At 40.4% G+C, this 115,343-nt stretch carries 117 protein-coding genes, 7 pseudogenes and 3 riboswitches (1 of these 127 running past the window's edge); of the genes and pseudogenes, 33 read left to right on the forward strand and 91 right to left on the reverse strand.

Annotated features, from left to right (window positions below):
• Window positions 1–96: 96 nt before the first annotated feature.
• The 6 genes from V6B33_RS14395 (at window position 97) to V6B33_RS14420 (ending at window position 2,471) form a co-directional block, all read left to right on the forward strand.
• Window positions 97–696 carry a peroxiredoxin family protein gene (locus V6B33_RS14395; RefSeq protein WP_334218455.1) on the forward strand — a complete coding sequence of 200 codons (600 nt, stop codon included), beginning with the start codon at window positions 97–99 and terminating at the stop codon, window positions 694–696.
• 96 nt (window positions 697–792) lie between these two features.
• The gene (locus tag V6B33_RS14400; RefSeq protein ID WP_172248696.1) at window positions 793–939 is read left to right on the forward strand and encodes an FbpB family small basic protein; all 147 of its coding nucleotides are present in this window, start codon (window positions 793–795) and stop codon (window positions 937–939) included.
• A gap of 109 nt (window positions 940–1,048) precedes the next feature.
• Window positions 1,049–1,192 (forward strand): acid-soluble spore protein N, encoded by a 144-nt coding sequence (locus V6B33_RS14405; protein WP_172248695.1) that lies wholly within the window; start codon window positions 1,049–1,051, stop codon window positions 1,190–1,192.
• Between the two features lie 82 nt (window positions 1,193–1,274).
• Window positions 1,275–1,508 (forward strand): small acid-soluble spore protein Tlp, encoded by a 234-nt coding sequence (gene tlp, locus V6B33_RS14410; protein ID WP_334218456.1) that lies wholly within the window; start codon window positions 1,275–1,277, stop codon window positions 1,506–1,508.
• 167 nt (window positions 1,509–1,675) lie between these two features.
• The gene (locus tag V6B33_RS14415) at window positions 1,676–2,116 is read left to right on the forward strand and encodes an acyl-CoA thioesterase (RefSeq protein ID WP_334218457.1); all 441 of its coding nucleotides are present in this window, start codon (window positions 1,676–1,678) and stop codon (window positions 2,114–2,116) included.
• Window positions 2,117–2,165: 49 nt separating this feature from the next.
• Complete coding sequence (locus V6B33_RS14420) at window positions 2,166–2,471, forward strand: hypothetical protein (RefSeq protein WP_334218458.1); 306 nt, start codon at window positions 2,166–2,168, stop codon at window positions 2,469–2,471.
• 45 nt (window positions 2,472–2,516) lie between these two features.
• Here V6B33_RS14420 and V6B33_RS14425 read toward each other — a convergent pair whose 3' ends face one another.
• Window positions 2,517–2,807, reverse strand: coding sequence for a HesB/YadR/YfhF family protein (locus tag V6B33_RS14425; protein WP_334218459.1), 291 nt, complete (start codon window positions 2,805–2,807; stop codon window positions 2,517–2,519).
• Between the two features lie 124 nt (window positions 2,808–2,931).
• On the opposite strand from V6B33_RS14425, the gene V6B33_RS14430 reads away from it, so the two are divergent.
• Window positions 2,932–3,192 carry a hypothetical protein gene (locus V6B33_RS14430; protein ID WP_334218460.1) on the forward strand — a complete coding sequence of 87 codons (261 nt, stop codon included), beginning with the start codon at window positions 2,932–2,934 and terminating at the stop codon, window positions 3,190–3,192.
• Between the two features lie 56 nt (window positions 3,193–3,248).
• Here the strand turns inward: V6B33_RS14430 and V6B33_RS14435 are convergent, their stop codons facing one another.
• The gene (locus V6B33_RS14435; protein WP_334218461.1) at window positions 3,249–4,406 is read right to left on the reverse strand and encodes a CapA family protein; all 1,158 of its coding nucleotides are present in this window, start codon (window positions 4,404–4,406) and stop codon (window positions 3,249–3,251) included.
• A gap of 191 nt (window positions 4,407–4,597) precedes the next feature.
• Window positions 4,598–5,185, reverse strand: a complete 588-nt coding sequence (plsY, locus tag V6B33_RS14440) for a glycerol-3-phosphate 1-O-acyltransferase PlsY (RefSeq protein ID WP_334218462.1) — start codon at window positions 5,183–5,185, stop codon at window positions 4,598–4,600.
• 201 nt (window positions 5,186–5,386) lie between these two features.
• On the opposite strand from plsY, the gene V6B33_RS14445 reads away from it, so the two are divergent.
• The 10 genes from V6B33_RS14445 (at window position 5,387) to V6B33_RS14490 (ending at window position 17,759) form a co-directional block, all read left to right on the forward strand.
• Window positions 5,387–6,679 (forward strand): purine/pyrimidine permease, encoded by a 1,293-nt coding sequence (locus tag V6B33_RS14445; protein WP_334218463.1) that lies wholly within the window; start codon window positions 5,387–5,389, stop codon window positions 6,677–6,679.
• Between the two features lie 138 nt (window positions 6,680–6,817).
• Window positions 6,818–7,795, forward strand: coding sequence for an ABC transporter ATP-binding protein (locus tag V6B33_RS14450; protein WP_334218464.1), 978 nt, complete (start codon window positions 6,818–6,820; stop codon window positions 7,793–7,795).
• Window positions 7,792–8,451 carry an ABC transporter permease gene (locus V6B33_RS14455; protein ID WP_334218465.1) on the forward strand — a complete coding sequence of 220 codons (660 nt, stop codon included), beginning with the start codon at window positions 7,792–7,794 and terminating at the stop codon, window positions 8,449–8,451. The genes V6B33_RS14450 and V6B33_RS14455 overlap by 4 nt, the downstream gene beginning before the upstream one ends.
• A gap of 21 nt (window positions 8,452–8,472) precedes the next feature.
• Window positions 8,473–9,372: an ABC transporter substrate-binding protein gene (locus V6B33_RS14460; RefSeq protein WP_334218466.1), complete on the forward strand. Its 900-nt coding sequence runs from the start codon at window positions 8,473–8,475 to the stop codon at window positions 9,370–9,372.
• A gap of 147 nt (window positions 9,373–9,519) precedes the next feature.
• Window positions 9,520–9,933: a CoA-binding protein gene (locus V6B33_RS14465; protein ID WP_334218641.1), complete on the forward strand. Its 414-nt coding sequence runs from the start codon at window positions 9,520–9,522 to the stop codon at window positions 9,931–9,933.
• Window positions 9,934–10,225: 292 nt separating this feature from the next.
• Window positions 10,226–12,196, forward strand: coding sequence for a DNA topoisomerase IV subunit B (parE, locus tag V6B33_RS14470; protein ID WP_334218467.1), 1,971 nt, complete (start codon window positions 10,226–10,228; stop codon window positions 12,194–12,196).
• Window positions 12,197–12,199: 3 nt separating this feature from the next.
• Window positions 12,200–14,632 (forward strand): DNA topoisomerase IV subunit A, encoded by a 2,433-nt coding sequence (parC, locus tag V6B33_RS14475; RefSeq protein ID WP_334218468.1) that lies wholly within the window; start codon window positions 12,200–12,202, stop codon window positions 14,630–14,632.
• Between the two features lie 305 nt (window positions 14,633–14,937).
• On the forward strand, window positions 14,938–16,365 hold the full coding sequence (locus V6B33_RS14480) for an alanine/glycine:cation symporter family protein (RefSeq protein ID WP_334218469.1): 1,428 nt from the start codon (window positions 14,938–14,940) through the stop codon (window positions 16,363–16,365).
• Between the two features lie 98 nt (window positions 16,366–16,463).
• The gene (locus tag V6B33_RS14485; RefSeq protein WP_334218470.1) at window positions 16,464–17,252 is read left to right on the forward strand and encodes a hypothetical protein; all 789 of its coding nucleotides are present in this window, start codon (window positions 16,464–16,466) and stop codon (window positions 17,250–17,252) included.
• Between the two features lie 48 nt (window positions 17,253–17,300).
• On the forward strand, window positions 17,301–17,759 hold the full coding sequence (locus tag V6B33_RS14490) for a staygreen family protein (RefSeq protein ID WP_334218471.1): 459 nt from the start codon (window positions 17,301–17,303) through the stop codon (window positions 17,757–17,759).
• A gap of 480 nt (window positions 17,760–18,239) precedes the next feature.
• Here the strand turns inward: V6B33_RS14490 and V6B33_RS22065 are convergent, their stop codons facing one another.
• Genes V6B33_RS22065 through V6B33_RS14500 form a run of 3 tightly spaced genes read right to left on the reverse strand, consistent with a single transcriptional unit; the run spans window position 18,240 to window position 19,021 of the window.
• On the reverse strand, window positions 18,240–18,500 hold the full coding sequence (locus tag V6B33_RS22065; RefSeq protein ID WP_442915537.1) for a transposase: 261 nt from the start codon (window positions 18,498–18,500) through the stop codon (window positions 18,240–18,242).
• A 14-nt stretch (window positions 18,501–18,514) separates the two neighbouring features.
• Complete coding sequence (locus V6B33_RS14495) at window positions 18,515–18,862, reverse strand: hypothetical protein (RefSeq protein WP_334218472.1); 348 nt, start codon at window positions 18,860–18,862, stop codon at window positions 18,515–18,517.
• A gap of 21 nt (window positions 18,863–18,883) precedes the next feature.
• Window positions 18,884–19,021, reverse strand: a complete 138-nt coding sequence (locus tag V6B33_RS14500; protein ID WP_334218473.1) for a hypothetical protein — start codon at window positions 19,019–19,021, stop codon at window positions 18,884–18,886.
• 307 nt (window positions 19,022–19,328) lie between these two features.
• Here V6B33_RS14500 and V6B33_RS14505 point away from each other — a divergent pair, with 307 nt between their 5' ends.
• On the forward strand, window positions 19,329–19,676 hold the full coding sequence (locus V6B33_RS14505) for a hypothetical protein (protein WP_334218474.1): 348 nt from the start codon (window positions 19,329–19,331) through the stop codon (window positions 19,674–19,676).
• A 134-nt stretch (window positions 19,677–19,810) separates the two neighbouring features.
• Window positions 19,811–19,952: pseudogene (locus V6B33_RS14510) on the forward strand (IS5/IS1182 family transposase); the annotation flags it as partial.
• On the opposite strand, the pseudogene V6B33_RS14515 reads toward V6B33_RS14510, so the two are convergent.
• From V6B33_RS14515 to V6B33_RS14525, 3 genes and pseudogenes are all read right to left on the reverse strand, one after another.
• Window positions 19,923–20,183, reverse strand: a pseudogene (locus V6B33_RS14515) (flavin reductase family protein); the annotation flags it as partial. The pseudogenes V6B33_RS14510 and V6B33_RS14515 sit on opposite strands and share 30 nt — an antisense overlap.
• 68 nt (window positions 20,184–20,251) lie before the next feature.
• A pseudogene (locus tag V6B33_RS14520) lies at window positions 20,252–20,864 on the reverse strand (ring-cleaving dioxygenase); the annotation flags it as partial.
• Between the two features lie 793 nt (window positions 20,865–21,657).
• Window positions 21,658–22,578 carry a ketopantoate reductase family protein gene (locus V6B33_RS14525; RefSeq protein ID WP_334218475.1) on the reverse strand — a complete coding sequence of 307 codons (921 nt, stop codon included), beginning with the start codon at window positions 22,576–22,578 and terminating at the stop codon, window positions 21,658–21,660.
• A gap of 337 nt (window positions 22,579–22,915) precedes the next feature.
• On the opposite strand from V6B33_RS14525, the gene V6B33_RS14530 reads away from it, so the two are divergent.
• The gene (locus tag V6B33_RS14530; protein WP_334218476.1) at window positions 22,916–23,149 is read left to right on the forward strand and encodes a TetR/AcrR family transcriptional regulator; all 234 of its coding nucleotides are present in this window, start codon (window positions 22,916–22,918) and stop codon (window positions 23,147–23,149) included.
• A 973-nt stretch (window positions 23,150–24,122) separates the two neighbouring features.
• Here the strand turns inward: V6B33_RS14530 and msrA (V6B33_RS14535) are convergent.
• From msrA (V6B33_RS14535) to V6B33_RS14550, 4 genes are all read right to left on the reverse strand, one after another.
• Window positions 24,123–25,082, reverse strand: coding sequence for a peptide-methionine (S)-S-oxide reductase MsrA (msrA, locus tag V6B33_RS14535; protein WP_334218477.1), 960 nt, complete (start codon window positions 25,080–25,082; stop codon window positions 24,123–24,125).
• Window positions 25,083–25,151: 69 nt separating this feature from the next.
• On the reverse strand, window positions 25,152–25,298 hold the full coding sequence (locus V6B33_RS14540) for a hypothetical protein (RefSeq protein WP_334218478.1): 147 nt from the start codon (window positions 25,296–25,298) through the stop codon (window positions 25,152–25,154).
• 326 nt (window positions 25,299–25,624) lie between these two features.
• Complete coding sequence (locus tag V6B33_RS14545) at window positions 25,625–26,065, reverse strand: OsmC family protein (RefSeq protein ID WP_334218479.1); 441 nt, start codon at window positions 26,063–26,065, stop codon at window positions 25,625–25,627.
• A 630-nt stretch (window positions 26,066–26,695) separates the two neighbouring features.
• The gene (locus V6B33_RS14550) at window positions 26,696–27,166 is read right to left on the reverse strand and encodes a hypothetical protein (protein WP_442915538.1); all 471 of its coding nucleotides are present in this window, start codon (window positions 27,164–27,166) and stop codon (window positions 26,696–26,698) included.
• Between the two features lie 414 nt (window positions 27,167–27,580).
• Here V6B33_RS14550 and V6B33_RS14555 point away from each other — a divergent pair, with 414 nt between their 5' ends.
• Window positions 27,581–28,207, forward strand: a complete 627-nt coding sequence (locus V6B33_RS14555) for a TetR/AcrR family transcriptional regulator (RefSeq protein WP_334218481.1) — start codon at window positions 27,581–27,583, stop codon at window positions 28,205–28,207.
• A 617-nt stretch (window positions 28,208–28,824) separates the two neighbouring features.
• Here V6B33_RS14555 and V6B33_RS14560 read toward each other — a convergent pair.
• Together V6B33_RS14560 and V6B33_RS14565 are read right to left on the reverse strand one after the other, a co-directional pair.
• Window positions 28,825–29,619, reverse strand: a complete 795-nt coding sequence (locus V6B33_RS14560; protein WP_334218482.1) for a cyclase family protein — start codon at window positions 29,617–29,619, stop codon at window positions 28,825–28,827.
• Window positions 29,620–29,822: 203 nt separating this feature from the next.
• Window positions 29,823–30,725 (reverse strand): NAD-dependent epimerase/dehydratase family protein, encoded by a 903-nt coding sequence (locus tag V6B33_RS14565; protein WP_334218483.1) that lies wholly within the window; start codon window positions 30,723–30,725, stop codon window positions 29,823–29,825.
• A 786-nt stretch (window positions 30,726–31,511) separates the two neighbouring features.
• On the opposite strand from V6B33_RS14565, the pseudogene V6B33_RS14570 reads away from it, so the two are divergent.
• Window positions 31,512–31,631: pseudogene (locus V6B33_RS14570) on the forward strand (TetR/AcrR family transcriptional regulator); the annotation flags it as partial.
• A 346-nt stretch (window positions 31,632–31,977) separates the two neighbouring features.
• Here V6B33_RS14570 and V6B33_RS14575 read toward each other — a convergent pair.
• Together V6B33_RS14575 and V6B33_RS14580 are read right to left on the reverse strand one after the other, a co-directional pair.
• Window positions 31,978–32,082 (reverse strand): annotated as a pseudogene (locus V6B33_RS14575) (nitroreductase family protein); the annotation flags it as partial.
• Between the two features lie 200 nt (window positions 32,083–32,282).
• Complete coding sequence (locus V6B33_RS14580) at window positions 32,283–32,726, reverse strand: carboxymuconolactone decarboxylase family protein (RefSeq protein WP_334218484.1); 444 nt, start codon at window positions 32,724–32,726, stop codon at window positions 32,283–32,285.
• Between the two features lie 509 nt (window positions 32,727–33,235).
• On the opposite strand from V6B33_RS14580, the gene pdxR reads away from it, so the two are divergent.
• The gene (gene pdxR / locus V6B33_RS14585) at window positions 33,236–34,684 is read left to right on the forward strand and encodes a MocR-like pyridoxine biosynthesis transcription factor PdxR (protein WP_334218485.1); all 1,449 of its coding nucleotides are present in this window, start codon (window positions 33,236–33,238) and stop codon (window positions 34,682–34,684) included.
• Window positions 34,685–34,776: 92 nt separating this feature from the next.
• Window positions 34,777–35,388 (forward strand): thioredoxin family protein, encoded by a 612-nt coding sequence (locus V6B33_RS14590; protein WP_334218486.1) that lies wholly within the window; start codon window positions 34,777–34,779, stop codon window positions 35,386–35,388.
• Window positions 35,389–35,578: 190 nt separating this feature from the next.
• On the opposite strand, the gene V6B33_RS14595 is transcribed toward V6B33_RS14590, so the two are convergent.
• The 8 genes from V6B33_RS14595 to trxB all read right to left on the reverse strand — a co-directional run bounded on the left by V6B33_RS14595 (window position 35,579) and on the right by trxB (window position 40,377).
• On the reverse strand, window positions 35,579–36,262 hold the full coding sequence (locus tag V6B33_RS14595; RefSeq protein ID WP_334218487.1) for a Crp/Fnr family transcriptional regulator: 684 nt from the start codon (window positions 36,260–36,262) through the stop codon (window positions 35,579–35,581).
• 2 nt (window positions 36,263–36,264) lie between these two features.
• Window positions 36,265–36,504 carry a hypothetical protein gene (locus tag V6B33_RS14600; RefSeq protein WP_334218488.1) on the reverse strand — a complete coding sequence of 80 codons (240 nt, stop codon included), beginning with the start codon at window positions 36,502–36,504 and terminating at the stop codon, window positions 36,265–36,267.
• A gap of 124 nt (window positions 36,505–36,628) precedes the next feature.
• Window positions 36,629–37,084: a peptide-methionine (S)-S-oxide reductase gene (locus V6B33_RS14605; protein ID WP_334218489.1), complete on the reverse strand. Its 456-nt coding sequence runs from the start codon at window positions 37,082–37,084 to the stop codon at window positions 36,629–36,631.
• 66 nt (window positions 37,085–37,150) lie between these two features.
• Window positions 37,151–37,468: an iron-sulfur cluster biosynthesis family protein gene (locus V6B33_RS14610; RefSeq protein ID WP_334218490.1), complete on the reverse strand. Its 318-nt coding sequence runs from the start codon at window positions 37,466–37,468 to the stop codon at window positions 37,151–37,153.
• A 170-nt stretch (window positions 37,469–37,638) separates the two neighbouring features.
• Window positions 37,639–38,121 carry a YkgB family protein gene (locus tag V6B33_RS14615; RefSeq protein ID WP_334218491.1) on the reverse strand — a complete coding sequence of 161 codons (483 nt, stop codon included), beginning with the start codon at window positions 38,119–38,121 and terminating at the stop codon, window positions 37,639–37,641.
• A 211-nt stretch (window positions 38,122–38,332) separates the two neighbouring features.
• A complete protein-coding gene (locus V6B33_RS22070) occupies window positions 38,333–38,452 on the reverse strand; it encodes a hypothetical protein (RefSeq protein WP_442915539.1) in 120 nt (39 codons plus the stop codon).
• Between the two features lie 151 nt (window positions 38,453–38,603).
• Window positions 38,604–38,918 (reverse strand): thioredoxin, encoded by a 315-nt coding sequence (gene trxA / locus V6B33_RS14620; protein WP_334218492.1) that lies wholly within the window; start codon window positions 38,916–38,918, stop codon window positions 38,604–38,606.
• 505 nt (window positions 38,919–39,423) lie between these two features.
• The gene (gene trxB, locus V6B33_RS14625) at window positions 39,424–40,377 is read right to left on the reverse strand and encodes a thioredoxin-disulfide reductase (RefSeq protein ID WP_334218493.1); all 954 of its coding nucleotides are present in this window, start codon (window positions 40,375–40,377) and stop codon (window positions 39,424–39,426) included.
• A 388-nt stretch (window positions 40,378–40,765) separates the two neighbouring features.
• On the opposite strand from trxB, the gene V6B33_RS14630 reads away from it, so the two are divergent.
• Window positions 40,766–41,107 carry a thioredoxin family protein gene (locus V6B33_RS14630; RefSeq protein ID WP_334218494.1) on the forward strand — a complete coding sequence of 114 codons (342 nt, stop codon included), beginning with the start codon at window positions 40,766–40,768 and terminating at the stop codon, window positions 41,105–41,107.
• 697 nt (window positions 41,108–41,804) lie between these two features.
• On the opposite strand, the gene V6B33_RS14635 is transcribed toward V6B33_RS14630, so the two are convergent.
• The 4 genes from V6B33_RS14635 to V6B33_RS14650 all read right to left on the reverse strand — a co-directional run bounded on the left by V6B33_RS14635 (window position 41,805) and on the right by V6B33_RS14650 (window position 45,419).
• On the reverse strand, window positions 41,805–42,248 hold the full coding sequence (locus V6B33_RS14635) for a carboxymuconolactone decarboxylase family protein (RefSeq protein WP_334218495.1): 444 nt from the start codon (window positions 42,246–42,248) through the stop codon (window positions 41,805–41,807).
• A 126-nt stretch (window positions 42,249–42,374) separates the two neighbouring features.
• Window positions 42,375–43,706, reverse strand: a complete 1,332-nt coding sequence (locus tag V6B33_RS14640) for an MFS transporter (protein ID WP_334218496.1) — start codon at window positions 43,704–43,706, stop codon at window positions 42,375–42,377.
• 160 nt (window positions 43,707–43,866) lie between these two features.
• Complete coding sequence (locus V6B33_RS14645; RefSeq protein ID WP_334218497.1) at window positions 43,867–44,505, reverse strand: FMN-dependent NADH-azoreductase; 639 nt, start codon at window positions 44,503–44,505, stop codon at window positions 43,867–43,869.
• Window positions 44,506–44,753: 248 nt separating this feature from the next.
• Complete coding sequence (locus tag V6B33_RS14650; protein WP_334218498.1) at window positions 44,754–45,419, reverse strand: NAD(P)H-dependent oxidoreductase; 666 nt, start codon at window positions 45,417–45,419, stop codon at window positions 44,754–44,756.
• Window positions 45,420–46,440: 1,021 nt separating this feature from the next.
• Here V6B33_RS14650 and V6B33_RS14655 point away from each other — a divergent pair.
• Window positions 46,441–46,779 (forward strand): MmcQ/YjbR family DNA-binding protein, encoded by a 339-nt coding sequence (locus V6B33_RS14655; protein ID WP_334218499.1) that lies wholly within the window; start codon window positions 46,441–46,443, stop codon window positions 46,777–46,779.
• Window positions 46,780–46,947: 168 nt separating this feature from the next.
• Here V6B33_RS14655 and V6B33_RS14660 read toward each other — a convergent pair whose 3' ends face one another.
• The 4 genes and pseudogenes from V6B33_RS14660 to V6B33_RS14670 all read right to left on the reverse strand — a co-directional run bounded on the left by V6B33_RS14660 (window position 46,948) and on the right by V6B33_RS14670 (window position 49,462).
• The gene (locus V6B33_RS14660; protein ID WP_334218500.1) at window positions 46,948–47,106 is read right to left on the reverse strand and encodes a hypothetical protein; all 159 of its coding nucleotides are present in this window, start codon (window positions 47,104–47,106) and stop codon (window positions 46,948–46,950) included.
• 674 nt (window positions 47,107–47,780) lie between these two features.
• Window positions 47,781–47,904: pseudogene (locus V6B33_RS22075) on the reverse strand (redoxin domain-containing protein); the annotation flags it as partial.
• 51 nt (window positions 47,905–47,955) lie between these two features.
• Window positions 47,956–48,909 carry a peptide-methionine (S)-S-oxide reductase MsrA gene (gene msrA / locus V6B33_RS14665; RefSeq protein ID WP_334218501.1) on the reverse strand — a complete coding sequence of 318 codons (954 nt, stop codon included), beginning with the start codon at window positions 48,907–48,909 and terminating at the stop codon, window positions 47,956–47,958.
• 112 nt (window positions 48,910–49,021) lie between these two features.
• Entirely contained in the window at window positions 49,022–49,462 is a 441-nt protein-coding gene (locus V6B33_RS14670; protein ID WP_334218502.1) for an OsmC family protein, read from the reverse strand.
• A 643-nt stretch (window positions 49,463–50,105) separates the two neighbouring features.
• Between V6B33_RS14670 and V6B33_RS14675 the strand changes: the two genes are divergently transcribed.
• A complete protein-coding gene (locus tag V6B33_RS14675; protein WP_334218503.1) occupies window positions 50,106–50,462 on the forward strand; it encodes a peptide-methionine (S)-S-oxide reductase in 357 nt (118 codons plus the stop codon).
• A 650-nt stretch (window positions 50,463–51,112) separates the two neighbouring features.
• Here V6B33_RS14675 and V6B33_RS14680 read toward each other — a convergent pair.
• The 5 genes from V6B33_RS14680 to V6B33_RS14700 form a co-directional block, all read right to left on the reverse strand.
• The gene (locus V6B33_RS14680; RefSeq protein WP_334218504.1) at window positions 51,113–52,228 is read right to left on the reverse strand and encodes a GerAB/ArcD/ProY family transporter; all 1,116 of its coding nucleotides are present in this window, start codon (window positions 52,226–52,228) and stop codon (window positions 51,113–51,115) included.
• 13 nt (window positions 52,229–52,241) lie between these two features.
• A complete protein-coding gene (locus V6B33_RS14685; RefSeq protein WP_334218505.1) occupies window positions 52,242–53,336 on the reverse strand; it encodes a Ger(x)C family spore germination protein in 1,095 nt (364 codons plus the stop codon).
• Window positions 53,333–54,769 carry a spore germination protein gene (locus V6B33_RS14690; RefSeq protein WP_334218506.1) on the reverse strand — a complete coding sequence of 479 codons (1,437 nt, stop codon included), beginning with the start codon at window positions 54,767–54,769 and terminating at the stop codon, window positions 53,333–53,335. Before V6B33_RS14690 ends, V6B33_RS14685 begins: the two co-directional genes overlap by 4 nt.
• Window positions 54,770–54,799: 30 nt before the next feature.
• Entirely contained in the window at window positions 54,800–55,762 is a 963-nt protein-coding gene (locus tag V6B33_RS14695) for a DUF3231 family protein (RefSeq protein ID WP_334218507.1), read from the reverse strand.
• Window positions 55,763–56,500: 738 nt separating this feature from the next.
• The gene (locus V6B33_RS14700) at window positions 56,501–56,986 is read right to left on the reverse strand and encodes an RrF2 family transcriptional regulator (protein WP_334218508.1); all 486 of its coding nucleotides are present in this window, start codon (window positions 56,984–56,986) and stop codon (window positions 56,501–56,503) included.
• 201 nt (window positions 56,987–57,187) lie between these two features.
• On the opposite strand from V6B33_RS14700, the gene V6B33_RS14705 reads away from it, so the two are divergent.
• Window positions 57,188–57,829, forward strand: coding sequence for an FMN-dependent NADH-azoreductase (locus V6B33_RS14705; RefSeq protein WP_334218509.1), 642 nt, complete (start codon window positions 57,188–57,190; stop codon window positions 57,827–57,829).
• Window positions 57,830–58,795: 966 nt separating this feature from the next.
• On the opposite strand, the gene V6B33_RS14710 is transcribed toward V6B33_RS14705, so the two are convergent.
• The 37 genes from V6B33_RS14710 to V6B33_RS14890 all read right to left on the reverse strand — a co-directional run bounded on the left by V6B33_RS14710 (window position 58,796) and on the right by V6B33_RS14890 (window position 92,370).
• Window positions 58,796–59,551: a PAS domain S-box protein gene (locus V6B33_RS14710; RefSeq protein WP_442915540.1), complete on the reverse strand. Its 756-nt coding sequence runs from the start codon at window positions 59,549–59,551 to the stop codon at window positions 58,796–58,798.
• A 202-nt stretch (window positions 59,552–59,753) separates the two neighbouring features.
• On the reverse strand, window positions 59,754–60,545 hold the full coding sequence (locus V6B33_RS14715; RefSeq protein ID WP_334218511.1) for a serine hydrolase: 792 nt from the start codon (window positions 60,543–60,545) through the stop codon (window positions 59,754–59,756).
• Window positions 60,546–60,553: 8 nt separating this feature from the next.
• Entirely contained in the window at window positions 60,554–61,558 is a 1,005-nt protein-coding gene (locus V6B33_RS14720) for an ABC transporter ATP-binding protein (RefSeq protein ID WP_334218512.1), read from the reverse strand.
• On the reverse strand, window positions 61,555–62,481 hold the full coding sequence (locus V6B33_RS14725) for a C40 family peptidase (protein WP_334218513.1): 927 nt from the start codon (window positions 62,479–62,481) through the stop codon (window positions 61,555–61,557). The genes V6B33_RS14720 and V6B33_RS14725 overlap by 4 nt, the downstream gene beginning before the upstream one ends.
• A 19-nt stretch (window positions 62,482–62,500) precedes the next feature.
• Complete coding sequence (locus V6B33_RS14730) at window positions 62,501–63,583, reverse strand: mandelate racemase/muconate lactonizing enzyme family protein (RefSeq protein ID WP_334218514.1); 1,083 nt, start codon at window positions 63,581–63,583, stop codon at window positions 62,501–62,503.
• Complete coding sequence (locus V6B33_RS14735; protein ID WP_334218515.1) at window positions 63,583–64,521, reverse strand: S66 peptidase family protein; 939 nt, start codon at window positions 64,519–64,521, stop codon at window positions 63,583–63,585. The genes V6B33_RS14730 and V6B33_RS14735 overlap by 1 nt, the downstream gene beginning before the upstream one ends.
• Before the next feature lie 74 nt (window positions 64,522–64,595).
• The gene (locus V6B33_RS14740) at window positions 64,596–66,218 is read right to left on the reverse strand and encodes a peptide ABC transporter substrate-binding protein (protein ID WP_334218516.1); all 1,623 of its coding nucleotides are present in this window, start codon (window positions 66,216–66,218) and stop codon (window positions 64,596–64,598) included.
• Window positions 66,219–66,252: 34 nt separating this feature from the next.
• Window positions 66,253–67,266, reverse strand: coding sequence for an ABC transporter ATP-binding protein (locus tag V6B33_RS14745; RefSeq protein ID WP_334218517.1), 1,014 nt, complete (start codon window positions 67,264–67,266; stop codon window positions 66,253–66,255).
• Between the two features lie 5 nt (window positions 67,267–67,271).
• The gene (locus V6B33_RS14750; RefSeq protein WP_334218518.1) at window positions 67,272–68,225 is read right to left on the reverse strand and encodes an ABC transporter permease; all 954 of its coding nucleotides are present in this window, start codon (window positions 68,223–68,225) and stop codon (window positions 67,272–67,274) included.
• Window positions 68,225–69,157, reverse strand: a complete 933-nt coding sequence (locus tag V6B33_RS14755) for an ABC transporter permease (protein ID WP_334218519.1) — start codon at window positions 69,155–69,157, stop codon at window positions 68,225–68,227. The genes V6B33_RS14750 and V6B33_RS14755 overlap by 1 nt, the downstream gene beginning before the upstream one ends.
• Before the next feature lie 15 nt (window positions 69,158–69,172).
• Window positions 69,173–69,997 carry a M55 family metallopeptidase gene (locus tag V6B33_RS14760; protein ID WP_334218520.1) on the reverse strand — a complete coding sequence of 275 codons (825 nt, stop codon included), beginning with the start codon at window positions 69,995–69,997 and terminating at the stop codon, window positions 69,173–69,175.
• Between the two features lie 365 nt (window positions 69,998–70,362).
• On the reverse strand, window positions 70,363–71,652 hold the full coding sequence (locus V6B33_RS14765; protein ID WP_334218521.1) for a nucleobase:cation symporter-2 family protein: 1,290 nt from the start codon (window positions 71,650–71,652) through the stop codon (window positions 70,363–70,365).
• Entirely contained in the window at window positions 71,649–72,248 is a 600-nt protein-coding gene (locus V6B33_RS14770; RefSeq protein ID WP_334218522.1) for a xanthine phosphoribosyltransferase, read from the reverse strand. The genes V6B33_RS14765 and V6B33_RS14770 overlap by 4 nt, the downstream gene beginning before the upstream one ends.
• Window positions 72,249–72,394: 146 nt before the next feature.
• A riboswitch (purine riboswitch) is annotated at window positions 72,395–72,496 on the reverse strand.
• Window positions 72,497–72,622: 126 nt separating this feature from the next.
• Window positions 72,623–73,174 (reverse strand): precorrin-2 dehydrogenase/sirohydrochlorin ferrochelatase family protein, encoded by a 552-nt coding sequence (locus V6B33_RS14775; protein ID WP_334218523.1) that lies wholly within the window; start codon window positions 73,172–73,174, stop codon window positions 72,623–72,625.
• Window positions 73,155–73,904 (reverse strand): sirohydrochlorin chelatase, encoded by a 750-nt coding sequence (locus V6B33_RS14780; protein WP_334218524.1) that lies wholly within the window; start codon window positions 73,902–73,904, stop codon window positions 73,155–73,157. Before V6B33_RS14780 ends, V6B33_RS14775 begins: the two co-directional genes overlap by 20 nt.
• On the reverse strand, window positions 73,905–74,678 hold the full coding sequence (cobA, locus tag V6B33_RS14785) for a uroporphyrinogen-III C-methyltransferase (protein ID WP_334218525.1): 774 nt from the start codon (window positions 74,676–74,678) through the stop codon (window positions 73,905–73,907).
• Window positions 74,678–74,917 carry a DUF3906 family protein gene (locus V6B33_RS14790; protein WP_334218526.1) on the reverse strand — a complete coding sequence of 80 codons (240 nt, stop codon included), beginning with the start codon at window positions 74,915–74,917 and terminating at the stop codon, window positions 74,678–74,680. Before V6B33_RS14790 ends, cobA begins: the two co-directional genes overlap by 1 nt.
• 13 nt (window positions 74,918–74,930) lie before the next feature.
• Window positions 74,931–76,541: a nitrite/sulfite reductase gene (locus tag V6B33_RS14795; protein ID WP_334218527.1), complete on the reverse strand. Its 1,611-nt coding sequence runs from the start codon at window positions 76,539–76,541 to the stop codon at window positions 74,931–74,933.
• A 12-nt stretch (window positions 76,542–76,553) separates the two neighbouring features.
• Window positions 76,554–77,156 (reverse strand): adenylyl-sulfate kinase, encoded by a 603-nt coding sequence (gene cysC, locus V6B33_RS14800; RefSeq protein ID WP_334218528.1) that lies wholly within the window; start codon window positions 77,154–77,156, stop codon window positions 76,554–76,556.
• Window positions 77,157–77,172: 16 nt separating this feature from the next.
• The gene (sat, locus tag V6B33_RS14805; RefSeq protein WP_334218529.1) at window positions 77,173–78,306 is read right to left on the reverse strand and encodes a sulfate adenylyltransferase; all 1,134 of its coding nucleotides are present in this window, start codon (window positions 78,304–78,306) and stop codon (window positions 77,173–77,175) included.
• Window positions 78,307–78,348: 42 nt separating this feature from the next.
• Window positions 78,349–79,413 (reverse strand): inorganic phosphate transporter, encoded by a 1,065-nt coding sequence (locus tag V6B33_RS14810; protein WP_334218530.1) that lies wholly within the window; start codon window positions 79,411–79,413, stop codon window positions 78,349–78,351.
• A gap of 15 nt (window positions 79,414–79,428) precedes the next feature.
• On the reverse strand, window positions 79,429–80,127 hold the full coding sequence (locus V6B33_RS14815; protein ID WP_334218531.1) for a phosphoadenylyl-sulfate reductase: 699 nt from the start codon (window positions 80,125–80,127) through the stop codon (window positions 79,429–79,431).
• A 108-nt stretch (window positions 80,128–80,235) separates the two neighbouring features.
• A complete protein-coding gene (locus tag V6B33_RS14820) occupies window positions 80,236–80,388 on the reverse strand; it encodes a YezD family protein (RefSeq protein ID WP_334218532.1) in 153 nt (50 codons plus the stop codon).
• A gap of 82 nt (window positions 80,389–80,470) precedes the next feature.
• Window positions 80,471–80,582, reverse strand: a riboswitch (SAM riboswitch).
• A 122-nt stretch (window positions 80,583–80,704) separates the two neighbouring features.
• The gene (locus tag V6B33_RS14825; protein ID WP_334218533.1) at window positions 80,705–82,087 is read right to left on the reverse strand and encodes an L-cystine transporter; all 1,383 of its coding nucleotides are present in this window, start codon (window positions 82,085–82,087) and stop codon (window positions 80,705–80,707) included.
• Window positions 82,088–82,327: 240 nt separating this feature from the next.
• Entirely contained in the window at window positions 82,328–83,347 is a 1,020-nt protein-coding gene (locus V6B33_RS14830; protein ID WP_334218534.1) for a thiazole biosynthesis adenylyltransferase ThiF, read from the reverse strand.
• Window positions 83,344–84,111: a thiazole synthase gene (locus V6B33_RS14835; RefSeq protein ID WP_334218535.1), complete on the reverse strand. Its 768-nt coding sequence runs from the start codon at window positions 84,109–84,111 to the stop codon at window positions 83,344–83,346. Before V6B33_RS14835 ends, V6B33_RS14830 begins: the two co-directional genes overlap by 4 nt.
• A 2-nt stretch (window positions 84,112–84,113) precedes the next feature.
• A complete protein-coding gene (thiS, locus tag V6B33_RS14840) occupies window positions 84,114–84,317 on the reverse strand; it encodes a sulfur carrier protein ThiS (RefSeq protein ID WP_334218536.1) in 204 nt (67 codons plus the stop codon).
• Window positions 84,301–85,419, reverse strand: coding sequence for a glycine oxidase ThiO (thiO, locus tag V6B33_RS14845; protein WP_334218537.1), 1,119 nt, complete (start codon window positions 85,417–85,419; stop codon window positions 84,301–84,303). Before thiO ends, thiS begins: the two co-directional genes overlap by 17 nt.
• A 6-nt stretch (window positions 85,420–85,425) precedes the next feature.
• Window positions 85,426–86,031 (reverse strand): thiamine phosphate synthase, encoded by a 606-nt coding sequence (locus V6B33_RS14850; RefSeq protein WP_334218538.1) that lies wholly within the window; start codon window positions 86,029–86,031, stop codon window positions 85,426–85,428.
• 15 nt (window positions 86,032–86,046) lie between these two features.
• On the reverse strand, window positions 86,047–86,850 hold the full coding sequence (locus V6B33_RS14855) for an energy-coupling factor transporter transmembrane component T family protein (protein WP_442915541.1): 804 nt from the start codon (window positions 86,848–86,850) through the stop codon (window positions 86,047–86,049).
• Window positions 86,847–88,283 carry an ABC transporter ATP-binding protein gene (locus V6B33_RS14860; protein WP_334218539.1) on the reverse strand — a complete coding sequence of 479 codons (1,437 nt, stop codon included), beginning with the start codon at window positions 88,281–88,283 and terminating at the stop codon, window positions 86,847–86,849. The genes V6B33_RS14855 and V6B33_RS14860 overlap by 4 nt, the downstream gene beginning before the upstream one ends.
• A 5-nt stretch (window positions 88,284–88,288) precedes the next feature.
• Window positions 88,289–88,873 (reverse strand): ECF transporter S component, encoded by a 585-nt coding sequence (locus V6B33_RS14865; RefSeq protein WP_334218540.1) that lies wholly within the window; start codon window positions 88,871–88,873, stop codon window positions 88,289–88,291.
• Window positions 88,874–89,578, reverse strand: coding sequence for a thiaminase II (gene tenA / locus V6B33_RS14870; RefSeq protein WP_334218643.1), 705 nt, complete (start codon window positions 89,576–89,578; stop codon window positions 88,874–88,876).
• Window positions 89,579–89,697: 119 nt separating this feature from the next.
• A riboswitch (TPP riboswitch) is annotated at window positions 89,698–89,806 on the reverse strand.
• Window positions 89,807–89,863: 57 nt separating this feature from the next.
• Complete coding sequence (locus V6B33_RS14875) at window positions 89,864–90,463, reverse strand: response regulator transcription factor (RefSeq protein WP_334218541.1); 600 nt, start codon at window positions 90,461–90,463, stop codon at window positions 89,864–89,866.
• On the reverse strand, window positions 90,460–91,596 hold the full coding sequence (locus V6B33_RS14880) for a sensor histidine kinase (RefSeq protein WP_334218644.1): 1,137 nt from the start codon (window positions 91,594–91,596) through the stop codon (window positions 90,460–90,462). The genes V6B33_RS14875 and V6B33_RS14880 overlap by 4 nt, the downstream gene beginning before the upstream one ends.
• 126 nt (window positions 91,597–91,722) lie before the next feature.
• The gene (locus tag V6B33_RS14885) at window positions 91,723–91,920 is read right to left on the reverse strand and encodes a hypothetical protein (protein WP_334218542.1); all 198 of its coding nucleotides are present in this window, start codon (window positions 91,918–91,920) and stop codon (window positions 91,723–91,725) included.
• A 165-nt stretch (window positions 91,921–92,085) separates the two neighbouring features.
• On the reverse strand, window positions 92,086–92,370 hold the full coding sequence (locus V6B33_RS14890) for a DUF6509 family protein (RefSeq protein ID WP_334218543.1): 285 nt from the start codon (window positions 92,368–92,370) through the stop codon (window positions 92,086–92,088).
• Window positions 92,371–92,530: 160 nt separating this feature from the next.
• Between V6B33_RS14890 and V6B33_RS14895 the strand changes: the two genes are divergently transcribed.
• Window positions 92,531–92,839, forward strand: a complete 309-nt coding sequence (locus tag V6B33_RS14895; protein WP_334218544.1) for a hypothetical protein — start codon at window positions 92,531–92,533, stop codon at window positions 92,837–92,839.
• Between the two features lie 452 nt (window positions 92,840–93,291).
• On the opposite strand, the gene V6B33_RS14900 is transcribed toward V6B33_RS14895, so the two are convergent.
• The 6 genes from V6B33_RS14900 to speD form a co-directional block, all read right to left on the reverse strand.
• Window positions 93,292–93,879 (reverse strand): branched-chain amino acid aminotransferase, encoded by a 588-nt coding sequence (locus tag V6B33_RS14900; RefSeq protein WP_334218545.1) that lies wholly within the window; start codon window positions 93,877–93,879, stop codon window positions 93,292–93,294.
• Between the two features lie 10 nt (window positions 93,880–93,889).
• Entirely contained in the window at window positions 93,890–94,654 is a 765-nt protein-coding gene (locus V6B33_RS14905) for an exodeoxyribonuclease III (RefSeq protein WP_334218546.1), read from the reverse strand.
• 180 nt (window positions 94,655–94,834) lie between these two features.
• Window positions 94,835–96,232: a DEAD/DEAH box helicase gene (locus V6B33_RS14910; protein ID WP_334218547.1), complete on the reverse strand. Its 1,398-nt coding sequence runs from the start codon at window positions 96,230–96,232 to the stop codon at window positions 94,835–94,837.
• 192 nt (window positions 96,233–96,424) lie between these two features.
• On the reverse strand, window positions 96,425–97,522 hold the full coding sequence (locus V6B33_RS14915) for a PRK06851 family protein (RefSeq protein ID WP_334218548.1): 1,098 nt from the start codon (window positions 97,520–97,522) through the stop codon (window positions 96,425–96,427).
• A gap of 193 nt (window positions 97,523–97,715) precedes the next feature.
• A complete protein-coding gene (locus V6B33_RS14920; protein ID WP_334218549.1) occupies window positions 97,716–98,516 on the reverse strand; it encodes a TIGR00266 family protein in 801 nt (266 codons plus the stop codon).
• A 126-nt stretch (window positions 98,517–98,642) separates the two neighbouring features.
• The gene (speD, locus tag V6B33_RS14925; protein WP_334218550.1) at window positions 98,643–99,458 is read right to left on the reverse strand and encodes an adenosylmethionine decarboxylase; all 816 of its coding nucleotides are present in this window, start codon (window positions 99,456–99,458) and stop codon (window positions 98,643–98,645) included.
• A gap of 205 nt (window positions 99,459–99,663) precedes the next feature.
• Here speD and V6B33_RS14930 point away from each other — a divergent pair, with 205 nt between their 5' ends.
• Window positions 99,664–100,794 carry a CAP domain-containing protein gene (locus tag V6B33_RS14930; RefSeq protein ID WP_334218551.1) on the forward strand — a complete coding sequence of 377 codons (1,131 nt, stop codon included), beginning with the start codon at window positions 99,664–99,666 and terminating at the stop codon, window positions 100,792–100,794.
• A 73-nt stretch (window positions 100,795–100,867) separates the two neighbouring features.
• Here the strand turns inward: V6B33_RS14930 and V6B33_RS14935 are convergent, their stop codons facing one another.
• The 4 genes from V6B33_RS14935 to V6B33_RS14950 all read right to left on the reverse strand — a co-directional run bounded on the left by V6B33_RS14935 (window position 100,868) and on the right by V6B33_RS14950 (window position 105,759).
• Complete coding sequence (locus V6B33_RS14935) at window positions 100,868–101,584, reverse strand: DsbA family oxidoreductase (protein WP_334218552.1); 717 nt, start codon at window positions 101,582–101,584, stop codon at window positions 100,868–100,870.
• Between the two features lie 76 nt (window positions 101,585–101,660).
• On the reverse strand, window positions 101,661–104,240 hold the full coding sequence (locus tag V6B33_RS14940; RefSeq protein ID WP_334218553.1) for a helicase-related protein: 2,580 nt from the start codon (window positions 104,238–104,240) through the stop codon (window positions 101,661–101,663).
• A gap of 186 nt (window positions 104,241–104,426) precedes the next feature.
• Window positions 104,427–104,882 (reverse strand): CoxG family protein, encoded by a 456-nt coding sequence (locus V6B33_RS14945; RefSeq protein WP_334218554.1) that lies wholly within the window; start codon window positions 104,880–104,882, stop codon window positions 104,427–104,429.
• Between the two features lie 91 nt (window positions 104,883–104,973).
• Window positions 104,974–105,759, reverse strand: a complete 786-nt coding sequence (locus tag V6B33_RS14950; protein ID WP_334218555.1) for an HAD family hydrolase — start codon at window positions 105,757–105,759, stop codon at window positions 104,974–104,976.
• Window positions 105,760–105,920: 161 nt separating this feature from the next.
• Between V6B33_RS14950 and V6B33_RS14955 the strand changes: the two genes are divergently transcribed.
• Both V6B33_RS14955 and V6B33_RS14960 read left to right on the forward strand, forming a co-directional pair.
• Complete coding sequence (locus V6B33_RS14955; protein ID WP_334218556.1) at window positions 105,921–106,217, forward strand: DUF948 domain-containing protein; 297 nt, start codon at window positions 105,921–105,923, stop codon at window positions 106,215–106,217.
• Window positions 106,218–106,411: 194 nt separating this feature from the next.
• Window positions 106,412–107,134: a 3-ketoacyl-ACP reductase gene (locus V6B33_RS14960; RefSeq protein WP_334218645.1), complete on the forward strand. Its 723-nt coding sequence runs from the start codon at window positions 106,412–106,414 to the stop codon at window positions 107,132–107,134.
• A 61-nt stretch (window positions 107,135–107,195) separates the two neighbouring features.
• On the opposite strand, the gene V6B33_RS14965 is transcribed toward V6B33_RS14960, so the two are convergent.
• From V6B33_RS14965 to V6B33_RS14985, 5 genes are all read right to left on the reverse strand, one after another.
• Window positions 107,196–107,960, reverse strand: a complete 765-nt coding sequence (locus tag V6B33_RS14965; protein WP_334218557.1) for an aminoglycoside 6-adenylyltransferase — start codon at window positions 107,958–107,960, stop codon at window positions 107,196–107,198.
• A gap of 248 nt (window positions 107,961–108,208) precedes the next feature.
• Window positions 108,209–110,143, reverse strand: a complete 1,935-nt coding sequence (locus tag V6B33_RS14970; RefSeq protein ID WP_334218558.1) for an endonuclease MutS2 — start codon at window positions 110,141–110,143, stop codon at window positions 108,209–108,211.
• Window positions 110,144–110,577: 434 nt separating this feature from the next.
• Window positions 110,578–111,882 carry a D-serine ammonia-lyase gene (locus tag V6B33_RS14975; RefSeq protein WP_334218559.1) on the reverse strand — a complete coding sequence of 435 codons (1,305 nt, stop codon included), beginning with the start codon at window positions 111,880–111,882 and terminating at the stop codon, window positions 110,578–110,580.
• Between the two features lie 132 nt (window positions 111,883–112,014).
• On the reverse strand, window positions 112,015–112,470 hold the full coding sequence (locus V6B33_RS14980) for a GNAT family N-acetyltransferase (RefSeq protein WP_334218560.1): 456 nt from the start codon (window positions 112,468–112,470) through the stop codon (window positions 112,015–112,017).
• Window positions 112,471–112,618: 148 nt separating this feature from the next.
• A complete protein-coding gene (locus V6B33_RS14985) occupies window positions 112,619–113,239 on the reverse strand; it encodes a flavodoxin family protein (RefSeq protein ID WP_334218561.1) in 621 nt (206 codons plus the stop codon).
• 577 nt (window positions 113,240–113,816) lie between these two features.
• On the opposite strand from V6B33_RS14985, the pseudogene V6B33_RS14990 reads away from it, so the two are divergent.
• A pseudogene (locus V6B33_RS14990) lies at window positions 113,817–114,591 on the forward strand (MBL fold metallo-hydrolase).
• A gap of 80 nt (window positions 114,592–114,671) precedes the next feature.
• On the opposite strand, the gene V6B33_RS14995 reads toward V6B33_RS14990, so the two are convergent.
• Window positions 114,672–115,343, reverse strand: partial view of a Bcr/CflA family efflux MFS transporter gene (locus tag V6B33_RS14995; RefSeq protein WP_334218562.1) — the 3' portion only. 546 nt of this gene lie beyond the right edge of the window; 672 of the gene's 1,218 nt are visible here — the last part of the coding sequence; the start codon falls outside the window, past its right edge; its stop codon occupies window positions 114,672–114,674.

Consider the following 115,343-nt stretch of genomic DNA (forward strand, 5'->3'; position numbering starts at 1 on the left):
ATTTTATCTCGGGGTTTTTTTTATTTGATTGACTAATTTAAGACAAGCTTACATAAGATGTTATAAGCAACTAATCAGAAGGGGAGAGACGGACTTTTGAAATCTTTTTTTGGCGTATTGCTTGTCGGATTGCTGGTATATACATTTTATGTTGAAAATAAGTCCAGTCCTAATGTTTTATCGAGGGAACAATTTGAACAAGCTTCAGTGAATCAGTCTTATGATCAACTGATAGATATTGAAGAAGGGGAAGTCGCAGACAGCACTCAACCTGCTGAACATTTCCCCGGACCGAATGCAGGGAATAAAGCTATTGACTTCAAACTGTCCGATTTGTCAGGAGAAAAAGTGACTTTGTCACAATTTAAAGGAAAAAAAGTAATCATAAACTTCTGGGCTACATGGTGCCCTCCATGTAAAGAAGAAATGCCCATTATGGAGGAATTCTATAAAAAGCATAGCGCGGATGTCGAAATCCTTGCTATCAATATTGATCCACAATACAACGTCAAGGAATATCAGAAATCCATGGGTCTGACTTTTCCCATACTCCTTGATAAAGATGACAAAATTAACAAGGCATACGAAATCCTGACCGTACCGACCACTTACGTCATCAACGAACAAGGAATCATCACTCATAAACAAATCGGAGCCATCACCACTGCAGAAGGCATGGAAGCTTTAATGAAATAAGAGGAACGTACTTCTCTATATGACCTTTGTTTAAACTATCTGAAATTTGGATATACTATTTATACAAATCATTATAGAGAGAGAGGTACCCTTTTTATGCGCAGACCAAGAAAGAAGTCATTCGCTGATCTGGTGAAAGAGAACAAAAAACAGTTACTCCTCGATCAGGATGCAATGAACGCAATTGAAGAAAGAATCGACGCACGATTTGAAATAAAACGTCCCCTGAATAAAGCCGAGTAATCATTTACGAGGCTTTATTTTATTTTGTCCAGTCCAAGGAATACATACCAATTATTACGCCTTAACTTCCTAGCGAAAATGGAAATGATACTAATAAGGAGGGGAAGTAATGAGCAATCCGAAAAGAAACAACAAACATTTTGTTCCGAACCATATAGGAACCCAATCAAGAGAAGCGGGTAATAATAACGGGAAGAAAATGCAGGATACGTCGGGTAAACATGCCCAGGTAATCCAGACTAAGGGCGAATAACATAATACTTTTGATAAAAATTAATCGAGGGACCGACCCGTTTGAAGGTCAGTTCTTAACACATCTTTAGGAGGAATGCAGCATGACATGGAACAGTAAACCAAATCCGGATGATCGCAGTGATAACGTAGAGAAGCTTCAAGGTATGGTACAGCATACGATTGAAAATATGGAGAAAGCAGAAGAATCCATGGCTTTCACTGATAGTGAAGAGCAGTTTCAATCAATAAAAGCAAAAAATGAACGCCGCCGCGAGAGTCTGGATGCATTCCGAAGTGAAATCAAAGATGAAGCTGGTCAAGATAATAATCAATAACCTTTTGACATGCACCTGAAAACACAGTTAAAAGCCGCGAATATGCTGAACATCAAGCATATTCGGGCTTTTTTCTTCCCCCGTTCACCAAGCGTCATTATTCCAATGACGGTAAATACTGTGATACTATTGATTATGTGCATTAATAAAATATAGAGGTGAATTTCGTGCATATATCAGAGAACACAGTACAAGTACGGTACGCAGAGACAGATCAGATGGGGGTCGTTTATCACGCAAACTATCTAGTCTGGATGGAACTCGGCAGAACAAAATTGATTGAAGATCTAGGGTTTAATTATGCTCAAATTGAAAAGGAAGGTATCCTGTCTCCAGTAGTCGACTTAAATATCAGTTATAAAACACCAGTAAGGTACGGTGAAATAGCACTTGTTAAAACATGGGTGGATGATTACGACGGAATCCGGATTACATATGCATATGTAATCTATAATGGAGAAAACCAGTTAGCGATCACTGGACATTCAAAGCACGTCTGCGTAAGAAAAGAGAGTTTCCGTCCCATTTCTATACGCAGAATGTTTCCTGAATGGCATGAGGCATATGAAAAAGCAAAAAAGCAGTTGACTAGACACACCAAGATTTAGTAAAAAAATGGAGAAATGAGTTATACGACGCGGGAGAGAGGAAGAAGTCATGGCATTTGGGATAAATCGAAGGGAATTGAATGATTGGAAAGAGTGTGTGAAAAAAGGAGAAGTCGCCTTTTTGACTCACTATTGGATTGATGAACGGTTTCCCGCTATCCGTACAGTCACTAAAGCAGGGTGCGCTGATATCGAGAAACTTCGTATATGGGGACAAAGATATGGATTGAAGAGAGAGTGGATTCATATGCGTCATGACGGGTTTCCACATTATGATTTGATGGGTGAGACCCAACTGAGAATTCTTAGAGAAGAGGGACTTGAGGAGCATATTAATCGTTTCCTGGAGAAATAAAGATGCTGAAGCCGGGATGGTTCTCAGACCGGCTTCAGCTTTCACTTATTTTTTATATTCGTAAAGTGGTTCTTCTAGTTCTTGATCGTATTCGACATACAAATCGTGACCGTCGAAGTACCACAAATCTCCTTCTTCTACAAAAAATGATCGGTTATCAAATTCAACGATACTACCAGCTTCCATTGGCTCATCCTTGTTTACTCCTAAAGAAAAGCTGTCATGCAGAGGACTGGAACCGCCATATCTCACATAAAAACGAACATGATCTCCTTCCTCTACCAGCATTTCGTTTTTAAACCAATTAAGAGCGTCTTTTGAAATATGTATCTTCACGTTTCAGACTCCTTTCTCCACATTCATTATACCACCCGCTCTGCTTGGACAAACGGGAGACCGTTTTTATATTATATACATAATGAACCGCTGACATCTACTAATTCGCACAGGAGTTGATTGCATGAAAACACAAGCACTCTTATATTACATAGGTGCCTTTATTTTCGGAGGACTTGGAATAATGACATTTCTCCAGCTGGAAAAAACAAACTACAAAGTGGAAGCGGGTACTTTTATCATCGCAGCTTCCCTTGTTTATTACGGGATGGTGACGCTCTACTTTAAGAGCAGTAAAAATACGTTTTTATTAGCCAACTTGATTCTTGCTGTACTTGCCCTTTGTGGAATATTCTTTAATGACGTTTTATTTGGCAGTCATTAAAATAAATCAAATGAAAAGAGCTGATGTTCAATAAAGTGACATCAGCTCTTTACTATCTATTGAGGCAATCCATTCATCATATGTGAAACCATATCATCCTCGGAATAGGTGATCATTCCATTTTTTTGGGCAAAATCGAGAGGGTAGATCCGATAGTTCGTATAATTGACTTGGGCTACAAACGTAGGTTGAAAATCAATTGATGGATAGGAGATGACTGCTCCTGCCGGATTGCGCTTTTTTTCAACTTGGACAGTTGCCATTCCTCCGATATCCTTATAGTCATCTTTTTGACCGGACAGGAAGTTGCCAAGTGAATAAATGACGACAGCTTCGCGTCCATCGCTTGTCTTATATGTCTGAATCGGCTGCAGAACATGAGGATGATGGCCAAAAATAATATCTGCACCGTTTTCAGTAAGTACCTTGGCAAGTCTTTGCTGTTCGTCCGTAGGAAACCGCTGATATTCATTCCCCCAATGAAGGCTCATAACAACAAGGTCGATATCCAGTGTCTTGGCTTTCTTGATTTCTGCAATCATCTTCTTTTCATCCAGGAGATTGACTAAGTAGTCCTTGCCATCCGGAACTGGAATCCCGTTTGTTCCATATGTGTAGGAAAGGAGTGCAAATTTGATTCCATTCACGTTAAATGTGCGGATTTTTTCTTGGTCTTTTTGATTCTTAAATGCACCGACATAAGGCATTGATATCTTCTCATAGTAGTCAATTGCGCTTAATAGGCCTTCTTCACCTTGATCCAGCGAATGATTATTTGCAGTTGTCACTGCATCAACGCCTACTTCCTGCAGGGACTTTACAATTTCTTTTGGACTGTTGAACAGGGGATAGCTCGATAAACCGATTTCACTTCCCCCGGGGGTTGACTCCTGATTGGCAATCAGGAAATCTGGATTTGCAAGCATATCCTCGACTTGAGCAAACATCGGCGAAAAATCATAATTGGAGCCAGCTTGTGCATCTTCATATACTCGATCATGCAAAAGGATATCACCGATGGCTGCAATGGTTGCTGTAGACTTCATCGTCTTACCTTCTGAAGGTATCTCCCTTGTCGAATGAAGAAGTGAAGCATGCTTATCCTGCTGCTGTGACGAATTCCAGTTTTTATATTGTTCCAGCACCAAGTACCCTGATAAGGCAAGTAATGGAATCACAAGAATCAAACTTACTATGTATAACTTTCGTTTCATATTCAAACTCCTTCGTTCTAAATTCACATGTTCGATATTATTTTACAGGAAAAAAGTTGTTAACGGGAGTATAGTTTGAAGAAAAAAATCAATTATACTATTATTGGCGAAATTCCAACGTGTTAAACGAAAAAAGCGAACAATAACGAATCCATCCATTGCCAGGATGACCGTTTAAGTTCGCTTCATTGTTAAAGCCATTTAATTTTAGGTTCTGTCTTGTTTCTAATACGGACAATGTTGGCGCGATGCCGATAGATGACAAAGAAGGCAAGGACGCCGACGACGATAATCAAAGGGATATCACCTGTGAATAAAGTATAAGTAAAAGCAATGAGTGCTGCTATCATGGATGATAGAGATACGTATTTAGAAACATAAAGTCCAAGAAAAAATACTCCCAAAAGAATCAGGAACAATAAAGGGTCGTACCCCAGCAGGACACCTCCGGATGTCGCAACCGCTTTTCCACCCTTGAAGTTTGCGAAAAGAGGATACATATGACCGATTACCGCAAATATACCGGCTACCAGCATGAACATCTTTGGTTCCACATTGAATAGAAGCGGCAATAGTGCCGCAGCCGTACCTTTCAGAATATCCATAATCGTTACAACCAGGCCAGCTTTCACTCCAAGTGTCCTGAAAGTGTTCGTCCCGCCTAGATTTCCGCTACCGTGTTCACGGATATCTTTCCCGTAGAATGTTTTTCCAATCATTAAACCTGACGGAATGGAGCCAAGCAGATAAGCTATAACAAGAATAAGGGCATAAATCATGATCACTGCTCCTTTAGATATGTAGTGGGTTCTTTATTTTAACATGTTTTTATTGAAAACGGGAGAAATTCAGGAAATTTTTAGTACCTGTTCTTAAAACTAGATATTATTTGATATACAGGATGAATTCATCATGTCCTTCACCTTTGTATGGTAAAATAAATTACACTTTACATCCATGGAATTGAAGGTGAACATACTATGCATTTATTTTTGTCGGCACTGCAGTGGGTGGCATTCATGGTCGCAGGTTCGATTGCTGCACCTATTGCAATCGCTGATTTATTTCAATTGACCCCAGCCGAAACCGCAGACTTCATCCAGCGGACCATTTTCGTTTTGGGGGCATCAAGCCTAATTCAGGCACTTATTGGGCACAGGCTGCCAATCAATGAAGGGCCAGCCGGCCTGTGGTGGGGTGTATTTGCCATTTATGCAGGGTTCGCAGGAACTCTTTACAGCAGCCACATAGAAGTATTAACCGTTTTACAAGGCGGAATGATTGTCAGCGGTGTGATATTTTTTATTTTAGCAGCGACGGGTCTGTTAAAGAAACTGACTTCATTATTTACTCCTGCCATTACGTTTATTTACTTGATGCTGCTAATTTTACAGCTAAGCGGTTCCTTTGTTAAAGGGATGTTCGGGATCAACAGTGAACACGGGACTCTTCAGCCCTTCGTTTTGGCAGGGAGTATATTGACCATTCTGGCCGCGCTGTACTTTTCCGGTCATAAAACAAAATGGATTCAACAATATTCCATCATTCTTGCTTTGATTGCAGGTTGGATCATTTTTGTCTTGATGGGTCTCGGAGGACATGTAACAGTATCCAGCTCATGGTTTGCCTTACCTGAAATCCTCGCTTTCGGTGCTCCTTCATTTGATACGGGCGTCGTTATCACTTCCATATTCATTACCTTTTTGTTAACGACCAACATGATCGCTTCAATCAGGGTCACAGAGGAAGTGATGAAGTCACAGGGTCATCCAACATACGAAAGGTATACGAAAAGCGGGTTTGCCTCCGGGATCAACCAGATCCTGGGAGGAATATTTTCTGCCATCGGTCCTGTTCCTATATCAGGTGCTGCCGGGTTTGTGTCGGCTACAAGAATGTACAGCATTCTGCCGTTCATCGCCGGAAGTGTCATCATCATAGTCATCAGCCTGGTTCCTAAAGTGATGAATCTATTTGCCAGCTTACCTGCTCCGGTCGGGTACGCAGTCACGACAGTTATTTTCATAAAGATGGTTGGCCTTGCACTGGGGGAATACCATAAAGAGAAGGATCTGGAACGCACCCACTTCGTCGCAGGCATCTCCTTGATAGTCGGGGTAGGCGCCATGTTCGTACCTCCGGCCGCTTTCAAGGATGTTCCCGTGGTGGTGGCCTCCATACTAAATAACGGGCTGATCCTTGGTACCATCACAGGTATATTGGTAGAGCAGACCATCAGGTCAAAAACGGAAAAATCCATGAAAAGCCGGTAAATTCATTGTTTACCGGCTTTTTTTCGTATAGCATTAGAATGATGGAAGATCTTTCATCACAGACTAACTATATGTTTACCTTTCCTGCAGAGGGGGTATTCTTAGTATGTTTAGATTAGATTTCAGGCAGGTGGTTAAATGATTGAATTCAAGAATGTCAGAAAAGTGTATGAAGGCGGAACAGAAGCGATAAAAGGCATCGACTTGTTGATTCCTGAAGGAAAGCTTGTTGCACTGATCGGACCGAGCGGATGCGGTAAGACGACAACCATGAAAATGATCAACAAACTGATCGGGCTAACGAGCGGCACCATCACGATCAACGGTATCGACATATCGGAAAAAAATGAAGTGGAGTTGAGAAGGAATATCGGTTATGTAATCCAGCGAATCGGACTCCTCCCTCATATGACGATAGAAGAGAATATCAGCCTGATACCGAAGTTAAAAGGCTGGAAAAAGGAAAAATATGAATACAGGGTTGATGAATTGATGAATCTGGTAGGGCTCGAACCAGAGATTTACCGGAAGAAGTATCCTCTCGAACTAAGCGGGGGACAGCAGCAAAGGGTAGGCGTCATACGTGCACTTGCTGCTGAACCGCCAATTATCCTAATGGATGAACCTTTCAGTGCACTTGATCCCATAAGCAGGGAACAGCTGCAGGATGAATTGAAGCATATTCAAAGTTCCATACATAAAACGATCGTATTTGTCACGCATGATATCGACGAAGCATTGAAAATTGCAGATGAAATCGCCGTTATGAAGGATGGAAGAATCGAACAGATTGCCAAACCGGGCGAATTGATTGCTTCTCCTGCAAATGAATTTGTAAGGTCGTTTATCGGGGAGCATCGATTGAATGAAGGTAAAAAAGAGATATTGGTTGCCGATATCATGGATGTCAATCCAATTTCCATGCAAGACGGGGAATCTGAATATGAAACAATCTCCCACGACGCCACTCTTTCAGAAGCTGCCGGTCTCTTCATTTCTAAAGAACCGCAAAAACTCGTTGTCACAAAAGGCGATAAGTATATAGGAAGTCTGTCAAAAAGCGATATCCTTCATGCTGTCGCTTCTGAAAATAGAAGGGAGGCTCCATCACAATGATCCATGCCCTTTCGCTATCATTCATCAATACGATCACAAGCCGTTCGGATGACATCATCACCGGATTGGTTGAGCATCTTTATCTATCTTTTATATCGATCTTTATTGCGATCGTAATTTCATTACCGCTCGGAATCTATATTTCAAGAAAAAAGAATATTGCAGAGTTTTATATCGGTATAACCGCAGTATTCCAAACCATTCCGAGTCTTGCCTTATTCGGATTTCTGATCCCCCTCCTGGGAACCGGGAGCACAACGGCTATTATTGCACTTACCGTATACGCCTTGCTGCCGATTCTCAGGAACACATTTACAGGGATTGCAGGAGTGGATGAAGGCGTCATTGAAGCAGGCAAAGGAATGGGGATGACGGGCTCACAGCTATTGTTCAAGATTGAACTGCCCCTCGCCCTGCCTTTTATCATGGCGGGCATAAGGACGGCGACGGTCTTGACAGTCGGTGTGGCCACACTTGCGACATTTGTCGGAGCAGGAGGACTGGGAGACCTGATTTACCGTGGCCTTTCTACCTGGAACAATTCACTCGTTCTAGCCGGTGCGGTCCCTGCAGCACTTCTTGCATTATTTTTTGATTTTCTGTTAAGGCTTTTAGAAAATGCCACAACACCAAAAGGGTTAAAAGCCCGAAAATAATCTTACCAAAGGAGCATACATATGAAGAAAAAACTCTCGCCCTTCATTATCCTGCTGGCAGTCTCGATCCTCATCTCAGGCTGCGGGAATAGCGGAGGCAAAGACACGATCACTGTATCGGGTAAAATGTGGACTGAACAATTCATCCTTACTCATATCATGGCTGAACTACTGAAGGAAAAGACTGACCTTGATGTAAAGGTGGAAGAAGGTCTGGGGGAAGTCTCGATCCTTACACCTGCACTTGAAAAAGGTGATATTGATGTGTATGTGGAATATACCGGTACCGGGCTTGAAGCTGTCCTGAAAGAACAGGCAGCGGAAGGAGCTTCGGGGGACGAGATACTTGAACAGGTCCGAAAAGGATATGAAAAAAAATTCAATGTGACATGGCTGAAACCACTTGGATTTGAAAATACGTACACTCTTGCTTATACAGAGGATCAGGATTTCGATGCCAAAACGTTCTCTGATTTGGTACCTCTTTCAAAAGATCTCAGCTTCGGAGCACCTCACCAGTTTTACGAACGTGAAGGGGACGGCTACGATGCTTTTGCAGAAGCATACGGATTCAAATTCAAAGATAAGGAGAGCTATGATCCCAATATCATGTATGAAGCGGTGAAAAACGGGGATGTGGATATCATTCCTGCCTTCACCACTGACGGAAGAATTGAACGATATAACTTAAAGTCCACTAAAGATGATAAAGGTTTCTTCCCTCCATACGATGCGGCACCGGTCATACGACAGGAAGTACTGAAAGAACACCCTGAGGTTGAAGAAACACTGAATAAATTAGCAGGTCAGATATCAGAAGAAGAAATGAGTGAATTGAACGCCAAAGTAGATATTGATAAAGAGGAACCAAAAGATGTGGCACGTGAATTTCTCATTTCCAAAGGATTAATCGAAGAATAACTGATGATGAAGTGAATCCTTTCAACCGGGTTCACTTGTCTTACTTCGAATATATCCATATAATTTTGAAAAATAAAGGGAATTATGCTATAAAAATAGAATAGGACTTTAGAACGCAGATATAGATTCCAAAAAGGACGGTGCTTGATCATGATTGAAAATCCATCACGTGAAGAGATGGGACAAATATTGAAAGAATCCAAGAGAATTGCAGTCGTTGGATTGAGTGACAATCCCGAGCGTACATCACATTCTGTTTCAAAAGCGATGCAGGACCAAGGATACGAGATCATACCGGTCAACCCGGCCATCGAATCTGCATTGGGTGTAAAAGCGGTGTCAACATTAGAAGAAATTGAAGGACCGGTCGATATTGTCAATGTCTTCAGGCGTTCTGAATTCCTCCCGGAAATCGCGAAAGAATTTGATAAAATAGATGCTAAAGTTTTCTGGGCTCAGCTTGGAGTCATGAATGAAGAAGCTTTTTCTTTTCTGAAGGAACGTGGGTATACAGTGATTATGGATCGTTGTATTAAGGTTGAACATGCTTTAACCAAATAAATCTCACTGAGGCAAGCGGCATTCACCGCTTGTTTTTTTTCGGATTATTGATTACATCAAGAATGGTGAGAGGTTAAAACAGATGATAAAGCCACTGAAACCGGGCATTTTACAGAAAATAAATTTGCGAAAATGAAATAAAACGCTACAATATAGCATAGTGGTTTACCTTTGAAATGATGAAAAACAGGTAAACGAACAAATGTTCTTGTGTTATAGTAAGTATAGAACATTAAAAAAACCCGTGCAGTAAGTTCAGATACGGGCATAGAAGTTTGAAAGGGGAATGTTCGTGGCCAACCAGACACAGTCCATGGCTTATAATGATGATGCAATTCAGGTTTTAGAGGGCTTGGAAGCCGTTCGAAAGAGACCTGGTATGTATATTGGCTCCACTGACTCCAGAGGGCTGCATCATTTAGTATATGAAATTGTAGATAATGCAGTAGATGAAGCACTAGCAGGTTTCGGTAATGAAATCACGGTCACCATACATAAAGATAACAGTATTTCTGTTCAAGACAGAGGCCGCGGGATGCCTACCGGGATGCACAAAATGGGAAAACCTACGCCCGAGATCATACTGACAGTCCTTCACGCAGGAGGGAAATTCGGTCAGGGAGGGTACAAGACAAGCGGCGGTCTCCACGGAGTCGGGGCTTCCGTTGTCAATGCCCTGTCTGAATGGCTTGTCGTTACGATAGAAAGAGACGGCATCAAATATGAACAGCGCTTCATAAAAGGCGGAAAGCCTGAGACGACACTTGAAAAAATAGGCAAAACCAAAAAATCAGGAACTCTTATACACTTTAAACCAGATCCCGAAATATTCAGTTCCACCACCTATAATTTTGATACGTTATGTGAACGTCTAAGAGAGTCGGCCTTCCTGTTGAAAGGCTTGAAAATCGATATCATCGATCAACGTCACGACCAACAGGAAGTATTCCTTTATGAAAGCGGCATTCAAGCATTTGTAGAGTATTTAAATGAGGAGAAAGACAGCCTCCACAGCGTCGCGTTTTTTGAAGGAATCCACCACAGCATTGAAGTGGAGTTCTCGTTCCAGTTTAATGACGGTTTCTCTGAGAATATCCTTTCGTTCGTCAACAACGTTCGCACGAAAGATGGCGGTACCCACGAAGCAGGGGCTAAAACTGCCATGACAAGGGTCTTCAATGAGTACGCACGTAAAGCAGGCATCCTGAAAGACCGCGACAAGAACCTGGAAGGAACGGATATCCGCGAAGGCCTGGCAGCCATAGTGTCCGTCCGTATTCCGGAAGAGCTGCTGCAATTTGAAGGTCAGACGAAAGGCAAGCTCGGAACAAGTGAAGCCCGTTCTTCAGTGGATTCCGTAGTATCAGAACATCTTCTTTATTTCCTTGAAGAGAACCCTGAAACCAGTTCCCTGCTGATCAAAAAATCAATCAAGGCGGCTCAGGCACGCGAGGCAGCGAGAAAAGCACGGGAAGATGCGCGCAACGGGAAGAAACGTAAACGTTCCGAGACTGTTCTATCAGGGAAGCTGACCCCGGCACAATCAAGAAATCCGCAGCGTAATGAATTATACCTGGTAGAGGGAGACTCTGCAGGAGGTTCTGCCAAGCAGGGACGAGACCGTAAGTTCCAGGCAATCCTTCCGCTTCGGGGGAAAGTCATCAACACTGAAAAGGCGAAACTGCAGGATATCTTCAAAAATGAAGAAATCAATACCATCATCCATGCAATTGGCGGCGGGGTCGGACCTGAATTCAACGTTGAGGATATCAATTACGATAAAATCGTGATCATGACTGATGCCGATACGGATGGGGCACATATACAGGTTCTCCTGCTTACTTTCTTCTATCGTTACATGAAACCGCTCGTGGAAGCTGGAAAAGTGTATATCGCCCTTCCTCCGCTTTATAAAGTGAGTAAAGGCACGGGAAAGAAAGAAAAGATTGAATATGCCTGGACGGATGAAGAACTGCAAGGCGCCATGAAAAAGATCGGCAAAGGCTACATGATCCAACGCTACAAAGGTCTCGGTGAAATGAATGCTGATCAATTGTGGGAAACGACGATGGATCCTGAATCACGGGCCCTCATCAGAGTAAGGATTGATGATGCCGCCCGTGCTGAACGACGAGTCACGACGTTGATGGGCGATAAAGTCGAACCTCGCCGTAAATGGATCGAAAGCAATGTAGCATTTGGTTTGGAAGAAGACGGAAGCATATTAGAGAATGAAAACATTACGGTCGCAGAGGAGGGGTAAAGCATGACAACAGTAGAAAGATATCAAGATTTGCCTCTTGAAGAGGTACTTGGCGACCGATTTGGACGATATAGCAAATACATTATTCAAGAACGTGCGTTACCAGATGCCCGGGACGGACTGAAACCCGTTCAGCGACGGATCCTTTATGCCATGTATGTAGATGGGAACACACAAGAAAAAGGCTTCCGCAAATCAGCAAAGACAGTCGGAAATGTAATCGGTAACTATCACCCCCATGGTGATACCTCCGTTTATGATGCCATGGTGCGAATGAGTCAGACATGGAAAGTACGCAACTATCTTGTTGAAATGCACGGGAATAACGGGAGCATCGATGGCGATCCGCCTGCTGCGATGCGTTATACAGAAGCCAGACTTTCAGCTATTTCAATGGAGTTACTGCGTGATATCGATAAGAATACGGTCGAATTCATCCCTAACTTTGATGATACTTCAAGTGAACCGACCGTCCTCCCTTCCCGGTTCCCTAATTTACTTGTAAATGGTTCGACGGGTATATCAGCAGGATATGCAACCGATATCCCGCCACACCATTTAGGTGAAGTAATCGATGCGGCCATTATGCGCATTGAAAAGCCGCAGTGTTCAGTCGATGATCTTATGACTGTCATGAAAGGACCCGATTTCCCTACCGGGGGAATCATTCAAGGTGTGGAAGGAATCAAAAAAGCGTACGAGACTGGAAAAGGAAAAGTCGTTGTACGCGGAAAAGCTGAAGTAGAGGATATACGAGGAAGCAAACAGCAAATCGTTATCACGGAAATACCTTACGAAGTGAATAAAGCGAACCTTGTAAAGAAGATGGATGAATTCAGATTGGACCGCAAAGTGGAAGGCATCGCCGAAGTCCGGGATGAGACAGACCGCGAAGGACTCCGGATCGTCATAGAATTAAAAAAAGATGCAGATGCCAATGGCGTCCTGAATTATCTTTATAAAAACAGTGATTTACAAATTTCCTATAACTTCAATATGGTGGCAATTCATAAACGCCGCCCTGAACTTATGGGACTAAGACAGTTATTGGACGCATATATCGTACATCAAAAAGAAGTGGTTACAAATCGTACCAAGCACGACCTGAAGAAGGCGAGCGACCGTCAGCATATTGTTGAAGGGTTGATGAAGGCTCTATCTATTCTCGATGAAGTGATCGCCACCATCCGTGCTTCAAAGGATAAGAAGGATGCGAAGAACAACCTAATCGATCAGTACCAATTCACTGAAGCCCAGTCAGAAGCAATCGTAAGTCTCCAGTTATACCGATTGACCAATACTGACATTACTGCTTTAAGAAGTGAAGCCGAAGAGCTTCAGAAATTGATCGCGGAATTAACAGGCATATTAGAAAGCGAAAACAAGTTATTCAGTGTCATCAAAAAAGAATTAAAAGCGATCAAAAAACAGTTTGCAGATGCACGCCGTACACAGATTGAAGAAAAAATTGAAGAAATCAAAATCAATCTTGAAGTATTGATTGCAAGTGAGGACGTTATGGTGTCAGTTACACGTGATGGATACATCAAGCGGACGAGCCTTCGTTCATACTCTGCATCAAATGGTCAGGATCTTGCCATGAAAGAAACGGACAGGCTGCTTGCTCAGTATGAGATGAATACAACTGATGTTCTTCTGGTCTTCACCAACAAAGGGAACTATATCTACTGTCCTGTACATGAATTACCGGATATCCGCTGGAAGGATCTTGGCCAGCATGTAGGGAATATCGTCCCGATCGATCGCGATGAACAGGTATTAAAAGCGATTCCGATCAAGGAATTCAATGAAGGAAAATACCTTCTGTTCGTTACCAGAAACGGCATGACCAAAAAATCTGAACTCTCTCAATATAAAGCGCAGCGATATTCCCGTCCACTTGTCGGAATCAACCTCAAAGGCAATGATTCTTTAGTTGATGTACATCTGACAGATGGAAATCAAGATCTTTTCCTTGCCACGAACTTGAGCTATGGTTTATGGTTTGCTGAAGAAGATGTCAGCATCGTAGGTCCAAGAGCGGCTGGAGTCAAAGGGATTAATCTTAAAGATGAGGACTATGTCGTTTCAGGTAAAGTGGTGAGTGATCCGGCTAAAGAGTATGTATTCCTCGTCACTCACCGCGGAGCAGTGAAAAAGATGAAGCTCTCAGAATTTGAAAAGACTACGCGGGCCAAACGCGGAGTCATCATGCTCAGGGAACTTAAATCCAATCCGCATCGGGTCGTTCGTATCGAAGTGGTCAAGGACACTGATACGATAGAACTGATAACGAATAAAAGAAAGACCGAAAATGTAAAAATTTCGGATTTACGGGCGAATGACCGGTATTCCAATGGTTCATTCGTGATTGATGAAGCTGAAAGCGGCCCGGTTACAGAGACTTGGGTTAAACCAACTGAAAATAACGAGTGATTCGAAAAAACGGCTAAGGAGTCCTTAGCCGTTTTTTTATGGAATAAACCGCTATGACATTGCCATCCCGTAAATAGCTGTAAGTACATTTCAATTTGACTATATTGTATATAAAACGAATTTATATACTGGATTGTTGTACAATCATAATGCATGATTGTACAACATTAAATAATTTTACATCAATATGTAATTTGCAATTGATAGAAAAATGTTTATTTGATAGATTAAAAAAGTGTCATTTGGGGTAAACATACATAGGTTCATACATTTACATTTTATTACATACTGGAGGGCATTCATCTATGGATTTATTTAACACCATTATCGGTACGTTAAATGAGTATATGTGGTCATATATTCTTATTGCAGGTCTCGTTGGGCTTGGACTTTATTTTTCACTTCGCACCAAGTTTGTACAGTTTCGATATATTGCTGAAATGGGACGTTTACTGACAGATAAAACAACGATTTCAGCAGAGGGGAAAAGAGGGATTTCCTCATTCCAGGCATTCACAATCAGTACGGCATCGCGGGTTGGTACAGGAAATCTTGCAGGTGTTGCCACGGCGATTGCCGGTGGAGGACCCGGTGCTGTGTTCTGGATGTGGCTGATTGCTCTCTTAGGAGGGGCGACAAGTTTCATTGAAAGTACTCTCGCTCAAATTTATAAAGTGAAAGATGGAAAAGACGGATTCCGCGGCGGTCCGGCTTATTACATGGAAAAAGGGCTGAACGCCCGCTGGATGGGAATACTTTTTGCTGTTATTATTACTTTTTGTTTTGGATTGGTGTTTAATTCCGTACAATCCAATACGATTTCACTTGCAATGGAAGGTGCTTATTCCTTTGATCGTTTAACTACTGGAATCATTTTAGCGGTATTGACGGCTGTCATCATCTTTGGAGGAATCAAGCGGATCGCCCATGTTACACAGATACTGGTTCCTGTCATGGCGATCCTTTATATCATTCTAGCCTTATACATTCTGATCTCGAATATCACGCTGCTTCCTGATATGTTTGCCCTTATATTTGAGAGCGCATTTGGATTCAGGGAAGTTGTAAGCGGCGGCGTTGGAGCGGCTATCATGATGGGTATCAAACGAGGGCTATTTTCCAATGAAGCAGGTATGGGTAGTGCGCCTAATGCAGCTGCATCTGCAGGTGTCTCGCACCCCGTTAAACAAGGTTTGATCCAGACTCTTGGTGTGTTCACCGATACATTGATCATTTGTACGGCTACTGCATTTATGATCATTCTATCAGACCAATATACTGCGGGAATCGATGGTATTCAACTGACCCAAGCTGCACTAAGCTTCCATGTTGGTCCATGGGCTGACACATTCGTTGCGATTGCAATTTTCTTGTTTGCATTCAGTTCCGTCATTGGTAACTATTATTATGGTGAAACAAACATTGAATTCATCAAGTACAGTCCTGCTGCCCTGTTAATCTACAGACTTGCCGTGATCGGTATGGTCATCTTCGGGGCAGTCGTGAAGCTTGACGTCGTTTGGGGACTCGCCGACTTGTTCATGGGGCTCATGGCCATCATCAACCTTATCGCCATCACATTGCTCACAAGAATTGCCCTTGCTGCGTTAAAAGACTACCGTTCACAGAAGAAACAAGGGAAAGATCCTGTATTCTATTCGAATTCCATTAAAGGATTGAAGGGGATAGAATGCTGGGAAGAGAAACCGGTAACCAAATCAGAGAATCCATAATGACAAAGACCAACTCATATAAATTGAGTTGGTCTTTTTACATAGTTTTTCCTTAATTGGTGATGATAATAGAGAATGATTACCGAGGAGGGGATACTGTGCGTAAAGAGTTATTGTTTGCTTTTGGAGCTTTTTTCATTTTATCTTTACAAACAATCGCTGGAAATTTCTCAGAAGAAAATCATGATGAACAGACTGAGATCAATCAACTGACCGTAAAGTCCTACTCTATAGATGTAACCGGAGATGGGAAAAAAGATAAAATCAATCTGAATGCCATTCCATACTCACCCGATGCATTATTTTTGAAAGAAGTGTGGGCAGAAATCACAACATCCAATGGCAGTGAAATGCGCATCGACTACGAAGGCGGATATGAACCTCAAATAAAATTTGTTGACTTGAACCATGACGGAATAAAGGATTTACTGTTTTCAACTGCAACAGGAGGGAGCGGCGGGTTGTATTACACGGCTTTGCATACACTTTCTGATAATAAATTGCAGGATCTTGGTTTGCCTGAAGGGCTAACAATCCAGGCTCAATTTCAAGACAACTATAAATCCGTTATTACATTCACTGACACCAGTCAATCGTATACGATCGACTTAAGCGACCGTCAGGAAGATTATGAACGGCTCGGCATCTATACTGATGGAAAATTAAATGAACCGATGGAATTGATGGTTCTCCCCACAGCCTTTTACGAACCTGTGAAAATCAAAGGAAAGACAGGGAAAGGGTTAAAGGGCTACCAGCAAATCAGTGGTGCTTATAAAGCTGACAGTATCGGCACAGCAGTGTCTTATTGGTACTATGAAAACAACAAATGGATCTTGATTGAAATAAAATGGCAGGAGGACTCTTTGCAGAAGCACGGAAGATAGGCGATTGACATACACTGCTATAAGCCCAAATTTGAAGGAGGCTTATAAATGAGTGATTTCAATCCTGAAAAGCTAACTGTCACCTATTTGCCGCCGGCTTCAATCTTCAATCCGATTGACAACAGAAAGTACAAGTTAACTCACTCTGATACAACCGGGCAGCTATATTTAAGTATAGGCTCTCAGTACGATGCAGCAAATTTGAACGCGAAAATGAGGGATGAAGTGCTCGGGGAATGGCGGCGTGAACTTGGCCAATACACACTCTTCGGAAAGGTATATGTAAGCGGAGGGGAGTTTGATGAGAAACTATCCCAGATTCGATTCATGATCTTCAAAAAGGAACTTCCGCTTGCATTATATGCTTTCGTAAATGGCGATAAAGGGTTTTATACGTATTATCCTTGGCTTCTTGATGCTCCTGTTTATATCTATTTCGAGTCAATATTCAACGAATTTAATCAGGTTATTTATTTCGGAACCCCTAGGCAATACTTAATGAAATGAAGCATGCATAAAGGGCAGGAGACCCTTTATGCATTTTTTTATCCATAAAATATTCTTTTCTGGAAAAAGTACTCTACAAAAGATAGAGAAGGGACTTATAGGGGAATGAATAGAATGCCAAATCAATACGAAATGTTAGAGTTGAAATGATATTATGTAAACTTAATGCAATAGGACACGATTCATTTGAAGATGGAATCGAATCCCAACAGAATCACACATATTGTTTTTTTTGGGAGAAACATATTTAGATTTAGGTTCATATAAATTCATTCAGCTGGATTTTCAATTAGATACGCTTTAAATGGATCGACTCACTAGATCAAATACGATAATCCAAAAGTGATCCAGACAAATCAAACTTAATATATGCTTGATAAAAACGAATTTTTTATTTTGTCTCAATGTTAATAGTATACTTTTGATATGAGACAGAATAAACTATTTTTATTTAGGTTCCTAGAATATATATTATGTTAACTAAAAATTAAAGGAAACGTCCCCTATGTTACAAATGTCAGGAAGCTTGACGAGTGACATAAAAATAAAGATAAAAAGTCCAGACATTAACTTTTTCTCATATACTTTTGATTTTTTCTCTCGTTGTGGCATAAGAATGTCTAACTCAGTACACAAGCGATAAACCTTCTTCTTTTTAATGATTAATTGGTAGACCTTCTGTAAGGATTTGGTGAGTTTTCGGTAGCCATATACAACTTCTCTACCTTCAATTAATTCCATTAAGTATTCCTTTATTATTTTTTGATCTTTAACTTTTTGCCTTTCTTGGTTCGGGAATATCCTGGGATAGGTCTTCCTCCCGTGCACATTCGCTTTACCGATGGATGAGACAACCTATAGTAATACGTATTTCGCTTTACAGAAGCAATGGCTGGAACACGGGTCGCGGGAAAACCTGCCAGGATCCATTTATGTGAAAATTCTATTCGCTCGGAAAGTCCGGAAACTTTTTTTAGCATTTCACGAAGCATGGTCACTTCAAATTCTTTCTCACCAAGAATCTTCATCGCATGATCGTATTTCTTTTGAATATCGTCTTCCGAAGTGGTTCTAGATAAAGGAGACACACCTTCTCGTTTCATCTGCTCTTCAATCTCATCACGTTATTGCTTTACCCAATTAGCAAGAGTCGATTTATTCACCCCTGTTTTTCGACCGATAAACGCCATGTTTCCAGACTCTAAAGCCATGCGACCGTATTGTTTTTTAACATCTTCCATTGGTCCATTACGTTTACTCATTTGGACTCCTCCTTTGATACATCTATCTTAATATTTTTTGAATAAGGTGTCCAAATGAGTTAAGGGGCTAAATAGAAGCAACTCAAGAGTTCCTTTTTTTGCTCCAATTTCTGCATATTGATCAAACTATCAGGATAATTTACTTTCCCTTGAGCTTAGGCATTATTATTACGCTGAGCGTTAGCATTCCCATTCTCCTGTCTTCCCATGAAATAAAGCATCACTTTCTAAAATGTTTAAATGATCAGTCATAATTTGGCTAAGTTTGATAACAATATTAATGAAACGTAATTAAGGGGGTAGCTTTATGACAGAAAAAACTATTGAACAAATTCAGTCAATTCTAAAGGAATTGAATAACTGGAAGGGCACGAATATTTCCATAAACAAGCAGGAGAAAGATGATATTGATAGGAATACATTATCATTAGAGGACGTTGAAATCGTGCATCAAGTGAGGGATGAAGACGACTACGTTGACCCTTACACAATCCAATTAAAAGGAAAAGGAACCGTCGTTTACCCGAATGGAACACCTCCTCTACCATTAAATAGCTATGAGTTACCAATCAGACAACTTTTATCGTTTGAAGTCTCTCAAGGATTTCTAACAATAAAAACGGACAGAGCCACTTACATTTTAAACAATAAATAGTGAAGTAAGTCAATAAAAGCAACCAGTCAATATAACTAGTTGCTTCAGCTTGTAGACAAAGCCTGAGAATTAGACAAGTCTACAATTTTTTTTGTATATTGGGATGGAATCAATTTTTTAGTGAGGGATATAAAATGTTATCAAAAGACGTTGAGGATGGAAGAAATTAAATTAAAACTTGTTGCATTAGATCAATTGGTTCAAGAGGATCATCTAGTTAGGAAGGTGGAACGAGCAATTGACTTGGATTTTATTTATGACTTGGTCAAAGATAATATTGTTTAGAAATCTGGAGATATCTTTCTGTCTCCCATTCACTCGTTGTATAGATGAAGAGATCATGGGAGACAGAAAAGATACGATATTAAAATAACTAAAAGGTGCACCATTCAAAATGCTGTATTCAGAATTGGTTGTTACAAACGCAATTGGCCAAGGTATAATGCTTCCGATCAAAAATTTGTAATTTTCTCTTTCAGAAAATGAATCAGGATTAATTGAAAGCATAGAGTTATAAGTTTAGTCGAGGTTTCTTACCTTTATCGGATCAAACTGCGTTTAAGCTGCTCTCTGTATTGTTCATAAACTGGAGTTACACCATAACCATTAGACGCAATATACTTTTGCCATTCTAATTGATCATTATCATCATGAGTTCTCCAGGCAATATGGTGAACTCTCCCAACACCCATTTGTCCACTGACTGTAGTAGTTCGCTAAGGTCAATTACATTACAATATCAGCAGATGAGCGGAATCGAACAAGATCTACTTCTTCCCCGATTTTCTCAAGTCCCATATTTTTTATAGTATTTCAGCAATTTTTTCTGGTTGTTTAGATAGTAGTGTTGCCCCACCAAATCCCTTGATTGCAACATGAGGTGTAATTTTTCCAAACTACCATGAATTTACCCTCCCTCCTTCTCTCTAGACAATTTCCAAACGAAGCCCGTATGGATCAACATATTCTAAATAATTCTCTCCAAAGCGCTGCATCTTAGTGTAGGCAACTTTAAATTTATCTAACCTCTTTTCCAAAAATGACTCCTTGCCGTGTCCCTGCCTATGGAAAGAAAGTAATAATAGTTCCTGGCTTTCCATCTCCATCTCCGAAATATAAATGATAGGTACCGATCATCAAAATTTATTATTTTTTTACTAAACGTAATCGTAGAACACCGCATAAAAAACTCAATAATTTTTATTGCCCCTGGGCCGCTTCGTATAACTTCTTCTTACACCTTCAACAAATACTGTTATATAGTTCCCATGCTGCAGATTAAGCTATCGGAACTAATTTACCAATTCATATATATATGTCATTTAACTCTTGTTCCGAAATATGATATCCTGGAAGGAAATTACTTGTTAACCTTCACCAATTCTTCAAAGTCTGTCATTCTACTAACATGCATATTCACAAAGGCAAATTAAACTTATTATTATTTCGTATTTACTTATCTCAAATTCAAAATAATTAAAAAATATTATGTTTTCAACGTGAAAACCAAGTTTTTTTAATTGTTCTATTGTGCCTTCCCTTTCTTGTATATCTAATCCGCCGAATATTTCTTGTATGTAGGATTTATGTTTTCGAAAGATTTCTTTCATACTCTAAATTTTTGTATAGACTGTTCGCCTTTAATGTAGATTAATTCCAAGAAGGCAGGGTTTAATCCTAGACACTTTAGTCTTTATCAACTCGCTTTTTTATTGATTGTAACCTCCTTTATAAGACAATAAAACTTTTAAAGATAAGTTTTCTTCAAATTCCGTTAATTTTTGATTTTTCAAGGTTTGTATTTTTTGGAGTTAAAAATAATTCCCTCGATAATAAGTCATATCCATTTAAGACATCCATCCAATCATAGAGGGTCATTTTCCCTAAAAAGCACCAATCTTACGGTATAAAAATACCCGAATCAAAGACAATTTTAAGGAGTCTTTAATTCGAGTAACAATTCAGTTCTTTAAATATTTATTTATTTTATTAATTGTTTTTTATACACCATTAAATTTAAATAAATGATTTTCAATAATGGCGTATCGATATGATATTTGTTAGCAAGATTTAATAGGTATCCGTGAATGTGTTCTCCTTCTATATCAGCCTCTTTTTCCATATCTCGAAGCATTGAAGACTTCATATTCTCTGAAATTTCTTTTATTTTCATTAATTGGTTTTCCTCAATATTGTCAGGAAGAGGAACTTCATGTTTTTTCACTATGAGTCCAATCTCAATTATGAGTTTTTTGATCATTTCTAAACCGTCTTTATCTTCCCTAATGAACCCAATATTAGAACGAAATAAGGTAGTTATTCCTGAAAAGCATGTTATAAAGAAATATTTAACCCACATATCCCTAATAATTGAATCGCTGGTACGTATCGATGCTTTTGTATTTGAAAATACCTTCCTTATAGATCTAACCCTATCTGTAATTTCTCCTGATAGTTCTCCAAATACTAGGTCATGAGCAGGGCTAGTTTGAATAATTTCATTTTCCCCGTTTTTCGTAGATTCGATAAAGCATAAACCACCCATGACATTATTATTTGGAAAGGCATTTAATAGAATATCGAGGTGGCTAATACCATTCAATAAAGGAATGATAACTGTATTTTCACCCACGAAGCGCTTAATATCTACGACAGCGCTATCAAAGTGATAAGATTTAGTACTAACTAGTATTACATCATAAGCTTCTGGAGGATAACTTGCTGTTATCGTTTTTGGTAATATATTTACATTTCCGTGTACACTTTGTACATTTATTCCACTTTCATTTATTAACAATTGCTTGTTCTTTCTTACCAGAAACGTAACATCCACTCCGCTTTCATATAATCGTGCTCCAAAGTATCCTCCAACTGCTCCGGCCCCAACAACCAATACTTTCATAAGATACACTCCTTAATTTTTCAAATTATTTTTTTTACTGACTTACTAATTTCTCTTTTAAATAATTTAATTTCTTGCTTATAGGCAATGCCCTTATACTTCACTTTCATAGAATTTTCCTCCGGATAATAACCATATCATTTTTATGGAATATTCACTCCAAAAATTCAACGTAACAAAAGTATATAATATATTTTAGAATATTTCAATTTATTTGAATTTGTTTACATGTGACAGTCATACTCTTATTAGTTCAGTGTCTAAAAATTTCTTTTCTTGAATTACAAACTGCATTTTAATAGTACCACTGTCAATAATTTGGAGTTATAATACTGATGTGAAGACTCTGTTTAATAAAACTAACAAACCAAAACTTACAAAAAAAGGGCAAGAAACCCGCTCTCGAATTATTGTAGCTGCCGCAGAATTGATGTATGAAAAGGGGGTAGCCGGAACTACAATTGAAGACGTTCAACATAAAGCAAAAATAAGTTCATCACAGATGTATCATTATTTTAATAAAAAAAGGAATTGGTACTGGCGGTTATTTCATACCAATCTTCAAAAGTAATTGGAAACCATAGTCGGTACCTTAGTGATCTTGACTCATTCGAAGCTCTATATGCTTGGAGGAACTTTATTGTAGATATTCAAATAAAACGAAATTGTGAAGGAGGATGTCCTTTAGGGTCACTTGCGAGTGCGAAGGTAGTATACGAAACGGCTTACGTTATATGCTTAATCGAGGTAATTAAATTCAAATGCCGAGCCCGATAAACTAGCACTTGCACTACTTGCGGCACTTCAAGGTGGCCTTTTGCTGACACAAGTACAGAGAGAACCAAAACCAATTATCAACGCGTTAGATACAATGCTTGAACACATAAATTCATTTTCAAAAAACAGATGAGGACATACGAATCAAATTAACAAGGCTTGGTCACCATTGTACGGAATTCATTCCATTATATTTATACTTTATTAATTCTATTAACCCATAATTGATTTAATTGGATCGAGTGTATTGATAAGGAATCATACACTCCACCGTGTTCTTGAGAATGGTTTATCGGAATGCGTACCGAGTCCTCTTCCTTTTCTTGAGGAGGCGTTGACTATAGCCAAGTTCGAACCAGTTATTTATAAAGTAGCGAAGACTTTCTCACCATTGGATGAAGAGGTGGAACGTTTTCACCGAAAATCAGGCAATTGAAAGTCAATAAACAAAAAATTTTGTTTCTAGAATGTGAAACAATTTAAACAAATCAGTGCAAAAGAAGGACCAACTTCTGAATAAAAAAGTTGGTCCTTCAAATAAGGGAATATTTGCGGTTTAGTACATTTTTATACACCAACCTAGTCCACTATGGTATTTTTGGTCATCTTTAAGATTGGGCTTTTCTCTAATATTTCCACTCCCACACACAATCAAATACAGATAATTTTAATATTTTTGATGGGTAATATTCGTATTTAATGTTTCGATATATAAACCTTCATTGTGTTTCTCTTCCAATTCGAATATCTAAACTCCAATTATCCTTCTAGAATTTTCCAGTGAATAGATGTAAATATTCCCCATATCCCTCTTCCTCCAATTTATCTTTTGGAATAAACTTTAATGCAGCGGAATTTATACAATACCTTAAACCACCATGTTCTTCAGGTCCATCTTCGAAAACGTGTCCTAAATGAGAGTCAGATTTAGTACTTCTAACCTCTGTACGCCTCATGCCGTAAGATGTGTCAGCTTTTTCTTTAATTTCGCTTATCTTAATAGGTTTGGTAAAACTTGGCCAACCACAACCTGAGTCATACTTGTCTAAAGAACTATACAATGGTTCACCAGAAATTATATCTACATAAATCCCTTCATCTTTATGATCCCAGAATTCATTATTAAAAGCGGGCTCTGTGGCATTTTTTTGAGTAACGTTATATTGAAGAGGGGTTAGTTTATTGATCACTTCTCCATTTCCGTCCTTCCAATTTTCTCTAATAAATGAATTTCTGCCAGACCCCTCTTTGTAAAGGTTGTAATGAAAAGGGTTTTTCTTGTGATATTTTTGATGTTTCTCTTCAGCTGGATAAAATATTGTAGCAGGTTTTATTTCAGTAACGATTGGTTTCTTAAATTTATTACTGTTTTCTAATTCCTTTTTGGATATTTCCGCCAGTGCTTTTTGATTTTCAGTGTGATAAAATATGGCTGTTTTATAAGAGTTTCCCCTGTCGTTAAACTGTCCATCCGGATCAGTTGGATCTATTTGTTGCCAATACAATTGCAATAATTTTTGATATGGAAATTTTTCTGGATCGTATGTTATTTGTACTGCCTCATAATGTCCAGTTTGATTTGAACATACCTCCTCATATGTTGGATTTTCTTTATGGCCTCCCGTATATCCCGATAATACATCTATTATGCCAGGTAACTCTTCGAATGGTGAAACCATGCACCAAAAACATCCACCAGCAAATGTAGCCTTTTCAGCATTTATCATTATTAATTCCCCCCTGCTTTTCAATCATTTTAATGAAAATACTTTTGTTTTAAACTAAATTGGAAAGAATTATTGATTGTTTATATTAGACTGTTGAATAGATACATGTTTTGGTGGCTTAGGAAATGATCTTCTCTCTGCATCGCTAGGACCAGTAAGATCATTTCTTTTATCCAAGAATTTTTTTGAATACTCAATAGGGTTTTGATCTTTCATATTTAAACCTCCAATAATTAGAATTCATAATTTCACTCAATAAAATCTTAACGATATATCTTAGCAATAGGTTATTTAATTTTTCACCATTATGTTCGTTTGAAATCTTAGCAAATGGCGGAAAGCAAACAAGAAAATGTTTATTAATTTTCTTAATGATTTTCGATATTGATTATTAACTTTCCCCCTCAATATAATTGTTATTCCATACAGATTTTTTAACTGTTATTGAGTCCACCAAAACCATTGCCTAATAAATTTATCATCTATTATAAAGAGCATAACATGAAAATAAAGAGATAATTTAGATAAAATGGGTTATATTGTTAATTCTTTTTGTTCCAAATAATCTTAATGTTTACCTTTTCTCCGTTTATTATATTTAAGATAGGGCATCTCAAAGCAGTCATTTTTTTAAGTTCTTGAATTCTATCTTCAGATTCATTTGTATCCAATTCTGCATATAAGATTATGTCACGAAAGGTTGGATTTAAAGTAACGTCACCCTTATACCCCTCAGGGTCCAATTGTCCCTCAATATTAATTTCGATACTTTTTAGACTAAAATTTAATTCTTCAGCAATCATATTGGCAATTATCGTTTCACTAGAGGCTAAAGCACCAAGAAAGGCATTAAGCGGATTGGTTCCTTTGTCTTTCCCTTCTAAAGTATTTGTCTCGTCAATACGATATTGGTGATTTTCGGATAGTACTAAAATTGATTTATTTTCTGTTATTGAACTTGACTTGTATGCCACTAATGTCATATGAATTCCTCCGACATCCGATTATTAATTTTGCCTTTATTATTTTATACACATTTATTTACCTCATACACTAACAAAAAATCCTAAAATCAGTTCAGTTCTATTTATTTGTTATTAAGTCTTAAACACTTTTTCACCTGATATAAATTGACATATAATTATCGCGATTACGGGTTTTGGGCAGCTATTAATTAATACTAATATCATGCTTAGTTTCAACTGAAAAATCACGAAGCTATCCAAGTTACAGTCTTTCAGGGGCTTTTGTTTTATCCATATGTTTACGTATTTGCCATGTATGATGCAGTGAAAGAGGCTCAGTGTGATAATCCTCCTTTCTCTTATCTTCCTTTCGTTGTTGGGGCAACATTAGGAATTTTCACTCTCTAAACGTTAACTTTTTTTGGAATATTATTAGGACCAGTATTTTTGGGTATTGTTTTTTGTTTCGGGGGTAATGTTTGGAAATTTATGTAAATATCAATTATCTGCAAGGGGAAATGTGTTGTTTGTACCAACTTTATATAGGATTAGAAATACTATGTTTAGTCTCAACCTCAACCTTCTCATGTTTAAAATTAATTTAACTCAGGTATATTTTCCTGTCAATTTAAAAAAAATTAATTTAATTCAATGGTTCTCTTGTCTTTCAACAGCTGTTTTAATTGCTTTCATTAATAAAAGGCCGATGCAAATTCCTGGTATTACACATAAAATTGGTAGCCAGATTGGACCAAATATAAATCCAAATATCTTGAAAGTTGATGAATATATACACCCCACCGTTACAATGAAAGCACTAAAAACGAATGGTAAATAAGAATATTTACTATTTCCTCCACCAGCATCTTTAAATGCATCCCACATGGCAAAAAAATATAAACAAGGATAAAACATTAACCACAAGTAATCAGTTTGAGAAATGGCTTTTTCGATTTCTCCATGAAAGCTTGAAATGATAACTACATTAAAATTTGCATTTACATTTATAAGGAATTCTAAAAATACAAAAACAATACCTTTTATTAGTTTGCCATTTAAAAATTGACCAAAGCCAGGGAGGGCAATACTCCATAGTAATACTTCTTTTGGGTTAGACACCTTATTCAAGCTCCTATCAAGTTTCGTCTAGGATGATTATGACAATATTGCACTAATCATTATTCATAAAAAACCTATTAGTTTTTTATTGTGATATTTAAATTTAAAATTCCATTAATGTAACTTAGAATGTCCAGCTCCAAGTAAAAAATGTAAGAAAAATACAGTGGATGACTTTTCATTTCTAAATATTAGGCATATGTTTGACCGTACCAATTGTTGCACACTAGATTACAGTTTCTAAGCTAAGTTTAGATAAATATTGGCATGCTTACCAAAAACGTAACATCCACTCCTCTTTCAAATAATCTTGTTCCAAAATTTACTGATTACTTAAATAAAAATTCCATTTCACGAAATACAAATCCATTTATTTAGTACCAATATCAATTGTTTTTACGTTATAATACAGATATGAATAATCCGTTAGATATAACTAAAAAACACAAACTTACAAAAAAGGGGCAAGAAACCCGCTCTCGAATTATTGTAGCGGCCGCAGATTTGATGTATGAACAGGGCGTAGCTAGAACTACAATTGAAGATGTTCAACATAAAGCAAAAATAAGTTCATCACAGATGTATCATTATTTTAAAGAAAAAAAAGAGTTGGTACTGGAGGTTATTTCATATCAAACTTCAAAAGTAATTGGAAACCATAGACGGTACCTTAGTGATCTTGACTCATTCGAAGCCCTATATGCGTGGAGGGATTTTATTGTAGATATTCAAATAAAACGAAATTGCAAAGGAGGATGTCCTTTAGGGTCACTTGCAAGTGAATTAGTTGAAACTAATACAGAAGCACACCAGGAAATTATGTCTAGTTTCTTTGAGTGGGAAGATAGTATAAGAAAAGGTTTACGTTACATGCTTAATCAAGGTGAATTAAATTCAAATGCTGATCCTGATAAACTAGCAATTGCACTACTTGCAGCACTTCAAGGAGGCCTTTTGCTAACTCAAGTGCGTCGAGATCCAAAACCAATTATTATTGCGTTAGATACGATGATTGAACATATAAACTCATTCAAAAAATAATAAAGTATTCGCATCAAGCTTACAAATAATGAAACAGAAGTTGATCAACACAACACCTGTCAAGCTCCATTAACCTCAAATCCTGGGCACATGCCACATGCTTAAATTTCGCAATATCCACCCTATAATCAGGGTGTAAGGAGTAGTTTGAGCAATCTTCTTATATTAGTTATGATTTATTTTAAATCCGCCTGATATATGAGTTTTGTCCTTTCTGCTGCCCAACTTCAGGATTTTCTCATACTATCAGGAGGTTATTTTTTCAAACTCCATTTTCCCGTATTACAGGAATGCTACTCTTTAATTTACCAAAAAATCCACCTAGTTCGGCAACTAATTTATAGTATCCTATCAGATTTTATTATTTCCGCAAGAAGGTGGTTATACAATAATGGGTTTTGATGCCCGTAGTTCGTCAGGTATAGAAATATCACATGATCTTTAATTCGTTTGGCAATAACATAATTTGAATATAGCATGCCTCAAGAATACCTGATAAAAAGAGAAAAAACTTCAACTTACTAATATTAGAAGAAGCAATGGAAAGACTTGAGCAATTACCCTGTCACTAAGTCTAATAAGAAAAGTGAAGTTGGCATAAAACCTAATGAATTATTTTAATCTTCCATTATAGCTACAACCCTAGCCCAACCAGCACTTGCCTTTTCGATGTTAACTGGAAAGGCTGAAACCTTAAACCCGTATGGTTTGGGTAGTTGATCCAAGTTGGTTAGTTTTTCGATCTGCAAATATTCTTTTTCTCGTCCATACAAGTGGGCTTCCCAAAACTGAGTTTCCCCCTCCAATGCTTCTTTTGCTAATATGTTAAAGGGTCTATCTAAGCCCCAAGCATCGATTCCTATCATTTTTACTCCATGATTCACTAACCATTCGGTAGATGATCGAATCAAACCAGGATGTCGGAATTCATAACCTTTATTTTCGAAATATTTCGAAGCATCTGTACGAATCAATACAATATCAAAGGGTTTCAGTTTATAGTCAATTCGGCTAAGTTCAGCTTGTAAATCATCAATCGTAATGGCTTCGCCAGCTTGCTTATGACTCATACTCAGTACAACACCATCTCCATAACACCAAGAAAGTGGTACTTCATCAATCGTTCGTGCTGGTTCTCCACTTTCCATAGTTGATCCATAATGATAAGGTGCATCAATATGCGTTCCACTATGAGTCGAAAGCTTAACATCTTCTACCGCCCACCCCTCTCCTTCTAACCAATACTCCTTCCAGAGCCCTAATAACTTCTTAGTAGTTCTTACCGCTTGTTTGTGAGCGGAGTATTTGATTTTATGAGGGCTTGGTTCGAATTCTGATGTACTATTTTTTAACTTATCACTCAAATCAATCAGGGTCATACTTTTTCCATTTCTCTTTACCGTCTCTCTCATTTTGTCACTCCTTATTTTACTCAGGTAATCATTCCACCATCGACATGAATTGTTTTGGCAGTTATATATCTCGAAGATTCGCTTGACAAGGATTCCCTGCATCACCAACCATTGAACTTATGTTGATGATGATTTGATGTTTCATCAAGGAATCCATAACTGCTCTGGAACAATGACAATACTATGAAATTATGATGATAGTCTTATTGTTTGATCCCCAGCCTTTGGGCACTTTGTTCAACCATCAATGGGATCACCTTTCGAATATCTAAAAATTCGTATCCAAACGACTTTGCTTTTGCATTCGATAGTTTCCAAGTATAAGGAAACATAGCATAAGGCGACAATATTGCATCATCAGGACTGGATTGTCCTACATGAAACTGGGGAGAAACACCTAATAACTTTCCAATTTCACGACTACGCTCCTGGATACTGAGGTATCCGCTGTTTCCAGCATTAATCGGACCTTGATAATCAGACTTCACACCCATCATTCTGAGGAAGTCCGCAATATCCCATGATGTTACATAGGTAATCGGATGTTCTGTCTCAAAAACTCCAATGGATTTCCCATTTGCCACATGTCCAACATAGAAATCAAAGCGGCCTGTAAAATCATCGTTTCCCGATACCACCATCGCTACACGAACAGCTACCACTGGAAATGCAGCATGTTGAAAAAAATAAGCCTCTGCCTGGCGTTTTCCTTCATCATAGGCATAATCGTCAGCATCCAGATTAACTTTGTAGTCTTCCGGGATAAAATCGCTTTCCACTATTTCAGTTTCTTTATGACCGTACACTGCCATACTCGACGTAAAGACATAACGTTTTATACGGTTGCCGAATGTTTCAACAGCGATTTTGGCTTCTCTTGGATTAAAACAAATTTGGTCATAGACCACGTCAAAGTACTGATTTGCAAAGGCTCGCATCATTGAACTCTGATCTGTACGATCAATTTTAATTCTTTTTACCTTTTCCCCAAAATCATCTGAAGTTTGGCCACGAGTAGCAATGGTTACATCATGTCCATCTTCAAGTAATAACTCGACTAAACGGCGACCAAAAAACCTTGTGCCGCCCATAACAAGAATTTCCATAAAAGCCCTTCTTTCATTTTCAAATTTGGATAAAATAAATGTCGCCTCTTTTACGTTTAAATCCTGATCAGACAGAATTGGGAAGTAAAATTATGTTTTTCAACCATTTGATTCATATTATCAAGGTTGTCTGTTGAAACTATATATTTTTTGGAGTGTCAACTCCATTTAAATAAGCCGATCATAACAATATTTTTTGGAGTGTCAACTCCATTTTATTGAAGAAGATAATCCACCTTGGCCAAGTGCATGCGCTCGTCGTATCACAAAGATTCCTCGGCACAAACTCTGCTTCCCTCCTGCTTTTGGGATATCTGTTACCGTCTGTACTCCACGATTTACAATGCAGGCCTATCTACTGAAGAAGGTTATTAAAGTATAGACTATGAAATGACGTTGAACCTGTCTAAAAAGGGATCTCAGTTCCAGTTACAAAAACCAAAAATAAAATAAAAATAAAAAATGACCCAAAAGAATCTTCATTTAACGATCATTTGGGACAGACTCTATATTATAATTGGCTCACACAAATTAAATTAAAAGGAAGCCCATGAGGCGATAATATGATCCCCCGATACGAATTATTCATCTTAAAATCACTTAAAGAATCGATTAATAATTTCTTGTCCATTCCCTTTTTAGAGTATTCAATCCATTTTTTCAATGCCCTTCAATTTGGATTGTAAAACCTATTGTTTGATATACTAATTATATGGAAAAACAAAATGAAGCTAGGAAATCAAAACATGGACTGACGAAAAGGGTGAAGAGACTCGCTCTCGAATCATTTCTGCTGCAGCCAAATTGATGTTTGAGAATGGTGTTTCAGGTACAAGCGTAGGGGATGTGCAAAAAGAGGCTCAAGTCAGCTCGTCCCAGCTATACCATTATTTCAAGGAGAAGCGAGAGCTGGATAAAGCCGTAATTATTTATCAGACTGAGAAAGGGTTTTTCGGGGATTTGAATACAAGAGAGCCCGCTTGGTATGATACGGGGTTTAAACAAAATCAGAAAATAAACCAATTCACCGAACAAACACTCGTAGCAGGCATCGACATTGCGAAGCGAAAACATTATGCATTTTTTGTCGATGATCAAGATTTTAATCAAACTTTTGTAAGTTATCAATCGTTTATTTAATACCAATTAAATATTTTTCTACTTACTTTAACATACCTTTATAAGTTTCATTATGAAAAAACCAGATCGGTTAGGATACTGGTTTAGAATACATTATATACATAACTGTTAATTACTTGTAAAATTTCACACGATCTTCAAGTGGTTGGAATTCTTTTTCACCTGATGTAGCTATTGGATTACCAAATGGCATTTGCGCAATAAGCTTCCAATTAGATTAATTCCATAGTAAAAGCGTCTTTCTTCAAGTGTAGTGTAGAAATCTTTTGTCATAATTTTACTACCTCCTATTTCTAAAATACTTCAAATTAATATAATATATCTCGAAATCAATATAATTTTAAATTAATAAAAAATTGTTGAAAATAATATTATATGTATCCCAAACAAATTCCATAGGAGGATTGCTGAAAGTTATTATTTTTCAATTGCTGTTTGCCCCATTGCAATAGCAATTCTATTCCAAGTGTTAATTTGATTAATTATTAGAACAAGGTCAACATACTGTTTTTCGTCATAGTGGTTACGCACTCGTTGATAAAGATGATCTGGCACACGTTTTGTCGGGATTAACGTTACGTGCTCTGTCAACTCTAAAGCTACTTTTTCTGCTTCTGTGTAGAACTCACACTCTTCCCAAGCACTAATACAATATATTCTTTCTTCTGTTTCACCCATTTTCATGACATCTGTTGTGTGCATATACATACAAAGTGGACAGCCGTTAATTTGAGAAGCACGAAGTCTAATAAGTTCACGAAGTTTACGCTCTATACCTGTAGTTGCCGTATACTTATCCAATTTCCCAATGATGTCAAGCGCGTCTGGTGCTACATTGTAATAATCAATTCTTTGTGTCAATTTTATTTCCTCCTCAAAAAGTTTATTCAATCAATAAATTATTAATTTGAATATTCACTTAAATAATTACCTGAATCCGAAATCCTTATTCACTTTTTGTATTAATTTACTGCATTTGCTCGGAGATTCCAAGCTCTCTAGACAGGAGACACTTTTGGCCAAGTGGATTCGTCAATGTTAAATTCGGAGCTTCTTACTCTTCTTTAAACCAAATTCGATATCTTCCTTATTATGTCCAAAAAGTTGCATTTTTACATCTTCAAGTACTTTTGTGACAAACATTTTCTTCTCCTAAATGAATTAATTGGAATGAAATCTGTGGATAAAAATAATTTTTCCAACAAAAATAAGAATGATGATAATTTAAAAAAATTGATACCTCCCTCTTTTATCGACCAGGCAACATGGTAACAACAAAGTATTCAAAATTCCATACTCTCATGACTCTTTATATAATAGATTAAAGATTAAAAATTGAAATAGTAATTATTATTCAGGAGTGAAAGTAGATGTTTGAAATTTTAATAAAAGATGAACAAAATACACCCATTTATCTTACGCTATATCGGCACATCCGAGACGCCATTCGAAATGGAGATATAACTAATGGTATGCGCCTGCCTTCTATAAGATCATTACAGATGCAACTGAATATCAGTAAAACGCCAATTGAAACAGCGTTTCAAATGTTAATCGCTGAAGGATACGTAATTAGCAAGCCACGATCGGGTTTTTACGCAATAAATCCAAGAGCTGTTTTGCCTACCAAACAATATGAACTCTATGCTGATCAGGAAATTAAAGGCATTAACTGTCCACCTTTTGAATCTAAATCGACAATTGATTTTGATCCTTCTGCTGTTGACCCACATTGTTTTCCTTTTCGAACATGGAATAAGATGTTGAAAGAAGCTCTTGAAAATTTTTCAATGGATATTGGAAAATATGGTGATCTTCAAGGAGAATCTAAACTTCGCGCAGCATTAGCAGATTACATATTTAAAGCGAGAGGTGTGCACTGCACTCCTGAACAAATCATAATAGGCAGTGGAATAGCTGATAGTATCCGAATACTTTGCCATCTGTTTAACGATAATTCACGAATAGCTTTTGAAGAACCAGGATATAACTTGGTACGTCAACAATTTATATTGAATGGTTTTGAAGTATTACCTATCCAAGTAGGGGAAAAAGGGATTTCAGTTAATGATATAGAAGGTAGATCCGCAAAACTTGCTTATATCACTCCTTCACACCAGTTTCCCACAGGAAGTATTATGCCTTTTTCAGAAAGGGAACAATTGTTAAAGTGGGCAATTAATAAAGATGCATTTATTATCGAAGACGATTATGACGGAGAATTCAGGTATATTGGAAAGCCTATCCCTTCTCTACAAAGTATAGATCAATATGACAGAGTGATATATATTGGTACTTTCTCCAAGGTATTTACACCAGCGTTACGAATGAATTACATGGTATTGCCACAAAAGTTATTGAACAAATTGAAGGAAAGTTCTTATCAATTCACATCCGCCCCTTCTCGAATCACCCAATGGGCAATGATTTCTTTTATAGAACAAGGACATTGGTATCGGCATATCCGCAGAGTACGTAAATTATATCGTAAAAAGCATCAAAAATTAATTGAGCTTATTCATGAAAATTTTCAAAACCATGTAAAAATTACTGGTCAAAATGCCGGCCTTCATATACAAATCACGGTTAACGCGAATCAATCCACAGAGACCTTAATAAAATCAGCAGCTGAAGAGGGAATAATGGTTTATGACTTTAAAAACATGTGGATGACCACAAGGACTGATCCTTTCCCAAGATTGTATTTAGGGTTCGCTGGTGTGAGTGAGAAAGACATGGAAAAAGGAATAGAGTTATTAAAGAAGGCTTGGTTACCCTTTCTTCTTAACAGTAACCCTCACGCTAATCTGACTTTTTAAATAGGACTAAACTGACTATTTATTAATGGTCAGTTTAGTTCTATTATTGAAATGATATAAATGATAGTTTTTTTGAAAGGATGAAGATAAAGATGGGCGAAACAATAAATTTAAAACATAAATTTGGGCTTGGAATAACTCCTCAACAGTTTATTGACAGTATGGAAATTCGAGTAATGGAGCAAAGCAAAATCTTAAATACCAAGGACCAATTTTTATACAACTATGAAAATTTTTCATGGGAAAATAAAACGGATAACTGGTTCTTTAATTCTTTTCATAATTCTCAAGATCTTTATTGCTTAATTCTTTGTACCGATTGGTGCCCAGACGTTATATGGAATGTCCCGGTTCTTTTCCGGGTTATGGAACAATGCAACATTCCTACAGAAGTATTATTAATGGAAGAACACCTGGAAACTATGGACGATTTTTTGACTGATGGAGTTCGTAACCAACCGATTGCTGTCATTCTGGATAAAAACGGTAATGTATTGGGGAGGTGGGGAGCTCGTCCTGCCTATATTCAAGCTGTCATGGATCGATTTAAAAGTTCCAATCCTGACAAGGGAGCTCCTGATTACAAAGAAAAAATAGGAAAAGTATATGGAGATATAGGTGAGTTGTATCATTCGACTCACTATCAGAATGTTATACTGCAAGAATTAACTGTACTTTTTTCCTCTATAAAAGACTTGGGATAAAGTTTTACTATTGTTAAGGAAAGAAGTACATGACGTACGCCCTAAGTGTACTAAGTCCCTATCTAAAACAATTTAATAACTTTTTAATGTTTCAAGTCATTACTCAAAATTTATATATCGATAAAAATAAGACGCTGAGGTTAACCCCAGCGTCTTATTTTTATGAACATAATATGAAAGTAGATATCATTTATCCCTCTTCCACCCCATATAGTTCCATAGCCAGAACTGTATTAATTTTTAATGGCTTTCTGGTAATGATTTGTTCCTTTTCTAATTCCCCTAAAAATAAACTAACGGTCTCTCTTGATGACCCGATCATACTTGCGATATCATGCTGGGTGATTTTGACCCCAACTGTTTGCCATTCCCCACTTCTTACACCAAAACGGTTACTCAACTGCATGAACAGTAAAAGAATTCGATATTTGACTTCTTTATAAGCAATACTTTCCGTTATTTGGTACATCTCTTTTAGTTTCGAAGTCAAGATGGTTATAAGCTTTAACGCAATATCAGGATTTTGACGAAGAAACTCTTCAAATCGCTCCTTGGTTAGCGTACAAACAAATGAATCGACCATCGTTTCTGCATAAATATCAGACTCTGTTAAGGAAAAACTAGAGGTTTCTCCAAAGACATTACCTTCACTTAAAAGATCAACCGTGAATTCCTTTCCTGTTGAAGATATCTTATATAAACGTACCTGTCCTTTTTTTAAGAAAAATAACGACCTCATTTGTTGAGTCGGACTTAAGATAATGGTACCTTTTTTAATAGGTACAGTTAGCGTCACTTCGTCTATTTTCTTTAATTCTTCTTCCGGTAGCTCATCTAGTAAATTAATTTGTGAAAGAAGCCTGAGTTTATCCATGTCTACACTCCTTTGTTATACCGTTTCATAATCATTTCATAATCTAGCCACTCATTATTTTCCACTAAAACTGGTAGCCCCTTATCCAATGTTAAGGTTCGGTCTACTTTCATCGTATCAAAAACATTGATTATTTCCACATTTATTTCTAGCTGGGTAAATAGCTTGATGACTTCTTGGCATTTCCAACAGCTTGGTAATATATATAAAACCATTTCCTCCTCACTCTTCCTTTTCATCATTAGTTGTCTTATCCTCTCCTCTATTGTTGCTGCAAACAATTTGTCTATATGGTCAACACGATTTTACACTTTTATTTTAAATGTAAATGTAAGATTGCCTAAACTAAATAAACTATCAAGTGAATTAAATCAAATGTAGATCCTGCCACTTCTCATGGACCGGTTTCCACCTCTGAAGGTAATACTTTTGATGACGAATGTCTGCTTCGTAAAATGAATGTAGGGGCTCTACAGAAGTATAGCTGTTCCCTTGGATATGCTTAATCTCTTCTAGTTTTTGAAGCATTTCACTCATCTGCTCTTCGTTTTCAAACAACAATAAAGATCGATACTTCATGGAACGAGGTGCTCTTGTTGTATTATGCTGCTTAAAAAATTGATTGACGATTTGCCCTAAGCTTAAAAGCTCTGCGTTAAACTGGACTTGTAAAACCTCTGTATAATCCATAGTGTTTTTCGAGGTCGGTTGACCTTCTTTTCCACCTGCGTACCCGATTCTCGTTCTAAGAATCCCTGAATGGTACCCAAAACGCGCCTCATGCCCCCAAAAGCAACCCATTCCAAATGTTACGGTATCCAATCTCATCACCTTAAAAAAATACATATCAGGGGAAACCGAATACAAGATGCCTACTTTATATCATCCTTAATTTTTATATTCTAGCTTCATATACGCGGTATAAATTTGACTGTTGCTTTTTAGAATAAACGTGGATGTATTTGGGTTAAAGTCCACTTTTAGATCTTCATCAAATAAATAGTCTGACTTATGTCCCAGTAGGACTGGTTTAAAGTTGGTGAAAAGGAATCGTTCGTTAATTTCTGAACTCAGTTCCTTCATCCCAACAAACGTTACCCAATCTGCTCCAATGGAGCACCCACCCAGGCTAGGATTTAACTGATACGCCTGTGCGGGCTCCTGACTAAGTCTCTCAATTGCCCTTTCTGTAAATAGAACGTTCATGGTGTTCCCCTCCTTTCTTCCCAATTTAACACAAGCCAAGGTCACAACCTTCCACATAGGATTTAGGATGATCATCTTGTAAATGCTCTATCATTCCTTCTTTTAAACTGTTCTAATTTGCTCCGTCACGTTAATCTGATTCTTCATCCGGATAGCGCCTCTCCCGGGTTTCATGAAATCGTTCCACGGCTAGCCGCCTTCAGTGACTCGCCCAAGGCAAACACAGAAGCGCTCAGCAAGACGAGATCCTTCAACAGAAATTGACCTGGCGCCGAAGAAAGGGCGGGGAAACCGATGCTCGGCTCAAAGACACCTGGCGTGGAGGCCATGAAACTCAGTGTCGTCAGAAATAGAATGCAGGAAAGAAACGCTCCAACAGCTGACAGCTTTGCAGACACAAAGCGGCTGAGAATGAGTAGGCCGACTAATAATTCTAATATACCCAATAGAGAAGAAAACGTACGAATTGAAAAATAGTTGTAAAGCCATCCAAGTACTGGGCTGTTGCTTACAAGAGGGGCAATCCCCTTCGCTTCGTAGGCCGTGAATTTCATCGCACCAATCCAAAAATAAACGATGGCCAGTGCAATAAACAATCCCTTTGTTCCGATGATCTCAATTTTTTGACCGAAAGCTTCAAATAACTTGAACATGAACGTTTCCTCCTTCGCCATTAGTGATAGTAAGTTTGTTATTGACCGAAAGGCTAAAAGAATGTTCCTCCATTTTTCCCTCGGACCCATGCATTTTTATCATATTAATTCACTCCTTTTGATAATTTTTTTAAAATCGGACACTGACTTTTAGGAACTCCAGAACCAGGGCTTTTTTCAACCAAACCTTCTACCAAGAATTTCATTTCGTTTAAATCACGAATCTTTTTTCAATTCCCTCAATATTTCCTGATGCAAATTCGAGCATTTCTTCCGAATGAAATTCTTTATCCCCGTTTGATGCAGCTAGTAGATCTTTAATTTCTTTCAAAGTAAACCCTAGATCCTGAGCTCGTTTAATAAACTAAATGTCTTGAATTATTTTTTGGGGATACATTCTGTATCCAGCATCACTTCCGGGTGGTGTCAGCAACGTTGATACTACCCCGAAACGATGGTTACTTCTCATTGCTTTTTCAGGCTTAGATATGGTTATTTAATGCTTCTTCAAGTTCTTCCTTAGACTTAAAACCAACCAAAGTATCTACAACCTTTCCATCTTTCATGAGTAGTAGAGTCGGAATACTCATGATACCAAATTTGTTAGCTGTTTCTTGATTTTGATCGACATCAATCTTTACAAACTTAACCTGGTTCCCCATGTCTTGATCAAGCTCTTCAAGAACTGGTGCAATCATTTTACAAGGTCCACACCAAGTGGCGAAAAAGTCAGCTAACACTATTCCATTGTTAGTTTCTGTCGTAAATGTTTGATCGGTCACGTTTAATACTGCCATCTCTTATCCATCTCCTTAAAATATGTAATATTCTTTTCCTTTATTTTAACCTTCTAAGAATTCCAATAGCTTTTGTTGGTAAAAAGTTAAAATAACAGGTCCTTTTTCCAATTCCTCTGATAAGGCTATTGTTTTTTCGGGTGCATCCTTTAAAGTGAAATTGGGAGCCTTTGTTCCTATTGCTAGTCCACTCACTTGTTCTTTGTTTGTTAGGTCATTACTGACCTTTCTAAATTATATCTAGTACCTCTTGAGATGCTTGTTGTTTATAATGCTCTACAACAGCCTGTAACTGATCATTTAGTGTAGCTTGTTGTATTCTCCTCCATTTCGTAAAACTTGGTTAATGGTATATTTGTTCTTACACTTATGAGCATAGTCTTTTTTTGTATATAAAAATGTTAGATGGCTAACATTTAGTCATTATATTTAAGAATTATTGGTGGAAATATTTTATTAATATAAAAATAATCTCCTCCCAGGGAAGAGATTCTCGTTTTCTCATTTAGCCTTTAAATTTTCTCAAGAGCTCTTCTACATAATGCTGGGCACTTTGCGCGCCAATGCTGCCATCACCAGTTGCGGTTACAATTTGACGTAATGTTTTTTCACGAACATCCCCTACAGCAAAGATACCTTCCACTTTTGTTTCCATTTGATCATTTGTCTCAATGTAGCCCATTGAATTCGTGATTCCAAGTTTCCTAAATGGTACTGTTAGCGGAACCATTCCTACATAGATAAATACACCATCTATAGTAAACTCTTTTTCAGCGCCATTTTCCGTCGATACAAGCGTCACTGACCCTACTTTTCCATTTTGCTCATTAATGGTTTTAACGGTTGTATTAAACATAACCTCAATTTTTTCATTATCAAACGCACGTTGCTGTAGAATTTTCTGCGCTCTGAATTCATCACGTCGATGAACAATCGTCACCTTATTTGCGAAGCGAGTTAAGTATACACCCTCTTCAACAGCAGAGTCTCCTCCCCCCACTACCACAAGCTCCTTACCTTTAAAAAAGGCTCCATCACAGACTGCACAGTATGATACACCACGTCCAGCTAGCTCTTTTTCACCACGTGCACCCAGCTTTTTATACTCAGCACCGGTTGCAATGATCACGGCGCGAGCTTTATATCTCTTTGAAGTGGTTTTGATCGTTTTATATTCCACACCACCTTCAATGTCTTTAATATCTCCGTATGCATATTCTGCACCAAACTTCTTTGCATGCTCAAACATCATGTTAGAAAGATCAGGACCTAGAATATGATCAAATCCAGGATAGTTTTCAACCTCTTCTGTATTGACCATTTGTCCACCAGGCACTCCTCTTTCAATCATTAAAGTTGAAAGGTTGGCACGAGATGCATAAACCGCAGCTGTCATACCAGCTGGGCCAGCGCCAATAATAATCACATCATAGATTTTTTCATTCGTCATCTTATCCATCTCCTTTTTCATTTGCAACTTTGAAAGTCTAATTTGAATTGTCTTACCTTAGGAAGTATAAACTAATTTGAAACATAAAAATGTTAGATGGCTCACATTAAAGATGGTTTATTTTATAAACAAAAAAAGGTGTTAAAACTATTGCTTGTAAACATATCTAGTTATTTTATAACATCATACAAGTGGGGTGCGAAGGTTGATTTTGTACATATAAATGAAATCATTCTTCAGCAGAAGTCGAGAATGGAAGCTTTCGAAGGGTATTCAGCAATAGAAAGAAATAGGAGAAACTTCCTAATAAAAGAGAATATTTCAATGTGTAAGCCTGATTACAGAATACATAGTGGTTATCTCGTATCATGTTGTTGTATAAGATAACTGAACACATATGGAAAGGAAGATAAATATGGAGAAAAGAATAAAAAATCAACCGGATTTCAACCGAATTATTGACTCAAAGGAACCAGTTGTCATCAAGTTCGACACAAACTGGTGTCCAGATTGCAAACGCATGGGTGCATTTATGGGAGAAGTATTAGAAGAATTCAATTCATTTCCGCTTTATGAAATGGATAGAGATGAATTCCAAGAAATTTCATCCACGTATAAAGTGATGGGAATTCCGAGCCTACTTGTATTTAAAGAAGGCGAGAAAATAGGCCACTTGCATAGTGCAAATGCCAAAACACCTGAAAGTGTAACTGAATTTCTAACAACTTATTTTAAATAAAAGCAAGGGACCGAGCAATGCGCTCGATCCCTTTTCTTAACTTCATGAATCATCATTTTTTTTTTTGAAGTTCCTTATCAACGTTGAATAATTCCGACGATCCTTTTATCAATTGAGGTTAAGGTTCATTTTATTCCGGGGATCTATTCAGCACCGGAAGTCATTCTATGTTAGTGTATCTTACTGGAGAGGCTACAAGGCGTTACCCAATCTTTTCTTTCTCTCAGCGAAAAAGTTGTTCTCTTTGTAACTTTTATTTGAGTTATTCAGAGCCGTTCTCTTCCCATAAAGTTTTTATTCTTACTTTTGAGAACAACGACTCGCACCCTTTGGAAGTTCGTTAGTTCCTAAGATAATGAAACTATTCTCATCATATCTAGTTTCTCAGGTGCGCAACATATCCGTTTGCATACCTTCTATTAAAGAATGGCTTCAGCCTTCGTTCTGCCGAATCCACCTGTACTTCAGCCCCTTGTAACCTGTCAATTATGACCCATGTATGAGTATTGACAGGATGGTTTCGGAAACATGGTTCCGTCATTCCCACCCTCTGATGTAAAGTTATGATCGATAATCCCCTTTATTTCCTGTAGAAAAACACTTTTAACAGAACTTGTCGTTTTGGCCTGATTGCTGAAGATAAAAATAATATTAAGTGTATCCGAAACAAATACTATAAGAGGATAGCTGAGAGTTATTATTTTTCAATTGCTGTTTGCCCCATTGCAATAGCAATTCTATTCCATGTGTTAATTTGATTAATTATTATAACAAGGTCAACATACTGTTTTTCGTCGTAGTGGTTACGCACTCGTTGATAAAGCTGATCTGGCACACGTTTTGTCGGGATTAACGTTACGTGCTCTGTCAACTCTAAAGCTACTTTTTCTGCTTCTGTGTAAAATTCACACTCTTCCCAAGCACTAATACAATATATTCTTTCTTCTGTTTCACCCATTTTCAAGGCATCTGTTGTGTGCATATACATACAAAGTGGACAGCCGTTAATGTGAGAAGCACGAAGTCTAATAAGTTCACGAAGTTTACGGTCTATACCTGTAGTTGCCGTATACTTATCCAATTTCCCAATGATGTTAAGTGCGTCTGGTGCTACATTGTAATAATCAATTCTTTGTGTCAATTTATTTCCTCCTAAAAAAGTTTATTCGCGGTGTGCGTTCCGGGATATGAGACATCCCAATAACTTCGTGGTCTGCTTGCACCAATTTGGGAAGCAGCAATTGGTCGATTAACCCAGTAGAACCTGCTACAAAATTTTCATAAGCACAACTGCCGACTTTGCTTTTCGGGGAACAATCAGCCCTTGAACCATCATCAATATCAGCGTGATAAGAATCAATCCCGATATCGCAAAGTCAAATTTATGTGTAGTATCATTAACCCAACCGACAAAGACCGGTCCGATCGCCCCGATTAAATACCCGACAGATTGTGTCATTGCTGCCCAGGATGCAGCCTCATGGGGATTTGCCGCTTCGTCTATCGGCAGCAATGTCCCTAGAGTAAATAGCATCCCGCAGCCAAACCCGCAAAAAAGAGCTGCCAACCAAGGAAGCGTAGCGAAAGAAATTAATATCAGCCCGATTAGCTGCAGAAATGAAGCTGAAAGAAGCCAGACCAAGCGGGAAGGGAAGCGTTTCAGCAGCATGTGAACCACCAGCCCGCTCGGTATTTGAATCAAAGCAAACATCGTAAGTAGCATTCCCGCGTAAAAGCGTGAGTACCCCGCACTTTCCATTATAGGCGGCAACCATCCCATCAAGGAATAAAAAACCAAAGCCATAAGTCCAAAATGGAAGGTTAACAGCCATGCCTTTTTATTGCCCCACGGCAAAGCCGACGTTTGAGAAGGTTCTGAAGACTCCTCGATTGGAGAATAGACTTGTTGTTTAACTACTGCATACCACACTGGAACAGCCGCGACCGCGACCAGCGCCCAAAAAGCAAGCGCCGTTTGCCATGAGTGTAATTTCATTTGAATAGGAGCGGACAAGCTGGCGCCCAGAGCTGCCCCCAGCGACAAGGCCAAAGAGTATAAAGCGATCATCATTGGAATGTTGCGGAAAAAATGCTTTTTTATAAATCCGGATAATAGAGGCCCCATCACAGCTATGCCAACACCTGTCAAAACTGCGGTAAGAAGCAGCATGGGAGCAGAATGCGAAACCATACGCAAAAGTGTGCCTCCCGTTATCATAACCAGTGAACAGGCAATCCCCCGTTCAAAGCCAATATGTTTGCCGAGTCGAATGGATAGCGGCGAAAGAAAACCCATGCAAAGAACCGGGATAGTGGTTAATAAACTGGCGGCAAATGCATTCATGCCCAGATCCTTTCGAATGATCTCAAGTATGGGCGCGATTGAACTAATCGTAGGTCTAAGATTCAGAGATGCCATAAATAGGGCGGCGATCAAAAGCCAGTCGACCGGCTTCGACGGTATTCCCTGAGGCTGTGAGTTTGCTTCACTATTTCGAACATTCCGTTCACGGGTTTGAATAAACAAGGTTTGAAGGTAGTTCATCGGTTTCATCTTCTTTCTGACAATTTCCATGTTAGCATGTAAAATGGATTCCATTAGATCCACTTTTATTTGAAAATCAGTACAGGACTTATTTGAAATGAAGGAGGCTTGCTTTATGCCCCGATGCACGTTGTCTGCTACAGTTGAATCGAAAACCAAACTAATCTATTCCATACTCGCGAACAGATATTTCAAGGTGTCTCTGCAGCCGGTGTTACCAGATCGCGGCAAGCTTGACGGCCTGTTCCATTGCTGCCCGGACAATCTCCTTCGCGCGCTCCGGTTGAAAATCATGGCCTTCAACGTACAGCGCTTGTATGTCGCGAATCCCGACGATTCCGAGCACCAAGCGCAGATAAGGATGGCTGTGATCCATGGTTGCTGTCGGCCCTGCTGAGTAAATCCCTCCGCTCGACTGGATGTGCAGCGCTTTTTTGTCGCGTAGCAATCCGACCGGCCCACGTTCCGTGTAATGGAACGTCTTGCCGAGGATGACGAAAGCGTCGATGAACGCCTTGAGCCGAGGGGGAATGCCCCAATTCCACATGGGGGAGACGAACACGTATTTATCGGCGTGCATCGCCATTTCGGTAATGTCGTTAAGGGCATTAACTTTCTGCTGTTCCACGGGACTCAGCTCGGAGAAGTCCAGGCGTTCATTTCTCAATTTCTCCCATGCCCGCACGACATCGCCATCGACCGTCTGGAACGCTTCTTGGTAGACATCGAATACCCGTACGACGTCGTCCGGATGAGCTTCCCGATAGGCTTGAAGAAAAGCCCTGCCGACCTTCTGTCCGACCGAATGGTCCGGCGACTTAGGGTTAGCGGTAATATACAATAATTGCGTCATGTTGCTGCCTCCTAGGTTTGTAATTGGATGAGCGGTAAAGGACGAGTGCGTCATCGTAAGCGAGAGTTCCCAGAGCGCGGCATCACGGTTGCAGGTCGAAGCGGGAACTGAGTAACTCGCGATAACGCGGGCCAACCAAGAAGGGCCTCGCGGCTAACGATGATCCACGAGGCCCGTTCACTATTTCTGAGTCCTTACGGACGAACGCGGACATGCTTGCGAACCATACACATGCCGCCATATTATATTTATTTGACCCACTTCACAACATCATCAAACGGAAGGCGTATTCTCGGTCCCGGCTCTTTTTTTCGATAGCCGAAGGCAATCATTAACGAGATGGTAAAGTGACCGTCCTCAAGCAGCCCTTCCTCGTCCAACAGCTGATTCATATTATCAATAGGAAAGCCTTCGATCGGACATGAGTCAATGCCGATTTGAGCCGCAGCCATCATCATGTTTGCAAGCGGTATGTACGTCTGCTTAATAGCCCAATCGGTAAGAAAGCGCTCATGATCCAGGAGCTTGAAATCATGTCTCTGGAACTCTTCAAAGATTTCAAGATGCCTTGTCAGGTGTTCCTTCGGAACGGCTTTGGACTGCTGCTCTTTCTGGTAGGCGGAGTCATATCTCATATCCAGATTGGTCCGGACCAGAATAATGACGAAGTGGCTGGCCTCCGGCAGTTTGCTGGCCGCTCCATACGAAATGTTTTTTATTTTGTTCCGAAGCTGTTCGTTTTGAACAACAACAAATCTCCACGGCTCAGTGCTAAACGAGCTTGGCGAAAGCCGGCCTGTTTCCAAAATAAATTCAAAATCATCATCGGAGATAGTTTTGTTAGGATCGAATTCTTTAGTTGCATGGCGAAAATGATAAGCTTTTAAAATTTCTTCCTTCTTGGTCATTGTCATGTATATTCTCCTTTTTAATTAACATTTAATATAGATAGTTGACACATGTACAACAATCGTCTTCGTCTGCCTCATTAAACCGTTTCAACCACTCGGTCCGCCCGGGGCATTGACCTCTTATACAAGTGATATCTAGTTAAAAGCATCGTTTCATCAGACTTGTTCTACCATAATCGATTATTCTGTTAATAAACGAATGATACAAAAATCGTTACAGCTTTTTTAGCTCTCGCAAAATCCCCTCTGGCTTTGACTTTGCATGAAATTCGGATTGACATAGGAGGAGCGAATAATGGCGCGCTCATCAATCATGAAAGTAGCCGGAACCGGCAAAACCCATTTTGAGGTATTGTTGTACTCCACCTCCAATATCGAATGATAGCTTGATTATAATTCTAAAAAAAACGAAGTTCTGTAATGTAGCTTACAGTTTTCCATTTTATTTTTGAAATTGTGTAAGCCGGCAGAACAATGTAATCTAAATGACCGATGCCGATTTGGTTGGCAAGTTAATCTGCAAACTAAACCGCCAAGTACCATTAAGTTATCAGCAGCCAATTTATTTTGTACTGGATGTGAGGAGAAAATTCGCTCAATTAATAAAATAAGAATACAAATGTAAAAGGAAAATATGGATGAAGATACTCGTTTTAGGAGGAACAGCGTTTTCGGTGGTCGGTTATTCTATTTATTACACGGGGATGGCCACGATGTGACCATTGCAACAAGAGGTCAGAATAAGGGTCGACAGGTGGTGTTCAAGGGAACGCATTCGCAGATCATCCATGCGGAGCAGTCGATCACGCAAAGATACTTGGCATAATGCATCCAATCACTTTGATAAATGGTAATACTCAATCAGATCTGCTGGCAGAATCGTTACTTTTTCACTTAATTAACGGATTCTATTTGAAGATTGCGAACGTTCATTTTATAATATAAAGAAACTGAAGATGCTTCTCGACGACTTAGATAAACTCCGTGGACTATACAATGTCATTTACGAAGGAGATGAACCAATTTGAAAAATAATTTCATCGAATACTGTCTAAACAAAAAAGGATCGATTAAGGATTATCCCTTAGGAACCGATCCACTCGCGATAAAAATTTCAGGCAAAATATTCGCTCTTTTTTATGAGGAAAAAGGGTACTTGGTCCTAAAATGTGACCCGGTGATTGCGGAAAACTTGAGAGAGCAGCATGAGGACGTTCGACCGGGGTATCATATGAACAAACAGCACTGGAATACGATTATTCTCGAGGGTTCTTTGCCAGAGTCGTTTATTTTTGAAATGATTGACCACTCTTACGATTTGGTTGTTAAAAGCTTTCCTAAGAGCATCCGGGAGTCTATTTAGTTTTGTAATTGTTGGAAATCTATATTACAAATCTATTTCTGTTTACTCATTTTTACATGACGCAGGCTGCGCTCCCTACCGCATAGGGCTCGAGTTTCCGGAAATCCGGATGTTGCGAGGTATAGGCCCGCAAATCGTCCAACTTGCGGCCGGGGAGCACATCCGGCATCATTTCGCCACGCAGATTGTGAATGCCTGTGTTATAGGGTGTCCTTTCTTGATAACAAAATCATCGACATTCAGGTCCAGATGACCGCTTACCTTCGTCTCTCCCCCATACTTGTTCGTAAATGCGTTCCTTTTCGGCCGGCAATAAATAAAATTCATGAGTGCTACTTCTCCTTCCAACTAGACATTGTCAAAGACACATTAAGCAATAACCGTTATTACAGTTAATAAATAAATTTCTAATTTTATAGAATATGTTCCAAAACTCGTATCTCTCTAAATACACAAATTTACATTTACTTACATCTATTATGCCGTTTTTGGACTAATCTCGGACTTACCCCGATTTAGAACCGTCAATAAGGTTTTGTATAAAATGTTACACATTTTTGAGAACGTGAGTCACGTTCTCTTTTTGTTGTTGTGGCAGGGTCTACTTAGAGGTCTAAAAAAAAGTAATATTTAAAAAGACGTTGGCAAATCAACGCTCAACGTCTTTAATGTCTATTTAATTTTACATAGTAACAGGGTTTTATCAAACTTTGTTTTAAATTATCAATAATCTAACATTTACTCCACTAAATGAATGTCCTACTAGCCCATCAGGAGGTTTCCCCCTGCTTTCTGAAGTAATGTTCGAAGATTTTCCACATTTTGCAGACTGTGGCGAGTTTGCGAACTTTGAAACTTCATCTCTTATTGGAATCCAATCGTTTAAATCCCTACCATATCCAGATTCAAATACTAAAGTTGGATTTTCGTTGTCTTCGCCAAAATACTCATAATACAGCCCAAATCCACCAATATCTAAGTTTTTGCACCTTCACTCATACTTTATCTGGGGATTGAGAACTTATTGCCAGCAGCTGTTCTCCTTTTTGTTTAATGTGGGGAAGCAGCTCCTGATACGCCTTGAGCTCCAGGTTACAATGGACACCAAGCCCCACTGTAAAAGGTTTATATAACAATGAAAAAGTCCTTGGAGAAGCCTCCAAGAACTCTAAATTTCTATTGGAACAAACCAAGATATTCCCCGTAACCCTCTTCCTGCAGTTTATCTTTTGGAATAAATTTGAGGGCCGCAGAGTTGATACAATATCGAAGCCCACCTTTATCACGTGGACCATCATCAAATACGTGTCCTAAATGAGAATCTGCCGACGTGCTTCTTACTTCTATCCGTCTCATTCCATGGGACGTATCTAGTTTTTCAAGTATCTCTTGATGCTTGATTGGCTTCGTGAAGCTCGGCCACCCACAGCCAGAATCAAATTTATCAAAAGAGCTAAATAATGGTTTGCCAGAGACAATCTCGACATAAATCCCTTCATCTTTATGATCCCAGAATTCATTTTGAAAGGGTGGTTCCGTTCCATTTTCTTGTGTGATACGATACTGAATAGGAGTAAGCTTCTTGATGTTTTTAGCCTGATGCTTTTTCCAGTTTTCCCGAATAAATCCTGCTCGTCCTGATCCTTCCTTATAAAGGTTATAATGAAAGGAATTCTTTTTATAATAGTGCTGATGATATTCTTCTGCCGGATAAAACACAGACGCCTCTTTAATTTCTGTCACGATTGGCTTTGAAAACCTTTTACTTTCATGTAATTTCTGCTTAGATTCTTCGGCAAGTCGCTTTTGTTCCTCTGTATGATAAAAAATGGCCGTTTTGTAGGACTCTCCTCGATCACCAAACTGACCATGAGCATCGGTAGGATCAATTTGCTGCCAGAAAAGCTCTAACAACTTCTCATACGGAAAAACGGTTGGGTCGAACGTAATTTGGACTACCTCATAATGACCCGTTGTGTTAGAGCATACTTCATGATAAGTCGGGGTCTCTTTATGCCCACCTGTATAGCCTGACACAACTTTTATAATACCTGGTAATTCATCAAAGGGTTGAACCATACACCAAAAACATCCACCGGCAAACGTAGCTAATTCATATTGTGTTGACATAAACAGACCTCCAGTATAGTCAATATACTCCTAGTTTAGCTAAACCTTATTTATTCTTCATTTTAAGAAAAAAGCTCTTAGTTCATAAAGGGATCCTTGCCAAACAGTAAGATTATTTTCTTCTCCAAGTAGATTGAATCTTAATAAAGTTTGTATCCTTTAAAATGTTGAATACTGGGCATCTTGAATCTGTTTTTTCTTTAAGTTCTTGAATTCTTTCGTCAGACTCGTCAGTATCAACAAGTGCTTCAATCGTAAGGGTTTGGAAGTATTGCTTTACGGATGCATCTCCCATTAACCCTTTTGGGTCTAAAGTGCCTTTAATTTTGAAGTCGATTCCATTTAAATTAAACTTCATTTCCTTTGCCGCCATGTTGGCAATTGCGTTTTCACAGCCTGCAAGAGAGCCTAGTAATGTATTTAATGGGTTTGTACCCTTATCATTTCCACCTAAGTTTTTTGGCTCGTCTACAAAAAATGTATGCGCTCCTGCCTTCACTTCAGTTGTTACTTTTTGAGATGTAGATTGAATATTAAAATTCAATAATGCCATGATTAGTTCCTCCTCTAAAATGTTTTTTTAACTTCTTACACTTAGGAGTATACTTTTAATCCTCTAAAAAAAATGTTAGGTGCCTTACATTTTTAAGAAATATTAAAATGAAGCAAAGGAAAGTTTAAGTATGTCAATCCTAACTTCGTGTCTCGATTGGAGCCTAATGACATTTAAGTGGTTTAAGAAACCTTTAATGTTATAGCAGCCCTAATAACAGGGCTGCTTTTCATTTTTTCTATTAATCTAACCCACACATATCCTTTGATTGCTCTTTTTGAATTCTCCCTCACTTCTCGGATAACCGACCAAAGGCGATCGTAGGCTGAATCCGGAAACTCTTGCATCAGATGAAGTATCGATCTTTAATGTTGTTTGAAAACGAAGAGCAGAAGTGTGGGATGGTTCAATAACTAGAATAGATTAAGCGAAACAGCTATACCTCTGTAGAGCCCCTACAATCATTTTACGAAGCAGTCCTTCGTCATCAAAAGTATTACCTTCAGCGGTGGAGACCGGTCTATGAGAAGTGGCAGGATTTACATTTGGAAAAGGAGTCAATAGTTGAATCAACCTTAGCTGCTAGGCTAAATGTCTTGCAAAGGTGGTTGAGGTTCACTAGTAGAACTTTGAGGTGATGAAATTGGATTCAGTAACATTTGGAATGGGTTGCTTTTGGGAGCATGAGGCGCGTTTTGGGTACCATTCAGGGATTATTAGAACGAGAGTCGGGTTCGCAGGTGGAAAAGAAGGTCAACCGACATCGAAAAACACGCTGTACTACACGGAGGTTTTACAAGTCCAGTTTAACCCAGAGCTTTTAAGTTTAGAGCAAATCGTCAATCAATTTTTTAAGCAACATAATACAACGGGAGCACCTAGTTCTAAAAATAAAAATCAGGGCAAATCGATTACAAGGTGCCTGATTTATATCTTCCTTAATTTTTATATTTTTGCTTCAAATAGGCCGTATAAATTTGATTGTTGCTTTTTAGAATAAACCCGGATTATTTGGATTATAGTCCACTTTTAGATCTTCATCAAATAAATATCTGACTTTGTTCCAGAAGGACTGGTTTATAGTTGGTTGATAGGAATTTAGGAAAAGTGACCTCCTCCTACTCCGCATTTATTGTGAAATCGACTGAAGGGCATTGTGGTCTACAATATTTAGTAATCTCTAATCGCTTTTGTTTCTCAAGTAATATTTCTAGATAAAGATCCAGCCATAATTATTTAATTTCGTTCAAAAAACTTAGTGTTCAGCGATCACTAAGTTGAACCACTGGGATACTCGATAGAAACCTTAATCCATCACTCTTCTGCGCCTTAATCAAATAAGGAAAAGTCGGAATTTCGATCGAGTAAAAAACTTCGATTTTTTACGTGTAATTACCCTAATGCTATATTATTTTGGTATGCTCCCTGATCTCCTTTAAGAAAATATTGTATTTGCAAACGGTTTGAAAATTGAAATCATTATATTCGCTATGGAATATGGGTATATTTCATGAATCAAAAAAACAATTAATGAAACCAATAAAATTGATACGTTTACCACCAAATATTTTTTTTTGTCCTTCTTTTTTAATGGTCTGATTTCAATAACCGGAATTATGATACAAATGAAAATAAACATTGAATATATAATCACGGTGTAAGCTCCTTACTTTCCTTCCGAATTCGTTTACTTCTAATAAACAAAATTAAACACATTATAAGAGGAATTGCGAATTCATATGAAAACAATGATAATATTGGATATATTCTTCCAACAAAAAATTCCAATTCAGCTGTATTATTAGATGTATAATAAGCAATTACAAAGGTTAATAATGCTACGGAAAATACAATGGGTTCATATTTGTCTAAATTAAGTAATTGTTTTATTGCTAAAATCGTACAAAAATACCAAAAAGCCACTTTTAAAGTTACTCCTGCTACCAAGAAAAACATTATAATTATGTCCAACCTTCTCCAAAGTAAATCCATCTCAATTAACTTTGCTACACTATAAACCGGAAAATCTAAATATTTAGTCTCCAACCCTAGGACCCCAAAAGTAATTATAGTAATGAGTGTAGTAAGTATCCCAACTACAATTAAAGTAATTATAATTGTAGTCTTAATATTTTTTTTATTGCCAGAAGTAAGGAATGGGAATATCATCGTAATTAGAATAACCTGCCCCATCCAACTACTAAGAGGTAGAGATCCCTTTAGTACAGGAGATAAACCTTCTGAGAGTAGGGGTTTTAACGGCACATTTAACAATGGAACTGCGGTAATGATGATTACAATAAATGAGATAATTAAAAATAGCATAACCAGTACATTTGTCCTTGCTAAGGCATTCATTCCCACTTTAGTAATGTATACAACAATCAAAAAAAAGACAATAAAGAATGTAAGAGTTGGTGTTTCTGGCAGAAAAATAGACTGGGTAATTGAACATCCCTGTTTAATTACTGTACTGTTAGAAAATATACAGTAAAGCACAAAACCAATACCTAAAATTTTCCCAATTATTTTGCCGAATAATTTTACAAATATCGTTATTAGGTTGTCTTGAGGGAATTTATTGTATAAATAAAAAACCATCATTCCTAGAATTGGCGCCATAAATGTGCTTACAATTTGTGAAATCCAACCATCTGCTCCAGCAATTTGTACCACTGTACTAGGAATGATTAATAAGTTTGTACCTGTTATTTGAATAAAAATTATCGAAGATAATTGCAGGTTGTTAATTTCAGCTATTTTCATCAATTCACCTCTATTAATGTACTGCACCTGATTGAGTAATTCTTGTTTTAATTTTAAGCTTGATGTTGGCGTTTTTATACACGTTTTTATACTCACCTTCTATTTCTTTCCATTCTTTTGGATTGTTAAGATATAGCAAATTCCCAAATCCGAAATAATCAATTTTTACATTTTTTTGTGAATGTTCTATGGTTTTTGTTGCTAATTCTTTTATTTTTTTGTTAAGTGATTTTTCTAATTCCTTAATTGTATCAGGCTTCCACATATTCTTAATACAATAATTTTCAGCCATCTTTGCATCAAATTCCAAAGATAGATTTATTTCAAAATTGCCAAGATTATTTACAAAAGAATCCGTTCTTTTTTTTTTATTAGTTAATTCAAATGTAATTTTTCTGTTTTCATTATCTAGACAATTTATCGTAACAGAGGAATAGTTTTTTTTTAAATTTAATAACCCAAAACCTTTTGCTTCATCTTCTTTAATTGTAGTTATATATTTATCTTTATTAAATATTGAGACACCATCTATACGCGGGTTTTCTCCATCTAATAAGATATGAGTAATTGTTAAGAATGGCTTTTTGAAAAATAAATTTTGATACACTTTGTGTATAGTGCTTACTTCACCAAGTCCATTACGCTCTGATGCCTCTCTGGCAATTAATTTTAGTGTTTCTCCTGGTAATTGTTGCTTTTGTAAATTATACAAAATCTTACTTGGGTTTTCTGTAATTGCAACTAGCATATCTTGTCTCATTTCAGTATCTCTTCTAAAAAAATCCAATTGACTACGAACCCCATCCTTCGCCATGTCCTCACTTATAAGAATTACAGAATTATGTGACCAATAAGGTTTTCTAGGTAAAAATTCGTTCAATTTTTTATTTGCTTCATAAATAGTTAGTCCTTCTACTTCCTTAGTTACCGGTATGGGCTCTTGAGATTTATTAGGCATTAAATACTGAATTATTATCTTATAATCACTATCTGGGTTCTTTTCTATACCTACAGCTGAAATCAAAGAAAGTTTATCCACTTCTTCTCTAGTTGCACAGGAACTTAGTATTAGTACGGTAAAGATTGCAAAAACTCCAAATAATTTCATTGATATTCACTCTCTTTATACTTGATTTTATTTTTCAGTTGTGAAGGCCTGACAAAATTAAACATTTCTTTAAAACTAGAAAAAGAAAGCTCAAGGTAGGGCACACCAAATGAACTCAATGATGTTATATGAATAAAAATTGCAATTATAGCAATCATTAAACCGAATAACCCTAAAAATGAAGTAACAATCATTAATCCAAATCTCAAAATCCGCAAAGGAATGGCGAAACTATACTTAGGAATGGCAAATGATGCTATACCTGTTAACGCCACGACTATTACCATAGCTGGTGATGCAATGCCTGCCTGAATAGCCGCATCCCCAATTACCAGTCCTCCAACAATAGAAATTGCAGATCCTACTGGCATTGGCAGCCTTATACCAGCCTCCCTCAATAATTCAAAAAACACTTCCATTAAAAGAGCTTCAAAGAAAGAAGAAAAAGGCGTTCCTTCTTTTTGCATAGCAATTGCTAAAGCTAATTCAGTAGGAAGCATTTCCAGGTGAAATGTAGTTATACCGATATAAAACGATGGTAATAATAATGCAATTAAAAAAGCAAAAATGCGTACTACTCTGAGTGTTGCACCAAGCCAATATCTTTCATAATAATCTTCCGAAGCTTGAAGAAACATTTTAAAGGTAGATGGCAAAATTAGAGCATGCGGACTTCCATCTACGATAATTGCAATTCTCCCTTCCATTACATCAGATACTAGTTTGTCAGGTCTTTCTGTATGAACTATTTGAGGGAATAGTGAGAATGGATGTTCCTCTAATCTTCTTTCAATTGATCCAGATTCATGTATGCTTTCAATATCAATTTCATCAAGGCGGGTCAATACCTTTTGAAGTGTATCTAGAGGTGCTTTATTTTCCATGTATATTACAGCAGTAAATGTTTTTGATTCGGTTCCAATTTTCTTTAATCTCACCTTTAAGTTTGCATTTGGTAATTTAGACCTTACCATAGCAATATTCGTCCTAATTACTTCTACAAATCCCTCTCTTGGCCCCCTTATTACAACTTCAGATTGAGGTTCACCAACTTGTCGAAAGGATTTCTTGGAATAACATACTAAACCTGCTTTACTACTATCCGGAAACAAAATTATACAGAATCCGTAAAACAAGTATGACATTATTTCTTGCACATCATCTGAAAAAAATATAGAGGTTGTTGGGAATACATCTTTTAAAATAGATTGGTCAATTTTTTCATTTTTTTTGGGGTAATGTTGAATTATTTTCTCAAATAATGACTCGAATACCATCATCTCATCAATAATATTTTCACAGTACATAAAAATTATTTCATTGCCTTTTTCTTTATAAGGATTTAATATCCTAAACTCTACATCCTCACAATGGTTGAGCCTTTGTTGAAAAAATTTAAAGTTCTTTTCCAAAGAAGTGCTAAGTTTTTCCATTTATTACACCTGCTTCTGTGTGATTCATAATTATTTCTTATTTGTCCATTTTGCCACTGGAGGTTCATTTAACCAGTCTTTTTTAACAAGCAGCTTAAAAACATCTTTAGAAAAGTCCTCAACATCTTCAATCAATTTTTTCAAAGTTTTTACATGTTCCTTTTTATAGCTTGAGGTCACAGCACTTTGTAGATTATTAATACCAATAGGATTTAAAAACATTATTAAATTTGTCACTAGTCGATCTGATAAAGGCGCTTCATTTGATTGATAAACTAGGGACTCTAACCCTGTTGAAACTATTACGCCATTTTGTTTAAAGAGATCAGATAAAACTGAAACCTGATTAAATGCAAGTTTTTTCCCTTTTATTACTATTTGCTTTGTGTCCATATCACTAACAATTCCTGAAAAGCCAGTACATAACGCTAAACCAACATTATTACATTGCAATGAACTAAACATATGAGATATTTCAACAGTGTTTAATGGTCTTTTCTGTGTTGAAGCAACCTTTAATAAGTTGTCCTCTCTTACTTCTGTTTCTGTAAAAGCAAATGATTTATTCTGTAAAAGTCCTTTGTTTTGTAATAATTCGAATAATAATAAGTCAATTTGCGACAATTTATTTAATATTTCCTTATAAAAAACTTTAACTTTATAATCTGTAAGTTCTGAATATTGGATTGCCACCTCGCGCATTCCATTTCCAGTAATGTGCTTTAATATTTCAATTATTAATTGATCAGAGAAAACTCTAGAATTAATATTCAGTATATCTTCTTCACTAAAGAAATTTTTGCAATTGTATTTGATTTCAGACAGTAATCGCTCTGCTTCTTTTTCTTGATATGTAGACAATGAATAAATTTCTTTTAAAATTTTTTTCAAATCCTCATCTTCAATCGTTGATTGAAAATATTTTAAAAGTACATTCACCATATTTGAACTTGATTGTAGGTACCATAGAAAGCCTTGTTCGTTTACATTCATTTTCATATCCCCTTATCATTTTAGTTTCATTTTTAAGTTTGTGACTAATGCGTGAAATTATTCATTACTAGTTAGTTGCATTAATCCTTATTTTTCAATTTTTGTATTTTTAACTTTGCAGTAAGTCCAACAAATTATTTTCCGACAGAATATTTTCAATATTTATATTTCATGGGGATAGCAGCTGTAACAGTTCCTCAGTTTTTTTAGGATGAAGTTAACATAAGAAATGTTAATAGTTTTTCAAATATTGTTCTATGGAAACTGAAAATAATCACTTTATAATTTCCAAGAAGAGGGCTATTTGACAAATTCCTTAAATAAAAGCAGGGCCGGAAAAACAAATAGTTTTTTGGCCCTGCTTTTATGGTGTGCACTTCTCAAGGAAATGAAGCAGACCGATGTATTCCAGTTTTTCATATCTGTAAATCGTATCGGTCTATGAATTACAAACAAAATCGTACTCCGTGACTATTAGTACAGAAGAACACACGCGAAATTCAAAATAGTGAATGATTTAAAGAGAGGGCAAAAGAACACTTGATGCTCTAGATCTGACATATGAAGTAGATGGCCAGAGGGCGACTTACTCATTTTAATTATTGGTTCTCTAATGTCCGAAGTGGATCTAAAACTTGTCCGAGATGGTTCTATTTAAAAACAGTAAACGTTAACAGAGCTTAAAACTAAGAGGAGACCTCTCTAAATTAGGAGATTTAGAGAGGTTTGCTTTATTTGCTACTCTTTCGAAAAGTATTTCCGGGTATCTTCTCGTATTTGTTGGGGTAAGACACGATTAAGCTCTTCATTTAACCATGAAAGTGTTTTAGTACGTAAATAATCACGCATTTTTTCTTCTGCAGAGAGCATAACTAAATTGATGGTGCAAAAGGAGGGAGCTGAACAGCAGTTTTCTCTATATAAATAACCATTATCTTTAATATTTTTACATTGAAAAATAGGCTTAGGACCTTCAATTGCTTCTACAACATCCCAAAAGGAAATATCATCAGGGGACTTGGATAACCTATATCCTCCCTTTACACCGGGGACAGAACTTACAATACCAGCCTTAGATAATTTACCGAAAACCTTTGAAAGAAATGTCTCAGAAAGTCCTTGGAATTCTGCCAATTCCTTTATCCCAACACTTTCCTTAGTAGGAACATCAATTAAATAAACCAGACAATGTAAAGCATATTCAACTCCGACACTATATTGCATAAAACTCACCTACTTTTGATTAATGATTTTCAAAGTGAACCTAAGAAGTTTATAGAATTCTAGTCAAATAAAAGAAATCTCTTTTGGTGAATTTTATTCATTTGACAAAAATAATTATAGCATATATTATGGACAATATTAATCGTCGATTAAAATGATCTTTAATTATCGCCTAAAATTCATTTTAAAGGAGAAATACAAATGAACAAAACACTTATAATTAACGCACATCCAAAAATAGATGATACTTCTTCAGTCAGCTTACAAGTTTTCAACCGCTTTTTGCAAGCTTATAAAGAACTGATTCCTGATAGCGAAGTAATTGAACAGATTAACTTGTACAGTGATGTAGTCCCTATGATAGATAAAACGGTTTTAAGTGCATGGGAAAAACAAGGAAAAGAACAGGAGCTAACTAGCCAAGAAAAAAAAGTAACAGAGCGTATGTCCGAGATCTTACAACAATTTAAAAGTGCAAAAACGTATGTCATCGTTTTACCTTTACATAATTTTAATATTCCATCAAAATTAAAAGATTATATGGATAATATCTTAATCGCACGTGAAACTTTTAAATATATTGAAAATGGTTCAGTGGGGCTGCTTAAAGACGGGAGAAGAATACTTATCATACAAGCAAGTGGATCAATCTATACAAATGATGATTGGTATACAGAAGTTGATTACTCTCAAAAATACCTGAAGTCAATGTTTAATTTCATTGGTATTGAAGATTATCAAGTCATTCGGGCGCAAGGAACTGCTTTAAGGGATACATATGAAGTATTAGGAAATGCATATAAAGAAGCTGAAGAAGCAGCTTCAAGATTGGCTACTAAATAAAAGACATTTCACTAAAGGAAAGGAAATGTCGAAATATCATTGCTTTGACATTTCCTCAATTTAACAAGAGGGGAGAGTTTAGTTTTAATGCTGCTATTTTAAAATTGAAGTTGTCTTAGCATACAAAATTCGCGTTTTTAGTTTCGTTTCTTTATTAAACTCCATACGCTTCTTTAATACAATCCTTCACAATCTCTACCGAAAATTTGAGTATTGACTTTTCAATATTTTGAGAATTAGTTATTATAGTGATAGGTAGCGTTTGATGTTATCGCCGGCTTTTCCTCCACTTCACACCGTACATGCGAGTTTCCCAGCATACGGTGTCCAACTAATCCAATTCATTCAATATATTTCATGATTTATAAAAAATCAGATAGCTTCGTTCAAGCATTGCTTGCGCAATTCATTTACTCCCTTAAATTGCTTTTCATTTAAATGCACTTGTATCTTCTCTTGATCTCTCAAATGTATAATAAGATGAACAGATTTATGCAATATCGTTAAGTTTACATATGAATCGTCTCTTGTGAAACGGTACGGTGTCTTATGATGACAATGCCAATCATTTATTTCTAATTCAATTCCTGTAACAGCACACTTCCCGTATTGAGAGATATATCGACTAATCCAATTTTCATTGTATTCAATGGAACGACTCGGTATGAATTGCTTCATCAAATGAGTGAGCGTTTGATTTTTAATCCCTCTCAAGTTTTGATGGATTTTATTCTACCTTCTCCTCTTCTATATTTATAAGAATGCTGACATTCTCTTTTTAGAATTGAGTATTGATGAGGAAGTTCTGTCTAGCGGGCTAAGCGCACCGTCTATTTAGCCGACTATAAGATCATCTGTTAGTCAAATTCCCTGGTCAAACAAAATTAATCACAAAATAACGCCGCCAAAGGATGACTTTAGCGGCGTTTTATCTTCCCCAGAGATAAGCAGCTTAGTTCATTCCGCTTATATGTTGATACCCAGGTAAGAAAGGGAATCTTTGACGGTGGCCAACATAGGGATCGAAGGCAGATCTATGGGCATACTAATTGCCTTCATAGCAAATTCAGGACGTAAGCCTGTGACGATGGAACGTACACCCAGCATGGATAAAACGCTGGTTAGCTTAAAAAGATGATCAACGACGATATCATCAAAGGTATAAACGCCAGAGAAATCAATGATTAAATGATTAATATTTTGGTCCTTTACCTTGACGGGTATAATCTCTAAAAATAATCTTGCTTTCTCTTCATCTATTTTGCCCGATAAAGGAAGTACGGCTATTTCGTTCATTAAAGGAACCAAAGTTGCCGACAGTTCATTTATTTCTTCCATCATGTCATTCTGCTTCTTCTGGGCTTCCTTTCGTTTCGTAATGTCCCTTACATAGGTCTGAATTGCCTTTTTATCCCCAATCATAACTGGATGACAATATAATTCCACATCCACGGCTGTCCCGTCTGTTCGGTAGACCGTTTCTTCAATCACCTCTGCTGGCTTTCCGTAAGCGGATTTTATTCTTTGTCTTATGGAGGCCTTTGACGTTTCCTTGAAGATATCAAGAGGGCTTCCGCCCACCACTTCCTCTTTTGTGGTTCTAAAGAATGTTTCAGCCGCCTGATTTAAATAAATAATCCGGTAATCGGTATGGATAATGAGTGGATCAAGTGAATATTCCATAACCTCAAGATAATCTATTTCTGAAATTGTTTCCCTCAAAATCTTCACTCCTTTCCACCTACGATACAGGTTATTTATTTTGTTAGCAAGGGAGTAGTTCCTTCGGGTAGGAAGAGCATGATTCTGTTCCTGAACTCCTGGATTTGCAACTAAAAATCGTGTTAACGTTCATTTTTTCTCATTAAAGGAAAAGACGTTTCTTCTGTACAATAAGTTAGAAGAAACGTCTTTAGTATTGATTTCAGTCATTCAATATATACTCATTTAAGTACTTTCCAACCTTCACCGTCATCTCAATGCCTGCTGTATTATCTTCTAATTCATCTATTAAAACCGCGGCATAAATCGTTTGATGTTTATAGCGGATAATGGCACAGTCATGTTCGACTCCGGGAAGTTCACCCGTTTTATTTGCCGTATATACCAAATTACGTTCCATACTGCCGGGGAGTTTCTGGCAGAATTGCTGATTATGCAGAATCCGGAGCATTGACTCCCTGCTGTTTAATTGAAACAGATCCTCGTTGTCTATAGCCTTTAAGCATTTAACAACATCGGCTGCGGAGATATGATTATCTATCCCTGATTTCAAGGCATTAAAATCCATCAGTTTGCGATTTAATTTTGTTTCGTGCAGGTTAAGCAAACTGCACATTCCATTGATAGAATCCATCCCGAGCCGTTTGATGAGTAGATTGGATGCCGTGTTGTCAGAAACGATAATCATTAAGGTCAGCAGGTCATGAACAGTCATTTTTGCATGAGAAGACAAATGGCTGAGTACCCCCGCCCCTCCCACTTTATCCTCCTGAGTGACGGGAATGATCTCATGTGAATCCATCTTGCCTTCCTGAATCTGCCGAAACCCCTCCAGTAAAACCGGGAGTTTGATTAGGCTAGCGGCTGAATATGCAACGTCGGAATGCACCTTGATGGAGTGTGCAGGCAGTTCAATGTGCAAGCTGATTCTGCCTGCACCACACTCAATCAGTTCATGTATCTGAGCTTCCAGGACCTTGTACTTTTCTTTCATTCCACCCATTACTTCGTTGCAGCCACTTCATTGTGATCTTTCCGGAGCGTTTCATCATAAAGATGACAAGCTACGAAATGATCCTTCTCAGCTTCATGCCATTTCGGCACGACTGACGCACATTCGTCCATGGCTGCAGGGCATCTGGTGCGGAACACACAGCCGCTCGGCGGATTCATGGCACTTGGGATCTCACCTTTCAGGATCATCCTCTCCCGCTCGTCCTCTACGTCCGGGTCAGGGATGGGAATGGCCGAAAGCAAGGCTTGCGAATAAGGATGAAGAGGCTTTTTATATAATTCACTGCTTTCGGTCAACTCGACGATGTGTCCGAGGTACATGACACCAATCCGGTTACTGATATGCTTAACCATCGAAAGATCATGCGCGATGAAGAGGAATGTAAGTCCTTTTTCCTCCTGAAGTTTCTTCAGCAGATTAACGATCTGTGCCTGTACGGACACATCGAGGGCGGAAATCGGTTCATCTGCAATGATAAATTCGGGGTTGAGAGCGAGTGCCCGCGCAATCCCGATCCGCTGGCGCTGCCCGCCGCTGAATTCATGCGGATAGCGGTTCGCGTGATCTCGATTAAGTCCAACGTCTTCCAGCAATTGATAAATGCGTTCAAGCTGTTCTTTTTTGTTTTTATAAAGTCCATGTGCTTCCATCGGTTCTGCTATAATTTCACGTACGGTCGACCTCGGATTAAGTGAGGCATATGGGTCCTGAAAAATCATCTGCAATTTGCTGGAAAAGGAACGCTTTTCTTTGTCAGTCAATTTATGAACATTTTCGCCGTTATATGAGACTTCTCCCTCTGTTGCATCATATAGTCCGATGATCGTCCGGCCGGTAGTGGATTTCCCGCACCCTGATTCTCCGACGAGTCCAAACGTCTCACCCTTATGGATTTCGAATGAAACATCATCGACAGCTTTCAGTACTTTTCCTTTTTCAAGAGAAAAGTATTTTTTCAGATTCTTGACTTCTAAGATTGTTTCCAGTTTCATGAAACTTCCCCCGTCTCCTGCCAGTAACGTCTTGCTGCACAAAGCTCCTTTTCATAATAGGTGCCCTCAATACTGATGATTTCGATTGTCTTGCCGGTATTCGGTGAGTGAATCATTTTTCCATCTCCGTAGTAGATCGCCACATGATGGATGCTCCCTTTTCCTTCTTCATATGCAAAAAACAGGAGGTCCCCAGGTTTTAAGTCTTCCAGCGCTACTCGTTTCCCCTCCTTTGCCTGGTCCCCGGCATCGCGTGGTATGACATAACCATTGGTTTTACACATCGAATAACTGAATCCTGAGCAATCAAAACCATAACTGCTCATGCCCCCCCACAAATAAGGGAGGTCAAGGAATGCTTCTCCTGCACGCACGATGTCATGGCCGCTCCCATTTTGATCCCTGACGGCTGCAGATGAAATATACACATCCTCTCTCTTAAGGTAGCGTGTTCCAAGTGGAGTGGACACTGCCAACCGGTTACCTTCTTCTTTTTCGATAGAAAGAGAGGTTAGAAAACTTAATTCTAATTCTTTGTTATCATCTTCTGTTACTAAATCCGTGAATTCAGCTTTTACAATGGCAAAAGAATCTCCTTCTGTCCTATCAATATTTTTGCTGATCTGAGTGGAAGGGATCCATCCCGGGTAGCCCCGCTCATCCTTAGAAGATGGCTGGTCAATCACGATGACGTGAGACCATCCTTCCTCTTCTTCTATGACCAGTACCTCCTGCCCGAATAAAGCCTGTGACTGGATACGGTTTTCATCACAGAGAGCAAGCCTTGTTTCATGCGTTAATGAACCCAGCCATTCCTTGATCAGTACAGGATTCGATACAGCTGGCGCATCAAGGTCCCTTGCTGAATCTGGTGATGTCCAAATCGTTGCCACCGGAACGTTCACTGCTGCTTTTTCACTCATATGTATTCCTCCCCTTACATCAATGGATTTGTACTGTTTTGACCCCCAGACCCGGAGAGTCCGGGAAGGTGATGGTTTTCCCTCGATATTGAATGCCACCTGCTATGATGTCGTTTGACAGCATCAACGGGGCATCGAAATCAAATCTAGTGATATTTTTCTTGCTTGCAGCAAAATGTGCTGCAGCGGTTATGCCGAGGCGGGTTTCGATCATACTGCCCACCATGCACTCAACTCCGCATACTTCTGCAAGATTGTTGATTTTCTGAGCCTGATAGATTCCCCCGGCCTTCATCAGCTTGATATTGATGAGGTCAGCACTTCTTGTTTTCAGGACCTGAAAGGCCTGCTGCGGTGAGAACACACTTTCATCAGCCATGATGAGGGTGTCGACATTGTCCGATACCTTTTTCAACCCTTCAAGGTCATGTGCGGGTACCGGCTGCTCCACCAACTCGATATTGAGATCCAGGTCTTCCATTTTCCGAATCGCACGAACAGCCGCTTTTGCTTCCCAGCCCTGATTTGCATCTAGCCGGATCTTTACTGAATCCCCGATTACCTGCCGGATTGCCTGAATGCGTTTAATATCCTTCACGATTTCATCTTTCCCCACTTTGATCTTCAGAACATCGAATCCCCTCATGCTGTACAGCAGGGCGTCCTCCGCCATTTCTGCAGGACTGTTCACACTGACGGTATAATCGGTTTCGAGCTTGTTCCTGTATCCGCCCAAGTATTGATAGAGCGGAAGTCCGCTATACTGTGCAAGGCAATCATGGACGGCCATGTCGACTGCTGCTTTTGCACTGTTATTACCTACGAGAAGCTTATGCATATCCTGGAAAATAGATTCATAATTCAATATGGATCTCCCAACCAGTGCGGGCTTCAAAACATCCAGAATGGCAGATTCGATGCTCTTTAGACTTTCGCCCGTGATGACCACAGTGGACGGTGCTTCTCCCCAGCCGTTGATACCATTATCACAAATAACCTTAACCCCGATGGCTTCTGCGGTATGTACCGTTCGAAGAGCCGTCTTGAATGGGGTATGTAAGGGGACAGCTACATGAAACGTTTCAATCTGTACAATTTCCATCAGACTTCAACCTCTTCCTTTATGCCGCTTTCGACAATGAGTGTTAGGTCATCTGTATCCATATTCGCATGCGCCCCTATTGGAATTCCGAGGCAGGGAGAAGAGTGACCAATTAAGAAACCCTTCATGGTGGGTTTATTCGCAGGCTTGATGTGGTCTTCAAACAATTGATCCAGTGTCAACGACTCTTTCCTCTTATCGGCTACACAGTTTTTGAAATCTCCGATGATGATTCCTGCCGCATCGTTAAATTTCCCCGCCATCTTCAGCTGATTCAGCATGCGGTCAACTTTATACGGCTCCTCATCAATATCTTCGATGAACAGGATCCTGCCTTTTGTATCAACCTCATAATCAGTCCCCAGGGTACTTACTAACAGTGTCAGGTTTCCCCCTATAACAGGACCGCTTGCCTTGCCTTCGACAAGAGTACGAAGGGGCGAATGAGCAGCTGTAAACTCAACAGATTCATGATTGAAAAGCTGATGAAATGACTGCTTGGTCAATTCATGAACATTCTCTAAACCCATGTCTGAACTCAACATCGGTCCATGAAATGTCACCAGACCCGTTTTTTGATGTATCGCCGTATGCAGAAAGGTAATATCACTGTATCCCCAAAGAATCTTCGGGTTATCCTTAATCAGTTCATAATTCAGCCTGGATACAATTCGTCCTGTTCCGAAACCTCCGCAGGCGCATATAATCGCTTTTATGTTTTCATCGCGAAACATCCTATGTATATCCTCTATCCGCTCTTCATCCGTTCCGGCCAAATAACCATGTTTGCGTTGAATGCCCGGCCCGATTTCCACCGATAATCCCAATTCTTCCAGGAACGATATTGCTTTACCCAGAGTTTCCTGTTTCGGAGGGCTTGCCGGAGCAACAATCCCGACGGTGTCGCCGCGTTTCAGCATAGAAGCTTTCACTGCCATATAAATACACCCCTTTAGTAGAAAAAGAGGGAGGAGACCCTAAGATTAGAATCTTCTCCACTCCGTTACCTGGTTTATTTTTTATCTGCCCATTTTAACTCCATGTACCCTACTGGGTGACGGACGATACCGGATACATCTTCGTTCTGTAAATACACATAATTATAGAAGTGGATCGGGATGATCGGCATATCTTCCATCAAGATCTTTTCAGCTTTATACATCAATTCGAAGCGTTTTGCTTCATCTGCTTCATTCTTAGCCTGCTTGATTAAGCTGTCATATTCTTCATTACTCCATGCGGTACGATTCATTGAATGACCCGTTTGGAAATTTTCAAGGAAGTTGATCGGATCTCCGTAGTCAGCAAGGAAAGAGCTTCGTGATAATTGGAATTTCAATGCCTTTTGCTCGTCCTGGAATACATTCCATTCCATATTGGCTAATTTCACATCAACATCGAGATTCTCTTTGAACATTTGCTGAAGTGCTTCAGCAATCTTTTGATGAGTATCACTTGTGCTGTACGTTAAAGTGACTTCCGGGAGTTTATCGTAACCTTCTTCTTCCATGCCTTTTTCCAACAACGCTTTAGCTTCTTCGATATTTGTTTGTACCAGATCACCGCTTGTTTCACGGAAATCGTTCCCGGATGGATCTTTAAAACCGCTTGAAACAAATCCATACGCAGGCTTTTCTTTGTTTTTAGTTACGAAATCTACCATTTGCTGCTGATCGACTGCCATCGCGAATGCTTTACGGATGTTCTTGTTCTGGAACGGTTCCTTTTCTAAATTAAAGCGGTAGAAATAGGTGCCCGCCTGGTCTTCTACATTTACTTTACCTTCTTCAAACAGTTGTTTACTTAAGTCTGCTGGAACATCGGCTGTATCCAGTTCCCCGGTTTTATACAACTGATAATCTGTATTCGAATCATTCACCATTGCCCAGTGCACTTTGTCCAGCTTCACGTTATCTGCATCCCAGTATTGATCATTTTTCTCCATCACGAAGTGGCTGTCATGCTCCCATTCAGCTAACTTGAATGGTCCATTCGCTACGAATGTATCTGCCTCTGCAAACCATTCCGGGTTTTCTGTTGCCACTTTTTCATTGATCGGGAAGAAGGCAGGGTTTGAAATGACACTTAAGAAATAAGCTTGCGGGCTTGTCAGTGTCACTTCAAATGTTTTCTCATCGACAGCCTTGACCTTCACTTCATCAGCTGATCCTTCTCCATTATTGAATGCTTCACCGCCTTCAATGAAGTAACCAAGGAATGCTGCTGGCGATCCGGTTTCAGGATCCAGCAATCGTTTCCAGGCATACACGAAATCACCTGCTTTTACATCATCCCCGTTTGACCATTTCGCATTATCCCGAATATGGAACGTATACACTTTGCCATCTTCAGACACATCCCACTTCTCTGCCATGGCACCTTCAGGCTCATGGTCGGCGTTTAAGCGGGTCAGCCCTTCCATTAAATTGTTCAGGGCCGTCCAGGAGTAAGAATCGAATCCAATGGGAGGGTCAAACGATGTCGGTTCGGCACCATTGTTCAAGTACAGTACCTTTTCCCCGCTGTCTTTCCCATCTTTGCTGCTTGACTCATTGCCTGCGTCTTTTGTTGCAGTACAGGCTGCCAGTACAAATAAAAGTAAACTTGTTAAAAATACTGATAATACCTTTCTCATGATTCTCCCCCTCTTTGTTTTTTCTATCAGACTATCAACTTATGGTTAAAGTGATAGGTGAAAGCATCGATTTCGCACGCGGGTCCTGCAGCCAGCAATCCACGTGATGGTCATTTGTAAGCTTTGTCTTCACCGGGTAGACACGGTCGCATACTTCCATTGCCTTCTCGCATCGGGCAGCAAACGGGCAAGCGGCCGGAGGCGAGAATAAATCAGGCGGTGACCCGGCAATCGGTATCAAATCAGAACCAACAAGATCAAGTCTCGGAACCGACTTCAAAAGCCCCTGGGTATAAGGGTGTTGAGGTGTATAGAAGATTTCTCTTCTCGTTCCTTCTTCCACGATTTTGCCCGCATACATGACAGCGATACGGTCTGCCACTTGGGCAACGACACCTAAGTCATGTGTAATCAAAATAATGGAAACACCCGTTTTAAGCTGGACTTCTTTGAAAAGTTCCAGGATTTGCGCTTGAATCGTTACGTCAAGCGCAGTCGTCGGTTCGTCTGCAATAAGGACATCAGGCTGACAGACGAGAGCCATGGCAATCACGATCCGCTGCCTCATCCCCCCGCTGAATTGGTGGGGGTACTGTTTCAACCGTTCCACCGGATGCGGGATCCCAACGAGGGTAAGCATTTCAACTGCTTTCACCGATGCTTCCTTCTTTGATATATTTTCATGCTGCAGGATGCCTTCCATGATCTGTTCCCCAATAGTCAGCGTCGGATTCAAGGCCGTCATCGGATCCTGAAAGATCATGGAGATATCCGCCCCCCGCACTCCCCTCATTTCCTTTTCTGTTAATTTCAGCAAATCCTTACCGTTAAACATGATGGATCCATTTGTAATCCTGCCTGGAGGATCAGGTATGAGCCTCATGATACTTTGGGAGGTAACGCTCTTACCGCAGCCGGATTCGCCGACAATGGCGAGTGTTTCCCCCTTCTGTAAATGAAAACTCACACCGCGTACAGCTTGAACCTCTCCACCGTAAGTGGTAAAGGATACATGGAGATCCTGAACGGATAATACATTGTCTTTCATGATGATTACCTCCTAAGCTTAGGGTCAAGAGCATCCTGCAGCCCGTCACCTAATACGTTAAACGAAAACATCGTCAATGATATAAATAAAGCTGGGAAGAACAATCGCCACCAGTAGCCCGATAGAATCGTAGATAACCCATCATTGGCCATGACGCCCCAGCTTGCATACGGTGCCTGGATCCCCAGACCGAGGAAGCTCAAGAATGCTTCTGCGAAAATGGCACTTGGTACTGTCAGCGTCATCTGGACTATGATCGGTCCCATTGTATTGGGCAGCAGGTTTTTGCGGATGATCCTTGCCGTTTTCGTTCCAAACGTTTTAGACGCCAGAATAAATTCGTAATTTTTAATTTGGAGAACCTGTCCCCGTACAATCCTTGCCATCCCGATCCATCCTGTAACGGTCAAAGCTACAATGATGGTGGATAATCCCGGTCCCATTACGACCATTAGTAAAATGACTACCAATAAATAGGGAAGTCCGTATAAAATTTCAACGATACGCATCATCGCATTATCCGTTTTACCGCCTTTGTAGCCGGCGATGCCGCCATAGATGATCCCGATGACAAAGTCGATCAACGCTGCCATGAATCCTACAAACAGTGAGATGCGTGCGCCGTACCAAGTACGGGTGAACACGTCCCTGCCCAAGTCATCCGTGCCAAACCAATGCTGACTGGAAGGAGGCAGATTCTGGCTGGAAAGTGTTTGTTTCGTAACATCGTGAGGAGAGATAATGGGCCCGATGACAGCCATGGTGATCAATAGTGCCAGAAATACGAATCCCATCATTGCCAGTTTGTTTTTGAGGAGACGCAGCCATGCATCCTGCCAGTAGGAGAGGCTCGGCCTCACTACTGCTTCAGCATCTTCCCTGTTTTTCTGCTTCGGAGTAAACCATTCATCTAAGACATCAGGAGAACTGTTCGGTTCATGATGTTTCGGAGCACCCATTATTTCACCTCTTTCTTATGGAGCTTAATTCTTGGATCCAGGAATCCGTATGCCAGATCCACCAGAAACAGCATCACAATCAAAAACGCACTATAGAAGACGGTCGTTCCCATGATAACCGGATAGTCTCGCTGGTTGATGCTCTCAACGAAATACTTGCCCATTCCCGGAATGGCGAATATTTGTTCGATTACGAACGTACCAGTCAGGATCCCTGCTGCAAGAGTACCCAGCACAGTGACCACAGGAAGCAGTGCATTCCGCAACGCATGTTTCACGACAATCTTGACCGGAGACAGTCCCTTCGCTCTAGCCGTCCGTATATAATCCTGGGTCAGGACTTCCAGCATACTTGACCGGGTCAAGCGTGCAATGATCGCCATCGGACCTGTTGCCAGTGCAAGCGTCGGCAGGATCATATGCTTCCAGCTTGTCCAGGTCGCCACGGGCAGTATCTCCCAATTCACAGCAACCTGCTGAATCAACATTGTTGCCATGACAAAGTTCGGGATAGAGATACCCAATACCGCAAATGTCATCGCCATATAATCGATCATGCGGTTATGCTTCAGGGCAGCCAATATACCCAACAGAATCCCTGACAGCACCGCGATGAAGAGGGTGATCATTCCTAATTCGAAAGAAATCGGGAATCCTCTTCCCAACAAATCATTCACGGTTTGGGAAGGCTGTGTAATCGAAGGACCGAAATCCAATGTAACAAGTGATTTTAAATAAAGAGCGTATTGAACCAATAATGGTTCATCAAGATGGTAATGAGCTTCCAGATTTTTCTGTACCATTTCACTTGTGTTTCTCTCTTCGTTGAATGGAGATCCCGGAATGGCATGCATCAGGAAAAAGGTCAATGTGACGATCAGCCACAACGTGATGACCATGGCCAGAATCCGTTTGAATAAATATGTACCCATCAGTCCTCACACTTTCTAACAGAATGTTGTTTTCATCGCAAGTTCAGTCATGACTACCATCGCCCTGTATGCCTCTAAAATGTCCCTTGCCTGAAACCTGACAGTCGTTGTGCCTGGTTCAAGAACAGTACCGGGCATGATACTTGCCCACTCTGCCTGACCATAATTGGCAAATTCAATTCTCAGTTCAGGGTTCTCGGGCGGTATGAGCGGGTTTACATTATTACGGTTAAGCAGGGCTTGTTCAGTTTTCAGCTTTAATAACGTGTGCGATTTTGCCGGTGTCAGACTCTTTGCAACTGAACGTGAAATGGTCTCCTTTACAATGGCAGTCGTCACATTGGGAATAAGACTTTCTGCTTCGAGTGCTGCCTGATCATCACCTGCAACCAGCAGGACAGGAACACCGTAATAGCCTGCAACGTAAGCGTTGAATCCCATTTCGCCTACCGCTATATCGTTTATGTACATATTCCGGACACCGAAGATCATCGAATGCGACATCACCCCCTTCATGGAGGCCCTTGCGTGATAACCAACAAAAAATGCACCTTGGAACGTATCATCCAGTCCCTGAACCATTGAATATGGTTTTACTCCACCGGATATCAATCTCGTTTCAGGGTGCAGCATTTCAATCAACAAATTGTTCATTTGTGAATGACTATCATTGACCAAAACCTCCCGGCAGCCATTTTCAAACGCTGACTCTACTACTGCGTTTGCTTCTGCCGTCATGATGGCTCTCCCTCGTTCATAATTATGTTTTCTGTAATCCACATGGGTATGGTCCACTAAACCTGTAATCCCTTCCATATCCACTGACATGTAAATATTCATATGATACACCCCCTTTCATAGGAAAAATTGTTTAATTTTTCTTAATATTATAAATTTAATTCATGTATATTACAATAACAATTGGATGAAAAAGGGATATTTTCCTATTATTAAACAGACCGAACAACATATCCACGAAGAAAAATGAGTATTTATGCACTCATTCATGAAGATATTGTCATGGTAAAGATTACGAACTGGATAAATCATCCATTCTGTAAAGTGTCCTAAAGAACCATTCTTTTTTCGTTTTTCGAATTTAACAATATAAAAAGACCCAAAAGAATTTAATCCTTTGGGCTTTCAACTTATCTTACTATGTGGATGAATGCGTCATATGATTCAGTTTAGTTATCATAGAGGATTCAAGACGCCTTTTGCTCTTTTAAGACCACGCGTGTTTCCCGTTTTCTTGCGACATTAAAGAATACGTTCAACAGTATGGCTATCATGCTTCCTGCAACGATCCCATTATCCGTTAAAATTTGAATGCCGGATGGCATCTGGGAGAATAGTTCGGGAACTGCCGTTACGCCCAATCCCATACCAACAGAACAGGCGATGATCAATAGATTTTCCTGAGACGAAAAGTCCACGCTGCTTAACATCTTGATTCCATATGCAATGACCATCCCGAACATAGCAACCATGGCACCCCCAAGAACAGGAGCAGGAATGATTGTGGTTAATGCCCCGATTTTTGGTACCATTCCCAGAATGATAAGGAATATCCCCGTCAAGTAGATGATGTGATTCTTTTTCACACCGGACAATTGAATCAAGCCTACATTTTGTGAATACGTCGTGTAAGGGAATGCATTGAAAATCCCTCCAAGAACAATGGCAAGTCCTTCAGCGCGATAACCTCTCGCCAAATCTTTTTCAGATACTTCTTTTTTACAAATATCCGATAGTGCAAAATAAACACCTGTTGATTCAACCAGACTTACCATAGCAACCAGGATCATCGTCAAGATCGCGGAAATCTCGAAAGTCGGCATTCCGAAGTAAAACGGCTGGGCCATATGGAACCATGCAGCATCACCTACTGCATTGAAGCTGACCATTCCCATCATATAGGCGATGACGGTACCGATTACAAGGCCCGCCAGTATCGAGACAGAACGAATGAAGCCTGTGAAAAACTTATAAAGAAAGAGGATAATGAACAAAGTTCCAAAAGCAAGCGAGAGATTGGTCATAGAACCAAAATCCGCACTTCCTTGGCCGCCAGCCATATTATTCATTGCGACCGGAATCAGGGTGATCCCTATAATCGTTACAACGGACCCCGTTACAACGGGAGGGAAAAACCGAACCAGCTTACCGAAGTATTTACTGATTATCATGACAAACACACCGGATACCAGAATCGAACCATAAATAGCCGAAATCCCGTATTGACCGCCGATGGCAATCATGGGACCGACTGCAGTGAAAGTACAACCCAATACAACCGGAAGCCCGATACCGAAAAATCTGTTCTTCCAGATCTGCAGGATGGTCGCGATCCCGCACATGAAAATATCAATCGAAACTAGATACGTAAGCTGTTGACCGGTTAAACCAAGAGCCCCTCCTACAATCAGCGGAACAATGACCGCTCCGGCATACATAGCCAAAACATGCTGGATACCTAATGATGCATTTTTCATTTGCTGTGAACCTCCTCTTTGTCTTCATCCTTAAATGTGATATTTTTATCACCTAAAGACATAATTTCTGCCAATGATTCCACATGATACCCTTTCCGGCGGAGAGTTTTTCCTCCATCCTGGAATGCTTTCTCGATGACGATCCCGATGCCTGCAACATGGGCACAAGCTTTATGAACAAGTTCAATGAGCCCCAAAGCTGCCTGGCCATTTGCCAGGAAGTCGTCAATGATCAATACGTTGTCTCCTTCTACTATATATTTATCTGATATTGAAATCGTATTTTCCTCCTGCTTTGTAAACGAATAAACCTTCGAACTGAGAATGCCTTCCGATAACGTCAAAGATTGCCGCTTACGTGCGTATATCAATGGAACATGCAATTCTAAAGCAGCCATGACTCCCGGTGCGATTCCTGAAGATTCGATCGTCAACACTTTCGAAATAGACTTATGACGAAATCTCTCCGCAAACTCTTCTCCGATTTCCTTCATCAATTGGGGATCAACCTGATGATTAAGGAATGAATCAACCTTTAACACCGAGTCCGAGAGTACTAATCCTTCTTTATTAATTTTTTGTTTTAATGCGTCCATCTTTTCACTCCTCCAGTTCGTCCCCATTATCCTTACTAAACAAAAAAGCCTAATGGAGATTGCACTCTGCTCAATGAATTGAGTGAGACAATGTCCTTTAGACTGATTGATAAAGGCAAAGAAAGTACGCATCGTTTACTGATACGAACGTCCCATTGCTCACTCATAGTCGGAAGATTTACGGTCATCCGGTAGAAACTTGCGGGCCATATCCCCGCGATTATATGAGTGAATGCATATTGAATTAATTAACGTAAGTATAATGTGTAACCATTCACTTGTAAAGCTAATTTCTTAACATTAAGTATAAATTCAATAAAATCGTTCGTGATTCCAGACTTCCCCATACAGCAAAAAGAGGCATAGATCCCTCTCTATACCTCTTCTGCCATCTGTTTCAGCAGCATGACCTTTTCCTCTCTGCTTACAGCAGATCGGTTAATTTCCTGTCTTTTCTGCGCCATCAAGGATAACTCCCCGATAAATGACTCATTGATTTGCTCCATGAACTGCCGGCATAATTTTTTTCCCAAAATAGGGCTGGCACCATGGGTGGAGACAGAGACTGATAAATGACCTCTTTGCATAAAAGAAGTCATGTGAAAATCGCTGAGACTTCCCTGATCAATTAAGCTTACAAGCTGATGCTGTGCAGCCTGGTCCTTTATCCATTCATTAATCTCCCGCTTGTCTGTTGCGGCCAGTATGATAAAGGCATCCTCTAAATCGGTTTTTTCGACCGTTTTTTGTTTCCACTGAATTTCACTGCTGCCGGCAAGCTTTCTGATTCCATCTACTGCTTGCGGGCTCACAACCGTTACATCGGCACCGTGTTCCATAAATACACGGAGCTTCCTTAACGCAATATTTCCTCCGCCTGCCACAGTTACCTTTCTCCCTTTCATATCAATCATAAGAGGGAGCATCAGTTTGTCCTCCTTTTATAGTTTCTCTGATTCGATCGATAAACGCCTCTGCAACCAAAGGTTCTTTTCCTAAGTAACCACACAGCTTTATTCGGCTGTTTATGTTATGCAGGTCTTTTTCGATACCTTTCATCAATAATCCGGTAAACAGCAGATAAGGGATGAATACAACCTGCCTTCCCGTTTGCATTGCTTTTTGAAGCGTATCCTTAAAACTCGGGGCGGCGGCTGTTAGAAAACAGGTCCAAACATCTTCAAATCCCGTTTTTTTCTGCACAATACCAGCAATCTCTCCCAACTCTCTTTTCACGTCAGTATCAGAGCTCCCTCTCCCAATGAGTACAGCAATTGCAGAAGAATCAACATCCGTGCATTCACCGATGTTGTTAATCACAGAATCAGCCATTTTTTCGTGTACCCCGATCGGATTTCCATAATTGATCACAATGGATGGATGCTTAGCTGAACATGCTTTCAACACCTTTGGAATGTCTATTTTTGAATGGGCTGCTGTCAGTAATAAAAGAGGAACAACCGAAACTTGATCAGCCCCGGCATTCACACATTTATCAAATCCTTCTTCAATGGAAGGGGCAGCAAGCTCAAGAAAACTGATTTCCTGAACTTCCGCATCTATATGAGGTTTGCAGCGATTTATAAAGCCGACTGCTTCTTCGCGTGCCTGCCTGAGTCTGCTTCCATGGCATACATATAATACAGCATGGCTCATTTATAATGCCTCACTCATCTGCCGCTTTAAAGTCATCTCTTCAAACCACTGAATTTTTTCACGGTAACGGACGACTTCCCCGACAATGATCATACTCGGATTTTCAATTTTTGATTCCTTCACAATGTCCACGATGGTTTCAAGCGTGCCCGTGACGGTTCTCTGGACTTCTGTTGTACCCCAATGAACGAGAGCGACGGGCGTGTCCTTACTCTTTCCATATTGGATAAGCTTTCCTTTGATATACGGGAGGTTGCTGACCCCCATATAAATGGCAAGAGTATCAATCCCTTTCGAAAGACCCTCCCATTTCTCTTCTTCTGATTGATCGTTCTTGCGATAACCTGTCACGAAAGCAACCGACGAACTCGCATCCCGGTGCGTTACCGGTATCCCGGCGTAGGCAGCTGCAGCGATTCCCGAAGTGATTCCGGGAATGATTTCGAACGGAATATTCTTGCTTGCCAGAGCTTCAGCTTCCTCTCCGCCCCTCCCGAAGACGAAAGGATCGCCGCCTTTCAATCGGACGACTTCCTTTCCGCTGGCTGCATATCTCGAAAGAAAATGATTGATCGTCTCTTGTTTCATTGTGTGATAGTTTGGGAGTTTTCCGCAGTATATCAGGTCTGCCCCTTTCTTCGCATATGTCAACAGCGTCTTATTCACGAGTCGGTCATACAAGATCACATCTGCCCTCTCGATCGCCTTCACTGCCTTAAGCGTAATCAATTCAGGATCTCCAGGACCCGCTCCCACCAAGTAAACCTTACCCATCACTGATTTCCCCCTAAAGTGTTTGATCGTGTTTCCTGTTCGTGCAGCACATACCCTGCCCCGCTTCCTCTGATTCTTCGTTTCTCATAAAGAGAGATATCCTGGATATCAGGTTTTTTCAAGAAGTACTTCTCAAGCTCTATTTCCACCAGATCAAATGCTTTTTCATCTTGTTCTGCAGCAATTATCACACTTGTCACAAGTACAGACGTGGTTACTTCAAATCGGTACAGATTCATGAAGTCCCTCCTTTTATGCTTCTTGCAGCATTTCATCCAGCGAACGCTGCAGTGATGAGCTCCCTGTGCGGCTGATATAATCAAAGAATGATTCACCAGGTTGTTTTGTGCGTTTAAAATGCAGCAATAACTCCTTCACCACATTAGTCAAATCCTCCGCGTTCACTTTTCCCTTTAGTTTTTCATTCAGTTTTCCACCATCTTGAAGGGTACCGCCCACATATATTTCAAAGGCTTCAATCATTTTCTTATCTTTTGTCCTCATTTTGATACCCTGCAATCCAATATCTGCAATTTGCCGCTGTCCGCATGAATTTGGACAACCGACCATGTGGATACGAACTGGAACGTCCAGCGACAAGTCTCTGTCCAGCTCGTTCGCAATCACTCTCATCCGTTCCTTTGTTTCGACCAGCGCCAGATTGCAATATTCGATTCCCGTACAGGAGACGGAGTAACCGATAAAGGATAGTGGACTGGTAGAAATTCGGTCGAAGATCTTTTCTCCAAGCAAAGCCTCCACATGTTCATCCGGTATATTCGGAATTATAAGGTTTTGAGAATTGCAGTTTCTTAGTTCACCATTCCCGTATTTTTTTGAAATTCCGGCGAGTTCTAATACTTCGTCAGAATTCAAGCGGCCTACCGGAACGTTCAGACCGACATAATTCAGCCCTTCCTGTTTTTGGCGGTGAACACCATAGAAATACCCGGCATTCCATCCTTTCACCGCATCTTCACCTGCAGGTAGAAGTTCTATATACTCCGACAGTTTTTCCCGGAATTTTTCAGGACCCCAGTCAGCCATAAGGAACTTCAGACGGGCCAAATGACGCTTCTCCCGGTAACCGAAGTCCCTGAAGATCGTTGTTACCGCAATGGCCGTATCTTTCACCTGCTGAGGGAGGAGGAATACATCAAGCTCCTCTGCAAGAAACGGACGTGCAGACAATCCTCCGCCGATCTTCAAATGAAAACCGACTTTCGATTCCCCATCGATCACTTTTGTTGCAGGAGTGAAGGATACACAATTGATCTCCGCATTGGCTGCATTATGGACATTTGAACTGATTGACATTTTATACTTCCTTGGAAGGTTCGAAAAATCTTCATTATGCTGAAAAAAATCATAAATTTCTTTAACAAGTGCTCTTGTATCAAATAATTCATCTGGATCAATACCGGCCAGAGGGTTTCCTACGATATTCCGTGTAATATCGCCGCATGCCCCTGCTGAGGACAATCCTACTTTCTCTAAACGGTCAAAGATATCAGGAATTTGTTCAATCTTTAACCAGTGGAATTGAATGGCCTGCCTCGTCGTAATATCATAAACATCACGCCCGTACTCCTTGGCAATGAAAGCCAGCTCTCTTGCTTGTTCATAAGTAAGTACTCCTGAAGGGACATTGACCCTCATCATAAAATATCCGTCTTCCTTCGGGCGCTGCAAATATAGTCCAGCCCATTTGAATTTATCCCATTCCTCTTTGGGAATAGAGGAAAATCCATGCTCGGCATAATATGGGATATCCCTGAAAATAGCCAACCCGTCTTTCTCCAGCTTCCATTTTTCCGTTTTATTCAGCTTTTCATTTTCAGACCATGATTTTATATAAGCCATTTCATTCACTCCTTAAATAAGACGTTTTTGCTTTAATTCTTTCAGGATTTTCTCTACACATAAACCAATCGAATCCTTTTCAGTATCTAAAACAATTTCCGGATTCAACGGTTCTTCATAAGGAGCGCTGATTCCCGTGAAATTTGTGATTTCATTTCTTCTGGCTTTTCGATAAAGTCCCTTTGGATCTCTTTTCTCACATTCTTCCAGGGAGCATTTCACATGAACTTCGATGAATTCGTCCGGTTCCACTAATTCCCTGACTAGACCCCGGTCACCCCGGTAAGGTGAAATGAAGGCGGTAATCACGATTTGTCCGCTCTCGATAAATAATTTGGATACTTCTCCGATCCTTCTGATGTTTTCTTTGCGATCCCCCTCTATGAAACCCAGATCGCTGTTTAGACCATGCCGGATATTGTCACCGTCAAGGACCACTGCCTGCTTTCCGCTTTCGAAAAGGGAATGCGCCAGCTTATTGGCGACGGAAGACTTTCCGGATGCAGACAATCCGGTGAACCATAATATAAAGCTTCCGTGACCATTCTTTTTCCGTCTTGAATCCTTTTTTACTGCCGCCTCATGCCAGACGATATTCTCTGTTCCGCTGCTCATCTAAACTCCTCCTTTCTTATGATTGGACTTCCTGAGCCAATCCGCTGATTAATACATCAATTACTTCACGCCTGCTGAATGTGGAAGGCGGAATTTCTCCGTTTCGTAACATCCCTCTCACTTTCGTCCCGGATAAGATGACATGATGTTTCCGATCATGCGGACAAGTTTTGGCTGTCGCCATCCCTTCACACTTTTCACAATAGAAGCTGTGTTCGAACCGGAGAGGTATGATACCGATATCATCCGGACTGAACCGATCAAAGATTTTTTGAGCATCATACGTGCCATAGTAATCTCCAACTCCTGCATGATCACGTCCAACAATGAAATGAGTGCATCCGTAATTTTTGCGCACCAGTGCATGAAAGACCGCTTCCCTGGGACCTGCATACCTCATGGCAGCGGGGAAAACACCAAGTGTCACGTTATCCCCCGGATAATAGTTCTTCAACAGCACCTCATAGCTCTGCATTCTGATTGGCGCAGGGATGTCATCCGTTTTGGTTTCACCGACCAGAGGATTTAAGAATAATCCGTCAACCGTTTCCAGTGCCGTTTTCTGAATATATTCGTGAGCCCTGTGAACAGGATTTCGAGTTTGGAAGCCGACAATGGTCTTCCAACCTTTTTGTTGAAATTTCCTCCTAGTTTCATACGGGTCAAATGAGTAGGCAGGGAATGGTCTCGACAGGCGTTTATGAAGTGTGATTTTGCCGCCTGCATAGACATCACCGCGTTGGAATAGTTTTTTCACTCCTGGATGATTCCGGTCACCAGTACCATAAACGTGAAGTGCCTCCTTCTCCTTATCGGGTTCAAATATGTCGCTTATTTCAATGGTTCCGTATGAAATCCCCTTATATACGAGTCTGCTTTTCAACCCTTTTTTTAAATCATTGGATTTATTGACGGGTAGTGTAATCGGTATGCTCCAGACGATTCCACTTTTCAGTCGCATTGTTTCTACTACACTGTTATAGTCTTCTTCTGATAAAAATCCCTGTAAAGGACTGTATGCACCAATTGCAATCAATTCCAAGTCACTCAAGGCTATGTCATCCAATTCAATTTCATGGGTGATTCCTTGTAAGGATTCTTCAGGGTTATATGCTTGTATCAATGTTCCTCCATGCGGTTGTAGACTCAATTCATATCCTCCTTAAAATTATCGATTTAGTCGGTATTAAGATTAAATGCCTCCGCCTTCTTCCTGCAGTGATCTTCTTTCTTCGTTAATAATCTTCATTAAAGAAAGTGCTCCGATAGTGGCGATGATTACGCTGATCGGAACGACGACTGAATAAATATCACTTTGTATCACGAGCTTGATCAGGAAATAAGACATACTAAGTGAAATGAGGGGCGACACCACCCAAATCTTTATGATTTTAGCAACGATTTTTTTCTTCAGCATCATTCTTCCTCCTTTTGCTGCACCGAGACCGATGATGGAGGAAGATGTTACTTGAGTGAGTGGCATTGGCAGCCCATATAAGGAACTGATCATCACCAGGATGGCTCCTGTACTTGATATAATGATGCCTTCCTCTTTTGTAAACCGGGTGATTTTTTTACCATTCGTTTCAACCACTCTTCTACCAAGCAACATGGCACCGAGAGCCACAAAAAATCCTCCAAGCCAAATCCCGCTCCCTATGGACATAATGCCAGCTCCTACCAACGGGCCGACAGCATTGGCTGCATTATTCATCCCTGCAGAAATAGCCTCTAAGAATCCTGCCCCAATGAGCACCGGTCCCAGCCACTTCTTCTCAAATGTATATCCCTTTTTCTTCAGGAGATATAAGCTTTTTCCACTAAGCCAAGTAATAAGAAATGCTATAAGGGGGATCACTACCCAAAAAGTCATGATGACGAAAAGGGATTTCACATACAATACCTGATATGCAACACCTGCGCCCACTACCGCCCCCACTGTTACCTCACTTGTAGAAAGAGGAATACCGATCAGGTTGGCGAGAAACAATGACAGGGTTGAAGATAGCAGGATAATAACTACAATCTTAATCGTCAGTATGTCCTGTGGGATGATCCCCGAACTGATTGTTTTAACTACTTCCCCGCCTCCCACTACCGCCCCCAGCAATACTCCGGAAGCACAGATCAACAATGCTGTTCTCATGTTCTGCACGGCACCTGCTCCATAAGCCACTCCCATCGATGCAGCCGCTCCACTTGCACCGATGTTAATGGCAAAAAACAGACTTACGCAAATTGCAATGATTTCAAGCAATGAATTGCACCATTCTTAATGAAGTCCACATTCGGTCTTCCCTTTACCTTTCCATCTGCCGGAGCGGAAGTCGTTCCTGTCAAAGGCAGGGGCTGTGCAATGGACGCAGCCTATACTGGGATATCCTTCATCATGGAGAGGATTATAAGGAAGCTGATGTTTGTGAACGTACCTCCAGATTTCTTTCCATGACCAATGAATGAGCGGACATATTTTTATCGATTCAAATTTTTCATCCCGATTGATGAAGTTTACGTTCCTTCTCGTTTCGGACTGTTCCCTGCGCAACCCCGAAATCCACGCATGGCCTTCCGCCAATGCTTCTTTTAGTGGGCGCAGCTTTCTTATATCGCAACATTGATTGGGATTGTTTTCCCACAACTTGTCACCATGGGCTTCAGCCTGTTCTTCTAATGTCAACGCTGCCTTTTTCAGGATGATCGTTAAATCAGGGTATGATTTCCTGACGCTCTCGATCGTTTCATATGTCTCTTTGAAATGGACATCTGTATCAAGGAAGATGATTTTTGCTGAAGGCTTGACCTTTGAAATCAAATCAATCAGTACAATTCCTTCTATACCAAAGCTGCAAGCATAAAGAATATCTTCCCCATAATGTTCGTATGCCCACTCCAAGACATTCAGGGCCCCCTTGTAGGTTTCATCTACTTCAAAAGGGCAGGTTGGTTGAGTCCAAGTTTGATAAGTTAACAAAGTCTGACCCCCTTCTTTCGCTCGAATAGAAAAAGAGGCATTTACACAAAAGGGGAGTATCACCCTGAACGTGTAAATGCCTCTAGTTTGTCTAGTCAGCATTTTTACTTATTTAATTCTTACTTTTTCATTTTTCTCAAGCTGGACGACCTTGCCATCCTGGACCACCAGTGTGATGGAACCGAACTTCATCTTGTTTAACATTGACTTTACACTTTCAACCACTTCATCAAACTCTTCTCCTTTATTCTGTTCTGCCACAAGATTCCCCCAGACTTCGACTTATCCAGTTAGAACGTTAAAAAACAACCTTCCAGATTGGAAGGTTGTTCAGGTAAAGGTTACCTTATCTTCCAAAATGACGTTACATTTTGCTGGAATTAGCACCTTACTCTTTAAAAAAGTAGGTTGCCGGGCTTCAAAGGGCCAGTTCCCTCCACCTCTCTGGATAAGAAATATTAAATTTAATATTCTAAATAATATCACGTTTTCCGAGGATGTCAAGCCGAGTTTTACAATCGGATTAATAAACTTTATTTTTAGTATGCTCCTTTTTCGTTTTTCCTAAAGTTTAATGTCAGTCTTCTGCAGACTGCACCCCATTATAAGTCCCTGCATCGAGTTCACCGGTCACTTTACTGGTTATAACCCCGGAAGTCATCGCCCCGCTTACATTGACAGCCGTACGGCCCATATCAATCAACGGTTCTACTGATATCAACAGACCGGCAAGCGCAATCGGCAAGTCCATAGCAGATAATACCAGGATGGCGGCAAATGTAGCTCCGCCTCCGACCCCAGCGACTCCGAAAGACGAAATTGCAACGATCAAAATTAACGTCAAGATGAAAGAAGGGGTCAATGGGTCGATGCCGACAGTAGGTGCAATCATCACCGCCAGCATGGCAGGGTACACCCCTGCACATCCGTTTTGACCGATTGATAATCCGAATGAGCCAGAGAAGTTAGCGATTCCTTCTGAAACACCAAGTTTCTTCGTCTGGGTATGAATATTCAACGGAAGGGTTCCGGCACTGGATCTCGAAGTAAATGCAAATGTTAATACCGGCAATACCTTCCTCACATACGTAAGCGGGTTCAATCCTGCAAGTGTCAGCATAATCAAATGAATGGCAAACATGATAATCAGAGCGATATATGATGCTCCAACAAATTCACCAAGCTTTATGATGGCATCGAAATCACTCAACGCCACCGTTTTAGCCATGATCGCCAATACACCGAATGGAGTAAGTCTCAACACCAATGTTACGATTCTCATGACGACTGCATATACGGAATCCACAATCCTTTTGAAAGCGGCAGCGGCTTCCTGTTCCTTTCTCTGGACCCCGAGATAGGCAACGCCTATGAAAGCGGCAAAAATGACGACAGCAATCGTGGAAGTCGCCCGCTGACCCGTAAAATCAAAGAACGGATTGGCAGGGAGAAGCTCCAATATTTTTTGCGGATAACTCTGGCCATCCATCGCCGCTGCCCTTTCTTCCAGCTGTTCCCCTCTCGCCGTTTCTGCATCACCTTGTTCAATCTGAATTGCTTCAAGATCGAATGCAGCGGTAGTGGCGATCCCGACAGCAGCAGCTACCGCCGTCGTACCGACAAGCAGACCCAGTATCAGCACAGCGATCTTTCCAAGATTGTGAGATTGTTTCAACTTAGTAAAAGCCGAAATGATCGATACGAACACGAGTGGCATGACAATCATTTGCAAGAGCTTGATATACCCGCTGCCGACAATGTTGTACCACTCAATCGACTGCAGTAAGTTTTCATCTCCCGCCTCATACAACCACTGCAGGAAGAATCCAAAAAGTATACCAAGACCAAGGGCAGTGAATACCCTTTTTGAAAACGAAGCCTTCTTTTTTTGCAAATAAATTAATACACCGATAAGAACGATAAACATCAGAAGATTCAACAGTACCATCCAAACATTCATGGTAAAACCTCCTTTTCTAAGATGTATAGACTTGCCGGCCGATAGACTGCGGCCTACTGTATTTTATGTTGAGGTTTATCCAGATATGATGAACCAAGGCCCGTCCTCCTCCGATTTAATGCAGTGAGGGACGGGCCTTGGATATCAATTAATCACGCTCTTTTCGCAAGATATGTAACTTTACTCATTAGAAAATACCTTTTTAATGAACTTAAGCAACAATCCTTATAAAAATAGCCATCAATTAAAATATCGATGATAAAGGGATTTCGCTTCCTTGATATCATTGGTGCCATGGATGAGTGCGCGGCCGTCTCTGAATAAAACAATCCGGTGTTTTCCAGTTTTACAAGCAAGAAGATATGGATTCACTTCAACTTTCTCCACCACATGTTCAAGCTGTGACCCCACCCTCTCCAGTTCAACAGGTTTCAAGACGCTGGGGCGGATCTGAACGGCATCCCTGCCGCATAAAACGGCTGATTTCATCTGGTTTTCATATTTAAGAAATGGATATTGCGGCTTTTCCCCGCAGGATGGACAGGCTGCCTTCTTCAATCCCCGGACATCCACAGAGCTGAACTCATTGCTCCAGACATCAAATGAAGTAAGTCTTTGACGGACAGCATCCCAATCTTCTACCAATATCTTCAACGCATCAGCCACTTGATATGAGACGACCATTGATACTGCAGGCGAGATTATTCCTGCTGCATCGCACGTTAAAGCTTTGGAAGGTAAGGTCTGGAGCAGGCAGTGCATACATGGTGTCCTGCCTGGAGTGAATGTATATGTTATTCCGTAGCTTCCGGCACAGCCACCGTAGATCCAGGGAATATTTTTCTGCATTGATACATCATTTATCATCATTCTACTCTCAAAATTATCGGTGCCATCGATGATCAGGTCGACACCTTCAGAAAGGCGCAGCAAGTCACCGGGGCCGGCATCCATGATGTGTGCTGCGGCTTCTGATCCGGAATTGATTTCTTTCAGGTGTTTTTTTGCTGCAACGGCCTTTGGAAGTCTTTCGAATGCGTCTTTCTCGGTATAAAGCTGCTGTCTTTGAAGATTGCTTATTTCCACATAATCACGGTCAACAATTGTGAGTTTACCTACTCCCGCACGTACTAGTGCCTCTGCATTACCTGTACCAAGTGCCCCCGCTCCAACCAGAAGCACATGTTTTCCGGTAATTTTTTTTTGTCCTGCTTCCCCGATGGGTGTGAATATTACTTGTCTGGAATACCGTTCATTCATGAGTTGACGATTCCCTCCATCGGGCTGCTTGCTGTAGCATAACGTTTAATCGGTATCCTGCCTGCTTTAAATCCCACTCTTCCTGCCTGCACTGCAAGCTTCATCGCTTCTGCCATTTTTACGGGATTTCCGGCTGCTGAGACAGCGGTGTTGACGAGTACACCATCCGCTCCAAGCTCCATTGCATAAGCGGCATCCGCAGGGGATCCTATTCCTGCATCTACGATCACCGGGACATTCGACTGCTCGATAATGAAACGTAAATGAGCAGGATTAATGATTCCCTGCCCGGACCCGATCGGTGCTGCTCCGGGCATGATTGCATGTGCGCCCAATTCTTCCAGTCTTTTGGCAAGGACCACATCATCAGATGTATAGGGGAGGACTGTGAATCCTTCCTTAACAAGTTCTTCTGTTGCTTTCAATGTCTCAACGGGATCGGGAAGGAGCGTCCTGCTGCACCCTATGACCTCTACCTTGATCATGTCACATAATCCGGAAGCCCTTGCAAGCTTCGCATGCCTTACAGCTTCCCTTGCAGTTTTCGCACCTGCCGTATTAGGGAGGAGTTTATACTTTTTAAGGTCAAGCTGCTCGAGAAGATTGGGCTGTTCTTTTTCAAATATATTCATTCTTCTCACAGTGAACGTCAATATTTCCGTTTCTGATGCGGTCACAGCCTTTTTCTGTGTATCATAATCCGGATATTTGCCGGTACCTAGTAATAATCGGGAGTGAAACTCATATTTACCCAGTTTTAGCATATTTAACCGCCTCCTACAAAATGGACAACTTCAATAGAATCCAATTCTTTGATTGTCGTTGAATCATATTCCTGTTTTTCTGCAATTACACCGTTTACTTCAACAATAAGGATGCGGTCACTCAACGAAAAGTGGTTCACCATATCGGTTAGCGTCGCAAGTGTATCAGGGACTTCAACTAACTGGCCATTAATCCTTACCTTCACGAATCATCATCCTTTCGTCCATTTCACCAGGTTCAAACGTATGTTCTATTTCTTTTCCTTCCAAAACATCTGCCATCAAGACTCCGGTAAGGGGTGCCAGCAATATCCCATTTCGGTAATGACCGGTAGCAATCGAAAGACCGCTGCAGCCTTTCACTCTTCCGATATGGGGATGACCTCCCGCAGTTCTCGGCCTGACACCAGTCCATGCCTTTTCCCATCTTCCATTTGCAAGGTCCGGAAGTATTTTAATGGCTTTATTCAATAATATGTTTATCCCTTCAACTGAAGTCGATTCATCAAACGTGTGAGGGTGTTCGGTCGCCCCCACCAAAAGCCGGTCTCCTCGCTTTGGAACAAGATAGCAGCCATTAGTGAAAATCGTCCGATTGATAATCGGACGTTCAAGCATGACGGAGAAACATTCACCCTTCACCGGATAATCGGCGGTGCTGAATCCTGCATGTTTCAATATTTGTCCGCTCCAGGCACCTCCTGCGACGATGACCTCATTTGCGTAATACGTTCCTTCATGCGTTCTTATTCCTTTGCACACGCCGTGTTCAAGTATGAAACTCAATAGCGGGGTGTATTCCTTAAGTTCGGAGCCGAGTCTTATTGCGGATTTTGCCAATGCGAGAGTAAACTTCCCGGCGTGCACATTGCCGTCTTTATTTGCATACAGGCCCCCAATATTCCTTGACACGCTCGGTTCCAACAAGGAAACCTCTCTCTCTGTCAGCCACTCTACATCTTTACTTAGGGATAACAAACGCTGTGATGCAAGTACATCTGATTCTGAGAATGCAAGTTTGATCATTCCGTTTTGGCTCAACTCGAAGTCAATTCCGGTTATTTCTTTTACTTCATCCGATAGTGCCGGAAACATATCCCGGCTCTTCAAGCAAGCCTGCAGCAATCCTGCGTCCTCACCCAATTCCGTATGAACGCCAAGCATCCCCGCTGCAGCAGTCGAAGCTTTATTTCCTATTTTGCTCCTTTCAACAATGAGTACTTTCTTATTTCGTTTGGCAAGTTGATAAGCTATCGAACAGCCTATCACTCCTGCACCAATAATGATCGCATCATAATGTACGTTCAACTTTCTTCACCTCCTATCGAGCTCCTGTCGGTACCTTTTCGCGGCGCATGCCGGTTCCTGCGAAAGGAAAATCCCCGATAAAACAGCAATTCCGGCAGCCCCGGTCGAGTTGATTTCCTGCACATTTACGGGCTTGATGCCACCGATGGCGATGACCGGCAGATCAACTGCTTTCACCAGATCCTTCACCCTAGGCGATCCGATCCCGGGCTTACCTTCCTTGGAAGATGTAGCAAACACATTTCCATACAGAAGAAAATCTGCTCCTTTCTCCCTCAGGGGGACTGCTTCTTCCCTCGAATGAACAGAAGCCCCAATCATCAGAGTCGGAAAATGTCTCTTAACCTCTGATACACCTATACTATGATGTGCCAGCTGAACCCCTCCAGCCCCCGCCACTGCGGCAATATCGACTCTGTCATTCACAAGAATTTTTTCCGCCGGCATCCCGGCTTTCACTAAATCCAGTATGAATGATTTGATTTGAAAAGCGCTCCACCTTTTCTCTCTGATGTGGAAGTAATCGATGTATGGTTGAATAGCCAAAGCAATACGGAATGTCTCATCCCTGCTTTGTTTCCCGCTTGTAACAGCGTGAAGCTGCCTTTGCATATAAATGACCTCCTTTTACTTCATATAACGCACATCACGGATTGGGAAAATCGGGAATGAATCTGCAGCAGTGTAACTGATCATCGCGATTGCGATCATGACGATCAAAAACACACTGTCATACTTTGAGAATCCGATTCGATAATAATAGGTCCTCTTCCCGTTGCCTGAAAAACCCTTAGCTTCCATCGCAACAGCTACTCGATGAGCTCTCCTGATGCTTTGTGCCAGAAGCGGGAGTGCGTAATTCCTGAATGTAAAAAACAAACCTCTGATCCCCTTCTTGTTTCCCCCCCCCCTTATTTTCAGTGCAAATCGTATAGTCACGAATTCTTCGGCAATAATCGGAAGCATACGGAAACCTGCCATGAAGCTGTATGCATATTTAGGTTTCAGCCTAAGCTGCTGCATCAGAGAATAAAAAAGCAGTACCGGCCTGGTAGAAAGTGTGAATAACAACCCAAGCACTCCAAAAATAAACGCCCTGAATCCGATGTGTACTCCTCGATAAAAGCTTTCCTCCGAGATTTGAATGATGCCCCACTTCACCCAGATGACATCTCCCTTCCCAAAGAGAATCATTGAAACCGCAGTCGATGCAAACACGAGGATAAAGGGGAGCAAAAGCAGGGTTTTCACTTTCACGCTATGTCCAGAGCTAAGCCAGAACAGCAAAAGGGAGAAAGCGGTCAAGTACACTAACAGATTCAATTGATGGATGGTCAGGATTACGATAAACAGGAGAACCATGATGATCAATTTGAAGCTCGGATTAATGTAATGCATCCAGGTCTGCTTTGACACAACTTCCATCCTCAAATAATCCCCTCCCTCTCATCAATCATTTCCTCACACAACTCATCTTTCAGTAAATGACCATCTTGAATCGTCCATATTCTGTTTGAAAAAGTACGGGCAATGTGTTGATCATGGGTCACCAGCAAAATGGCAGAACCTTGAAGCTGCAGTTCCTTCAGCATCTCGAGTAAACGGAACGTATTCGAAGCATCTTGTCCGAATGTAGGCTCATCCAGTAATATGATATCCTGACTCTTCATGATCGAAGCTGCCACACTCAGCCGCCTTTTTTGTCCCATGGATAATTGATAAGGATGCTGATGTTGATGATCGACGAGGTTAAACCGTTTTAACACTTCGTTGACTTTCAAGCTCACCGTTTCTCCGCTTATTTCTTTCCTCTTCAAGCTGTAAGCTACTTCTTCATAGACGGAATGAGTGACAAATTGAAACTCAGGATTCTGAAAAACGAACGTGCATCCTTCAGGCGTTTTCTTTCTGTCAATCCTCCTCCCGAAAAGTTCGTATCTTCCCGTCGTGTTGATAAATTGCATCAAACCATGAAGCAGGGTGGACTTTCCGGCACCATTTTTGCCAAGGATCGTGATCCATTCACCTTTCCTCACTGAAGCGTTATCAACGGTTATTTTGGGTCTTTTCTGCAGATATCCTTTAAATTCTTCGATTTCGAGAATCTTTTCACCATGTGACTCATCTTGTTGCGATGAACGTGAAGCAATGTACTCACGCCAAGCACCCGGATACCACACTCCGTGGTCCTTTAGAGTTTGTTTGTAGGATCGCAATATCTCTTCTTTTCGACCATCTGCAATGATTTCACCATACTTATCGAATAGGATGATCCGGTCTACCAGATCCAGTACGTGATCTAACTTGTGCTCGACGATTACCACTGTTTTATCCGTACCGACAGCCTTGAGCGTTTCCCATATATCCATTGATCCATTCTCATCCACCAATGCAGTCGGCTCATCAAGAAAAAGTACATCGGGTTCAAGAGCAAGAACAGCAGCAATGGCGAGTCTTTGTTTCATCCCTCCTGACAGCTGCTGTATGCTCGTATGTACTTCCTTCAGTTCTAACCCGACTTTCTTCAGCAGTTCCTGAATTCTTTCATTCATCTGTTCTCTGGGAACATTCAGGTTTTCAAGTACAAATGCAATCTCTTCATCCACATACGGCATACAGAACTGGGCATCAGGATCTTGAAAAACATATCCCCAGGAAGATGGCCGTGAAATGGAGGATACTTTCATCGGAACTTCATATGCATTCGGTATCAGTCCCGCCATTACATTGAGCAGTGTAGACTTCCCGCACCCTGAAGGACCAAGCAGCAAAACCTTTTCACCTTTATCGATCGAAAGTGAAAGATCCTTGAATATGAATTCCGATTCACCTGGAAATTTCAATCTCAGCTTATCAATCTTCATTCCATTCACACCTGTCTATCTAGAGCTTCATAGTCTTCTTGGGCTGCCGGTCTGACAAGGTTAGTCACTCCAGTCCGTTCCAACGCTTTCACCAGATAGAATGCCCCTGCTCCTGCAATCAGTACTGAACCAAGTAATCTCGCGCCCAGAAACAGGAGCAGATTCCAAGTGGCGAGGTCGCCAATGTATCCTTTGAACATATCCATCATGATCGAACCAAATGCAGACATAATGGCGGCAAGACTTACAATTGGGAGGCTGTATCGTTTGTATCTTGTCGCAAAGAATATCGCTTCCGCAAATAGTCCCTGCACAATACCAAACAGAAGGACCTCAAGCCCCCATTCCGAGCCCATCAGAAACTCTCCCGATGAAGCTGCGATCTCGGCCAGCAGCGCAGCACCAGGCTTGCGGATGATCAGGAAAGCCACCGTAGCCGCCATAAACCACATACCGTAAATAAGCTGATCAGCATGAAGTCCGAACGGTTTCATCATGCTGTATACCGGACCCCAAACCTTATAAATGACTCCAAACCCGATTGAAATGACGACAGTGACCAGAATGTCAGTCAGTTTTAACTTCATCATTCATCTCACCGGCTTTCCTGTGATTTTTTTAAATAAATGATTCTCAAAAGGCCATTTTTCAAGGGAATATGCCATCTCCCAAAATTGAAGCTCATATATGCTGCTTAATGTAAAAAGCTCTTTCATCCTTGCCTTCTCATCGTCGCCTGCTTTCTCTGCGATCTCATCCAATCGATTAATTTGTTCTTTCACCAATTCCCCGAACCACTCTCCGCCGTAAGCGCTGATCCATTCACGGTAAATCGGTTCATCCGGCGAACACAACTTCAAGTGCTCACCGACTTCATGGTAGAGCCAATAGCATGGTAAAATGGCTGCTATAATATCTCCGAATCCCCCGAATTGAGCTGCACGGTACATATGGGAGGTGTAGGCATAAGCGGTTGGAGACGGCTGAAACAGATCCTTTTCTTCTTCTGTGATACCGAGCCGGATTGAAAAGCTTTCATGCAGCGATAATTCGGCTTCATTCGTACCTTGTGCGTGGGCAGCCATTCTGGACGTCGTATGTAAGTCTGGTGCAACAGCTGCACCAAACGCCTGCATCCTCGAAAAATGCGATAAATAGTAGGCATCCTGGAGCACGTAATAACGAAATTTCTCGAGCGGGAGTGTACCGTCACCTATCCCTTTAACAAACGGATGATTAAAGCTCGCTTCCCAAATTTCGTTCACATCTTCCCGCAACTTCTTTGAAAATGTCATCATTTCTCTCTCCTTTTCCCGACGACCCAACAACGGGGAATAGAAAAAGCCACTTTCCATTACGCAAATAGCGAACAGAAAGTGGCTTGAAAAGGCAATACATGAAAAAGTGTATATGGTCTCTTCAAACACCACTTCCCTACGCTGGTCCCAACCAGATCAGGTTCAAAGGGTCTTAAAGTTACACTTTAATCTCAGCCTTTTCAAAAGGCACCCCTAGTGGATCGTCATTTATAATTTTTGATTTCGTTGTTATCGTATCATGTAATTTTATCTTGTCAAGCTTTATTTGAACCAGCCTTTTTCTTTTGAGTGAGTGATCGCTTCGATCCGATTCTTCACTTCAAGTTTGTCCAGAATCGTTGAAATATAGTTTCGGACAGTACCTGTTTTGAGCTGGAGTTCATCTGCGATTTCTTTTGTGTTTTTTCCATCTGCGACTAGTTCAAGAACTTCTTTTTCCCGATCTGTCAAAGGATTTTCTTCACTGTACATATCATCCATCAGTTCAGGGGCATAGATTCTTTTCCCTTCCATCACAAGCCGGATTGAGCTTGCCAGCTCTTCACTCGGGCTGTCCTTTAACAAATAGCCTTTGACCCCCGCTTTTAAAGCCCGTTGAAAATAACCTGAACGCGCAAAGGTAGTAAGGATAATGACTTTGCATCCTTCCCCTTTCAATTCTTCAGCCGCCTCGAGACCTGTCTTCTCGGGCATTTCGATATCCATTATACAAATATCGGGATGGAGACTGCGGACTAATGAGATGGCTTCTTCCCCATTACCTGCCTTTCCGACGACCTCCAGATCATCCTCTAAATCAAGCAGGGAGCCTAATGCTCCCAACATCATTCTTTGATCCTCTGCAATCACAATGCGAATCACTTCATTCCCTCCCTGTCGATCTGTTTGATAACCTTAGGAACTCTCATGATCAAAGAGGTACCATGATCAGATATGATTTCAAGCGTCCCATTGACAAAATCAAGGCGTTCTTCCATGCCTCGCAGTCCGCTTCCTTTAGATAAATCTTGATCTTTCTGAACACCTATGCCATCATCCTTCACTTTGATTGTTAACTCGTTATCATGTTCCTCAACGGTAATCTCACATGTAGTGGCCCCGCTGTGCTTTACGACGTTTGTGACCGCTTCTTTTAAGCACATGCTTAATATGTTTTCAAGAAAGAGTGAGGTATCCGGTATATTGGACGTGTCATCTATTATCAGTTCGATTTCTGCTGCTGCAAGAATTTGCTTGATCCTTACAATTTCGTCTTCTAAACGGATTCCCCTCATTTGGGAGACCATCGTCCGCACCTCTGACAATGCGGTTCTGGCAGTTTGCTGCACATCTTTCAACTCCGTTTTAGCTTGTTCCGGGTCTTTATAGACCAACTTTCTCGCCAAGTCACTTTTCAACCCGATAAGAGACAGCTTTTGACCTAATGTATCATGCAAGTCACGTGCGATACGCTGTCTTTCTTCTTGTTTGACAAGTTCTGAGATTCTTTTATTCGCATCTTCCAGCTTTTCTTCCAGCCAACCTTGTTTGTTCCGATTGTAAATATTAAATGGAAGCAGGATGACACTGATCCAAATGATCAAGATAAACGGTATTTGAGAAAGGAATAAATCTTCCTGCTCTACAAACTTATAATTGATCGAGGCGGTTGTGAGCACCAGGTGGATGATATACAGCGTCAAGAACGCAATCCGGTTTTTTATATTACCGTTGTAGTAAGCAATGTAAAAAGCGAAATAAATAAAATTAAACTGAATTGTCATCGTGATGGATATGGCGATTAAAATGGATGTCCATAAATAAACCGGCCACTCTCTGGAAAGGAAGGCAAGCCTCAAAAAGATGAAAAACAAAATGGTCAGCGTGATCCCTACAATAATTTCAATCGTTGATGAAGATTGAAAGATAAAGTAAAAAGGGAGAATGCTGATGATACTCCATATATAAGGCGAAATGCCAGAGCTTTTTTGAATTTTAATGAATTTATTAGGCAATTGCACGATCAAACCCTCTTTTTATGTAAAAAGTTTTGATATTTTATCAGTTACTAAACTTATGATAAAAAGCGTATACCGTACACTATCATGTCACAGTTTACACATTTTATTGAATTTATCCGATTAGTACTTCCTGTTCTGGATGGCGATTTGTTTCAACATCAGTTCATGGGATTTTTTGATGATATCTGTCAAAACATCACCCTTGTATATTCTGCCTATTTTCGTCTTTTCCTGATAATATTCTACAATTTCATCTAATTGCTGAGCTGTTTCTTTTTCAATCCTCACATTCAACTGAATCCTATTGCCGGTACTCATATACTGTTACACCCTCCAAGTTTCAAGTGCTAGCGCATGCTAGCATTATTCTATCTCGATTATATCACGCTCTATCAATATGGTATATACCTTTAAGGACAAGAGTTTAGTTCAGAAATACAGACTTAAAAAGCATCCTGTCTATATGAGGATGCTTACAATGGCTTAGCTGATAATGTATTCCTTACAATACTGCAGGATAAGGGATTCTTCATCCTCTTCCAATTCAAAATCAAGAATCGATTCCGTATTCCTTTCGATGATCTGATGCTGTACAACTCGTGAATCACTCTGATCCTGAACGTAAATTGCCTTAATATACAGTCCATTTTCCGAGTAAAGTTCATCCTCTTCAGGGACTTCTATCGAGAGCAGGACTTCATAGCGGTTTCCGCTCAAAATACCTGTGGGATCTTTAAGTTCTTCAACTGTATGACTAGTAATAATCATGTATCTGATAACTTCCTTTCGCTTTACCTATCACTCAATTATACACAGGATCATACCAAATGAAAACTGCCATCGTCTTTCCCCATCTCTTCTTAATTAATGGGCAACTCCCCTGAAATTCGATATAATGTGGGGATAGAAAAGTTAAGGAGCGACTACAATGAATAATAAAGAAATAGAAGACAAGATCATTTCCAACTACCAGAAAGATGAGAATATGATGATTCTCGTTTTTGCACAATGGTGTGTGAACAAGGACCTTGACCCTGCCGAAATCTATAAAAAGGCATACCCTCAACAAGGGACCAATCCAGCTCTTCAACAGGGAATCGATTTGACCGTACCAAAAGAAGAATCAGAAGAAATCCCCGACTCCACCTTATTAGGGGTACTCTCCCTATTCGGCAATACGGACCTTGCGATTGTCGTATCTGAAGCAATAAAGAAAGAAGCAAATAAAAAACGATGACCTGCCGGCAAAAGAGGCTGGGACAAAACAAAAAAACAACTGCCTAAAGGTGAACATTATCAGTGTTGACCCTGAATACCCCTAATGATCTCCGTGCAAGACTTCGCTTTCCGCGGGTAGCCCGTGAGCCTCCTTTAAATTCGAGAAGTAATTGTCCAGCTGCAGGGCTTAGAGGCACATGTCATAAGTCGAACCGGCCAAGAAGGCAAAGAGCGCCTTTCAGGCCAGTTCGTCTTATGCCACACGCCTCTGAGCAAAGCCCTTCCGCTTTTCTAATAAGCTACTTTTCCCGCAGGAGTCTTCGTCTTGCACTCCAATCAACCGCTCGAACAAGCTATATACTAAATAGACATTTGTACAAAGCTAATAAAAACCCGAACTTACTTGAACTTAGAGTTCAAATTAGTTCGGGTTTTATTCAGACTAAAACACTTTTGTCCCAGCCTCTTCACTTATTTTTTCTCTGTCACTTTTTCTATCATCCCAAATAGATACACATAAATAATCATAATGACATCCTTGAGAGTTAGATCCTCGCTGAATGATGGAATGTCATTGATGGCAATGTTCACATCCCACAAACCATCATCGCCGTTAAACAGAAGATTATACCCTTTATCACCCTGCAGCGTATGTTCAAGATAAATGTCCATCTCACTTCGGAATTTCTTTTGCAGCTTCAATCCGAACATTGCCTCGTAATGACCGAATACATCATCAATTTCAATCGAAAGTCCATCGATCCCGATCGTACCGAACCATTCTGCATCGAGAAATAGAAATTCGTCTTTATGTGATTTCAAAAATGATAACGGATTTTCTAAAAAAGAGGCAGATTCCATTTTTACAGTTTCATCACTCTCTTTAATGCACCGCTCAATGACTACTTCCTCAAAACGGGATCGAATGTCTTCGTTCAATATTTCACCTTCCAGCAGACCGTGGGTCGATGCAAATTCCTGTTCAATATTGAAAAGTGCCACTCCGCCTTCCTCTTCATTTTTCTTCTTTATGAAATCTGATAACTTGCCTTTTATCATATTAACACTCCTATTCTGCATCCTTATCCAACTCCAAGTATACAGGACAATGATCACTGCCCAAAATGTTACAATGTATATCTGCTTCCTTGATAAGAGAAGCCAGCCGGCTGGAAAGAATGAAGTAATCGATTCTCCAGCCGATATTTCTCTCCCGGACTTTACTCATATAAGACCACCACGTATAGGATTCATCTTTATCAGGGTATAAATACCTGAAAGAGTCAACAAAGCCTGAATCCAGAAAAAGAGTCATTTTTCCCCGCTCTTCGTCAGTAAATCCTGAATTCCCTCGATTGGAGCGATCATTTTTGAGATCGATTCCTTTATGGGCTACATTTAAATCTCCACAAAGGATCACTGGTTTTGTTCGATCGAGCACTATGAGGAATGATCTAAGCTTATCCTCCCACTGAAGCCTTTCTCCGAGCCTGGATAAGTCCCTTTTTGAATTAGGAGTATACACATTGACGAGGAAAAAGTCAGCAAACTCCAAAGTGATGATCCTGCCCTCCTGCTCCCGTTCACTCTCGGTAAAGCCATATGTCACAGAAAGTGGCTTTATCCTGGTGAAAACGGCCGTTCCTGAATACCCTTTTCTTTCAGCGTAATTCCAGTACTGTTCATATTGTGGAAGATCCAGTTTAATCTGCCCTTCCTGAAGTTTTGATTCCTGAATACAAAATATATCTGCATTCACCTCATTAAAGTAATCAAGAAAACCTTTTTTCACACAAGCCCGTATACCATTTACATTCCAAGAAATCAATTTCATTATTATTCACGTATCTCCTTTTTCTATTAAAATTCCATTTAATATAGTAACATAACAGCGTCCCATTCTATTGTTTTCTTAGTATAATAGTCTATTTTAAATATATTATACTGAGATAATAATGATGTTTTTTACATATAAAAAGACATGTAAGGACTCTCTCTTACATGTCTTTCCTGTTTATTTATCGAATTTAGTTGAACGATAACCTGCCTTTTTTTTATTTGGTTTCGCAGGTTTTCCTTCATCTTGTTTCAATACTCTTTCAGTTTTTAAATATGGATAAGATGTATCTTTGGAAGTTCGATCCTTATCTTTCTTTCTTGGACGCTTCTTGTAAAACCCTTCGCTCTTTTCATGTTGTTCTTTTTCAGGTTTGCTTTTCGGTTCGTTTGAATGAGATGGTCTTTTTCTTTTATTCTTCTTCTTTTTTGAAGAGGTTGTACCTTTCTCCTTTAGAGAAATTGTATTTCCTAAATTTTGTTTTTGAATTCTTGTCTGTAAATCGCCTTCGATTTTGTCTAAAACAGGTCTGTCTTCAGATGTATAGAGAGTATACGATACGCCTTCAGCCCCAGCTCTCCCTGTCCGGCCGATGCGGTGAGTATAGGTTTCTGTGTTTTCCGGTATATCATAATTGAAGACATGAGAGACACCTTCAATATCCAGCCCTCTGGATGCAACATCTGTTGCGATCAGCAAGGGGATTTCCCCTTTTCTGAAAGCTTCCATGACTTCTTCACGTTTTTCCTGCGGGATATCACCATGGAGTTCGCCAGCCTTGATTCCTTTTGATCTTAATACCTGGTTGAGCTTTGAAACCCTGCGCTTAGTGCGGCAGAAAATGACAGATTTTTCAGGATTGAAAGCTTCTATTAATTGTAGAATCGTTTCCTGCTTCGCTTTATCTATTGTGAAGATGGCAAATTGATTAATCGTAGAGGGCGCAGCATCTTCATCTACTTCAATTGTCATGGGCCCCTTCATATATTTTTGTGCCAGTTTTTTGATCGGTGCCGGCAGTGTAGCAGAAAGCAGCATCATTTGTCTGTCATCAGGGGTGGCTCTGATGATTTCCTCCACCTTATTCAAAAATCCAACTTGAAGCATCTCATCCGCTTCATCCAACACAAAGAATTTCACATTGGAGAGATCCAGATTCCCCCGTTTGATTTGATCAAGAATCCTTCCCGGTGTCCCTACAACATAGCTGATTTTTTTCTTTAATTCTTTAATTTCTTCATCATGACTTTGACCGCCGTACATCGCAAGGACTCCACCATGCTGTTTTTTCTTCGTTAACTGTTTCAATACCCCGGCAATCTGAATGCTTAATTCTCTAGTTGGAGTTACGATGATTCCTTGAATGTCCGAGCTTGTCTCATCACTTTTATCAATCATCGGCAGGGCAAAGGCATGCGTTTTACCTGAACCCGTTTGTGCCTTGGCCATTACATCTTTCTCTTTTAATAACACTGGAATGACTTTAGCCTGTATAGGAGTCGGTACGGTAATTCCGAGTTTAGCTAATACATTCTCCATTTCAGCTGAAATCCCCAGGGACGTAAATTTACTCAAATCTATTTCCTACTTTCTTTCAATCGATTAGTTTACCCGTTTATTAATATTGAAGGTTTCACTACAAAAAAGCAAACTATTATTCATGATTCAACTTGTCCGTGCAGAAGGCAGCCTAAAATGATTCTAAGCGACGGGTAAATACGCTGTCAGTAAAAAAATCACGCGGTCAAAAGTCCGCGTGATTCCATTCTAATTCGATTCAACAATGTCATTTAGTTCATTAAATATCTTTTCTTTGATCTCATTGACTTTGTCGAAATCCATCGAATCTATATAAATAGCCTCAAGTCGTTCACGCAATACCTTTGCTTCACTCAAATAGGAGATTGCCTCTTTCATTTTATCTTTATATCCCTTCGTCGTCCTTGCAATATCCTCTTCAAATTTCTCATCAGTCCCGGTGGTGATGCAGCGTTCATACATATCTACGATCTCATCGCTGTTGCGGTCAGGAAAATATTCATGCGGGGCCGTACTGTCGAATATGGCAATGCCCAGTTCGCGAATGATGACCATATCCAAACTGTTTGGATCGAAACCGCAATGATAAATTTCAACATCAAATCCCTTCTCCTCACCTGCAGCAGCGATTTTCTTTAGCATGGTGGATTTCCCTGAACCTGCACGGCCCTTAATGAAATATCTCTTATCTATATCCTCAGTCAAATTTTGTATATGATCAACAGCACCAGCCGGGGTAGCTGCACCTAAAAAGCGGTGAACCACATTTGCTTCTTTATCCAGGGATGTTTCATTGTAAAATAATGCAATCAACTCTTCTGTCAATCGATCCGCTTCGGCAAAGTCCATATTTGAAATATAGATCTCTTCAATCTCATCATGGGCTTTAAGAGCCTCAGCAAAAGTAGCATATGCCTCTTGAAATTTACGGGATATACAGGAATTCAATTCCAGGATTTCTTCCTTATGCCCAGCCAATTCATCGGAATCCCAGGCAGCCCCTAAATTTACATATTCCTCAATCACACCTGGCGCTTTTGGTTCAATGATATGAGGTGCAGTCCCATCCACGATTCCAAGTCCCCATCGAGGCAATATGACTCCATCGATCGAATTGTTATCTGATGCGCAGTGTAAGTACTCAACTTCAACTTCTTTTTCCTCAAACCTCTTTCCAATATCTTTCATTAAAGAGGATTTCCCCGTGCCAGGTCCACCCTTTAAGATAAACAATCGGTTCAAACCATCCAATACTGAATCGTATAAACTGTAAAAACCTTTCGCCGTATTACCTCCAGCATAATAATGACGTACCAGCCTAGACATAAAACCACCCTTTCATTCCATCTACTACTACATATGATGAAAAGAATAAATGGGTGAATGACCAGAAGAGCGGAGGGGCTTGCCGGCTGATCCGGACTATAGAAAAGCGCATACAGCTTGCTCAGTGGTGAAAAGCAATGGAGATATACAACTATAAAAAAACAGACAGCAGAAAAACTGCTGTCCACTACCTTTAGTCATCACCGTTCAATAAATCACCGATCCCGCCAAGGAGGCTTCCTTCACCTGTAGATTTCCCCCCACCTGGTGCATTTGCATAAATCCTTTCCGCCAGCCGGCTGAATGGAAGGGATTGCACCCATACCGTACCCGGCCCTCGGACAGTGGCAAAGAACAGTCCTTCCCCACCAAGGAAAGCAGATTTAACTTTTCCGACGTACTCTATGTTATAATCTACGTTTTTTGTCATTGCAACCAGACATCCAGTATCCACTCTTAGCATTTCACCGGACTTTAGTTCCCTTTTATGTATCGTCCCTCCGGCATGCAGAAAGGCTAAACCGTCACCTTCAAGTTTTTGCATAATAAATCCTTCTCCGCCAAAGAAACCTGTACCCAACTTCTTCTGAAAATCGATGCCAACAGCAACACCCTTCGCTGCACATAGAAATGCATCTTTCTGACAGATGACTTTCCCTCCTAATTCACTTAAATCGACAGGAATGATTTTGCCAGGATAAGGAGCTGCAAATGACACCCGCTTTTTCCCGCTTCCTTCATTTGTAAACACAGTCATAAATAAACTTTCCCCTGTTAGAATCCTCTTACCGGCGCCAACAAGCTTTCCAAGAAATCCTCCTCCTCCTTGTCCACCTTGAGAACCGTCTCCAAAAATCGTTTCCATTGTTATTCCATCATCCATCATCATCATGCCGCCCGCTTCTGCCACGGCACTCTCCCCCGGATCAAGTTCGATTTCCACAAATTGCATATCATCCCCATGCAATTCAAAATCAATTTCGTGTGAATTCATCTCTATTCCTCCCGTATGTATCGTTTCCAACATCATTATACAGTTTTCTATTCTTTAACGGGGGAAAATATCCCTTCCAGAATGAAAAAAATACTCCATTGGATATGATTCCAACAGAGTATTGGGCTAATTTGGGTTGTCGATGTTTTTACCATAGAAGATCTCATCCATCTCCATTTTTAATTTCTTCGTGATCTCTTTTGCTTCTTTATCTTCAAGCTTTTCCTTCGAATAGCCGAAGAGGTAGTTGTTTAAATCAAAGTCTTTCAATTTACATTTCGTGTGAAAGATATTTTGAGGATAAACATTGACATCAATCATGTCGTACTCTTCTTTAATCTCTTCGGGTATATAGTTTTGTATGGAATTAATATCATGATCAATGAATAATTTGCGCCCGTTGATATCACGTGTGAAACCTCGTACACGGTAATCCATCGTCATGATATCGGTATCGAATGAATGGATGAGATAGTTCAAAGCTTTAAGAGGAGATATCTCACCGCATGTTGATACATCAATATCTGCCCTGAATGTACTAATCCCTTCATGCGGATGATATTCAGGATAGGTGTGTACAGTGATGTGGCTTTTATCTAAATGCATCGTGACAGATGAAGGAAGTGGTCCGGGTGATTCATCAAAATGTTCTGTAGGAACCTCCACAATCGGACCTTCTGATACAAGAATCGTGACACTTGCCCCTTGTGGGACGTAATCCTGTTTGGCGACATTCAATACATGAGCGCCTATGATATCCGAGACATGGGTAAGGATATTAGTCAAACGTTCAGCGTTATATTGTTCATCTATATATTCTATGTAAGCTTCCCGCTCTTCTCTCGTTTTTGTGTAGCAAATATCATACATATTGAAACTTAAAGATTTTGTCAAATTATTGAATTCATGCAGTTGGATTCTTTCTTCGTGAGATAGTTTCATGCACTATTTCCCCTTTATGTTTATTGTTTATTTCCCAAGAGTACAATGGAATCTACTTTTTATGTTACCCAGTCAAATCCATACTAAAACAGGTAAATGGGATTGAAAGGATCTCATTTAGGGTAAATATCACCTAAAAAGTTTTCTTTTCGTTTTTCATTATGAATTTTTTTGGGTAAAATGAAGGGTAGAATGGAGTGTTAGCATGAAGCGATTACTGATGCTTATATTGGTTATCATTATTGCATACGGTTCAAAGCCGGTTTGGGAAGAGAAGGTCGAGGCAACCGGATTAGACTCTATGCTTTCAAAAATAGAAGAAATGAAGAACAATGAAAAAGTGCAGGACGCATTCGATCAGCTTTATAACGAGGTGAGCCTCCTGTTGATCAAGCTCGATGAATCTTTCCGGGACTTGGAGAAAGATGAAGACGCACCAGAATCAAAAGATATAGAAAAACCAGCTTTATCCGCACCTGAACACCAAGAGTTTTCGATCCATAATATAGAACTGGGGGAATCCAAGTCAACCGTAGAGGAAGATCTTGGTGCACCAGAAAGAAAAACACTGAATGAGTACGGGGTCCATTGGTATTCCTATCATGAAAATTATCAAAATTTCTTTATGGTTTCTTATAACAGTGAACAAAAAGTCAATGGTATATACACTAATCAAGACTTATTGACGTCTTCTTCAGGAATAGAGATGGGTACGCCTAAACAGGATGTCCAAAAACATCTCGGGGACCCATTGGAGAATATCCGCAAAGGACTAACGGTATTTCAACTTCAAAACAATGGAGAACACGACGTTTTTAAGATTGATGACAGCTATGTCACCATCTTTTATGATAAATATGAACAGGAGACAGTCACAGCAGTGCAAGTGATTTCAGAAAAACTGGAACAGGACAAATCCGGATTTTACACTGAACCGAGTCCGCAGCTTAAAAAAGGGTTTGAACTGCAGTTATTCGATCTTACCAATTCAAGCCGGGTGAACCATGGATTATCGACCCTTTCATGGAATGATCAAGTGAAGGAAACTGCACGGAAGCACAGTTTGGATATGGCAGACAATCATTATTTCAGTCATACCAATCGTGAAGGTGAGTCGCCTTTCGACCGCATGGAAGAAGATCAGGTAGCTTTCAGGACCGCCGGGGAAAATTTAGCCTACGGTCAAATGAGTTCCATCTTTGCACATGAAGGCTTGATGAACTCAAAAGGCCACAGGGAGAATATCCTGCAGACACACTACGAATATCTTGGAGTAGGCGTTGCCTTTAATGGGGATTCACAGCCATACTACACTGAAAACTTCTTCAGCCAATGATGGTTTCTAATAAAGCAAGTGGGAGAAAGAGCTCCCACTTGCTTTTCTTTATCTGCAGACTATCTTACTTTTCTTACTTTTCTTCCTTCTCAACTTCACATCCATTGTCACTGCACATCAGATCGGAGTTTCCCGAAACCGATTGTAAAGGAAGTGCCCCATGCTCTTCTTCCCATATTTTTTTCAAAGTGCTTTCAAATACTTCTGCAGGCTGAGCACCTGAAATTGCATATTTACGATTAATGACAAAGAAAGGGACCCCCTGAATGCCCAACTGCCTGGCTTCATTCTCATCCATTCGAACTTCATCTGAAAAACGGGTACCTTCCAATACTTCCTTTGCTTCTTTGATATCCATACCAATATCTTCAGCGATGAAAAGGAGAGATTCTTTATCGCCGATATGTCTGCCATCAACAAAATGAGCATTTAGAAGATTTTCGGTAAGTTTCAGGTCTAACCCATTAAGAGCTGCAAATTTCGCTAATCTATGAGCATCGAACGTATTAGTCGGAATGCTGTTGTCGAAATCAAATTCGATTCCGGCTTGTTCACCATGCTCCTTGATACCTTTAGTCATATTTTCAGCTTGTGCGATTGACGTACCATATTTTTTGGCAAGCATTTCGTATACATTCATATCCACTTCCACTTCTGCGGCCGGATCTAGTTCAAAGCTCTTGAATTCAACTTCCACACTAAGTTGCAATTTCTCCAAGGCTTCTTCCAGACGTCGCTTCCCCACATAACAAAAGGGACATACAAAGTCAGACCATACCTCTATTTTCATACTTGTCACCCCTATTAGTTTCATTTCTGTATTATCTTAGCAAATAGTAACAGGAGAAGCTTATTTTTTGATCACGTTACTTGTCGTTTCTTCGTCTTATGCGCCTTTTTCGATTTAATGCATGACATCTGTCACAGATCGGAAATCCGAAGTTGGAAGGCAGTTTCTTTCTACAATGCTTGCATGTTTTTGAAATCCCCTTTACTTCCGTTCGTAAGCTTTCATGTACCCCGTCTGCAATGTCCTCTCTAATTCGTTCCCAGTAATAAGCTTCCGTCTGTCTGCCTAATCGATAAAGGAATAATAAGTGGAGCCCTACAGCTTTATATGACGTTTCTTTTTGTTCCAGATTCTTGCTTTTGATATCAGGTTCTGGAAGCTCTTCATTGTGAACGATTGCTTGCATGGAATCGATCCATTGCCGGGTCAAACTGCTTTCTTTTTTAGAAAATGGAAGATGAAGAAATCCGTATAAATCATCAAGAGATAGTTTCGCTTCTATTTGGGTACCACGGATAAGCTCGTATAGTTCTTTTTCTTCTGATAAAGACGCTTTTTCTGTACCATAAGGGCTTGTGAACTTTTCCCATAACTGAAAAAAGGTATCCATTTCATGATAATATCGTTGAAACCGTTCAAAGACATTGCTCGTAGGTGCGATCGCAAATGTACGAAGAGAAAGGTCTTCTTGCTCAAGCAGACGGGACATTTTCTTTATATCCTTGGTGAAGGCAACTCGTCCTATATCATAGATTCCTTTACGGCCTGCTCTGCCAGCGATTTGTTTCACTTCTTGTGAAGTGAGCAACCTCCTTCTCGTCCCATCAAATTTATCGTTTTCGAGAAAGACGATTCTTCTGATCGGCAGGTTCAACCCCATCCCGATCGCATCTGTGGCGACGATTACCCTCGTCTTGCCATTGATGAATTGCATCATTTGTTTCTTCCTTGTCTCAGGCGGCATACTTCCATATATCATACTGACTTTATGGCCGTTATTTTGCAGCCTCGATGCAGTATCAAGTACTTTCTTTCTTGAAAAACAGACCAGTGCATCCCCCTGCCGTGCATGCTTTAATTTAAATTCTTTCTCCTCTACTTGTAAAGGTATCTCTCTTTGATAATTGTGTATTTCAACCCCATCATCGCCCACCAGTTCCAAAAGGAGACCGCGGACATTTTCGCTCCCGATGATATGAACTTCCTTTGCCCGCGCTTTCGTAATCGCCTTATACCATGAGAATCCCCTGTCTTGATCTGCAAGCATCTGGGCTTCATCAATCACGACAACCTCATATTCCTCTTTTTCATGGAACATTTCAACAGTGCAGGCAAGGTGACGCGCTTGGTCGACTTCCTTTTCTTCCTCTCCCGTTTTCAAATTGCATGGCACACCTTCATTATTCAACTTATCAAATACTTCAAGTGCCAATAACCGCAGTGGAGCAAGATAAATCCCGCTGTCTGCATCTTTCATCCTGGAAATAGCACGATGGGTTTTGCCTGTATTGGTTTCCCCGATATGCAGGACATATTTGACCCCGCCCCTGAAGGATGGGCTGTACTCCCTGCCGAATATATCTTCGAGCATTCGTGCTTCTTCTTCCTGCTTCCGTCTCTGTGCAGCTTCTTCTTCCTCTTTTCGTTCCTCTCTCTTGATGAGTGACTCCTTATATAAGACCAGGTGGGAATCCACATCAAAAGGCACGTCCAACACGATTGCCAAATCAATGATGTACTCTTCCCGGATCCACTTGAAAAATAAGCGCTTTTCATTCAGGAGAACAGGCTGGATCCATTTGACCAACTGCTCCTGAGACAGTTCCTCGCCAAATATATTCTTATAGGAAACAAGGATATCTGCAGGAAGGCTTCCGGAGACAAATGAGCAAATGATATGTTCTGTAGCAGATGAAATGAACCTTTCATACGGAGAGTAATATGTTTCATATTCCCAAAGGTTGTGTTCCCATTGTTCGCTCTTCTTGTGAATGGATCCTGTATATTCCTTCAAGAAATCGGAGACTGTTTTGAACTCATGGTTACTGAGGATGCCCTCTTCTTCTAACTTATCTTCAAGTGCATATGGTTCTATTTGCTTAAATTTCGGCCTTGTATCCATATCATTAAACAACTTTCCAGCAAATGAATATCTAAGTTCAACATACCAATTAAGTTCATTGACCGCGACATTTTTTTCCAGAAAATAAAGGATTTTTTTCTGGATATCTTTTTTTCGTGAAGCTGTCTCTTTATCTGCCAAGTCTGTTATATAGCGCTCTCTAGTCCGACGGTAGCGGACTTCCCATTGTTGTTGATCAGGGGTGTTGGCCATGACCCATTCTTTTACATGAAAGGGATGTTCATTCTGTATTTCATTTCGAAACATTTTGTTTAGGAGCTTTTTATCCGCTCCTTCAACCTCGTATCCTTTTTTTCTCAAGAAGGCTTTTTTATTGCTCCTAAGGATATTATTAGTTACATTACTCAGCCATGTATTCATCCATATTTGTTGAAAGAACCTGCTTCTTTCAGAAAGGTAGTCCTGAAAAGAAGGGCATGTCTCATGCGCTTCCAGATAATGAGTGATATCTTCTTCTACTTTTATTTTGGTTTCTTCAATCGCTTTCTCGCGAATAGTTTCCAGGTTTTGCATGTAATGACCCCTTTTTAAATCTCACTGCTCATAGTGTATGTACTGTTCAAGGAAATTTTCATCCTACTCAAAGAATTTCGTAAGTCAAAGTATATATTAGCATATCTAGGGATTGTTATACGGTCATCTTTTATGTTAAAAAGAAAGAACCAACGGACTTTACTCCATTAGTTCTTTTTTAACCCCTTATCTGCGGCAGGAAAATCGTTTTTCAATTTCTCTTGCAACGTTTGTTGTCAGTTCCGCTGTCATGTCAGGAACTGTCTTATCGAGTATAGGGGTGATGATTTTTTCTATAGGGCTATAAGTATTGATCGCAAGTCTTCCCTTGACTGTGGTTTGAAATTCAGATGATTTTTCCGCTTCAAAGGAACCTCCGCCTGTGAATTTTTCATTCAGCCCTGTAATACTGAACGTCACTCTTGAAGGCTTGATCCACTCTGTAATATTCACCCTGGCTTGAATCTTTTTTCTCATCAGTCCAATATCGATCTTGAACTTCCATTCCGAGACTTTATCACTTATGATTTTATGTTCGATATAGCCTGGTACTAGTGGTGCCCAATATCCCAGGTTGCTGATATATTGCCACACATCCCCAATTGATGCATCTACCACCATTTCATGAAGTCCATTCCCCATCCGGAGTGCCTCCTTGTATGTGAACATTTTTTTAAATCTTTTTTTGGCAGTGATCATTTTATGAAAGAGGGACATCAAATATGTAGGAAAGCTAAAGCTGATTCAGAATATCAAGAAGCTCGGATAATTTCTTTATTTCATAATCAGGCGTGATATCTCCCTGATCCCGGTCATGACGATTAATCCAAACATTTCTTATACCCGTTCTGTTTGCACCCAGGATATCTGTCGTTAAGTTATCCCCGACCATGATGACTTCTTCTTTTTTTAATGAAAGTCTATCAAGCGCATGAAGGAACATAGCGGTATCCGGTTTTCCTTTTCCGATTGCACCAGAAATGATGATCTCCTCAAAATATGGAACCAGCTCCTCTGTCATCTGCAGTTTGATGTGCTGTAATTGAGGTGAGCCATTCGTTAACAGCACCAAAACATAATTGTCTCTTAATAGATTCAATACGTGAAAAGTATCGGGATAAACAAAGGGATGATTCTTCCGTTCAATCCTGAAACGTTCAGCCAATTCCTTTCCCAACGCTTTGTTGTTTACCCCGAGGCTTTTTAAACCGCTGGTCCAGGCGTCCTCCCGATACGCAGGAACGATTTCCTTCATCTTCGAAAACTGTTCATGGTGGTCATCTTGAAAATCACCCCAAAGTCCTTCAAAGGGATTGATTCCGATCATTCGAGTGAATTCAAACGTCTCGTATGAAGAATACAATTCCCTTGCCGACGTTCTTACCTCCTCCTCCAATTTGTCTCCATCGATATTTACCCTTGTGCAGGCATACTTGCAGGTTTCTTCAAATGCACTTTGTATACTTTTCGAATCCCATAACAGTGTGTCGTCCAAATCAAAGAATACAGCTTTAATCATTCTTAGCCCTCCGCTCTCCTTTAGCTTACCAATAGATTACTAGCTCCGTTCTTTTTAGTAAAGGGATCCTTTTAGAAATTAAGAATAAATGATCAGTTAATTTTCAGGAAAATAGGGAAAATAATAAATATCAAATTTAATCATACAGAGGTGAATGAGCTATGTGGATCGTGTACATCAGTATTGCACTTGTGGCTGCAGCCATTATCATGTTAACAATGAGCGTTGTGAAAACGATGAAAACGACACGTCCGATCATCAATTCAATCAATCAGAGCGTAAACAATATACAGTCGGGTATTGATCATGTCACTGAAGAGACTGACCAGCTGCAAACCATACAAGGAGAAATCCAGGAGGACATCCAACATAAAAAAAGCTCTATTATGTTTACAGTGGAAGAAGCAAAAAGAACACCGGAAGTTGCGAAGGAATTTGCCGGAAGTATGAAGCGGTAGTGAGTAGCATCCTGATCCTTGGTCAGGATGTTACTTATTCGTTATTAATTTACATAACATAATTATAATAATCTTTCATTTTAGTCCGGAATGTTTTTTTTGCTTTGTTTCACATTTCTACCCTTTCAATTGAGATTTTTCTCCAACAGCCTTACACTTACAATAGACAATTAAATTGGAAAGGATGATTCATGATGGCACAATCGATTGAAGGAAAAATTGCTTATATCACAGGTGCAGGGCGAGGAATCGGTAAAGCCACGGCACTGGAACTTGCGCGTCAAGGAGTCCACGTCGGCTTGATTGCCAGGACTGAGAGCGCATTGAAGCAGGTTGCCAAGGATGCGGAGTCTCTCGGTGTGAAGGCAAGTATCGCAGTTGCGGATATTTCGGATATGGAGCAGGTCAAGAAGGCAGTTTCTGTCTTGCAGGACGAACTTGGACCTGCAGATATACTGATTAATAATGCAGGGATCGGTACATACGGCAAGTTTCTCGAAATCTCCCCTGAAGATTGGAAAAGAACGTTTGAAGTAAATGTATTTGGAACGTATCATGTGACTCACGCTGTTCTTCCACAACTTATCGAGAAAAACCGGGGGGATATCATCAACATTTCATCCAGCAGCGGATTGAAGGGCACAGCAAACAGCACGGCTTACAGCGGATCGAAGTTTGCTGTTCAAGGTATGACGGAAGCATTAATGCAGGAAGTCCGCAAACATAACATACGTGTGATGACCCTTAATCCGAGTCTTGTCGCGACGGATTTGACCTTTGGCGATAAGCTGGATGAAGCCGATAAGGAGAAATATATGCAGCCCGAAGATTTGGCGGAGCACATAGTCTCACAGTTGAAATTGCACCCGAGGATTTTCATCAAGCAGTCGCTGCAGTGGGCGACGAACCCGTTTTAAGCGGCAGGAATGTAAAACGACTCGTCACTTGGACGAGTCGCTTGTATCCTTTTGGTACTTTTCACTTTAAGATCCGGTGAATATTTTCCGCCAGCAGATATGTGCCGCTTTGCTTAATGATTTCGGAAAAAAGTTCTTTCAATCTTCCAGCCGCCTCCACTAACGTCTCTTCGTTTATTTCAGCCGGATAGGTTTGAAGGAACCTGCTGATGAATTCCGGCGAAAGTGTTTCGTAAGCCTTGAACTGATGAAGTTTCTTGTTTTCATTGAGAGCTTCTATTTGGAGGGTCTGGTCCCTCATTGTTTCAAGCATTTTCATGGCGTAGATGAGATTATGACGCTTTAGTTCTGTCTGGAATTTTCTCATACAATAATAAAACTCAAAGGCAGGATCTTCACTGTATGCATAATTTTTTCGATTAAACTGTTCATGTGCGGTTTTCATCTTCTCAGAAACTTCACCTGTTTTATCCACAACCACCTTCCATAAAGGCGATTTTACGTTTAAATACCCTCTGGAGAGGATGGATACATTGAACTCGAGTCCATTTTCCATAAATGCAATGATGAGGTATATATGCTCACTTAGTTTTATTTCTTTTATGTAAACGGATTGAAGTTCAAGGAAGCATTGGTGAATATATGCCTTTGCTTCCTCTACTTCTCTCAATGCAGATGCTGCCACCATTAAGTCAATATCCGAATACTCATCCTTATATCCATTCACCCCTGAACCCAATTGAACGATTCCCTCAATAAATTCTGATTCAGATAATCGATTGATGATGCTTGTAAAATATTGTTCTCTTTCTTTGGAAGTATACATGTACTCACCCTATCCATTTATAATAAATATTTATTTCACTTCCCTAATCAGAACAACATGCGAATTATATTGGTTCACCACTCTTTTGATCTATATTTGAAACACAATCGCGTAAACCAATTATTTCAAAATATGGTGATCTACTCAATCTTTTATTTTGTGTTTATCTGTTTAAAGTGATTGCCCGCCTGGCCAGTAATATTGAGGGCTGGACGGGCCGGCTGAATGTAAGAAGGGTCTTTTTTCCGTTAATCACAATCACGTTCAATGGACAACCCTTCTACGTAACGTTTGCTCATAAGTTTATCTTTCTTCCGGTTTTCTTTCGTTTCAAAGATAATGTCAAAGTCGTAATCAGCTGGATATAATTCAGCCGCAGAGATATAGAGGGAAAGCCGTTTGTGCGGTAAAATCCTCCTTTCTTCCTGTACTTGTACGGAATATCGTCCCATGCCATCCGGTCCTTCAAAGACTATGCCGTGTTCACCGGTTGGGGAGATTTTGACGTTATCTCCTTTGGCGAATAATGTAACGACTGGTTTTAACCCTGCTTTTTTACTGTGTTCTCTTCTTTTGTATTTACTGGCGATGACTTGCTTTTCCATTTCTTTTTTTGCATGGAAGTCTTGTTCATCCGCGTAATATCTTTTTGTTTCCCGATATGTGATTTTATGTGCTTTTTCAATGATTGACGGGTGCATCCCCAACTTAAGTGCAATGGAAAATGCCTGACTTTCTCCGCCTTCCCCAACAATCAACTTGTAAGTGGGCTGCAGGGTCTCAATATTGAATTCCATGCTTCCATTCATGAAACCTTCATGTTCTTCTGCAAAATGCTTGATTTCACTGTAGTGAGTCGTCGCAAGCATGGTCGCCCCTTTTTCGTAAAGCTGATCGAGGATGGCAGTTGCAAGTCCCATGCCTTCAAGCGGATCTGTTCCGGAGCCGAGCTCATCAAGAAGTACCAGGGTCCGGTCGTTTGTCTCCTTCAGAATCTCAATAATGTTTTTGACGTGAGAGCTGAACGTGCTCAGGCTTTGTTCAAGGCTTTGACCGTCGCCAATATCCAGCAAAATCTGTTCGAATATGCTGATTTCACTGCCTCGGTCTGCTGGTATGTGCAGCCCGCATTGCGTCATGAGGACCAGGAGACCGACCGTCTTGATGGTGACGGTTTTCCCGCCGGTATTCGGCCCTGTTATGACCAATGCATGAAACGTATCCCCCATCTCGATAGATAACGGGATGGCACCTTTTCCTAATAACGGATGTACGGCATTTTTCAAATTGATTCGATGGCTTTCATTTACGACTGCGCTCACTCCATCAATCGCACGGCTGTATTTTGCTTTTGCAAAAAGGACATCGTAGTGAACCATTGTTTCAATCGCCAGCTTGAACTGCGGTTCGTAAGTTTGAATAAGCCCAGTCAATGCCCATAAGATGTTCTCTATTTCCTGATCTTCCTGCAGTTTATACATCAGCAGCTGATCCTGCTGTATGCTGAGTTCATCCGGTTCGATGTAGAGTGTAGAACCTGATGCGGATGAATCAAGCATGGCCCCTTTTACTTTCCCTTTGTATTCTTTTTTGATTGGCAGCACATATCGTCCGTTCCGCTGGCTAACGATTGCTTCTTGAAGATAGGATTTGTATTTTGCTGATTTCACAATCGATTGAATTTTGTCCTTCAATCTGTCCTCCTGAATGCTTACCTGCTTTCGGATTCGAAGCAGCTCTTTGCTTGCATAATCATCGACCCGGCCATTCCGGATGCAGCGGTTGATTTCGTCTGCCACTTCCGGAATTTCATCAATCGAGTACACGTATGCTGATACCCTTGGTGCAAGCCATTGCTTATCCTCCATATATTTCTTCAGCTTGTTACAGGCGTCCAGGAATGAGTGAATGTTGCTCAACTGGTCCGGTCTCAACGGGACTCCCTTATTTAGATTGGCGATGACCTTCTCAACGCCATCCAACCCGTGAATCGGTACGCTGCTGCTTTTTTCAAGTATCCTGACTGCCTCCGTCACTTCATCAAGGCGCATTTCGATCTGGCGCTTGATGGTGGATGGCATCATATTCAGTAATTCAGCCTTCCCTTCTTCTGTGAGAGCGAAGTTCGTCAATTCTTCCTTTACGCGCTGAAATTCAAGTGTTTGAAATGTCTTTTCGTTCAATGGTTTCTCCTCCAATAAAATAAAAATAGACCACAACAGAACAATGTCCATTGTGGTCTTCTTGACTTGTATACAAGGGTCCCTTTGAAAGATGCAAGCCGTTTCGTACACAAAAAGAGCTGTGCACAAAAGACACAGCTCTCCTAAAGTAAAGGGTGTATAGGCTATGACCATTGTTCTTAACTACATTCTGCAGGCACAGTTAAATAAGCATTTCATTCGCCCAATTCAAATAGATAGACGAATGCCGGCAAAATGTCCGTATTCATTTCACGGTTAGTTAAGAACGACACCTAACATATAACATACTCCCTTTGATACATAGTTTAATTTCACCCTTATTGTATGCTGAAGGCCAGAAAATGTCAAACACAGAATTCGTTGACCATTCACTTGATAGGTACCTGTCTGTTCCGGGACGGTCATTAAGCGGATTAAAGGAGATTCTCTCCTCTAGTGATGTATTCTTTCATAATGAATGACGGAACCAGGTTACCTCCCGTTGCCCACACAAGGTGAATTGCTTGGTTGAGCCTGCCGCTTGATTCTGGCATAGATTCAAGATGGTTTTGGACTTGCGGCAGTGCAGGGCCGTACATACCCGCTAAAGCAGACGGCTCCAGAGTTATATTTTCTGAGTCATGTAAGAGAGCCAGCATTTTAAACAGATTTTCATCGCTGACCGTGTACACTCCGTTCAGGAATTCACCCACCATTTTCCCTGCAAGGGCTGATGGGCGGCCAACCGCTAATCCGTCCGTTTCTGTTTGATTGCTTAACCCAATGTCCCCTACAGAAATATTTTCGTGTCTTCCTGTGGAAAGTCCGAGCAGCATACATGGGGAATTAACAGGTTCCGCAAGATAACAATGAACATGCTCTCCGAATACATGTTTCAATCCGTATGTCACGCCACCTGGACCGCCGCCGACACCGCACGGCAAATAAACGATGAGTGGATGTTCTTGATCGACTTTGATGCCCTCTTTTTCGAACTGTTTTTGCAGTCTTAGTGCTGAAACTGCATATCCCATGAATAAATCTTTTGAATTTTCGTCATCGATGAAGAAGCAATTCGGATTCGATGTGCATTGCTTCCTCCCTTCCTCCACAGCATAGGAAAAGTCTTTTTCATGTTCCACGACCAGTACGCCTTTTTTCCTGAGGAGGTCCTTCTTCCATTGCTTGGCTTCTCTAGACATATGGACGGTTACCTTAAAACCGAGGGCAGCTCCCATTGTTCCGATACTTAAGGCAAGGTTTCCGGTTGAGCCTACTGCGATGGAGAATTGTGAGAAGAAATCGATGAATTTTTTGTCTGCCATTACTGAGTAGTCATCTGTCTTCCGGATCATATTGTGTTTCATTGCCAGTGATTCTGCTATTTTCAGCACTTCATAAATGCCTCCGCGGGCTTTGATCGAGCCTGCGATCGGCAGCTCGTTGTCACATTTCAACATCAACTTTCCCGGTATGGTCGTTCCATAATAATCTTGAAGAGATATTTGCATATTTGGCAGGTTCTGGACAGATGATTCAATGATTCCATTCGTTTTCCGGGTCTCCGGAAATACCTCTTTCAAATAGGAGGCAAATCGTGATAGTAGCTGTTCGGCTTCTATCATCTCCTGTGATTCCAATGGACTGAACGGTTTCAGCTTGTCGTTCGCCCAATAGGTTTCCCTCCCGCTTTTTAAATCTGAAAGCAAAACCGGATCTAAATGATATGTATTCTCCATCACAATGACTCCTCCATGACTAAATGATATAGTACGTATAAGGTAACAGATTTCGATTAAGGAATGGGTCTCATTTTAGAGCTATACTCTGCGATGCGGATGATTTTACTTTGTGGAGAAATGGGTCTGCTCCTATAATTCCTTGTTCATAAATATACTATTGGGGTCTTCCCCGTAGTTACCAAACGGTTCACAATATGTGAATCCAAAGCTTTCATATAGCTTTCTCGCAGGCAAAAATGCGTCCATTGATCCTGTTTCGAGGCTCAGACGCAGGTAGCCCCGCTCTCTTGCAACTTCTATGATGTGGTGAAGGATTTTCTTCGATATGCCTTTTCTGAGATGGTCTGCAGATGTTTTCATGGACTTGATTTCCCCCTGCTCCCTGTCGAGTTCCTTCAATGCGCCACAGCCGACCAGTTCGCCGTCTTCCCACGCCCCCCAGAACGTAATATCCGGCTGCCTCAGCCCATCAAGATTCAGTGCATGCCTGCTTTCCGGCGGTGAATGGATGGACATGTTTCTGAGATGATCCATTATCAGTTCAGACGCTTCTTTCCCTATAATAAAATCCTGTTTGATTTCCATTGCCATTACTCCTTTATACAGGTTGTCATCTATGGTTTATGAAAAGATTTTACCATATCGATTACCAGACAGAAAATAGAATGTAAGAAACCCTTCCAACGATGCGTTCGCTTCACGTCACGTCGTTGGAAGGGTAACAATATTATACTCATTCTACTTTATTCCCTTCTGCGGGGATAGGCTTTTCTTTAAGGAGTCTTGCGAAATGAATGAGGTTATAAGCCATGATTCTTGCATGCTGCTGTGTGAATTCATTTTCTTTCCCTTTTGCTTCAATATAGGAAGCACCAGGGCCTGCTTCCCCTACCCAATAAGTATCCGAGTTCGGAGGGATTGTAAATCCGATATGGGCGAGTCCGTAAAGAATGGATGCAGAAGCATGCTTAGCACCGTCTTCGTTACCTGTAACGATTGCTCCGCCAACTTTGTTGTAATAAAGATATTGACCTTTATTGTTTGTCAGGCTGCTTCCACCATACAGTCTCTCAATCGCAAGCGTAGCAATGCTGCTTTTTTCACCGAGCCAGAGTGGTGTCCCGACGATCACGATATCTGCCAGTTTTACTTTTTCAAAAATTTCCGGCCATTGATCGCCATCTCCGGCGTCCGGTGTTATACCGTAGGAAATCGAGTAATCTGCCAGCCTGATAACTTCGGATTCTATCCCTTCCTTTTTAAATATTTCAACTGCCTCATCCATTAAGGCTGCCGTATTCGACTGCTCTTCTCCGCTTTTTAACGAACAGTTTAATAATAATGCGTTAATCATCAGCTCATCCTTCCTAAATGCATTCTCCTAAACTGATACCCTTTTAAAGTATCAGTAAACGGTGAGGTTAGTTGAAACCATTCTCATCTGAGGAAACACGGGAATGGTTTGCTGAATTAACGGAGTGAATCCCATTAAAGTCCTTCCGCCGATACGTTCACGCCTTAAACCTCACTGGGATGGGCTTTAAATTTGGACACAGAGATAATAATTTGAGATAGTAAAATAAAGATTAAAGTACTATTTTAAAGGGGATCCCCATATGTTAACTGTTCTTTTCGCCTTATGTGTAATCGTCCTTTCAGTTTATTTACTGATAAAGTTCAATCCTGCTTTTGGCCAAAAGCCAGTCAGGGAAAGGGTGCAGAGTTCTCGAAACTATTCAAACGGATCATTCAAGAACCAAATTCCCACCTCCACGAGCACGGATTTGACGACTTCCATTACGATGATCAGGGATATGCTGAAGAGAAATTCAGATCGAAAGCCTGAACGTTCACTACCGGTAACCAGATTTCCTTCTCTCCATCATCACCACCAGCAAACGAATATCACCTGGTTCGGTCATTCTGCCTGCATGATCGAAATCGACGGAAAACATCTCTTCTTCGACCCGATGTTGGGAGATGCCCCTTCACCTTTCCCGCTGATCGGCGGTAAAAGGTTCAGTAAAGAACTGCCTGTATCAATGGAAGAGCTTCCGAGAATAGATGCGGTTGTTCTTTCCCATGACCATTATGACCATCTTGATTACAAAACGATTCTAAAACTTCGCAAAAGAGTAAATCAGTTCTTTGTTCCGATTGGAGTAGGGAGTCACCTGGAACGATGGGGCATACTTCCTGACAAGATCGTAGAACTTGACTGGTGGGAAGAGATAGACTGCCAGGGTCTTACTCTTGCTTCTGCACCTGCGAGGCATTTTTCAGGAAGAAACATACATGACCGGAACAGTACTCTGTGGTGCTCCTGGGTCATCAAAGGACAGGATTCGAAAATCTTTTTCAGCGGGGACAGCGGTTACGGCCCACAAATTCAAGGACATTGGCGAACGATACGGACCGTTCGACCTTACCTTGATGGAATGCGGGCAGTATGATCCGCGATGGGCTCCCATTCACATGCTTCCTGAAGAAACTGTTCAAGCTCATATTGATGTTAAAGGTGATTTATTACTTCCCATTCACTGGGGAGCCTTTACGCTGTCCTTTCATGAATGGACAGATCCGATTAAGCGTGTGACGAAAGCTGGAGAAGATAATGGTATCAAGGTTCTCACTCCCACAATCGGCGAGACGTTTTTATTGCATGAAGGTCCCTATCCTTCTTCTAGATGGTGGGAAGGATTGTAGCAGCCAACGGGTGAATAAATCGAAAAAGACCCTTATCGATTTAATTAAGGGTCTTTTTGACGATACGTCGTTGTGGTTATTTAACGGGACAAGGAACCTGTCCCTTTGTTCCGCTTGGTGAGCGTGAAGAAGGCGGCAGCACCAAGCAGCGCTGTGGAGAATAGGACAGCACCCATCGGAACGGCGGTGGTTTCGTCGATGCCGACAAGTGGTGCTACGAGTGAACCTACAACGAGGGGAAGCATGCCCAGCATGGCGCTGGCGCTGCCGGCACGGTGCCCCTGCTTTTCCATTGCGAGTGTAAATGTGCTGGTCAGGATCATCCCCATCGATGTCATGTAAATGAAGATCGGGATGACGAGTGTCGCGAGCGGACCTTGGATGATGGTTGCAATGAGCAGGACTGAGGTGGCACTCACTGCTGTTATAACGGCGATCCGAAGCAGATTTCTTTCCGGTATGATGTCGCTGAAACGGCCGATCATGAAGCTGCCCGATATGATCGCCAGCCCGTTGATGCCGAATAAGAAACTGAACGCCTGCGGCGATACATCGTAAATCCCCTGGTACACAAACGGAGTGCCTGCTACATAAGCAAAGCTCCCTCCATGAATAAGTCCGATAGTCAGGACATAGCCGACAAACGAACGATCCGTCATCAGACTTCCCATCGTTCTGAGCGAGGCGCCGATTGAACTTGGAATCCTCTTTTCAGGGGGAAGTGTTTCCTTCAACTTCACAGCAATCGTAAG

This window comes from Mangrovibacillus sp. Mu-81 (assembly GCF_036867415.1).
Taxonomy (GTDB): domain Bacteria; phylum Bacillota; class Bacilli; order Bacillales; family Bacillaceae_B; genus Rossellomorea.

What these genes read in the sequence shown, in the direction of transcription:
- V6B33_RS14400 (WP_172248696.1), top strand. Translation starts at nt 793, where the DNA reads ATGCGCAGACCAAGAAAGAAGTCATTCGCTGATCTGGTGAAAGAGAAC.
- V6B33_RS14405 (WP_172248695.1), top strand. Translation starts at nt 1,049, where the DNA reads ATGAGCAATCCGAAAAGAAACAACAAACATTTTGTTCCGAACCATATA.
- tlp (WP_334218456.1), top strand. Translation starts at nt 1,275, where the DNA reads ATGACATGGAACAGTAAACCAAATCCGGATGATCGCAGTGATAACGTA.
- V6B33_RS14420 (WP_334218458.1), top strand. Translation starts at nt 2,166, where the DNA reads ATGGCATTTGGGATAAATCGAAGGGAATTGAATGATTGGAAAGAGTGT.
- V6B33_RS14430 (WP_334218460.1), top strand. Translation starts at nt 2,932, where the DNA reads ATGAAAACACAAGCACTCTTATATTACATAGGTGCCTTTATTTTCGGA.
- V6B33_RS14435 (WP_334218461.1), bottom strand. Translation starts at nt 4,406, where the DNA reads ATGAAACGAAAGTTATACATAGTAAGTTTGATTCTTGTGATTCCATTA.
- plsY (WP_334218462.1), bottom strand. Translation starts at nt 5,185, where the DNA reads ATGATTTATGCCCTTATTCTTGTTATAGCTTATCTGCTTGGCTCCATT.
- V6B33_RS14445 (WP_334218463.1), top strand. Translation starts at nt 5,387, where the DNA reads ATGCATTTATTTTTGTCGGCACTGCAGTGGGTGGCATTCATGGTCGCA.
- V6B33_RS14450 (WP_334218464.1), top strand. Translation starts at nt 6,818, where the DNA reads ATGATTGAATTCAAGAATGTCAGAAAAGTGTATGAAGGCGGAACAGAA.
- V6B33_RS14455 (WP_334218465.1), top strand. Translation starts at nt 7,792, where the DNA reads ATGATCCATGCCCTTTCGCTATCATTCATCAATACGATCACAAGCCGT.
- V6B33_RS14460 (WP_334218466.1), top strand. Translation starts at nt 8,473, where the DNA reads ATGAAGAAAAAACTCTCGCCCTTCATTATCCTGCTGGCAGTCTCGATC.
- parC (WP_334218468.1), top strand. Translation starts at nt 12,200, where the DNA reads ATGACAACAGTAGAAAGATATCAAGATTTGCCTCTTGAAGAGGTACTT.
- V6B33_RS14480 (WP_334218469.1), top strand. Translation starts at nt 14,938, where the DNA reads ATGGATTTATTTAACACCATTATCGGTACGTTAAATGAGTATATGTGG.
- V6B33_RS14490 (WP_334218471.1), top strand. Translation starts at nt 17,301, where the DNA reads ATGAGTGATTTCAATCCTGAAAAGCTAACTGTCACCTATTTGCCGCCG.
- V6B33_RS22065 (WP_442915537.1), bottom strand. Translation starts at nt 18,500, where the DNA reads ATGGAATTAATTGAAGGTAGAGAAGTTGTATATGGCTACCGAAAACTC.
- V6B33_RS14495 (WP_334218472.1), bottom strand. Translation starts at nt 18,862, where the DNA reads ATGAAACGAGAAGGTGTGTCTCCTTTATCTAGAACCACTTCGGAAGAC.
- V6B33_RS14500 (WP_334218473.1), bottom strand. Translation starts at nt 19,021, where the DNA reads ATGAGTAAACGTAATGGACCAATGGAAGATGTTAAAAAACAATACGGT.
- V6B33_RS14505 (WP_334218474.1), top strand. Translation starts at nt 19,329, where the DNA reads ATGACAGAAAAAACTATTGAACAAATTCAGTCAATTCTAAAGGAATTG.
- V6B33_RS14525 (WP_334218475.1), bottom strand. Translation starts at nt 22,578, where the DNA reads ATGAAAGTATTGGTTGTTGGGGCCGGAGCAGTTGGAGGATACTTTGGA.
- msrA (WP_334218477.1), bottom strand. Translation starts at nt 25,082, where the DNA reads ATGATAAATGCTGAAAAGGCTACATTTGCTGGTGGATGTTTTTGGTGC.
- V6B33_RS14540 (WP_334218478.1), bottom strand. Translation starts at nt 25,298, where the DNA reads ATGAAAGATCAAAACCCTATTGAGTATTCAAAAAAATTCTTGGATAAA.
- V6B33_RS14545 (WP_334218479.1), bottom strand. Translation starts at nt 26,065, where the DNA reads ATGACATTAGTGGCATACAAGTCAAGTTCAATAACAGAAAATAAATCA.
- V6B33_RS14555 (WP_334218481.1), top strand. Translation starts at nt 27,581, where the DNA reads ATGAATAATCCGTTAGATATAACTAAAAAACACAAACTTACAAAAAAG.
- V6B33_RS14560 (WP_334218482.1), bottom strand. Translation starts at nt 29,619, where the DNA reads ATGAGAGAGACGGTAAAGAGAAATGGAAAAAGTATGACCCTGATTGAT.
- V6B33_RS14565 (WP_334218483.1), bottom strand. Translation starts at nt 30,725, where the DNA reads ATGGAAATTCTTGTTATGGGCGGCACAAGGTTTTTTGGTCGCCGTTTA.
- pdxR (WP_334218485.1), top strand. Translation starts at nt 33,236, where the DNA reads ATGTTTGAAATTTTAATAAAAGATGAACAAAATACACCCATTTATCTT.
- V6B33_RS14590 (WP_334218486.1), top strand. Translation starts at nt 34,777, where the DNA reads ATGGGCGAAACAATAAATTTAAAACATAAATTTGGGCTTGGAATAACT.
- V6B33_RS14595 (WP_334218487.1), bottom strand. Translation starts at nt 36,262, where the DNA reads ATGGATAAACTCAGGCTTCTTTCACAAATTAATTTACTAGATGAGCTA.
- V6B33_RS14600 (WP_334218488.1), bottom strand. Translation starts at nt 36,504, where the DNA reads ATGATGAAAAGGAAGAGTGAGGAGGAAATGGTTTTATATATATTACCA.
- V6B33_RS14610 (WP_334218490.1), bottom strand. Translation starts at nt 37,468, where the DNA reads ATGAACGTTCTATTTACAGAAAGGGCAATTGAGAGACTTAGTCAGGAG.
- V6B33_RS14615 (WP_334218491.1), bottom strand. Translation starts at nt 38,121, where the DNA reads ATGTTCAAGTTATTTGAAGCTTTCGGTCAAAAAATTGAGATCATCGGA.
- trxA (WP_334218492.1), bottom strand. Translation starts at nt 38,918, where the DNA reads ATGGCAGTATTAAACGTGACCGATCAAACATTTACGACAGAAACTAAC.
- trxB (WP_334218493.1), bottom strand. Translation starts at nt 40,377, where the DNA reads ATGGATAAGATGACGAATGAAAAAATCTATGATGTGATTATTATTGGC.
- V6B33_RS14630 (WP_334218494.1), top strand. Translation starts at nt 40,766, where the DNA reads ATGGAAAGGAAGATAAATATGGAGAAAAGAATAAAAAATCAACCGGAT.
- V6B33_RS14640 (WP_334218496.1), bottom strand. Translation starts at nt 43,706, where the DNA reads ATGGAATCCATTTTACATGCTAACATGGAAATTGTCAGAAAGAAGATG.
- V6B33_RS14645 (WP_334218497.1), bottom strand. Translation starts at nt 44,505, where the DNA reads ATGACGCAATTATTGTATATTACCGCTAACCCTAAGTCGCCGGACCAT.
- V6B33_RS14650 (WP_334218498.1), bottom strand. Translation starts at nt 45,419, where the DNA reads ATGACAATGACCAAGAAGGAAGAAATTTTAAAAGCTTATCATTTTCGC.
- V6B33_RS14660 (WP_334218500.1), bottom strand. Translation starts at nt 47,106, where the DNA reads ATGAATTTTATTTATTGCCGGCCGAAAAGGAACGCATTTACGAACAAG.
- msrA (WP_334218501.1), bottom strand. Translation starts at nt 48,909, where the DNA reads ATGTCAACACAATATGAATTAGCTACGTTTGCCGGTGGATGTTTTTGG.
- V6B33_RS14670 (WP_334218502.1), bottom strand. Translation starts at nt 49,462, where the DNA reads ATGGCATTATTGAATTTTAATATTCAATCTACATCTCAAAAAGTAACA.
- V6B33_RS14680 (WP_334218504.1), bottom strand. Translation starts at nt 52,228, where the DNA reads ATGAAAATAGCTGAAATTAACAACCTGCAATTATCTTCGATAATTTTT.
- V6B33_RS14685 (WP_334218505.1), bottom strand. Translation starts at nt 53,336, where the DNA reads ATGAAATTATTTGGAGTTTTTGCAATCTTTACCGTACTAATACTAAGT.
- V6B33_RS14690 (WP_334218506.1), bottom strand. Translation starts at nt 54,769, where the DNA reads ATGGAAAAACTTAGCACTTCTTTGGAAAAGAACTTTAAATTTTTTCAA.
- V6B33_RS14695 (WP_334218507.1), bottom strand. Translation starts at nt 55,762, where the DNA reads ATGAATGTAAACGAACAAGGCTTTCTATGGTACCTACAATCAAGTTCA.
- V6B33_RS14700 (WP_334218508.1), bottom strand. Translation starts at nt 56,986, where the DNA reads ATGCAATATAGTGTCGGAGTTGAATATGCTTTACATTGTCTGGTTTAT.
- V6B33_RS14705 (WP_334218509.1), top strand. Translation starts at nt 57,188, where the DNA reads ATGAACAAAACACTTATAATTAACGCACATCCAAAAATAGATGATACT.
- V6B33_RS14715 (WP_334218511.1), bottom strand. Translation starts at nt 60,545, where the DNA reads ATGAAAGAAAAGTACAAGGTCCTGGAAGCTCAGATACATGAACTGATT.
- V6B33_RS14720 (WP_334218512.1), bottom strand. Translation starts at nt 61,558, where the DNA reads ATGAAACTGGAAACAATCTTAGAAGTCAAGAATCTGAAAAAATACTTT.
- V6B33_RS14725 (WP_334218513.1), bottom strand. Translation starts at nt 62,481, where the DNA reads ATGAGTGAAAAAGCAGCAGTGAACGTTCCGGTGGCAACGATTTGGACA.
- V6B33_RS14730 (WP_334218514.1), bottom strand. Translation starts at nt 63,583, where the DNA reads ATGGAAATTGTACAGATTGAAACGTTTCATGTAGCTGTCCCCTTACAT.
- V6B33_RS14735 (WP_334218515.1), bottom strand. Translation starts at nt 64,521, where the DNA reads ATGGCAGTGAAAGCTTCTATGCTGAAACGCGGCGACACCGTCGGGATT.
- V6B33_RS14740 (WP_334218516.1), bottom strand. Translation starts at nt 66,218, where the DNA reads ATGAGAAAGGTATTATCAGTATTTTTAACAAGTTTACTTTTATTTGTA.
- V6B33_RS14745 (WP_334218517.1), bottom strand. Translation starts at nt 67,266, where the DNA reads ATGAAAGACAATGTATTATCCGTTCAGGATCTCCATGTATCCTTTACC.
- V6B33_RS14750 (WP_334218518.1), bottom strand. Translation starts at nt 68,225, where the DNA reads ATGGGTGCTCCGAAACATCATGAACCGAACAGTTCTCCTGATGTCTTA.
- V6B33_RS14755 (WP_334218519.1), bottom strand. Translation starts at nt 69,157, where the DNA reads ATGGGTACATATTTATTCAAACGGATTCTGGCCATGGTCATCACGTTG.
- V6B33_RS14760 (WP_334218520.1), bottom strand. Translation starts at nt 69,997, where the DNA reads ATGAATATTTACATGTCAGTGGATATGGAAGGGATTACAGGTTTAGTG.
- V6B33_RS14765 (WP_334218521.1), bottom strand. Translation starts at nt 71,652, where the DNA reads ATGAAAAATGCATCATTAGGTATCCAGCATGTTTTGGCTATGTATGCC.
- V6B33_RS14770 (WP_334218522.1), bottom strand. Translation starts at nt 72,248, where the DNA reads ATGGACGCATTAAAACAAAAAATTAATAAAGAAGGATTAGTACTCTCG.
- V6B33_RS14775 (WP_334218523.1), bottom strand. Translation starts at nt 73,174, where the DNA reads ATGCTCCCTCTTATGATTGATATGAAAGGGAGAAAGGTAACTGTGGCA.
- V6B33_RS14780 (WP_334218524.1), bottom strand. Translation starts at nt 73,904, where the DNA reads ATGAGCCATGCTGTATTATATGTATGCCATGGAAGCAGACTCAGGCAG.
- cobA (WP_334218525.1), bottom strand. Translation starts at nt 74,678, where the DNA reads ATGGGTAAGGTTTACTTGGTGGGAGCGGGTCCTGGAGATCCTGAATTG.
- V6B33_RS14790 (WP_334218526.1), bottom strand. Translation starts at nt 74,917, where the DNA reads ATGAATCTGTACCGATTTGAAGTAACCACGTCTGTACTTGTGACAAGT.
- V6B33_RS14795 (WP_334218527.1), bottom strand. Translation starts at nt 76,541, where the DNA reads ATGGCTTATATAAAATCATGGTCTGAAAATGAAAAGCTGAATAAAACG.
- cysC (WP_334218528.1), bottom strand. Translation starts at nt 77,156, where the DNA reads ATGAGCAGCGGAACAGAGAATATCGTCTGGCATGAGGCGGCAGTAAAA.
- V6B33_RS14825 (WP_334218533.1), bottom strand. Translation starts at nt 82,087, where the DNA reads ATGAATGTTTGGATGGTACTGTTGAATCTTCTGATGTTTATCGTTCTT.
- V6B33_RS14830 (WP_334218534.1), bottom strand. Translation starts at nt 83,347, where the DNA reads ATGAATGAACGGTATTCCAGACAAGTAATATTCACACCCATCGGGGAA.
- V6B33_RS14835 (WP_334218535.1), bottom strand. Translation starts at nt 84,111, where the DNA reads ATGCTAAAACTGGGTAAATATGAGTTTCACTCCCGATTATTACTAGGT.
- V6B33_RS14850 (WP_334218538.1), bottom strand. Translation starts at nt 86,031, where the DNA reads ATGCAAAGGCAGCTTCACGCTGTTACAAGCGGGAAACAAAGCAGGGAT.
- V6B33_RS14860 (WP_334218539.1), bottom strand. Translation starts at nt 88,283, where the DNA reads ATGAAGATTGATAAGCTGAGATTGAAATTTCCAGGTGAATCGGAATTC.
- V6B33_RS14865 (WP_334218540.1), bottom strand. Translation starts at nt 88,873, where the DNA reads ATGATGAAGTTAAAACTGACTGACATTCTGGTCACTGTCGTCATTTCA.
- tenA (WP_334218643.1), bottom strand. Translation starts at nt 89,578, where the DNA reads ATGACATTTTCAAAGAAGTTGCGGGAAGATGTGAACGAAATTTGGGAA.
- V6B33_RS14885 (WP_334218542.1), bottom strand. Translation starts at nt 91,920, where the DNA reads ATGAGTACCGGCAATAGGATTCAGTTGAATGTGAGGATTGAAAAAGAA.
- V6B33_RS14890 (WP_334218543.1), bottom strand. Translation starts at nt 92,370, where the DNA reads ATGATTATTACTAGTCATACAGTTGAAGAACTTAAAGATCCCACAGGT.
- V6B33_RS14895 (WP_334218544.1), top strand. Translation starts at nt 92,531, where the DNA reads ATGAATAATAAAGAAATAGAAGACAAGATCATTTCCAACTACCAGAAA.
- V6B33_RS14900 (WP_334218545.1), bottom strand. Translation starts at nt 93,879, where the DNA reads ATGATAAAAGGCAAGTTATCAGATTTCATAAAGAAGAAAAATGAAGAG.
- V6B33_RS14905 (WP_334218546.1), bottom strand. Translation starts at nt 94,654, where the DNA reads ATGAAATTGATTTCTTGGAATGTAAATGGTATACGGGCTTGTGTGAAA.
- V6B33_RS14915 (WP_334218548.1), bottom strand. Translation starts at nt 97,522, where the DNA reads ATGTCTAGGCTGGTACGTCATTATTATGCTGGAGGTAATACGGCGAAA.
- V6B33_RS14920 (WP_334218549.1), bottom strand. Translation starts at nt 98,516, where the DNA reads ATGAATTCACACGAAATTGATTTTGAATTGCATGGGGATGATATGCAA.
- speD (WP_334218550.1), bottom strand. Translation starts at nt 99,458, where the DNA reads ATGAAACTATCTCACGAAGAAAGAATCCAACTGCATGAATTCAATAAT.
- V6B33_RS14930 (WP_334218551.1), top strand. Translation starts at nt 99,664, where the DNA reads ATGAAGCGATTACTGATGCTTATATTGGTTATCATTATTGCATACGGT.
- V6B33_RS14935 (WP_334218552.1), bottom strand. Translation starts at nt 101,584, where the DNA reads ATGAAAATAGAGGTATGGTCTGACTTTGTATGTCCCTTTTGTTATGTG.
- V6B33_RS14940 (WP_334218553.1), bottom strand. Translation starts at nt 104,240, where the DNA reads ATGCAAAACCTGGAAACTATTCGCGAGAAAGCGATTGAAGAAACCAAA.
- V6B33_RS14945 (WP_334218554.1), bottom strand. Translation starts at nt 104,882, where the DNA reads ATGGGGAATGGACTTCATGAAATGGTGGTAGATGCATCAATTGGGGAT.
- V6B33_RS14950 (WP_334218555.1), bottom strand. Translation starts at nt 105,759, where the DNA reads ATGATTAAAGCTGTATTCTTTGATTTGGACGACACACTGTTATGGGAT.
- V6B33_RS14955 (WP_334218556.1), top strand. Translation starts at nt 105,921, where the DNA reads ATGTGGATCGTGTACATCAGTATTGCACTTGTGGCTGCAGCCATTATC.
- V6B33_RS14960 (WP_334218645.1), top strand. Translation starts at nt 106,412, where the DNA reads ATGGCACAATCGATTGAAGGAAAAATTGCTTATATCACAGGTGCAGGG.
- V6B33_RS14965 (WP_334218557.1), bottom strand. Translation starts at nt 107,960, where the DNA reads ATGTATACTTCCAAAGAAAGAGAACAATATTTTACAAGCATCATCAAT.
- V6B33_RS14975 (WP_334218559.1), bottom strand. Translation starts at nt 111,882, where the DNA reads ATGGAGAATACATATCATTTAGATCCGGTTTTGCTTTCAGATTTAAAA.
- V6B33_RS14980 (WP_334218560.1), bottom strand. Translation starts at nt 112,470, where the DNA reads ATGGAAATCAAACAGGATTTTATTATAGGGAAAGAAGCGTCTGAACTG.
- V6B33_RS14985 (WP_334218561.1), bottom strand. Translation starts at nt 113,239, where the DNA reads ATGATTAACGCATTATTATTAAACTGTTCGTTAAAAAGCGGAGAAGAG.